This window comes from Rhodococcus sp. OK611 (assembly GCF_003050885.1).
Classification (GTDB): Bacteria; Actinomycetota; Actinomycetes; order Mycobacteriales; family Mycobacteriaceae; genus Rhodococcus_G; species Rhodococcus_G oryzae.
Genome location: NZ_QAOZ01000002.1, coordinates 57088 through 167980 on the forward strand (window position 1 = coordinate 57088; position 110893 = coordinate 167980).

At 69.2% G+C, this 110893-nt stretch carries 114 protein-coding genes and 1 riboswitch (2 of these 115 running past the window's edge); of the genes, 66 read left to right on the top strand and 48 right to left on the bottom strand.

Annotated elements, in window-relative coordinates:
* Positions 1–489, bottom strand: partial view of an MspA family porin gene (locus C8K38_RS02090; RefSeq protein WP_097210035.1) — the 5' portion only. 183 nt of this gene lie to the left of the window's left edge; only the first 489 of its 672 coding nucleotides appear in the window; the start codon lies at positions 487–489; its stop codon lies beyond the left edge, outside the window.
* Positions 490–795: 306 nt separating this feature from the next.
* Between C8K38_RS02090 and C8K38_RS02095 the strand changes: the two genes are divergently transcribed.
* From C8K38_RS02095 to pyrE, 5 genes are all read left to right on the top strand, one after another.
* Complete coding sequence (locus C8K38_RS02095) at positions 796–1533, top strand: FadR/GntR family transcriptional regulator (protein WP_245221139.1); 738 nt, start codon at positions 796–798, stop codon at positions 1531–1533.
* Between the two features lie 110 nt (positions 1534–1643).
* Positions 1644–2708, top strand: a complete 1065-nt coding sequence (locus tag C8K38_RS02100; RefSeq protein WP_108168797.1) for a DUF5666 domain-containing protein — start codon at positions 1644–1646, stop codon at positions 2706–2708.
* 88 nt (positions 2709–2796) lie between these two features.
* Positions 2797–3594, top strand: a complete 798-nt coding sequence (locus C8K38_RS02105) for a hypothetical protein (RefSeq protein WP_373560220.1) — start codon at positions 2797–2799, stop codon at positions 3592–3594.
* A 148-nt stretch (positions 3595–3742) separates the two neighbouring features.
* Positions 3743–4363 carry a LemA family protein gene (locus C8K38_RS02110; RefSeq protein ID WP_179800427.1) on the top strand — a complete coding sequence of 207 codons (621 nt, stop codon included), beginning with the start codon at positions 3743–3745 and terminating at the stop codon, positions 4361–4363.
* Between the two features lie 47 nt (positions 4364–4410).
* A complete protein-coding gene (gene pyrE / locus C8K38_RS02115) occupies positions 4411–4941 on the top strand; it encodes an orotate phosphoribosyltransferase (protein ID WP_072752564.1) in 531 nt (176 codons plus the stop codon).
* A gap of 9 nt (positions 4942–4950) precedes the next feature.
* Here pyrE and C8K38_RS02120 read toward each other — a convergent pair whose 3' ends face one another.
* From C8K38_RS02120 to C8K38_RS02130, 3 genes are all read right to left on the bottom strand, one after another.
* Positions 4951–5772, bottom strand: a complete 822-nt coding sequence (locus tag C8K38_RS02120; protein ID WP_097210039.1) for a DUF5602 domain-containing protein — start codon at positions 5770–5772, stop codon at positions 4951–4953.
* 84 nt (positions 5773–5856) lie between these two features.
* Positions 5857–7110, bottom strand: coding sequence for an MFS transporter (locus C8K38_RS02125; RefSeq protein ID WP_097210040.1), 1254 nt, complete (start codon positions 7108–7110; stop codon positions 5857–5859).
* Positions 7111–7138: 28 nt separating this feature from the next.
* Positions 7139–7591 carry a MarR family winged helix-turn-helix transcriptional regulator gene (locus C8K38_RS02130; protein ID WP_097210041.1) on the bottom strand — a complete coding sequence of 151 codons (453 nt, stop codon included), beginning with the start codon at positions 7589–7591 and terminating at the stop codon, positions 7139–7141.
* A gap of 122 nt (positions 7592–7713) precedes the next feature.
* Between C8K38_RS02130 and galT the strand changes: the two genes are divergently transcribed.
* Both galT and galK read left to right on the top strand, forming a co-directional pair.
* Entirely contained in the window at positions 7714–8832 is a 1119-nt protein-coding gene (galT, locus tag C8K38_RS02135; protein WP_097210042.1) for a galactose-1-phosphate uridylyltransferase, read from the top strand.
* Positions 8829–10013, top strand: a complete 1185-nt coding sequence (gene galK / locus C8K38_RS02140; protein WP_097210043.1) for a galactokinase — start codon at positions 8829–8831, stop codon at positions 10011–10013. The genes galT and galK overlap by 4 nt, the downstream gene beginning before the upstream one ends.
* Before the next feature lie 79 nt (positions 10014–10092).
* Here the strand turns inward: galK and C8K38_RS02145 are convergent, their stop codons facing one another.
* The 4 genes from C8K38_RS02145 to C8K38_RS02160 all read right to left on the bottom strand — a co-directional run bounded on the left by C8K38_RS02145 (position 10093) and on the right by C8K38_RS02160 (position 13044).
* On the bottom strand, positions 10093–10605 hold the full coding sequence (locus C8K38_RS02145; protein WP_097210044.1) for a hypothetical protein: 513 nt from the start codon (positions 10603–10605) through the stop codon (positions 10093–10095).
* 160 nt (positions 10606–10765) lie between these two features.
* Positions 10766–11383, bottom strand: a complete 618-nt coding sequence (locus C8K38_RS02150) for an FHA domain-containing protein (RefSeq protein ID WP_179800428.1) — start codon at positions 11381–11383, stop codon at positions 10766–10768.
* A 97-nt stretch (positions 11384–11480) separates the two neighbouring features.
* Entirely contained in the window at positions 11481–12080 is a 600-nt protein-coding gene (locus C8K38_RS02155) for a phosphoribosylanthranilate isomerase (protein WP_097210046.1), read from the bottom strand.
* Positions 12081–12156: 76 nt separating this feature from the next.
* Positions 12157–13044, bottom strand: coding sequence for an esterase/lipase family protein (locus C8K38_RS02160; RefSeq protein ID WP_179800429.1), 888 nt, complete (start codon positions 13042–13044; stop codon positions 12157–12159).
* Positions 13045–13297: 253 nt separating this feature from the next.
* Between C8K38_RS02160 and C8K38_RS02165 the strand changes: the two genes are divergently transcribed.
* A complete protein-coding gene (locus C8K38_RS02165) occupies positions 13298–14002 on the top strand; it encodes a lysoplasmalogenase family protein (RefSeq protein WP_097210048.1) in 705 nt (234 codons plus the stop codon).
* Positions 14003–14029: 27 nt separating this feature from the next.
* Here C8K38_RS02165 and C8K38_RS02170 read toward each other — a convergent pair whose 3' ends face one another.
* Positions 14030–14476: a hypothetical protein gene (locus C8K38_RS02170; protein WP_097210321.1), complete on the bottom strand. Its 447-nt coding sequence runs from the start codon at positions 14474–14476 to the stop codon at positions 14030–14032.
* Positions 14477–14523: 47 nt separating this feature from the next.
* Here C8K38_RS02170 and C8K38_RS02175 point away from each other — a divergent pair, with 47 nt between their 5' ends.
* The 4 genes from C8K38_RS02175 to C8K38_RS02190 all read left to right on the top strand — a co-directional run bounded on the left by C8K38_RS02175 (position 14524) and on the right by C8K38_RS02190 (position 17852).
* Entirely contained in the window at positions 14524–15312 is a 789-nt protein-coding gene (locus C8K38_RS02175; protein ID WP_097210049.1) for an SDR family oxidoreductase, read from the top strand.
* A gap of 98 nt (positions 15313–15410) precedes the next feature.
* Positions 15411–16016 (top strand): hypothetical protein, encoded by a 606-nt coding sequence (locus tag C8K38_RS02180; RefSeq protein WP_306455710.1) that lies wholly within the window; start codon positions 15411–15413, stop codon positions 16014–16016.
* A gap of 17 nt (positions 16017–16033) precedes the next feature.
* The gene (locus C8K38_RS02185; protein ID WP_097210051.1) at positions 16034–16696 is read left to right on the top strand and encodes a TrmH family RNA methyltransferase; all 663 of its coding nucleotides are present in this window, start codon (positions 16034–16036) and stop codon (positions 16694–16696) included.
* Between the two features lie 34 nt (positions 16697–16730).
* Complete coding sequence (locus tag C8K38_RS02190; protein ID WP_097210052.1) at positions 16731–17852, top strand: glycoside hydrolase family 76 protein; 1122 nt, start codon at positions 16731–16733, stop codon at positions 17850–17852.
* Between the two features lie 9 nt (positions 17853–17861).
* Here the strand turns inward: C8K38_RS02190 and C8K38_RS02195 are convergent, their stop codons facing one another.
* Positions 17862–19772, bottom strand: coding sequence for a glycoside hydrolase family 15 protein (locus tag C8K38_RS02195; RefSeq protein WP_097210053.1), 1911 nt, complete (start codon positions 19770–19772; stop codon positions 17862–17864).
* A 59-nt stretch (positions 19773–19831) separates the two neighbouring features.
* Between C8K38_RS02195 and C8K38_RS02200 the strand changes: the two genes are divergently transcribed.
* Complete coding sequence (locus C8K38_RS02200; RefSeq protein WP_097210054.1) at positions 19832–20977, top strand: GTP-binding protein; 1146 nt, start codon at positions 19832–19834, stop codon at positions 20975–20977.
* Between the two features lie 11 nt (positions 20978–20988).
* Here C8K38_RS02200 and C8K38_RS02205 read toward each other — a convergent pair whose 3' ends face one another.
* The 3 genes from C8K38_RS02205 to C8K38_RS02215 all read right to left on the bottom strand — a co-directional run bounded on the left by C8K38_RS02205 (position 20989) and on the right by C8K38_RS02215 (position 23137).
* Positions 20989–21711 carry an antibiotic biosynthesis monooxygenase gene (locus C8K38_RS02205; protein ID WP_097210055.1) on the bottom strand — a complete coding sequence of 241 codons (723 nt, stop codon included), beginning with the start codon at positions 21709–21711 and terminating at the stop codon, positions 20989–20991.
* 94 nt (positions 21712–21805) lie between these two features.
* A complete protein-coding gene (locus C8K38_RS02210) occupies positions 21806–22456 on the bottom strand; it encodes a DedA family protein (RefSeq protein ID WP_097210056.1) in 651 nt (216 codons plus the stop codon).
* Positions 22457–22459: 3 nt separating this feature from the next.
* Positions 22460–23137 (bottom strand): VTT domain-containing protein, encoded by a 678-nt coding sequence (locus tag C8K38_RS02215; RefSeq protein ID WP_179800448.1) that lies wholly within the window; start codon positions 23135–23137, stop codon positions 22460–22462.
* A 273-nt stretch (positions 23138–23410) separates the two neighbouring features.
* Here C8K38_RS02215 and fbaA point away from each other — a divergent pair, with 273 nt between their 5' ends.
* On the top strand, positions 23411–24448 hold the full coding sequence (fbaA, locus tag C8K38_RS02220; protein ID WP_027502545.1) for a class II fructose-bisphosphate aldolase: 1038 nt from the start codon (positions 23411–23413) through the stop codon (positions 24446–24448).
* An 82-nt stretch (positions 24449–24530) separates the two neighbouring features.
* Here fbaA and C8K38_RS02225 read toward each other — a convergent pair whose 3' ends face one another.
* On the bottom strand, positions 24531–26129 hold the full coding sequence (locus tag C8K38_RS02225; protein ID WP_097210059.1) for an Rv0361 family membrane protein: 1599 nt from the start codon (positions 26127–26129) through the stop codon (positions 24531–24533).
* Between the two features lie 60 nt (positions 26130–26189).
* Here C8K38_RS02225 and C8K38_RS02230 point away from each other — a divergent pair, with 60 nt between their 5' ends.
* The 3 genes from C8K38_RS02230 to C8K38_RS02240 all read left to right on the top strand — a co-directional run bounded on the left by C8K38_RS02230 (position 26190) and on the right by C8K38_RS02240 (position 28728).
* Positions 26190–26606 (top strand): DUF3151 domain-containing protein, encoded by a 417-nt coding sequence (locus C8K38_RS02230; protein WP_097210322.1) that lies wholly within the window; start codon positions 26190–26192, stop codon positions 26604–26606.
* 37 nt (positions 26607–26643) lie between these two features.
* The gene (locus tag C8K38_RS02235) at positions 26644–27738 is read left to right on the top strand and encodes an FUSC family protein (RefSeq protein WP_223263884.1); all 1095 of its coding nucleotides are present in this window, start codon (positions 26644–26646) and stop codon (positions 27736–27738) included.
* Positions 27739–27807: 69 nt separating this feature from the next.
* The gene (locus C8K38_RS02240; RefSeq protein WP_097210323.1) at positions 27808–28728 is read left to right on the top strand and encodes a cation diffusion facilitator family transporter; all 921 of its coding nucleotides are present in this window, start codon (positions 27808–27810) and stop codon (positions 28726–28728) included.
* Positions 28729–28734: 6 nt separating this feature from the next.
* Here C8K38_RS02240 and C8K38_RS02245 read toward each other — a convergent pair whose 3' ends face one another.
* Positions 28735–29658 (bottom strand): SDR family oxidoreductase, encoded by a 924-nt coding sequence (locus C8K38_RS02245; protein WP_097210324.1) that lies wholly within the window; start codon positions 29656–29658, stop codon positions 28735–28737.
* A complete protein-coding gene (locus C8K38_RS02250; RefSeq protein ID WP_097210060.1) occupies positions 29655–30119 on the bottom strand; it encodes a pyridoxamine 5'-phosphate oxidase family protein in 465 nt (154 codons plus the stop codon). The genes C8K38_RS02245 and C8K38_RS02250 overlap by 4 nt, the downstream gene beginning before the upstream one ends.
* A gap of 64 nt (positions 30120–30183) precedes the next feature.
* On the opposite strand from C8K38_RS02250, the gene C8K38_RS02255 reads away from it, so the two are divergent.
* Complete coding sequence (locus C8K38_RS02255; RefSeq protein WP_097210061.1) at positions 30184–31140, top strand: helix-turn-helix transcriptional regulator; 957 nt, start codon at positions 30184–30186, stop codon at positions 31138–31140.
* A 4-nt stretch (positions 31141–31144) separates the two neighbouring features.
* Here the strand turns inward: C8K38_RS02255 and C8K38_RS02260 are convergent, their stop codons facing one another.
* Complete coding sequence (locus C8K38_RS02260; RefSeq protein WP_097210062.1) at positions 31145–32107, bottom strand: DUF389 domain-containing protein; 963 nt, start codon at positions 32105–32107, stop codon at positions 31145–31147.
* A gap of 97 nt (positions 32108–32204) precedes the next feature.
* On the opposite strand from C8K38_RS02260, the gene C8K38_RS02265 reads away from it, so the two are divergent.
* Positions 32205–33116, top strand: coding sequence for an aminotransferase class IV (locus C8K38_RS02265; RefSeq protein ID WP_097210063.1), 912 nt, complete (start codon positions 32205–32207; stop codon positions 33114–33116).
* 70 nt (positions 33117–33186) lie between these two features.
* On the opposite strand, the gene C8K38_RS02270 is transcribed toward C8K38_RS02265, so the two are convergent.
* Entirely contained in the window at positions 33187–34008 is an 822-nt protein-coding gene (locus C8K38_RS02270) for a class I SAM-dependent methyltransferase (protein ID WP_097210064.1), read from the bottom strand.
* A 154-nt stretch (positions 34009–34162) separates the two neighbouring features.
* On the opposite strand from C8K38_RS02270, the gene C8K38_RS02275 reads away from it, so the two are divergent.
* The 3 genes from C8K38_RS02275 (at position 34163) to acpM (ending at position 36071) form a co-directional block, all read left to right on the top strand.
* A complete protein-coding gene (locus C8K38_RS02275; RefSeq protein ID WP_097210065.1) occupies positions 34163–34834 on the top strand; it encodes a winged helix-turn-helix transcriptional regulator in 672 nt (223 codons plus the stop codon).
* Between the two features lie 67 nt (positions 34835–34901).
* Positions 34902–35708 (top strand): helix-turn-helix domain-containing protein, encoded by an 807-nt coding sequence (locus C8K38_RS02280; protein WP_143548371.1) that lies wholly within the window; start codon positions 34902–34904, stop codon positions 35706–35708.
* A gap of 57 nt (positions 35709–35765) precedes the next feature.
* On the top strand, positions 35766–36071 hold the full coding sequence (acpM, locus tag C8K38_RS02285; protein ID WP_097210067.1) for a meromycolate extension acyl carrier protein AcpM: 306 nt from the start codon (positions 35766–35768) through the stop codon (positions 36069–36071).
* Positions 36072–36132: 61 nt separating this feature from the next.
* Here the strand turns inward: acpM and C8K38_RS02290 are convergent, their stop codons facing one another.
* Genes C8K38_RS02290 through C8K38_RS02305 form a run of 4 tightly spaced genes read right to left on the bottom strand, consistent with a single transcriptional unit; the run spans position 36133 to position 40416 of the window.
* Positions 36133–37056 carry an alpha/beta hydrolase family protein gene (locus C8K38_RS02290; protein ID WP_209928482.1) on the bottom strand — a complete coding sequence of 308 codons (924 nt, stop codon included), beginning with the start codon at positions 37054–37056 and terminating at the stop codon, positions 36133–36135.
* On the bottom strand, positions 37053–38225 hold the full coding sequence (locus C8K38_RS02295; protein WP_097210068.1) for a thiolase family protein: 1173 nt from the start codon (positions 38223–38225) through the stop codon (positions 37053–37055). The genes C8K38_RS02290 and C8K38_RS02295 overlap by 4 nt, the downstream gene beginning before the upstream one ends.
* On the bottom strand, positions 38222–38989 hold the full coding sequence (locus C8K38_RS02300; protein WP_097210069.1) for a thioesterase family protein: 768 nt from the start codon (positions 38987–38989) through the stop codon (positions 38222–38224). Before C8K38_RS02300 ends, C8K38_RS02295 begins: the two co-directional genes overlap by 4 nt.
* Entirely contained in the window at positions 38986–40416 is a 1431-nt protein-coding gene (locus C8K38_RS02305) for a DHA2 family efflux MFS transporter permease subunit (RefSeq protein ID WP_097210070.1), read from the bottom strand. Before C8K38_RS02305 ends, C8K38_RS02300 begins: the two co-directional genes overlap by 4 nt.
* Before the next feature lie 56 nt (positions 40417–40472).
* Between C8K38_RS02305 and C8K38_RS02310 the strand changes: the two genes are divergently transcribed.
* Entirely contained in the window at positions 40473–40988 is a 516-nt protein-coding gene (locus C8K38_RS02310; protein ID WP_097210071.1) for a winged helix-turn-helix transcriptional regulator, read from the top strand.
* Between the two features lie 51 nt (positions 40989–41039).
* Here the strand turns inward: C8K38_RS02310 and C8K38_RS02315 are convergent, their stop codons facing one another.
* On the bottom strand, positions 41040–41819 hold the full coding sequence (locus tag C8K38_RS02315; protein WP_097210072.1) for a site-2 protease family protein: 780 nt from the start codon (positions 41817–41819) through the stop codon (positions 41040–41042).
* A 123-nt stretch (positions 41820–41942) separates the two neighbouring features.
* Between C8K38_RS02315 and C8K38_RS02320 the strand changes: the two genes are divergently transcribed.
* Positions 41943–42953 carry a glutamate ABC transporter substrate-binding protein gene (locus tag C8K38_RS02320; RefSeq protein ID WP_097210073.1) on the top strand — a complete coding sequence of 337 codons (1011 nt, stop codon included), beginning with the start codon at positions 41943–41945 and terminating at the stop codon, positions 42951–42953.
* Here the strand turns inward: C8K38_RS02320 and C8K38_RS02325 are convergent.
* Positions 42950–43630: a hypothetical protein gene (locus tag C8K38_RS02325; protein ID WP_245221142.1), complete on the bottom strand. Its 681-nt coding sequence runs from the start codon at positions 43628–43630 to the stop codon at positions 42950–42952. The two genes, C8K38_RS02320 and C8K38_RS02325, sit on opposite strands and share 4 nt — an antisense overlap.
* Before the next feature lie 184 nt (positions 43631–43814).
* On the opposite strand from C8K38_RS02325, the gene C8K38_RS02330 reads away from it, so the two are divergent.
* The 8 genes from C8K38_RS02330 to C8K38_RS02365 all read left to right on the top strand — a co-directional run bounded on the left by C8K38_RS02330 (position 43815) and on the right by C8K38_RS02365 (position 53057).
* Complete coding sequence (locus tag C8K38_RS02330) at positions 43815–44354, top strand: hypothetical protein (protein ID WP_097210075.1); 540 nt, start codon at positions 43815–43817, stop codon at positions 44352–44354.
* A 56-nt stretch (positions 44355–44410) separates the two neighbouring features.
* Positions 44411–47011, top strand: a complete 2601-nt coding sequence (locus C8K38_RS02335; protein ID WP_097210076.1) for a helix-turn-helix transcriptional regulator — start codon at positions 44411–44413, stop codon at positions 47009–47011.
* A gap of 80 nt (positions 47012–47091) precedes the next feature.
* Complete coding sequence (locus C8K38_RS02340) at positions 47092–48216, top strand: hypothetical protein (RefSeq protein WP_179800430.1); 1125 nt, start codon at positions 47092–47094, stop codon at positions 48214–48216.
* Positions 48217–48218: 2 nt separating this feature from the next.
* Positions 48219–48581, top strand: coding sequence for a hypothetical protein (locus tag C8K38_RS02345; protein ID WP_097210077.1), 363 nt, complete (start codon positions 48219–48221; stop codon positions 48579–48581).
* Positions 48578–49192 (top strand): hypothetical protein, encoded by a 615-nt coding sequence (locus tag C8K38_RS02350; protein WP_097210078.1) that lies wholly within the window; start codon positions 48578–48580, stop codon positions 49190–49192. Before C8K38_RS02345 ends, C8K38_RS02350 begins: the two co-directional genes overlap by 4 nt.
* Positions 49189–51075, top strand: a complete 1887-nt coding sequence (locus C8K38_RS02355; RefSeq protein WP_097210079.1) for a metallophosphoesterase family protein — start codon at positions 49189–49191, stop codon at positions 51073–51075. The genes C8K38_RS02350 and C8K38_RS02355 overlap by 4 nt, the downstream gene beginning before the upstream one ends.
* Positions 51075–52637 carry a GMC oxidoreductase gene (locus C8K38_RS02360; protein WP_097210080.1) on the top strand — a complete coding sequence of 521 codons (1563 nt, stop codon included), beginning with the start codon at positions 51075–51077 and terminating at the stop codon, positions 52635–52637. Before C8K38_RS02355 ends, C8K38_RS02360 begins: the two co-directional genes overlap by 1 nt.
* 114 nt (positions 52638–52751) lie before the next feature.
* Positions 52752–53057, top strand: a complete 306-nt coding sequence (locus tag C8K38_RS02365; RefSeq protein WP_143548372.1) for a hypothetical protein — start codon at positions 52752–52754, stop codon at positions 53055–53057.
* On the opposite strand, the gene C8K38_RS27970 is transcribed toward C8K38_RS02365, so the two are convergent.
* Entirely contained in the window at positions 53017–53637 is a 621-nt protein-coding gene (locus C8K38_RS27970; protein WP_179800431.1) for a hypothetical protein, read from the bottom strand. The genes C8K38_RS02365 and C8K38_RS27970 overlap by 41 nt on opposite strands.
* Here C8K38_RS27970 and C8K38_RS02375 point away from each other — a divergent pair.
* Positions 53636–54925 carry an adenylosuccinate synthase gene (locus tag C8K38_RS02375; RefSeq protein WP_077040487.1) on the top strand — a complete coding sequence of 430 codons (1290 nt, stop codon included), beginning with the start codon at positions 53636–53638 and terminating at the stop codon, positions 54923–54925. The two genes, C8K38_RS27970 and C8K38_RS02375, sit on opposite strands and share 2 nt — an antisense overlap.
* A 19-nt stretch (positions 54926–54944) precedes the next feature.
* Here C8K38_RS02375 and C8K38_RS02380 read toward each other — a convergent pair whose 3' ends face one another.
* The gene (locus C8K38_RS02380; protein ID WP_097210082.1) at positions 54945–56624 is read right to left on the bottom strand and encodes a tyrosinase family protein; all 1680 of its coding nucleotides are present in this window, start codon (positions 56622–56624) and stop codon (positions 54945–54947) included.
* A 144-nt stretch (positions 56625–56768) separates the two neighbouring features.
* Here C8K38_RS02380 and C8K38_RS27030 point away from each other — a divergent pair, with 144 nt between their 5' ends.
* Entirely contained in the window at positions 56769–56903 is a 135-nt protein-coding gene (locus C8K38_RS27030) for a LysM peptidoglycan-binding domain-containing protein (protein ID WP_179800432.1), read from the top strand.
* A 208-nt stretch (positions 56904–57111) separates the two neighbouring features.
* Here C8K38_RS27030 and C8K38_RS02390 read toward each other — a convergent pair whose 3' ends face one another.
* Positions 57112–57657 (bottom strand): methylated-DNA--[protein]-cysteine S-methyltransferase, encoded by a 546-nt coding sequence (locus tag C8K38_RS02390; RefSeq protein ID WP_097210084.1) that lies wholly within the window; start codon positions 57655–57657, stop codon positions 57112–57114.
* 81 nt (positions 57658–57738) lie between these two features.
* Complete coding sequence (locus C8K38_RS02395; RefSeq protein WP_097210085.1) at positions 57739–57972, bottom strand: hypothetical protein; 234 nt, start codon at positions 57970–57972, stop codon at positions 57739–57741.
* Between the two features lie 61 nt (positions 57973–58033).
* Between C8K38_RS02395 and yczR the strand changes: the two genes are divergently transcribed.
* Positions 58034–59533 carry a MocR-like transcription factor YczR gene (yczR, locus tag C8K38_RS02400; protein ID WP_097210086.1) on the top strand — a complete coding sequence of 500 codons (1500 nt, stop codon included), beginning with the start codon at positions 58034–58036 and terminating at the stop codon, positions 59531–59533.
* Positions 59534–59571: 38 nt separating this feature from the next.
* Positions 59572–60450 (top strand): alpha/beta fold hydrolase, encoded by an 879-nt coding sequence (locus tag C8K38_RS02405; RefSeq protein WP_097210087.1) that lies wholly within the window; start codon positions 59572–59574, stop codon positions 60448–60450.
* 85 nt (positions 60451–60535) lie between these two features.
* Here C8K38_RS02405 and C8K38_RS02410 read toward each other — a convergent pair whose 3' ends face one another.
* The gene (locus tag C8K38_RS02410) at positions 60536–61633 is read right to left on the bottom strand and encodes a CaiB/BaiF CoA transferase family protein (RefSeq protein WP_097210088.1); all 1098 of its coding nucleotides are present in this window, start codon (positions 61631–61633) and stop codon (positions 60536–60538) included.
* 153 nt (positions 61634–61786) lie between these two features.
* Between C8K38_RS02410 and C8K38_RS02415 the strand changes: the two genes are divergently transcribed.
* Positions 61787–62167 carry a VOC family protein gene (locus tag C8K38_RS02415; RefSeq protein WP_097210089.1) on the top strand — a complete coding sequence of 127 codons (381 nt, stop codon included), beginning with the start codon at positions 61787–61789 and terminating at the stop codon, positions 62165–62167.
* 3 nt (positions 62168–62170) lie between these two features.
* On the opposite strand, the gene C8K38_RS02420 is transcribed toward C8K38_RS02415, so the two are convergent.
* Positions 62171–62599, bottom strand: coding sequence for a hypothetical protein (locus C8K38_RS02420; protein ID WP_097210090.1), 429 nt, complete (start codon positions 62597–62599; stop codon positions 62171–62173).
* A 56-nt stretch (positions 62600–62655) separates the two neighbouring features.
* On the opposite strand from C8K38_RS02420, the gene C8K38_RS02425 reads away from it, so the two are divergent.
* Positions 62656–63138 carry a DUF456 domain-containing protein gene (locus C8K38_RS02425; protein WP_097210091.1) on the top strand — a complete coding sequence of 161 codons (483 nt, stop codon included), beginning with the start codon at positions 62656–62658 and terminating at the stop codon, positions 63136–63138.
* A 316-nt stretch (positions 63139–63454) separates the two neighbouring features.
* On the opposite strand, the gene C8K38_RS02430 is transcribed toward C8K38_RS02425, so the two are convergent.
* Together C8K38_RS02430 and C8K38_RS02435 are read right to left on the bottom strand one after the other, a co-directional pair.
* Complete coding sequence (locus C8K38_RS02430) at positions 63455–64192, bottom strand: amidohydrolase family protein (protein ID WP_097210092.1); 738 nt, start codon at positions 64190–64192, stop codon at positions 63455–63457.
* 82 nt (positions 64193–64274) lie between these two features.
* A complete protein-coding gene (locus C8K38_RS02435; RefSeq protein WP_097210093.1) occupies positions 64275–65639 on the bottom strand; it encodes an FAD-dependent oxidoreductase in 1365 nt (454 codons plus the stop codon).
* A 391-nt stretch (positions 65640–66030) separates the two neighbouring features.
* On the opposite strand from C8K38_RS02435, the gene C8K38_RS02440 reads away from it, so the two are divergent.
* Both C8K38_RS02440 and C8K38_RS02445 read left to right on the top strand, forming a co-directional pair.
* A complete protein-coding gene (locus C8K38_RS02440) occupies positions 66031–66438 on the top strand; it encodes a rhodanese-like domain-containing protein (RefSeq protein WP_097210094.1) in 408 nt (135 codons plus the stop codon).
* Positions 66435–67658, top strand: a complete 1224-nt coding sequence (locus C8K38_RS02445; RefSeq protein ID WP_097210326.1) for an O-succinylhomoserine sulfhydrylase — start codon at positions 66435–66437, stop codon at positions 67656–67658. The genes C8K38_RS02440 and C8K38_RS02445 overlap by 4 nt, the downstream gene beginning before the upstream one ends.
* Positions 67659–67735: 77 nt before the next feature.
* On the opposite strand, the gene C8K38_RS02450 is transcribed toward C8K38_RS02445, so the two are convergent.
* Positions 67736–68584 carry a DeoR/GlpR family DNA-binding transcription regulator gene (locus C8K38_RS02450; protein ID WP_257017014.1) on the bottom strand — a complete coding sequence of 283 codons (849 nt, stop codon included), beginning with the start codon at positions 68582–68584 and terminating at the stop codon, positions 67736–67738.
* A 128-nt stretch (positions 68585–68712) separates the two neighbouring features.
* On the opposite strand from C8K38_RS02450, the gene gnd reads away from it, so the two are divergent.
* From gnd to pgi, 3 genes are read left to right on the top strand one after another with little or no spacing between them, the layout of a single operon-like run.
* Positions 68713–69606: a phosphogluconate dehydrogenase (NAD(+)-dependent, decarboxylating) gene (gnd, locus tag C8K38_RS02455; protein ID WP_097210096.1), complete on the top strand. Its 894-nt coding sequence runs from the start codon at positions 68713–68715 to the stop codon at positions 69604–69606.
* Complete coding sequence (gene fgd / locus C8K38_RS02460; protein ID WP_097210097.1) at positions 69603–70610, top strand: glucose-6-phosphate dehydrogenase (coenzyme-F420); 1008 nt, start codon at positions 69603–69605, stop codon at positions 70608–70610. Before gnd ends, fgd (C8K38_RS02460) begins: the two co-directional genes overlap by 4 nt.
* Positions 70607–72265, top strand: coding sequence for a glucose-6-phosphate isomerase (pgi, locus tag C8K38_RS02465; protein WP_097210098.1), 1659 nt, complete (start codon positions 70607–70609; stop codon positions 72263–72265). Before fgd (C8K38_RS02460) ends, pgi begins: the two co-directional genes overlap by 4 nt.
* A gap of 73 nt (positions 72266–72338) precedes the next feature.
* Here pgi and C8K38_RS02470 read toward each other — a convergent pair whose 3' ends face one another.
* The 6 genes from C8K38_RS02470 to C8K38_RS02495 are packed head-to-tail and all read right to left on the bottom strand — an operon-like array spanning position 72339 to position 77885.
* A complete protein-coding gene (locus C8K38_RS02470) occupies positions 72339–72806 on the bottom strand; it encodes a nuclear transport factor 2 family protein (protein WP_097210099.1) in 468 nt (155 codons plus the stop codon).
* Between the two features lie 17 nt (positions 72807–72823).
* Positions 72824–73957, bottom strand: a complete 1134-nt coding sequence (locus C8K38_RS02475; RefSeq protein WP_097210100.1) for a CaiB/BaiF CoA transferase family protein — start codon at positions 73955–73957, stop codon at positions 72824–72826.
* Complete coding sequence (locus C8K38_RS02480; protein WP_097210101.1) at positions 73954–74568, bottom strand: NADPH-dependent FMN reductase; 615 nt, start codon at positions 74566–74568, stop codon at positions 73954–73956. The genes C8K38_RS02475 and C8K38_RS02480 overlap by 4 nt, the downstream gene beginning before the upstream one ends.
* 15 nt (positions 74569–74583) lie before the next feature.
* The gene (locus tag C8K38_RS02485; protein ID WP_097210102.1) at positions 74584–75756 is read right to left on the bottom strand and encodes an acyl-CoA dehydrogenase family protein; all 1173 of its coding nucleotides are present in this window, start codon (positions 75754–75756) and stop codon (positions 74584–74586) included.
* A complete protein-coding gene (locus C8K38_RS02490) occupies positions 75743–76870 on the bottom strand; it encodes an acyl-CoA dehydrogenase family protein (RefSeq protein ID WP_097210103.1) in 1128 nt (375 codons plus the stop codon). The genes C8K38_RS02485 and C8K38_RS02490 overlap by 14 nt, the downstream gene beginning before the upstream one ends.
* A 10-nt stretch (positions 76871–76880) precedes the next feature.
* A complete protein-coding gene (locus tag C8K38_RS02495; protein ID WP_097210104.1) occupies positions 76881–77885 on the bottom strand; it encodes an LLM class F420-dependent oxidoreductase in 1005 nt (334 codons plus the stop codon).
* A gap of 300 nt (positions 77886–78185) precedes the next feature.
* Between C8K38_RS02495 and C8K38_RS02500 the strand changes: the two genes are divergently transcribed.
* The 11 genes from C8K38_RS02500 to C8K38_RS02550 all read left to right on the top strand — a co-directional run bounded on the left by C8K38_RS02500 (position 78186) and on the right by C8K38_RS02550 (position 90775).
* Positions 78186–79022 carry an enoyl-CoA hydratase/isomerase family protein gene (locus C8K38_RS02500; RefSeq protein WP_179800433.1) on the top strand — a complete coding sequence of 279 codons (837 nt, stop codon included), beginning with the start codon at positions 78186–78188 and terminating at the stop codon, positions 79020–79022.
* Complete coding sequence (locus tag C8K38_RS02505; protein WP_179800434.1) at positions 79015–80637, top strand: SMP-30/gluconolactonase/LRE family protein; 1623 nt, start codon at positions 79015–79017, stop codon at positions 80635–80637. Before C8K38_RS02500 ends, C8K38_RS02505 begins: the two co-directional genes overlap by 8 nt.
* Before the next feature lie 18 nt (positions 80638–80655).
* Positions 80656–82212, top strand: coding sequence for a class I adenylate-forming enzyme family protein (locus tag C8K38_RS02510; RefSeq protein WP_097210106.1), 1557 nt, complete (start codon positions 80656–80658; stop codon positions 82210–82212).
* Positions 82213–82304: 92 nt separating this feature from the next.
* Positions 82305–83435 (top strand): alpha/beta hydrolase family protein, encoded by a 1131-nt coding sequence (locus tag C8K38_RS02515; RefSeq protein WP_097210107.1) that lies wholly within the window; start codon positions 82305–82307, stop codon positions 83433–83435.
* Between the two features lie 333 nt (positions 83436–83768).
* The gene (locus tag C8K38_RS02520; protein ID WP_097210108.1) at positions 83769–84335 is read left to right on the top strand and encodes a VOC family protein; all 567 of its coding nucleotides are present in this window, start codon (positions 83769–83771) and stop codon (positions 84333–84335) included.
* Between the two features lie 329 nt (positions 84336–84664).
* Positions 84665–86074, top strand: coding sequence for an ABC transporter substrate-binding protein (locus C8K38_RS02525; RefSeq protein ID WP_097210109.1), 1410 nt, complete (start codon positions 84665–84667; stop codon positions 86072–86074).
* Positions 86075–86157: 83 nt separating this feature from the next.
* Positions 86158–87198, top strand: coding sequence for an ABC transporter ATP-binding protein (locus C8K38_RS02530; RefSeq protein ID WP_097210110.1), 1041 nt, complete (start codon positions 86158–86160; stop codon positions 87196–87198).
* Positions 87195–88061, top strand: a complete 867-nt coding sequence (locus tag C8K38_RS02535) for an ABC transporter ATP-binding protein (protein ID WP_097210111.1) — start codon at positions 87195–87197, stop codon at positions 88059–88061. The genes C8K38_RS02530 and C8K38_RS02535 overlap by 4 nt, the downstream gene beginning before the upstream one ends.
* Entirely contained in the window at positions 88061–89002 is a 942-nt protein-coding gene (locus tag C8K38_RS02540; protein ID WP_097210112.1) for an ABC transporter permease, read from the top strand. The genes C8K38_RS02535 and C8K38_RS02540 overlap by 1 nt, the downstream gene beginning before the upstream one ends.
* A gap of 35 nt (positions 89003–89037) precedes the next feature.
* Complete coding sequence (locus C8K38_RS02545; RefSeq protein ID WP_373560221.1) at positions 89038–89937, top strand: ABC transporter permease; 900 nt, start codon at positions 89038–89040, stop codon at positions 89935–89937.
* Between the two features lie 61 nt (positions 89938–89998).
* Positions 89999–90775: an IclR family transcriptional regulator gene (locus C8K38_RS02550; protein WP_097210114.1), complete on the top strand. Its 777-nt coding sequence runs from the start codon at positions 89999–90001 to the stop codon at positions 90773–90775.
* Positions 90776–90855: 80 nt separating this feature from the next.
* Here the strand turns inward: C8K38_RS02550 and C8K38_RS02555 are convergent, their stop codons facing one another.
* Positions 90856–91617: an HAD-IIA family hydrolase gene (locus tag C8K38_RS02555; RefSeq protein WP_097210328.1), complete on the bottom strand. Its 762-nt coding sequence runs from the start codon at positions 91615–91617 to the stop codon at positions 90856–90858.
* Between the two features lie 97 nt (positions 91618–91714).
* Positions 91715–92167: a C40 family peptidase gene (locus C8K38_RS02560; protein ID WP_257017016.1), complete on the bottom strand. Its 453-nt coding sequence runs from the start codon at positions 92165–92167 to the stop codon at positions 91715–91717.
* Positions 92168–92419: 252 nt separating this feature from the next.
* Here C8K38_RS02560 and C8K38_RS02565 point away from each other — a divergent pair, with 252 nt between their 5' ends.
* The 3 genes from C8K38_RS02565 (at position 92420) to C8K38_RS02575 (ending at position 94515) form a co-directional block, all read left to right on the top strand.
* Positions 92420–92761: a YidH family protein gene (locus C8K38_RS02565; protein ID WP_077040504.1), complete on the top strand. Its 342-nt coding sequence runs from the start codon at positions 92420–92422 to the stop codon at positions 92759–92761.
* Positions 92762–92862: 101 nt separating this feature from the next.
* On the top strand, positions 92863–93870 hold the full coding sequence (gene fgd, locus C8K38_RS02570; RefSeq protein WP_097210116.1) for a glucose-6-phosphate dehydrogenase (coenzyme-F420): 1008 nt from the start codon (positions 92863–92865) through the stop codon (positions 93868–93870).
* 42 nt (positions 93871–93912) lie between these two features.
* On the top strand, positions 93913–94515 hold the full coding sequence (locus C8K38_RS02575) for a suppressor of fused domain protein (protein WP_097210117.1): 603 nt from the start codon (positions 93913–93915) through the stop codon (positions 94513–94515).
* Here the strand turns inward: C8K38_RS02575 and C8K38_RS02580 are convergent.
* Positions 94446–95399, bottom strand: a complete 954-nt coding sequence (locus C8K38_RS02580) for a LysR family transcriptional regulator (protein WP_097210118.1) — start codon at positions 95397–95399, stop codon at positions 94446–94448. The two genes, C8K38_RS02575 and C8K38_RS02580, sit on opposite strands and share 70 nt — an antisense overlap.
* 116 nt (positions 95400–95515) lie before the next feature.
* On the opposite strand from C8K38_RS02580, the gene C8K38_RS02585 reads away from it, so the two are divergent.
* Positions 95516–95875 carry a YybH family protein gene (locus C8K38_RS02585; RefSeq protein ID WP_097210119.1) on the top strand — a complete coding sequence of 120 codons (360 nt, stop codon included), beginning with the start codon at positions 95516–95518 and terminating at the stop codon, positions 95873–95875.
* 5 nt (positions 95876–95880) lie between these two features.
* Here C8K38_RS02585 and C8K38_RS02590 read toward each other — a convergent pair whose 3' ends face one another.
* Positions 95881–96498 (bottom strand): hypothetical protein, encoded by a 618-nt coding sequence (locus C8K38_RS02590; RefSeq protein ID WP_143548373.1) that lies wholly within the window; start codon positions 96496–96498, stop codon positions 95881–95883.
* Positions 96485–97264 carry a hypothetical protein gene (locus tag C8K38_RS02595; protein WP_143548374.1) on the bottom strand — a complete coding sequence of 260 codons (780 nt, stop codon included), beginning with the start codon at positions 97262–97264 and terminating at the stop codon, positions 96485–96487. Before C8K38_RS02595 ends, C8K38_RS02590 begins: the two co-directional genes overlap by 14 nt.
* A gap of 163 nt (positions 97265–97427) precedes the next feature.
* On the opposite strand from C8K38_RS02595, the gene pta reads away from it, so the two are divergent.
* The 3 genes from pta to C8K38_RS02610 all read left to right on the top strand — a co-directional run bounded on the left by pta (position 97428) and on the right by C8K38_RS02610 (position 101410).
* The gene (pta, locus tag C8K38_RS02600) at positions 97428–99524 is read left to right on the top strand and encodes a phosphate acetyltransferase (protein ID WP_097210122.1); all 2097 of its coding nucleotides are present in this window, start codon (positions 97428–97430) and stop codon (positions 99522–99524) included.
* Entirely contained in the window at positions 99521–100738 is a 1218-nt protein-coding gene (locus tag C8K38_RS02605) for an acetate kinase (protein ID WP_097210123.1), read from the top strand. The genes pta and C8K38_RS02605 overlap by 4 nt, the downstream gene beginning before the upstream one ends.
* 75 nt (positions 100739–100813) lie before the next feature.
* Complete coding sequence (locus C8K38_RS02610; RefSeq protein ID WP_097210124.1) at positions 100814–101410, top strand: dihydrofolate reductase family protein; 597 nt, start codon at positions 100814–100816, stop codon at positions 101408–101410.
* A 48-nt stretch (positions 101411–101458) separates the two neighbouring features.
* On the opposite strand, the gene C8K38_RS02615 is transcribed toward C8K38_RS02610, so the two are convergent.
* From C8K38_RS02615 to C8K38_RS02625, 3 genes are all read right to left on the bottom strand, one after another.
* Positions 101459–103831: a serine/threonine-protein kinase gene (locus C8K38_RS02615; protein ID WP_373560217.1), complete on the bottom strand. Its 2373-nt coding sequence runs from the start codon at positions 103829–103831 to the stop codon at positions 101459–101461.
* Between the two features lie 11 nt (positions 103832–103842).
* Entirely contained in the window at positions 103843–104778 is a 936-nt protein-coding gene (locus C8K38_RS02620; RefSeq protein ID WP_097210126.1) for a glutamate ABC transporter substrate-binding protein, read from the bottom strand.
* An 89-nt stretch (positions 104779–104867) separates the two neighbouring features.
* A complete protein-coding gene (locus tag C8K38_RS02625; protein WP_257017021.1) occupies positions 104868–106223 on the bottom strand; it encodes a hypothetical protein in 1356 nt (451 codons plus the stop codon).
* Positions 106224–106392: 169 nt separating this feature from the next.
* Here C8K38_RS02625 and C8K38_RS02630 point away from each other — a divergent pair, with 169 nt between their 5' ends.
* Positions 106393–107292: an NUDIX hydrolase gene (locus tag C8K38_RS02630; RefSeq protein ID WP_097210127.1), complete on the top strand. Its 900-nt coding sequence runs from the start codon at positions 106393–106395 to the stop codon at positions 107290–107292.
* Positions 107293–107310: 18 nt separating this feature from the next.
* Here the strand turns inward: C8K38_RS02630 and thiE are convergent, their stop codons facing one another.
* Positions 107311–108018, bottom strand: coding sequence for a thiamine phosphate synthase (gene thiE / locus C8K38_RS02635; protein ID WP_097210128.1), 708 nt, complete (start codon positions 108016–108018; stop codon positions 107311–107313).
* A gap of 26 nt (positions 108019–108044) precedes the next feature.
* Positions 108045–108155, top strand: a riboswitch (TPP riboswitch).
* Between thiE and thiO the strand changes: the two genes are divergently transcribed.
* The 4 genes from thiO to C8K38_RS02655 form a co-directional block, all read left to right on the top strand.
* The gene (thiO, locus tag C8K38_RS02640; protein ID WP_097210129.1) at positions 108152–109219 is read left to right on the top strand and encodes a glycine oxidase ThiO; all 1068 of its coding nucleotides are present in this window, start codon (positions 108152–108154) and stop codon (positions 109217–109219) included. Its footprint overlaps the riboswitch before it by 4 nt.
* A gap of 7 nt (positions 109220–109226) precedes the next feature.
* The gene (gene thiS / locus C8K38_RS02645; protein WP_027501293.1) at positions 109227–109445 is read left to right on the top strand and encodes a sulfur carrier protein ThiS; all 219 of its coding nucleotides are present in this window, start codon (positions 109227–109229) and stop codon (positions 109443–109445) included.
* Positions 109438–110208 (top strand): thiazole synthase, encoded by a 771-nt coding sequence (locus C8K38_RS02650; protein WP_097210130.1) that lies wholly within the window; start codon positions 109438–109440, stop codon positions 110206–110208. Before thiS ends, C8K38_RS02650 begins: the two co-directional genes overlap by 8 nt.
* Before the next feature lie 105 nt (positions 110209–110313).
* A protein-coding gene (locus tag C8K38_RS02655; protein ID WP_097210131.1) for an ABC transporter ATP-binding protein crosses the window boundary here: on the top strand, positions 110314–110893 show its 5' portion. It continues 365 nt past the right edge of the window; 580 of the gene's 945 nt are visible here — the first part of the coding sequence; the start codon lies at positions 110314–110316; its stop codon lies beyond the right edge, outside the window.

Below are 110893 nucleotides of genomic sequence, written 5' to 3' on the forward strand. Positions count from 1 at the left end.
GAACTTGACCTGGCCTGCGGAGACCGGGACGGTCAGTGAACCCGAGACCGACGGTCCCGAGAGGTCGATGCCTGCGCCGATGGAGCCGCCGAGGCCGGTGATGTCGACCTGGCACCCGACGATGTAGCCGGTGCTGATCCGCGAGACGCCGTGCGTCGAGGAGTTGTTGGTGCCCTTGTCGTTGGTGGCACCGTTGAACGGCCCCACCTCGCCTTCCTTGGTGATGCCGGTGACGTCCGCGGTGACGGTGCCCGAGACCCAGGCGGTGCGGCCGGCGCCGTTGGCGGCCAGCGACGGAGAGATCAGGGCGCTCTCTCCGGTGCGGGAGACGACCGCTCCCGGTCCGGCCTTCTGCCCGTCGGGCAGCGGCACGAAGGTGTCGGCGTGCGCCGCACCCGTCGACATCAGGCCGATCGCCAGTGCCGCGGCGGCGCCTGCGCCTGCCATACGGGCGCCACGGCGCAGGCCTGACTTGCGGATCTCGCTCATTCGTTCCCCTCTAGAGGTGGTCAGTGGTGGTCGGAAGCGGTGCACGGGACCGGAGGGCTGGTCAGATCGTGAGCCATGCTTCCGAACGCTGCGCCCAAGAAACTATCCGCATCATTCGATTGAATGCAATGGACCACACCGAGGCAGAAATGAGACTCATCTCACACCATGCGGTCAGGCTGGGCGAGACTCGTACAGTGCAGGACAGGTGTCCAGATTGACCCCAAATCCTGCGAATCATCTGTAGGATTCGGCGTCTGGGGGTTGTACGGAAGTGCTGGTTGTGCAGGGGGCGGAGCGATGGTGATGGACAGGGCGGATCGTCCGCAGAAGACGGCGATGATCATCGCCAGGCGGATCATTGCGGACATCGAGCGAGAGGGTCTGCGGCCCGGTGACCGGTTGCCGCCGGAGCGGGTGATGCTCGAGCAGTATCAGGTCGGCAGGGGCACGCTCCGCGAGTCGCTGCGATATCTCGAGCTGTCCGGTGCGCTCTCGATCAAGCCCGGACCGGGCGGGGGCCCGACGGTGCAGAAGCCCGACGGCTCTCATCTGATGACCGGCCTCGGTCTGTTGCTGCAGTTCGAGGAGTCGCCCTTCGGCACGATCGTGGAGGCGCGCGTCGGCCTCGAGCCGTTGATGGCGCGGATGGCGGCCGAGCACCGAACCGAGGAGCATCGTCGGGTCCTCACCGAGTCGGTTCGTGCGATGGAGGAGCATCTCGACGATCTCGATGTGTTCCTCGCGGCGAACCGCCGATTCCACAACACCATCGCGTGGGCGTCGGGGAACGCGCTGTACGGCTATCTGGTCGACGCCATGGACGGGGTCTTCGTCGGCGCCGGGGTCGGGGTCGCCTATTCGGAGCGGTTGCGGTCGAGGGTGCTCGCGGACGATGTCGCGATCCTCACTGCCATCGCCGAGGGCGACCCTGACGCGGCCGAAGCGGCGATGCGGGCGCACGCCGCGCAGTGGACGGCCTACCTGCGGGACAACTTCCCCGGCGAGCTGTCAAGGCCGATCGCCTGGAATGTGATGCGGTAACCACCGTCGTCTTCAGCGCGGTCTCAGGTTCCGCCTCTATCCTGACGGGTCGGACTGAATTGACCAGCGGCGGGACCCACGATCGCCCGCGCAGAGAGCAGGCCCGAGACATGAACAACACGGACGATCCGCGCACACCGCAGGAGCGAACCGGCGACGGTACCGAGCCGTTCGACGCCGGCCCCGACCCCACCGCGGAGTGGGCTCCGGCGGCCGAGGGCGCGGCTCCGGACCAACCGACCGAGGTCTGGGCCCGCGGCGCCGATCAGCCGACGCAGCAGTTCGACCGATCGGCCGGGCCGGTGACGCCGGAATACACCACGGACCCGCACCAGGCCTACGGTCAGGTCCCGCCGAATGCGACGCAGGCGTACCCGACGTATCAGGGGTACGACCCGAATCAGCCGCCGAATGCGACGCAGGCGTACCCGACGTATCAGGGGTACGACCCGAATCAGCCGCCGAATGCGACGCAGGCGTACCCGACGTATCAGGGGTACGACCCGAATCAGCCGCCGAATGCGACGCAGGCGTACCCGACGTATCAGGGGTACGACCCGAATCAGCCGCCGAATGCGACGCAGGCGTACCCGACGTATCAGGGGTACGACCCGAATCAGCCGCCGACGCCACCGCCGACCGGCGCGGACCCGTACCTCGACGGTGACCAGAAGAAGGGGCCCGGCAAGGGCGTGCTGGCGGTCGCCCTTGTCGTGGCGGGGCTGCTGCTCCTGGCTGTCGTCGGCCTCGGCGTCATGCTGATCGGTGGCGGCGGCAAGGACTCCCCGAGCAGCGCGTCGGCCCCGGTGACGAGCACCCTGCCCCGGGCCAGCACCGCACCGCCGCGGACCTCCCTACCTCCCGCCACCAGCGCCCCGGACCTGTCGCAGATCCCGGGCGGTGTCGGCGAGGCGATCGGCGCGGCAGGCGCGGCCGTGGGGACGATCACCTCCAATGACGGATCCACGCTGATCCTCGACGGCATCGGCGGCTCCGCGGTCACGGTCGTCACCAACGGGTCCACCAAGATCATCTCGCTCAGCGGCGCGAAGGTCGGCGACCTCAAGCCCGGCGACACCGTGGTGGTCCAGGGTGAGAAGGGCGATGACGGGTCCGTCCTCGCCAAGGTGATCGTGAACACCACGCTCCCGGACCTCGGGAACTTCGGGAACTGACGGCATTCGGCAGATGATTTCGGTCCCCGTGCGAGCCGAGTGCCGCGCGGGGACCGTTCAGTCGATATTGTGACTGGCGATGACGCTTATCTGGTTCGGACTCTCAGCGATCGCGCTCGTGGGCGCGATCGTGCTCCTGTCCATCGATCGCAGCAGGCGTGACCAGTTCGGTCGCGTCCGGCAGATCTGGGCGAAGGCGCAGGGCTACACCTACAACGAGTCGGATGAGCACCTGCCGTCGCGTTGGCACCGGGCCGCGCTGGCCAAGCAGGAGTACCTCGGGGCGGTCGACGTGGTGCACGGCATCCGGCGCGGTGAGAACTTCGTGCTGTTCGACGTCGAGGAGACGACGACGATCGTCGCGGTCCAGCGCACCGTCGGGTCCGACGTCGACATCGATCTCCGGCTGCGGTCGACGCCGCCGCCGAAGGATGCGGACATGAACCTGCTCGGCTCGATCGGGCCGCGGGTGGTGTTCGCCACCGATCTGGAGATCGCCCGACGGGTCTGCGATCAGCGCATGGTGCACTTCACGGAGTCGGTTCCGCCGCATGTGCAGATGCTGTGGAGCGAGGGGGAGTGGACGCTCGGTTCGATGCCGGTCACCAGCAACGGCCGGGAGTGGGACGCCGCGATCGACGCGGTGGCCCGGCTCTCCGGCATCCTGCACGTGCTGCCCCCCGTTCTCGACTCCGAGCCGGAGGCTCCGCCGGTCGCCGCCCCCGCCCCCCGTGAGCTGCCGGACTGGGAGCGCTCGCCGTACTCGGCGCCGGACGTGGACGACTACGCGCCGCCGAACGTTGTCCCGATGGCGCGCAATGTAAATCACGATCCGGGACGTCCGTACCCGCACGAGGGTGACGTCGACCAGGACCCGCGCGGCTGAATCAGGCCCGGCGTACGGCCGGTGGGTGGACCCGGTGTGCGCGCGCCCCGGGGTGTGAGTAGATTGCACGCCTGTGACTCTTGTGACGGTTGTGGCGGTCGTTGCTGTTGTTCTTCTTGTGACGTGGGCGGTGTCCGTGGTTCGACGCTTGCGTCGATTCGAGGGAAACCTCACCGCGAGCCGGGGCCTACTCGATGTGGAACTGAAACGACGGTGCGATCAGGCGCCTGAGCTGATCGCCGCTGCCCGGGCCGCGGCGATGCCGTCCGAGATCCTGGCCCCGTTGGTCGGTGCTCGGTCGCTGGCCGTGGCGCTGCGCGAGCAGGGCATGAGCCTCGGCGAGCAGGCCGGTTCCGAGAACGCGCTGTCGGTCGCGTTGCACCGGCTGATGTTTGAGGTGGAGTGCAACCCGAATGTCAAGCACGACTGGGCGATTCAGCGCCCCGCCCTCGAGCTCAAGGTGACCGAGCAGCGGATCATCGGAGCGGCCCGGGTCTACAACGACAGTGCCACCGCGGTGAACCGGCTGGTGCGCTCGGTTCCCGCCGGGTTCGTCGCGCGGCTGGTGGGCGGGCAGCAGATGCCGCTGTTCGAGGCGACGGTCGTCGAGTTGCCGGTCGGCCCCGACGTGGCCGCCGAGGCGCACGCCCTGCACGACGTCGCGCCGCTGGCTCGCCTCCATGACGAGGTTGTTTCGCCTGCACCCCTCCATGACGACACGGTCGCCCCCTCGGGCCGGGATGCGGGCGTTCCCGGCGCCCTGCTCTAGCCGACTACGCTAGGCGTCGAAAACTGGACGCGAAGAGGAGCGGTCGAATGACGGAGAAGGCGGAGCTCGCAGGGCTCGTACGCGAGCTGGCTGTGGTGCACGGGAAGGTGACCCTGTCCTCGGGCAAGGAAGCCGACTATTACGTGGACCTGCGTCGCGCGACGCTGCACCACCGTGCCGCACCGCTGATCGGGAAGCTGCTGCGCGAGCTCGTCGCGGACTGGGACTTCGATTCAGTCGGGGGCCTGACCATGGGCGCGGATCCGGTGGCCATGGCCGTCATGCACGCCGAGGGCAGGCCGATCGACGCCTTCGTGGTGCGCAAGGCGGCCAAGGCGCACGGCATGCAGCGCCAGATCGAGGGCCCCGACGTGGTGGGGAAGCGGGTGCTGGTCGTCGAGGACACCACCACGACCGGTAACTCGCCGCTCACCGCCGTGCGCGCGCTGCGCGAGGCAGGCGCGATCGTCGTCGGCGTGGCGACCGTGGTGGACCGCGCGACCGGAGCCGACGCCGTCATCGCCGCGGAGGGCGTGGAGTACCGATCGCTGCTCGGCCTCGAGGACCTGGGCCTCTAGCGCGCCTCCTCACGACGCCTGGCGCAGCACCATGCCGCCCATCGTGATGACGTACTCGTCAGCGGTGTCGTCGAACGTGACGGCGACGGTGGTGGGGTAGTAGCCGCTGCGCTGATAGGCCTGCGGCTGCTTGATGCTCCGCACGGTGTTCGGCTTGGTCAGCAGCCACTCGCGGGTCACCATCGGTTCCATGAAGGTGTAGTCGCCGTCCCAGGTTCCGTTGAGGAATGCCAGCGTGAACTGGTAGGGGCCCGGGATCACCCCGTCGGCGACATCGAACCAGTGCACCCCCATCGCGGGCGACGCCTGCGGCACGAGCTTCGGCCCGAGCATCGGGATGTAATCCGGCGGGAGGTAGCGCGGGTCCGGTAGCCGCAAGCCCTTCGCCTCGAAATCCGGACTCGCCGGATCGATCTCGGCGACAGCGGCCTTGTCGGCCATGTAGAAGTGCGTGTCGAAATGCGGCTTGTCGAACATGCCGCTCGGGCCGTGACCGTGGTCGTTCCAGTCGAGGGTGGTGTGGTCGAAGACCGTCGCCGCGGCCTCGTCGGGCAGGTCGAGTTCGAAGGTCGCCACGTCGTCGTGGGTCGCGGGCAGGCCGTCCATCGCACCCTCGGACAGCCGCATGCCCACTTCGGTCGGATTGCCCGCGGCGTCGAGGGTGACGAAGCTGTGGGCGGTGCCATCGCCGACCCGAACCGTCGGTCCGTCGAACACGCCTGCTCCGACGGCGGCGGGCCGGTCCACCGGCGCGTGGGTACCCCCGGCCATGGTCAGCGTCGCACACGCGACGATCAGTCCGGCGGACAGGAACCGGCTCCGTGGACGCATCGTGCACCTCGGCTTCCGTGGTGATTCGCGTACCCGTCGATGTTAGTGCCGATGCCCCGGGGTGGCGGCCCCTTTCGGCGTCGCCTAGTCCGAACCGGCGGTGATGGCCGCGGCCTCGTCGACGCTGTGCGGGGCCGGGTCGTGGTCGTCGACGTGGGCGAGCACCCTGCGCCCGGTGGACAGCACCACGATGGCGGCGGCCGTGCAGAGCGCGCCGACCCAGAACGGCAGGTGCACGTTGCTCTCGCCGAGCTTGCCCGCCACCCACGGCGCGGCGGCGCCGCCGACGAACCTGACGAAGCTGTACGCGGCGGACGCGGTGGAGCGCTCGACCGGCGCGGAGATCATCACGGTCTCGGTGATCAGGGTGTTGTTCACACCGAGGAACAGGCCTGCCAGGACCACGCAGACGATCAGGACGGTCTTGTTCTCGGTGAACAGCGCCATCACCGCGAGGTCGACCGCGAACAGGGCGAGGGCGAGCATCATCATCGGCAGCGTGCCGAATGCTCGCTGCAGCCGCGGCGCCAGGAACACCGACGAGATCGCGAGCATCAGGCCCCAGCCGAAGAAGATGAAACCGATTGCGTAGGTGCCCATGTCGAGTGGGAACGGGGTGTACGCGAGCAGGGTGAAGAAGCCGTAGTTGTACAGCAGCGAGGTGATCGCGACGGTGAGCAGGCCCCGGTGTCGCAGCGCGAGGAACGGGGCGGACAGTGACGTCCGGCCCGACTTCGGTGCGGGGGTGGCGGGCAGCATCACCACGATCAGGATGAAGGCGACGGCCATCAGCGCGGCGACGCCGAAGAAGGGGGCGCGCCAGCTGACGCTGCCGAGGACGCCGCCGACCAACGGTCCCACCGCGATGCCGATGCCGAGTGCGGCCTCGTACAGGATGATCGCCTTCGCGACGCCGCCGCTGGCCGCGCCCACGATCGTCGCCAGCGCGGTCGCGATGAACAACGCGTTGCCCAGTCCCCAGCCGGCGCGGAATCCGACGATCTGTCCGACGGTGCCCGACATCCCGGCCAGCGCGGCGAACACCACGATGATCGCCAGGCCCAAGAGCAGCGTCTTCTTCGGGCCGATCCGGCTCGACACCACGCCGGTGATCAGCATGGCGACACCGGTCACGAGCATGTACGAGGTGAACAGCAGCGACACCTGCGAGGGGGTCGCGTCGAGTTGCTCGCCGATCGGTTTGAGGATCGGGTCCACAAGGCCGATGCCCATGAAGGCGATGACGCTCGCGAACGCGACCGCCCAGACCGCCTTCGGTTGCTGCAGGATGCTCTTGCTCTCGGTGCCGGCGCTTGTGGCCGTGTCGGTGACTGTCACGGGCTCTTCCTCTGTGTCGCTGGTTCTCTCATCGCTGCGTAGACGCCTTGATCGCGGCCCGAAGGTCGGCCAGGCTCTGCGAGAGTCGTTCGATCTGTTCGGGTTCGAGGTCGCCGAGGTGGGCGGCGAGTGCGGTGCCGATCTCGGCGCGGGCCTCGCCGAGCCATCGGCGTCCGGCCTCGGTCATCTCGACCACCACCGCCCGCGAGTCCGCGGGGTCGCGGTGTCTGCGGGCCAGGCCGGCATCGGTGATCTGCTTGAGCAGGGCGGTGGCCGTCGGCTGTGAGCAGCGATCGATCCGGGCGAACTCGCTGATGCGGAGCTCGCCGTACTCGTCGAGGTGTGAGAGCGCCCGCATCCAGGCTCGTGGCCGGTCGTCGGTCGCGATCGAGGAGGCGAGTCGGGTGAATCTCGACGTGTTGGTCACCAGCTCCGCGAGGACCTCGCGCAGGTGGCGCTCCGCCGGGTGTTCGGATGCCATGGGTGAATATTATTGCATAGGCAAACTATGTATGTGAACCCTGTGGTCGAACAGGCCGGTGAGGCGCGTGGGGCACAATCTGTGCGGCGGCGAACACGGGTGAAGGGCGGGGACGAGATCCGATGACGATCCGGAGGACGGCGACGGCGCTCGCCGACGGCCGAGAGCTGATCTACTTCGACGACTCAGAGCCGTACGTGAGCGGGGCGGCGACCCGGCAACTGCACGACACCCGTGACCTGTCGCCGATCCGGGTGGAGTCGACCATGCGTTACGACGTGCTCTCCGGCGAGTGGGTGACGATGGCCGCGCACCGGATGGATCGGACCTTCCTGCCCGCGGCCGACGCGTGTCCGCTGTGTCCGAGCGGCCCCGGCCGCGCGCCGACGGAGATCCCCGCCGACGACTACGACGTCGCCGTCTTCGAGAACAGGTTTCCGTCCCTGGCGACCGGCGCGGTGGCGCCGCCGACCGACCACGTCGACAGCGAGTCCCTCTGGCCGCAGCGGGCCGCAGCCGGCCGTTGCGAGGTCGTCTGCTTCACCAGCGACCACGGCCGCAGCTTCGCGGAGCTGCCGGTGGGCCGGGTGCGCACGGTGCTCGGCGCGCTGGCCGACCGGACCAGGGAGCTGTCGGCGTTGCCGGGCATCGAGCAGGTCTACTGCTTCGAGAACCGGGGCGAGGAGATCGGCGTGACGTTGGCGCACCCGCACGGCCAGATCTACGCGTACCCGATGCTGCCCGCGAACACCGGTGCGCTGCTGCGGCAGTCCGAGCGGCATCTGGCGCGGACCGGGCGATCGCTGCTGCGCGACGTGCTGGAGGCGGAGCGGCGCGCGGGCAGCCGGGTCGTGCTCGAGGGCGAGCACTGGACGGCCTACGTGCCCGCCGCCGCGCGGTGGCCGGTGGAGCTGCACCTCGCGCCGCACCGGGACGTCCCCGATCTGGCCGCGTTGGAGGCGGTCGAGCTGGACGAGCTGGCGCACGTCTACCTCGACATCCTGGGCCGCCTGGATCGGTTCTTCGAAGGGGTGGAACGGCTTCCGTACATCGCGGGATGGCATCAGGCGCCGGTCGGGGAGCAGCGCGCGCTGGGCAGGCTGCACCTGCAGCTGTTCTCGTTGATGCGGTCCCCGCACCGGATGAAGTTCCTCGCGGGTTCGGAGTCGGGGATGGGGGCCTGGGTCAGCGACACCACGCCGGAGCGGATCGCGGCGCGCTTTCGGGAGATCGCGCCGTGAGCGAATGGGTGGAGTCCGCGTCGGATTCGGCGTTGGCCGCGTCCGTCCTCGATCGGTTCCGGGGCCAGTTCGGCACCGACCCGGAGGGCGTGTGGGCCGCGCCGGGGCGGGTGAACCTCATCGGCGAGCACGTCGACTACGCCCAGGGCCTGTCGCTGCCGATCGCGTTGCCGCACAGCACCGTGGTCGCGGTCGGGCGTCGGCGCGATGGGATGCTGCGGTGCCGGTCAGGCCTGGGTGCCTGGACCGGACGGGTCGACGAGATCGCGCCGGGTAACCCGTCGGACTGGGCGGCGTACCTCGCGGGTGTGGTGTGGGCGATGCGGCGAGACGGGCTGCTGGACAGCGATTTCGGTGGCGCGGACGTGGCGGTCGAGTCCTCGGTCCCGATCGGTGCGGGCCTCTCCAGCTCGGCCGCACTCGAGTGCGCGCTCGCGCTCGCCCTGGCGGACCTGTCCGGGGCGCCGACCGACGACGCGGGCCGCGCCGCGCTGGCGGCGTGCTGCGTGCGGGCGGAGAACGACATCGCGCTGGCCCCCACCGGCGGCATGGACCAGGCGGTCTCGCTGCGCGCCGAGGACGGTCACGCGTTGCTCGTCGATTCGCGGGACGGCGGCGTCACCCCGGTGCCGTTCGAGCTGGTGGGGGAGGGGCTGGCGCTGCTGGTGATCGACACCCGCGCCCCGCACCGGTTGGTCGACGGCCAGTACGCGCAGCGCCGGGCCTCGGTGGAGGAGGCGGCCGCCACGCTCGGCGCCTCGCTGCGTGAGGTGACCGACGTGTCGGCGCTGACCGATCCGGTGTTGCGGAGCCGTGCGCGGCACGTCGTCTCGGAGATCGGCCGGGTGCGGGAGGTGTTGTCCCTCATGGATTCCGGTCGCTACCGCGAGCTCGGCCCCTTGCTGACCGCGTCGCACGTTTCGTTGCGCGACGACTACGAGGTGTCCTGCCCGGAGCTGGACTGCGCGGTGGACTCGGCGCTCGCGGCGGGCGCGCTCGGCTCCCGGATGACCGGCGGGGGCTTCGGCGGGTCGGCCATCGCGTTGATCGATGCCGGTGCGGCGGAGCGCGTGGCAGCCGAGGTGCTGGCTGGCGCGCGGTCCCGCGGGCTCACCGAACCGCGCTTCCTGGAGCTGCGGGCCTGCGCCGGTCCTGCCCGTCGCGTTTCCCGCACGTGCTGAACGGGGGATCGGTGGCCGGTTTCGCGTGAAACCTGACCGCCGAACCCCCGCTCAGTGGGTATTCAGTGGGTGCCGCGGATCAGGGAATGATCGCGTACGCCCCGACCGGCAGCGAGTACTGCGGCCGGAGCTCGTTGACGTAGGGATTGATGAAGGTGGCCTGGATGGTCAGTCCGGTCACGCCGGGACCGGGGTTGATCTCGGTTCGGACCGACTCGCCGGGGCGCTCGCCGAAGTTGAGTTCGACGGTCTTGGCCTGGCCCGCCAGCACGCCGAGGCCCCACACGATGTCTGCCTTGATGCGGCAGACCGGATTGGCTGCCCACTCCGGGCCGACCCCATGCATGCCGCGCGAGGTGAGCACCACCGTGGCGAGCCCCGGACGAGTGGGATCGGTCTCGACGAGGGTGTCGATGACGCCGTTGCAGAACGCGTTCTGCCCGAGCACGGGAAGCAGTGGTCCGGTGAAGAACGTGTGCAGGATGGGTGCCGGTGCGGGCGCGGCCGAGGCCGGACCGGTCAGGCCGACCACGGTGGCCGCGGCGACGGTGCCCGCGCCGATCGCGCGCACGGCAAAGCTACGAATACTCATTGTGAATCCCCCGTTGTGTGATGTGTCATTCCCCCGGCCGCGACCCCGGCGTCGAAGCGCCAGCGGGTCGGCCGAGGACATGTTCCCACAGACCACGGCCCCGAAACCAACCGCACAGTCTGTGCGCGACGATCGGGCAGTCCCCTCGCGGGGCGGGTTCTCAGAGATCACGGTCGGTGACGACGCCGCTCTGCAGAGCGCGTTCGGCGAGCTGTGCCCGCTTCCGATTCTGCGGCAGATCCTCCACGCCGAACTTCGAGAACAGCGTCCGCAGATGGGTCTTCACCGTCTCGACACTGACAAACAGCCGCTCCGCGATCTGCTGGTTGGAGGCAGGCTTGCAGGCCGCGGCGTTGCCCTTGAAGGGCCGGCAGAGTTCGACCACGATCGCCTGCTGGGCGGGCGTCAATGTGGCGCGGGTGGGCACGGCGTCGGCGATCCGGGCAGGGTCACCACCCGCAGGTGTGTCGTGGAAGGTCAGCATCGAGGATCCGATCCCGATGCCGTCGCCCGACTGCAGGCGCCTGCGCCCGCTCAGTCGCTCGCCGTTGACGAACGTGCAGGTGTGGGAGAGCCCCTCGTCGACGATGGTCCAGTGGGTGCCTGTCCACTCGATCGCAGCGTGCAGGAGCGCGACGTCGTGGTCCGACGCAAACGCGATATCGGCCTTCGGAGATCGCCCCACGGTGACCCGGGGCAAGTCCTCGACCAATGCGAGTTCGCGATGAATCCCGTCGTCGTCGGTATAGCTGAGACGGGGCCCATCCAGTTGGCTCACGGCCACCCCAATGCGCGCCTCGGTGGGCACTGACACACATGCCCCTGACCGTCCAGTCTAGTTCCGATCGGCCGCAGGTCGGCAGGAGCAGTGGCCGCTAACCGCGGCCACGCACCGCGGTCACGAAGGCAGCCATCAGTTCCGGATCCTTGACGCCGCGGCTCGACTCGATACCGCTGGAGACGTCGACGCCCCAGGCTCCGCTGGCGTCCAGCGCGTGCGCGACGTTGTCGGGGTCGAGCCCGCCGGCGAGGATCCACCGACCGCTCGGCAGCAGGGACCGGTCCTGCCAGTCCCAGGCGACGCCCGCCCCGGCGACGGCACCGTCGATGAGCAGGAGGTCCTCGTCGAAACCGGTCGCCGGATCGCCCGAACTCCCTGTGTTCAGCGCCCGGACGACGCGGAGTCCGGCGTCGTGCAGGGCCGCGACCTCGTCGGCCGAGCGCAGATCGTGCACCTGCACGACGTCGATTCCCGCGGTCCTCGCTGCGGAGACGATATCGGCGATCCCGATCCCGGTGAACACCCCGATCGCGAGGACGCCCTCGGGCACACGCTGCCTGAGCTGCGCGGCCACCTCCGGGGTCACCTGGCGTGGGCTCCGCGCGAAGACGAAGCCAACGGCGTCGACGCCGAGCTGCACGGCGCGGTCCACCGTGACCTCGTCACGCAGGCCACACATCTTGATGAATGTCATTGAGATCGCCGATCCTCCGTGTGCTCGTCCGCTCGAGGATAGGGGCAGGCCGAGGGAACTCGGTCATCGCTCGGCGTCACCGATAGAGCTGATCCACGATCCAGCTCGCCGTGTTCGGGTTCGATCGAAGGCTCGAGTGGTCCACGGCGGGGCCGCCGGGAAAGGCGTCTTCGAAGAAGACGTTGGTGACGCCGGGCTCGGTGATGAAGGAACACGTGCCGGGCGGCGTCGCGACCTGATCGTTCTTCGTCGCCATCACGGCGTAGCCGACGCCGGGTTGGGCGATGGGCCCGTCCATGAGAGTCCGATAGATGTCGGATACCGGCGTCAGTTGGAGCGCCGAGGCCATCCCGGGAATCAGCGTTGCCAGCGCCGGTGCGAGGAAGGGCAGCGCCTCCAGCACCTGCACCGGGGTGACCGGCAAGTCCTTGATTCCGTACTGGGCCAGGAAGCCTGCGCCGTCGCAGCCGCGGGCCTCCGGCGCGAGCAGCACCATGTCGTGCACATCCGGCGCGCCGCCGAGCACCTTGACGTAGTAGTTCGCGGCGACGGAGCCCGCAGAGTGGGCGACGATGTCGACCTGGGGTGCCCCGGTGGTGTCCTTGACCTTCTCGACGAACTGCGCCAGCTGGCCGGCGGAGGCGGCCATGTCTCCCGCCCAACGTCGGCCGTCGACGACCCCGCCCTGGAACACCAGGGTGCAGGCGCCCTGTTGCCGCAGCGCCGAGACGACGACCTCCCACTGGGACGCCGTCTCGGAGGTGGTGCCGTCCGCTCCGGGCAGAACAAGCACCGGACGGGGCCGGACGCTGCTGGGACGGCAATCGATCGCGGGCTCGATCACCGTTCCCGACGGGGGCGCCGGAGCCGCCGAGCCCGTGTCGGGCGCGGCGGTGGCAGGCGCCGCCGATATCGCGAGCACCCCCGCGAGCGCCACGCCGAGGATCCCCAGCCGCATCGACATCGATCGGGCACCATGCTTGATCGCCATATGTGGAACGCCCCCCTGTGAGCCGATCCGACCGGCGAAATCCGATCGCGATCAAGGCCTTCGATCACATGGCAACAGACCCCGCGATCACCGTCAAGGCGAATCGCCGGTGCCGGGCGGGCTCGTGCGCCGGCCCGATGTCACCCGGGTGCCGCCGGCGCTCCGGCCCCGCTCGAGCACCCGATACGCTCGAGCCACACGTCAACCGTCACCGAAAGAGGTAGAGATGCGGCTCGAGCATGCGGTGTTCCTCGGCGCGACCGGAGCCACCGTGCTCGGCGCGGTCATCGGGAACGAACGGCTGCAGCAGATCGCCAAGCCGCTGATCGCGCCGTCCCTCGCGGTCCGGGTACTGCGCAAGCGCGCCGACACCGACGCCGCCGACACCGCGCTGCTCGTCGGCGGTCTCGCCGCCGCGACCGTCGGCGACGTCTTCATGATCGACCCCGACAACGATGCCCGGCTGGTGCGCGGCGCGTCGTCGTTCGCCGTGATGCAGGCCAGCTACACGACGCTGTTGCTGCGACGCGGGGCCTGCCCCACCCTGCCCGCCCTTGTCCCGCGGAAGCTGGGCTGGCTCGGTGCGGCCGGGCTGCTGCGGGCCAGGGCTCGCACGGTCTCCACCCCGCTCACCGCGTACGGCGCGGCGCTGGCCACCACGTCCACGCTCTCGGCCGACCCGGCGCTGGCCCCCGGCGCCACCACCACCGCGGGTATGGCGCTGCCCAACGCGGACCGGCGGAGCTGGCTCGGGCTCGGCGGGCTGCTGTTCACCGGCTCGGATGGCCTGATCGTGGTGCGGCGACTGTTCGTACGCTCGGAGTCGGGCCGCCGGGCCGCCGAGGGCGTGGTCCTGGCGAGCTACGCGGCCGCGCAGTTCCTTCTGGTCGAGGGCATGCTCGCGCTCGGGCGGAAGAACCGCACCAGCTAGGACCCGGCCGCCGAACCCCCGAACCGATCAGGGGCAGAGCACGATCCGGTCCCGATTGTGGGGGTCGACCCGGATCGGCACCGTCCTGCCTGGCACGAATCGCTCACGCATCGACGCGGGCACCTCGTAGACCACCCGGCCCGAATACGACTCCTCGCCCGGGACGGTGAGCGCGAGCCGCAGCTCGGTGAGTTGTCCGTGATCGGCGGTCTCGGCGAGCCGCTGCGTGCTCTCGATCTTCGCCCAGCCCTCCAGCCCTCGCCGCTCCAGCTTCCGGTCCGCCCGGGTCGGCCGGTCGGCCCACATCATCCCGAGCCCGAGCGCCGAACCGTACGCGGCCAGGAGCCCGCCGATCTGGTACGGGACGGTGCCCGGCGGCGTGTGCTGGACGAGCCAGCCCAGCCAGATCGCCAGGACGATCAGGTAGCCGACGGTGATGGTCAGCACCGTGCGGACGATGCGCTCGTGAAACATCGGATCCTCCACCCCCCAGGGTAGGCGCACCGCCTACCCTGGCCGACATGGCGAAGCAGACAGTGGTCATCACCGGTGCGGCGGCCGGGATCGGCAGGGCGACCGCGTTGGAGTTCGCGAGGGCCGGATACCTCGTCGGTGCCTTCGACATCGACGAGACCGGTCTCGCGGACCTGGCGCGGGAGATCCGCGCGGGTGGCGGCGAGATCTCGACCGGGGTGCTGGACGTCACCGACCCCGATCAGTGGGATGCGCGGCTCGCCGAGTTCGCGGAGGTCGCCTCGCACCGCCTCGACATCCTGGTGAACAACGCGGGGGTGCTCTCCTCTGGCCGGTTCGAGGAGATGTCGCTGACCGAGCATCGGCGGATGGTCGACATCAACGTCGGCGGCGTCGTGCTCGGCAGCCGGGCCGCCTTCCCCTACCTGCAGGCGACGCCCGGTTCGCAGCTGGTCAACCTGTGTTCGGCCTCGGCGATCTACGGCCAGCCCGAACTCGCCACCTACAGCGCAACCAAGTTCGCCATCCGGGGCCTCACGGAGGCGCTGGAACTGGAGTGGCGGCGGCACCGCATTCGGGTGCTCGCCGTCTGGCCGCTGTTCGTGAACACCGCGATGACCGGGAACCTGGACATGCGCACCGCCGACTCGCTCGGCATCAAGCTGACCGCGACCGACGTCGCGAAGGTCGTCGTCAAGGCGACCAGGCGCTCGCACCGGATGCTGGCGAAGGTGCACTACCCGGTGGGTCGTCAGGCTGGCGCGATGATGATGGCGTCGCGGTTCTCCCCGGCCTGGCTGACCAGGGAGATCAACCGGCGGATCAGCCACAGCTAGCGGGTCGCCCGGCCGGGGAGCCCGGTACCCGATCCCTTGCCCGCGTGGACCTCGGCGCGTCGGCCACTAGAGTTCTGTGGCGACTGTCGAGGAAGGGTGTGCGTGTGCGTTCAGGTCGGGTTGTAGCAGCGGTGTTCGGGGTCGCGGCGGTGTTCGGAGCGGCCGCCTGCGGCACCTCCGAGGCCGGTCAGGCGCCGCCGTCCAGTATCGCGGTGCCCACCACCACCGCCTCCGCGCCCACCACCACCCTCGCGCCGACGACCACCACCACCGCACCGCCCACGACGACGACCACCACCACCAGCGCGCCGCCCTCGACCACCGCGGTCGAGTACGCGCGCAACGAGGCGGTCTACTTCAGCTCGCCGGTGGGTGGCTTCGAGTGCGGCATCATCTCGCTGCCCACCCGGACCGAGGCCGGCTGCCAGGGCGCCACCACCCCGATTCCGGCCCGGCCGGAGAACTGCATGGTGAACTGGGGCAACGGGATCAGGGTGACGGGCAACGGACCGGGTGAGTTCCTGTGCTCGGGTGGTCCCGTCTACACCTCCGGCGTCTCGGCCGCTGACTCCGTGCTCCCGGTGGGGGACAAGGTGAGCTCGTTCGGGTTCACCTGCAAATCCGAGGCGAAGGGCGTGACCTGCGTCAAGGACGACACCGGGCACGGGTTCCGGATCGCGACCGACTCCAACGACACGTTCTGACAGATGCGGACACGGCAATGACCGACGACGAATCCGGCCCGACCGAGTGGGGAGAGCATCCCAACGGGGTGGGGCCATGGGACACGGAGCGGGACGGCCCGCTGCCGACCGACCCCCGTTACGACCCGGAGCTGCTCGCGCTGGGTGACCGGCGCAATGTGGTGGACGCGTACCGGTACTGGACCCGCGAGGCGATCGTCGCGGACATCGACAGCAGGCGGCATCCGTTCCACGTCGCGATCGAGAACTTCGGGCACGACTCGAACATCGGCACCGTGGTCCGCACGGCCAACGCCTTCGCCGCGGCCTCGGTGCACATCGTCGGCAGGCGTCGCTGGAATCGCCGGGGGGCCATGGTGACCGACCGGTACCAGCACATCGTCCACCACCCCGATGTGGAGACGCTGTTCGAATACGCGGCCCGCAGCGACCTGGCCGTGGTGGCGGTGGACAATACGCCGGGCTCGGTGCCGCTGGAGACCGCGAGCCTGCCGCGCGAGTGCATCCTGCTGTTCGGACAGGAGGGCCCCGGCGTCACCGACCACGCGAAACGGTCGGCGGAGATGACCGTCTCGATCGCCCAGTTCGGATCCACCCGGAGCATCAACGCGGGGGTCGCCGCGGGTATCGCGATGCACGCGTGGATTCGCCAGCACGCCGACCTGGGGCGTGCCTGGTAGCGATTCGTCACATATATAGGCAAGATCGTTTGTTATGCAGCATCAGTGGGCCGAGCGAGCCGACGCCGCCGAGGAAGCGATGGTCTCCCGGCACGTGCGCCGGTTGTGGGCCCTGCCCGGCACCGCCCTCGGCGTGGTGGCCTGGCCGCCGGTGCGGCGCGAACGGCTCTTCTTCAGCTGGCACTACTGGTGGCAGGCGCACCTCCTCGACTGCGTCGTGGATGCGGCGTTGCGCGATCCGACCCCCAAGCGTCGCCGTCGCATAACGAAAATTGCTCGGGCACATCGGGTCCGAAACATCGGCGGATGGACGAACAACTACTACGACGACATGGCCTGGCTCGGGATCGCACTCGAGCGTGCGCAGCGACTGCACCACCTCGACTATCGGAACGCCATCCAGGACCTGGAATCCCAGCTCTTCGATGCGTGGGCCCCTGACCAGGGCGGCGGCATCCCGTGGTGCAAGAGGTCCAATTTCTACAACACCCCGGCCAACGGTCCCGCGGCGATCATGCTGGCCCGGACCGGACGGCTGTGGCGGGCGCAGGCCATCGCGGACTGGATGGACGAGAAGCTCCGGGACCCGTTCACGGGCCTGATGTTCGACGGCATCCGGACCGACGACGCGGATTCCCCTGGGGAGCTCGACCGCGAGATCTACAGCTACTGCCAGGGCGTGGCGCTCGGCACCGAGGTCGAGCTCGCGGTGCGGCTCGGCGCGCCCCGGCACCGGCACCGGGTGCACGCGCTGGTCGAGGCCATCGACAAGCGGCTCACCGAGGACGGCCTGATCGTCGGCGGCGGGGGAGGGGACGGCGGCCTTTTCAACGGGATCCTCGCGCGCTACCTGGCGCTGGTCGCCGCCGAGCTACCGGGCGATCGCGCGGCCGATGTGCGAGCGCGCCGGACCGCGGCGCAGATCGTGCTGGACTCCGCGGAGGTCGCGTGGGAGAACCGCCTCCAGGTCGAGGGACTGCCGCTCTTCGGGCGCGACTGGACGGCCCCGGCTCACCTGCCCGGTCTCGGCGACGGGATCGCCACCTTCACCGGCGGCACCGTGCGGTCGTCCGACATCGCCGAGCGGGATTTCTCGGTGCAGCTCGGCGGCTGGATGCTGATGGAGGCCGCGTACGTGGCGTCGGGAGCGATCTAGGTCCCGTCGTCAGCCCCCGGCCTTGATCACGCTGGTGACGGCGTCGATCAGCGCGAGGTGGGTGAAGGCCTGCGGGAAGTTGCCCAGGTGTCTGCCGCTGGAGGACTCGATCTCCTCGGCATAGAGGTGCAGTGGGCTGGCGAACGAGAGCAGCTTCTCGCACAGCATCCGCGCCCGGTCGACCTCGCCGATCATCGCGAGGGCGGACACCAGCCAGAACGAGCAGATCGTGAACGTGCCCTCCTCGCCCGAGAGGCCGTCGTCCGTCTCCTCCGTCCGATAGCGCAGGACGAGCCCGTCGGTGGTCAGCTCGTCGGCGATCGCCAGTACCGTCGCCCGGACCCGATCATCTTCCGGGGGAAGAAAACCCATGATCGGGATCAGCAGGGTGGAGGCGTCGAGGGCGGTGGTGTCGTAGTGCTGGACGAACACCCCGCGGGCGTCGACGCCGTTGGCGCACACATCGGCGTGGATCTCGTCGGCTGCCTGCCGCCATCGCTCCGCGAGCTCGCCCACCCCGCGATCCGCGGCCATCGATGCGCCGCGGTCGGCCGCCACCCAGCACATGACCTTCGACGCGGTGAAGTGCCGGGGTTCGCCGCGCACTTCCCAGATGCCCCGGTCCGGCTTGCGGTAGACGTCGATCGCGCTGTCGACCAGCTGGGTGACCAGGGCCCAGGCGGGAGGGCCGAGCTGGCTGGCGTGCCGAACGTGGGTCGCGACCGACTCGATCAGCATCCCCCACATGTCATGCTGGCGCTGGCTCCAGGCACCGTTGCCGACCCGGACCGGACGGGCGGCGTCGTAGCCGGAGAGGTGGTCGAGGGTGTGCTCGGTCAGGTCGCGTTCGCCGCCGAGGCCGTACATGATCTGCATCGGACCGCTCGCCGCGGCGTCGATCAGGAACGCGAAATACTCGAAGGCCACCCAGTCGTAGCCGAGTTCGAACAGGGCGTGCAGCATGAACGCAGAGTCCCGCACCCACGTGTAGCGATAGTCCCAGTTCCGTTCGCCGCCAGGCGTTTCCGGAAGTGACGTGGTCGCGGCCGCCATCAGGGCGCCCGAGGGGGCGTAGGTCAGGCCCTTGAGGGTGAGCGCGCTGCGCTCGAGATACGGGCGCCACCGGTGGTCGGGAAAGTCGCCCTTTCTGATCCAGTCGCGCCACATCCGGTCGGTCCCGTCGAGCAGGCCGGTGGCCTGGTCGAGGCTCGTGACGGAAAGTCCGTTCCAGGAGAGCGCGACGAAAGCGGTATCCCCAGCGGACAGTTCGGTCCTGGTGCCCGCCCGCGCCGAGCCGAAGGTGAGTCGGAGGTTGCTCGTCAACGTCAGCGTGAGTTCGCCTGCGGAGCAGGTCGCGCTCTCGTAGCCCTCGCCCGAGTAGGTCCACGCGCCGGTCGACCTGCCGTACTCGAAGAGCGGCATGCAATTGACGGTGATCTCGACGCTGCCCTCGATGCATTCCGCGGTGCGCAGCAACATGTCCTGAGCGACCTGGTCCGCCGGTGGCCGCCGGTACTCGTCCGACCGGGTGGTGCCGTTCCACGGGCCCATCACCAGCGCGTCGCGCACCACCAGGGTTCCTGTGGGCAGGCACCAGGTCGTCTCGAGGACCATCGATCCAGGAAGGTAGCGACGCTGCGAGGGCGTCTGGACGTGCGACGGGCCGAACCGGAAGGACCCCGCGGACCGGTCGAGGAGCGCGCCGAACACGCTGGGGGCGTCGGGTCGTGGAATGCACAGCCACTCCACCGAACCGTCGGGGGCGACCAGGGCGGACGTCTGGCAGTCGGACAGAAATGCGTAGTCGGCGATCGGAGGGAATTCGGACATGATCGCCGCCCTTCGTCTGGTTCTGCGGGGTGCCTGTGCCCTGTGAAGGTACGCCGGGGCCCGGCGGCGGTGCGTGATTTGTACCCCCATCGGGGTGCGACGCGCACACGGGTGGCATAGACGGAAATGGTAACCATTACCATTAAGGAATGACTTCAGCCCCGACAAAGAAACTGCCCGTCACGGTCCTGTCCGGATTCCTCGGCGCGGGCAAGACCACCCTGCTCAACCATGTGCTCGCCAATCGTGACGGGCGCCGCGTCGCGGTGATCGTCAACGACATGAGCGAGATCAACATCGACGCCGCCCTGGTTGCCGGCCAGGGGCACCTCGACCGGACCGAGGAGAAGCTGGTCGAGCTGACCAACGGCTGCATCTGCTGCACGCTGCGCGAGGACCTCATCGAGGCGGTCGGGGCACTGGCCCGCGACGGTCGGTTCGACCAGCTGATCATCGAGTCGACCGGCATCTCCGAGCCGATGCCGGTCGCCGCGACCTTCGACTGGGAGTTCGAGGACGGGTTCAGCCTCGGCCAGGTGGCGCAGCTCGACACGATGGTCACCGTCGTCGATGCGTCGACCTTCCTCGGTGAGCTCACCCGCGGCCAGCGCCTCGCCGACCGCGGCGAGGTCGCCGGGGACGGTGACGAACGCACCATCTCCGACCTGCTCGTCGACCAGGTCGAATTCGCCGATGTACTGCTGCTCACCAAGACCGACCTCGTCAGCGAAAAGGGTGCCGGGACGGTGGAGGCGACGCTGCGCAGGCTGAACCCGTCCGCGCGACTGCTGCGCACGGTGGCAGGCGTCGTCGACCTCGACGAGGTCCTCGAGACCGGCCTCTACGACCCCGAGCTCGCCGCCCGGGCTCCCGGCTGGGACGACGAGCTGGCCGGTGGGCACACCCCGGAGACCGAGGAGTACGGCATCCGCAGCGTCACCTACCGGGCCGACCGGCCGTTCCATCCCGCGCGCCTCGAGGTCGCGCTCGCGGAGCTGAAGGGGTTGCTGCGCAGCAAGGGGTTCTGCTGGATCGCCAGCAGGCCCGAGGTCGCGGCGATCTGGTCGCAGGCGGGGCCGAACCTGACGATCGAGCCCGCGCAGCTGTGGTCGAGCGCCGAGGTGCCACCGGGGCAGGAGCTCGTCTTCATCGGTGTCCGCCTGGACGTGCACGCGCCGAAGCGGATCCTCGACACCGCCCTGCTGACCGACGGCGAGTTGGCCGCGGGCCCGAGTGCGTGGGTCGGCTACCCGGATCCGTTGCCCGCGTGGGAACTCGACGACCACGAGCACTGAGGCGGGGCGGTTCACGCCCCCGCGACGCCGCCGCTCAGGCTGAGCGCGGGCGTGTACCGCTTCATGCCGAGACCGGTCACGCCGGGAAAGCTCTGCACCCGGTGCCACTCGGGCGTCGCCGAGCCGATGCCCTCGCCCCCGGCGAGGGCATCGATGTGCGCCTGCGCGCTCTCCCACTCGGCGTAGTTGAGCACCCGGGTCCCGTCGACGCTGACGTGGAAGTGTCCGGAGATCCCGCCGGGGGCCGGCTCGGGGTCGTTCTCCAGCGCCTCGAAGACGCCGTCCACCCAGGCCCGCTGGCGCACGGGGTCGGGACCGTCGAACTCGATGTCGACGACGATGATCGCGCCCGGCACCCGGCCGGCGTCCCCGGCGGAGCCGCCCCTGTTTCGGTACAGCTCGTACGTGTGCAGCCAGAGTCGCTCGATGCCGGGCACCGCGGCGTCGATCTCCGCGACCGTGTCGCTCCGCGCCCCCGTCAGCCAGATCCGGTAGCTCTCCTCGTCGGCCCACTGTGAGTAGTGGAACAGCGTCCCGCCGTCATTGCCGATGTAGACGCTGTAGGAGAGCAGGTGCTCGTCGGGCCAGTCGCGCTTGCCCCAGGCCGCGGCGATCGCGTCGACCGCCGCCCGCTGTCGCTCGGGCGTGCCGACGTCCCAAGCACTGGCCTTGACGATGCCGGCACCGGGACGGGTGATCCGTGGCAGCGCGTGGGGGTTCCTGACGACGCTCATGGCTGATCTCCGGTCTCTCGGGGGCGCTGGGCTCGGGTCCTGAGAGACATCCTTGAACCTGAAGTTCAATTGAGGTCAAGCCGTGGGGACGCGGTCACTCGACGGCGTAGTCCACGGGCGGTTTTGCCATCTCCTGCCGGTAATGCCGGATGCCGAGCACCGTGCCGACGATCAGGCACACCACCATCACTGCGAGCACCGCAGGCATCAGCCACGGGACGCGCTGGAGGAACTCGCCCGCGTAGTAGCCGATCAGCAGCAGCACCGGGGCCCACGCGAGCGCGCCCAGGCTGCTGGCCACCGTGTACATGCGGTGGTTCATCCCCGCCGCGCCCGCGACCAGCGGGCACAGGGTCCGGACGAACGGAATCCAGCGCGCCACCAGAACCGACAGGAAGCCGTGCCGATCCAGCAGGACGTTGACCTTGTGCAGGTTCTCGGCCGTCACGTAGCGGCCCCCGCGGCGCGCCACCAGATGGTGCCCGGTGCGCAGGCCGATCCGGTAGCCGACCTGGTTGCCCGCGATGGCGGCGACGGCGGCACCCGCGGACAGCGCCCACACGTGGGCCGAACCCGAGGAGTGGCCCGCCAGCACGATGCCCGCTGTGATCAACAGGGAGTCACCGGGCAGGAACAGGCCGATGATGACGGCGCACTCGAGGAAGACGAAGGCGAGGACGATCAGCCACACCACCGCCGGCCCGGCGGTTTCAAGTGGCGCAAAACTGCCGGCGGCGAGCGTCATCGGCTACGGCGTCGGGTCGTCTTGGGCCACGGGGACCTCGGGCGCTGTCGCTGCGACCGGTTCGCGGCGCGAGGCCAACACCTTCTTGGCCACCGCGGCGATGCCCGGCAGGATCGAGATGAAGACGATGAGCAGGAAGATGGCCTCGACGTTGTCGCGGATGAAGGCGACATTGCCGAGGAAGTAGCCCAGGATCGTGACGCCGCCGCCCCACAGGATGCCGCCGACGATGTCGTAGCCGAGGAAGGTGCGGTAGTTCATCTTCGAGACGCCCGCGATCACGGGGGTGAAGGTGCGCACGATCGGCACGAAGCGGGCCAGGATGATGGTCTTCGGCCCGTGCTTCTCGAAGAACGCGTGCGACTCGGTCACGTACTCCTTCTTGAAGAAGCGCGAGTCTTCCTTCTTGAACAGCGCGGGGCCGATCTTGCGACCGATCCAGTACGCGGTCTGGTCGCCGAGGATCGCCACGACAGGCACCGCGATCATCAGGACCCAGATGTTGACCGGCGGGTTCGGCTGTGCGGCGAGCAGGCCACCGGTGAAGAGCAGCGAATCGCCAGGCAGAAGCGGGAACAGCAGGCCCGTCTCGATGAAGACGATGGTGAGGATCGCCGGTAGCACCAGGTTCTTGAGCCACGACTCCGTCAGCAGATACATCGGGTCCATCCACTGGGGCATCAGGGCTAGGTTGGTCACGGACTCCGAGGCTGCCTGCACAATCACGCGGCCCAGAGTACCGGCGATCGGCGCGGGCTCGCCCGCCCGCGCCCCGCGGCCGGTCGGAACCGGGTGAACGCACGCGGCGCCGGCGGCAATCGTGAGGTCGCCGGTGGGCGGCGACGGTCAGGAGTCGTCGGGCACGCGCGGCGGGGTTTGCAATACTGCATGTACCCCCGGCGCCCCTGACATCAAGGGATGCGCCCCTCGACTCTTTAAATGGAGGTCAGTTCCGTGCCGATCGCAACTCCCGAGGTCTACGCCGAGATGCTCGGTCGGGCCAAGGAGCACTCCTTTGCCTTCCCCGCCATCAACTGCACCTCTTCCGAGACCATCAACGCCGCCATCAAGGGCTTCGCGGACGCGGGCAGTGACGGCATCATCCAGTTCTCGACCGGCGGCGCGGAGTTCGGTTCCGGCCTCGGCGTCAAGGACATGGTCACCGGCGCCGTCGCGCTGGCCGAGTTCGCGCACGTCATCGCCGCGAAGTACGACGTGACCATCGCGCTGCACACCGACCACTGCCCCAAGGACAAGCTCGACGGCTTCGTGCGTCCGCTGCTGGCGATCTCGCAGGAGCGCGTCAACGCGGGCCAGAACCCGCTGTTCCAGTCGCACATGTGGGACGGCTCGGCCATCCCGATCGACGAGAACCTGGAGATCGCCAAGGAGCTGCTCAAGCTCTCGGCGGCCGCGAAGATCATCCTCGAGGTGGAGATCGGCGTGGTCGGCGGCGAAGAGGACGGCGTCGAGGCCGAGATCAACGACAAGCTGTACACCTCCAGCGAGGACTTCGAGAAGACCGTCGACGCGCTCGGTGTCGGCGAGAACGGCAAGTACCTGCTGGCCGCCACCTTCGGCAACGTGCACGGCGTCTACAAGCCGGGCAACGTCAAGCTCAAGCCCGCCGTGCTCGAGGAGGGCCAGAAGGTCGCGGCCGCGAAGCTCGGCCTTGCCGCAGGCTCGCAGCCGTTCGACTTCGTCTTCCACGGCGGCTCGGGCTCGCTGAAGTCGGAGATCGAGGACTCGCTGAACTTCGGTGTCGTGAAGATGAACGTCGACACCGACACCCAGTACGCGTTCACCCGCCCGATCGCCGGACACCTGTTCGCCAACTACGACGGCGTCCTCAAGATCGACGGCGAGGTCGGCAACAAGAAGGTCTACGACCCGCGCAGCTACCTCAAGAAGGCCGAGGCCGGCATGACCGCTCGCGTCATCGAGGCCTGCAACGACCTCAAGTCCGCCGGACGCTCCGTCTCCGGCAGCTAGTCGCTCGCACGAAAGTGCAGCTACCGGCTCGGCCTCTCGGCCGATGCCCCGGTAGCTGCACTTTCGTCGTTTCCGGGCTAGGTCAGCAGACCTTCCACGCGTCGCCGTCGCGCTGCAGGTTGAACGAGCGCGCCGAGCTCTCGTTCGGGGCCGCGCCGGTGTGGACGGTGGCCTGGGCGATCGCGGTGTCGTCGGTGATGGAGACCGTGTCGATGCTCTCGACGACGGGGATCGACCGCTGGTCGACCGCCACCCGGTACACGTCGGCGAACTCGGCATCGGGGATCTGCGCGTAGTACGACGCCAGGTCGCCGCAGGAGATCGTCCGCAGGGTCGCGAGATCTCCGCCCTCGATCGCGTCGACGAAGGTGTTGATCGCGGTCTTGACCTGGTCCTCCGCCGAGTTGCTGCTGACCGTCGAGGTGAGCAGGTAGGCCCCACCCGCCGCGGCGGCCAGCACTACGCCGACGGTGACGACGATCGGCCATCGCTTCTTGCCGCTCGACGCGGGCTCCGGGGCGGGGATCTTGGCGGGCCCCGCGACCGGAGGTGCCGGGCGCGGCGGCGCGGCGATGGGAGAGGCACCCGCGGGCGGCCGGACCGCCGGTGCGGGTCGGCCGGGACCGACCTTGGCCGGCGCGGCCTTGGGGCGCGAGACCTGGGTCGGGGGCACCACGGCGTTGGGCCGTGCGGGCGGCGGGGTGACCCTCGGGAGGGCGACGGTGGCGTCGTCGGGGGCGGCGGGCGGCGGTGTGACCCTCGGGAGGGCGACGGTGGCGTCGTCTGGGGTCCCGGCGGTGGCCGCGGGTGCGGACTGCGGGGCGGTGGTGGGCGCGGGCGGGGCGCCTGCGGGCACGACCTTTCGCGGTGCGGCCGTCGGAGCCTGCGGCTTCCATGCCGCGCCCGACCTCTCCACCGGGACGGTGACCGCGGCGAATCCGTCCTCATCGGCGTCGGTGTCCGTGTCCGTGTCCGTCGGCTCGGGCTCGGCCGGTGCGTGGACGTCCTCGGCCTTGGATTCGGCGTCCGCCTCGGGCTCGGGCTCGGCCTTGGATTCGGCGTCCGCCTCGGGCTCGGGCTCGGCCGGTGCGTCCTCGCCCTGGGTCACGGCGTCCGCCTCGGGCTCGGACTTCGCTTCGGCGTCCGCCTCGGGCTCGGGCTCGGACTTCGCTTCGGCGTCCGCCTCGGGCTCAGCCTCCGCCTCAGGCTCTGCGTCTGCCTCGGCATCCGCCTCAGCCTCGGCGTCGGGCTCGGGCTTGGCCCCCGTCTCGGCCTCTGGCTCTGTTCCGGGCTCGGACTTCGCTTCGGTCACGGTCTCGACCGGCGCGGGGTCCTCGTCCTTCTCGGTGTGCTCCGCCGACTCCGGTGCGACGTCGTCCGTCGCGTCGGTGACCGGCGTGTCGTCGGCCGCATGCCCGTCCGCCGCCTCCGCCTCGTCAGCGACAGCGACAGCGACAGCGGCATCGCCGGCGATGTCGGGTTCGGTGGCCGGGGTCTCGGCCTCGGGGGTCTCCTGTGCCTCGGCGTCCGTCGTCTCCGGCGTTGTCACCGAGGCGTTTCCGGTGTCCTTCGCGTCCGCGCCGATCGCTGCCCGGTCGCTGCCGGGTTCCGCGCTCTGGGCGGCAGAGTCCTTGGGTTCCGGGTTCTTGGGGTCCGACACGTCCGCCCTCTCGTTCGCCATTCCTGTTCGTGACTGTGGGCAGCCTATCGAGCGACCGGTGGTCGGGGCACAATGGTCGGCATGACCTCTTTCGGTGACCTGCTCGGCCCCCAGCCCACCCTGCTGCCCGGAGACGACGACGCGGAGTCCGAACTCCTGAACAAGGCGGACCCCAAGCAGGTTGCGGCCGACCATCCGACGGCGTCCATCGCGTGGGCCTACCTGGCCGAGGCCGCACTCGCCGACGATCAGACGATCACCGCCTACGCGTACGCGCGCACCGGCTACCACCGCGGGCTCGACCAGCTGCGACGCAACGGCTGGAAGGGTTTCGGTCCTGTGCCGTACAGCCACGAGCCGAACCGCGGGTTCCTGCGCTGCGTCGCGGTACTGGCCAAGGCCGCCAAGGCGATCGGCGAATCCGACGAGCACGCCCGCTGCCTGGACCTGCTCGAGGACTGCGACCCCAGGGCCGCCGAAGCACTTGGCCTCGGCTAGCCCTCAATTCTTCACCGCCGACCGGGGCCGCGCTCGACTGAGGGCCTCGGTCAAACGGCTGCGCGGGTCGGCGTTTCCCGTCCTGCAGTGCGCGCTCGCCGCCGGACTCGCCTGGTGGATCGCCAATGACCTGATCCACCACCCGAATCCGTTCTTCGCGCCGATCGCGGCCGTCGTCTCGCTGGGCCTGTCCCTCGGGGCGCGGCTGCGGCGGTCGGTGGAGCTGCTCGCGGGCGTCACCGTCGGCATCGGGATCGGTGACCTGCTGATCTCCCAGATCGGCACCGGCGCCTGGCAGATCGTGCTGGTGGTGATGCTGGCCATGTCGACGGCGATCTTCCTCGACGGCGGGCCGATCATCTCGATGCAGGCCGGCACCTCCGCGGTGCTGGTCGCGACGCTGATCCCGCCCGAACGTGGCGGTGGTCCCGACCGGATGATCGACGCCCTCATCGGTGGCCTGGTCGGGATCCTCGTCGTCGCGTTCGTGCCGACCCATCCGGTGCTGCGGGCGCGGCAGCACGCCGCCGCGATCCTCGGCACCGCGGGGGAGGTGCTGCAGCTGGTGGCGGACGGGCTGGTCGAGAACGACCCGGAACCGATCGTCAAGGCGCTGCAGAAGGCCCGCGACACCCAGTCGGCGATCGACGGGCTCCGCTCGAACCTGATCGGTGGCCGGGAGATCAGCCGGGTATCGCCGCTGTACTGGAACTCGCGCGAACGTCTCGCGCGGCTGAGCGCCACCGCCGATCCGATCGACAACGCGATGCGCAACATCCGGGTGCTCGCGCGACGGTCGCTGACGCTGGTCCGCGACGACGAGATCCTCGATCCGCGGTTGGTCGACGAGGTGGAGAAGCTCGCGCAGGCGCTGGAGGTGCTGCGCCGGATGATGCTGGCCGATCCCGGCGAGAAGCCCGACCAGGCCGACGCGGCCCGGGTGCTGCGCTCGGTGGCGTCCGGGGCGAAGGCCGAACTGGTGGAGAACGCGGGCGTGTCCGCGACCGTGGTGTTCGCGCAGATCCGCTCGCTGACGGTGGACCTGCTGCAGGTCGCGGGGCTGAAGCGGATCTCGGCCATCGCGACCCTGCCGCCGACGGTCGCGCATCCCTACTATCCGCCGGAGCAGTAGCGGCGACGATGTAGCCACATATGCGAATGTATGCATATGATGGACGCGAACCACACGAAGGGGAGCGTCATGGGAGTTGGGCACGGGCACAGCCACGGGGGTGAGCCGACCGCCGCGGGGCCGTCGGCGGGCCGGATCCGCCGGATGGTCATCGCGCTGGGGATCCTGCTCGCGTTCCTCGCGCTCGAGGTCGCGGTCGGCCTGACCATCAACTCGCTCGCGCTCCTCGCGGACGCCGGGCACATGCTCACCGACGTCGTCGGCATGTCGATGGGCCTGGTGGCGTTGCTGCTCGCCAGGCAGGGGTCCAAGGCCGCCGCACGCACCTTCGGCTGGCATCGCGCCGAGGTGCTCACCGCGATGGCCAACGCGGTGCTGCTGCTGGCCGTCGCGGCGTGGGTGATGTACGAGGCGATCGGACGGATCGGCGACGCCCCCGAGGTACCCGGCCTGCCGCTGATGCTGACGGCCGCTGCCGGGCTCGCGGCCAATATCGTCGTGATGCTGATGCTGCGCGCCGACGCCAAGGGCTCCCTCGCGGTCCGCGGTGCCTACCTCGAGGTGCTCGCGGACGCCGTCGGCAGTGTCGGCGTCCTCATCGCAGGCGCCGTGGTGCTGGTGTTCAACTGGCCGTACGCCGACATCGTGGTGGGCGTGCTGATCTCGCTGTGGGTGGTGCCCCGCGCGGTCAAGCTCGCGGGCGCCGCGCTGCGCATCCTCACCCAGGCCTCGCCCGCGCACGTCGACGTCGACGCCGTCGAGTCGGATCTGCGCGCCCTGTCCGGGGTCTCGGACGTGCACGACCTGCACGTGTGGACGCTGACCACCGGCATGGACGTCGCGACCGTGCACCTGACCAGCGAGGCGGATTCGCGGCAGGTGCTCGGCGCGGCGAAGGTCGTGCTCGACGCGCACGGGCTCGGCCACGCGACCGTGCAGATCGAGTCGGGCGTCGAGGGCAGCCACTGCCAGGAGAACCTCACCTGGTGACGCCGGCTAGCGGTAGCCCTCGGTGTTGGCGGGCAGGTCCCTGTCAGCCACCTCGACGAGATAGCGCCAGCAGTCCGGCCGCGAGCCGTCCACGTCGGTGAAGCCGTACCGTTCGGCCAGCTGCCCGCTCGAGACCACGGTTCCGCTGAACCCCATGACATCCGGGTCGGCGGCCAGCGCGGCGACCGCCCGGCCCACGAAGGTCGGCGACTCGGAGATGGCGAAATGCGGTTCCCGGTCGAGCGCGTCGCGCCAGTTGTCCTCGGCGACGCCGAAGATCTCCAGCATCGTCTCCGACCGGAGCCAGCCAGGGGTGACGGCGACCGCCGCGCCGCCCAGCGGGGCCAGTTCGTGGGCCTGCGCGGTGGTCATCCGCTGCACCGCGGCCTTGATCAGGTCGTAGTAGAAGCCCACCTGGTGCCGGTAGGCGACGTTGTATTCCGCTGTGCCGTCGGTCATCTCGACGACCAGGCCGCCGGGTCGGCGGATCAGCAGGGGCAACGCGACATGGCTGGTGATCGCGTGGGTGTCGATGCCCATCCGCAGCATGCGCAGGCCGCCCTCCAGGTCGTGCTCCCAGAGTTTGGTGCCGAATTGCGCGTATCTGTCCCCGCCGAAGATGTCGTTGACCAGGACGTCGAGCCGACCGTGCTCGGTGTCGATGCGGGCGATCAGCGCGCGTACCTGGTCCGGGTCGAGGTGGTCGACCCGCAGCGCGACACCGTCACCGCCGGTCGCCGCGATGAGATCGCCCGTCTCCTCGATGGTCTCCGGTCGGTCGATCTCCGACCGACCGGCCTCGCGGCTGCTGCGCCCGGTCGCGTAGACGGTCGCGCCTGCGCGGGCCAGCTCGACCGCGATGGCGCGGCCCGCGCCGCGGGTGGCACCCGCGACCAGCGCCACCTTTCCGGTCAGATCCGGCCCGCTCACCGGCTGCGCCTCGTGACGCCCGCGCCGGGCCGCCACAGGTCGACGTGCAGCCGGTCCTCCGAGACCGTCGTCAGGACCGCCTCCTCGACGCCGAGTTCGAAGATCTGCGCCTCGTCGCCGGGGTTCTGGTCGTAGCTCTCGAGGATTGCCTGCTTCTCGTCTCCGAACAGCTCGCGGGCGCGACCGGAGATCTTCGCGTCGCCGCCCTCCATGGTGTGGTGGCCCGGATTGGAGTGCAGCGAGAAGCGCGGGTCGCGGTGCAGGTCCCGCACCTTCATCGCGCCCGCCATCGACCCGAGAACCAGTAGTCCGCGGAAGATCTCCACCTCGGTGCCGCTGACCCGCGGGGATCCGTCGGCCCGCAGCGTCGCGAGGACGTGATGCTTGTGTACGCGCAGCCGCGCGGCGATGGATTCGGACAAGGCCGGTGCTTCGTCGGAGAACTGCTGCCAGGTTGTCATGACGGTCAGTGTGCACCGTAATCACTGACATCTTCTGTCAGTGATTACGGGATAGGCTTCGCCGGTGCGCTCCAGTCGGTTGCTCGACCTCATGCTGCGGCTGCAGGGCGGCCCGGGTAGCACCGCCGAGCGGCTGGCCGAGCAGCTGGAGGTGTCCGTGCGCACCGTGTACCGCGACGTCGCGGCACTGCAGGCCGCGGGCGTCCCGCTGTGGACGGAGAGCGGGCCGGGCGGCGGCATCCGGCTCCTCGACGGCTGGCAGTTCAAGCTCAGCGGGATGACCGGCGTCGAGACCTCCGCGCTCATGCTGCTCGGAGTCCCCGGTCTGGCTGCGGACCTGGGTCTGGGGGAGCAGACGGCCGCCGCGGAGGCCAAACTCCTTGGTGCGATGCCGCTTCCGCTGCGTGCGGGTGCCGAGCTCTGGCGCAGCCGCCTGCACGTGGACGCCCCCGGCTGGTTCGGGCGGGCGGCGAACGCCCCACACCTGGCGACGGTGGCGCGGGCCGTGCTCGACGGCCGTCGGGTGCGGATCGGCTATCGCAGGGGCGGCCGGGAGGTGACCCGCACCCTCGACCCGCTGGGGCTGGTGGCGAAGGCGGGCATCTGGTACCTCGTCGCCGCGCATCGCGGCGCGGCGCTGTCCTTCCGGGTCTCGCGGGTCGAGGCCGCGGTGGTCCTCGACGGGGACGCCCGACGACCGGACGACTTCGACCTGGCGGCCTGGTGGGCGCGATCGGCCGCCGAGTTCGACCGGTCGCTGCTGCGGTACCCGTGCCGGGTGCGGCTCGCGCCCGCGGCGTGGCGGTCGCTGCCCGCCGTTATCGGGCCGGAGGCCGCCCGGGTGACCCCGGGCCCGGCGGACGCAGACGGCTGGGTCGAGGCGGGACTGCTGCTCGAGTCGGAAGAGGTTGCGGTGCACCAGCTGACGGCGCTCGGCGCGGGCGTGGAGGTGCTGGAGCCGGCTTCGCTGCGCGCGGGCCTGCGCGCGATCGGTGCGGAGATGGCCCGACGGAACGGCTGAGGTCTCAGAGCATCCGGCGGACCCGGTCGAGCGCACGGGCCCTGCGCACCGACACCCGCGACCACAGTGCCTGTTGAATCGTCAGCGTCGCCCATCCGGCCATCGCCATGCCGGACAGGTTCAGCAGCAGCTGCAGGCTGCTGCCCCAGATCTCGTGACCGGCGCCGAATGCCAGGGCCAGTCCCACGTTTCCCGCGGCGGGCACCGTCGTCACGGAGATGAACACGCCGGCCAGTCCGGCCGACTTCGCCGAGGTCAGCGACAGCACGCCTGCGGCCGCCGCGATCACCGCCACGATGAACGACCACTTGTCCGGGCTGTAGATGAACGCGGTGTCGGGCCGCGGACCGGTGACGTCGTCGATCGTCACCCAGCCCAGCCCCCTGCCGACCACCGCGAGGATCGCCGTGACCGCGATCGCGACCACGAACCCGACGACGAGGGTGCGGACCGCGAGCGCGAGCAGCACCCACCGGCGCCGCACCAGCGCGACCCCGAGTGCGGCGATCGCCCCGAACTCGGGCCCCAGCACCATCGCCCCGATCACCAGGATCTGTGAGTCGGTGATGATCGCGATCGCCGCCAGCAGGGTCGCCAGGGACATGAAGCTCAGGTAGGTCCAGTTGAGTTCGGTCTCCTCGTAGGAGCGCTGCGCGACCTCCGCCCACACCACGGAGTCCGCGCTGCTGCCCGGGGTGCGCAGTTCGGCGTCGAATCCGCTGCGGGAGAGCCACGCGTTGACCGGTTCGATCTCGATGCTGCCGCGGTGGTGCAACCCGGTGGCCCGCAACTCGTCGATCACGTCGTTGGCCGCCTCCCTGGCGATGTCGGCGTACACCACGTCGCCCTCCGGGCGCAGCGAGGCGCCGCGCATCACCGCGAGGCCGCTGACGGCCGGTTCCGCGTCGAGGATCCTGAGGGCCTCGTCGGTCAGGTCGCTCGGCGCCAGGATCCGCAAATGGAGCATCCCGACAGTCTGCCGGGAGTCAGGCGGAAGTCGCGGGAGGTGGCCGGCACGAAATTCGGTTTCCGGGGTACCGACCTGGTCGATAGCATGGCGTGCCATGGCTACCCCACATCCCCGCGTGTACTTCGGTGACCGGATCGTCGACGTCGCGGAGGCGACGCTCGGCGTCGCCACCTCGGCTGTGCTGTACGGGCTCAGCGTGTACACGGTGTTCCCGGTGCAGGTCGACGGGTCCCGGCGTAGCGCATTTCGGCTGCGTGACCATTTCCAGCGAATGGTCGAGTCCTGCAAGATCATCGGGATGGATCGGTTCGCCGACGAGTGGGACTACGACCGATTCGTCTCGGTGGCAACCGAACTCGTCGCCGCGAACGCGCCGACCGAGGACGTGTTCGTCCGGGCCACCGTGCACGTCGACGAGTCGATCGCCGGCACCCGGGTGCGCGGCTGCCACACCACCGTCAGCATGTTCGTCTACGACGCGGTGCCGATCGTCCCGCAGGACGGCATGCGGCTCAAGACCAGCACCTGGCGCCGGATCCCGGACGACGCCATCCCCTCCCGCGCCAAGGTCAACGGGGCGTACGTGAACTCGGTGCTGGCCAAGCAGGACGCCATCGACGCCGGCTACGACGACGCGATCTTCCTCGATGGGAACGGCCACGTCTGCGAGCTCAGCGCAGCCAACATCTTCCTGGTCCGCGGCGGCACCCTGATCACGCCGGACGTGTCCTGCGACATCCTCGACGGCATCAACCGTCGGACCCTGCTCACTCTCGCGGCGGAGGACGGCATACCCGTCGTCGAGCGCACCGTCGACCTCACCGAGCTGTACATCGCGGACGAGGTGTTCGTCACCGGCACCTCCGCGGGCGTCGCCCCGGTGTTCGAGGTGGACGGCCGGGTGGTCGGCGACGGCACCGCGGGACCGATCGGTCAGGCCCTGCGCAAGCGGCACGCGGCGGCCATGCGCACCGATGAGCTGCACGGCTGGGTCACGGAACTCTAGGCGCCTGCGGCGCCCGTGCGCGGTTGACGAGTGTGTGGACTCGTCAACCGCGCACGGGCGGCGGAGCCGCTCACTTCTTGACGGCGGTGAGCAGCAGGTACTCCCATTCCATGGTGCCGTCGCTGCGGTCGAAGCGTCGGCCCAGCTCGGCGAGCTCGCGGTCCAGGGCCTCGACGCGCTCGGGGTCGTCGGCGATCGCCCGGTACACCGCGATCGTCGGGCCGTAGCAGGCCTTGAAGAAGTCGCGGAACTGCTCGGCGGTGTCAAAGCAGTCGACGGTCAGCCGCTCGCGGCGCGCCACGACCTCTGTCACGCGGTCGCCGAGGAGGGTGCGCACGTGCTCCTCGCTGCCCCACAGCGGCGGCGGCTGCGCGCCTGCGGGCGGCGGGGGAGCGTAGGGCTTCATGGTCGCGAACATCTGGCCGATGAATCCCTCGGGCGTCGAGTTGATCAGCCCGAGCGTGCCGCCAGGGCGCAGGACGCGGACGAGCTCGTCGGCGCTCGGCTGGTGGTGGGGTGCGAACATCACTCCGACACACGAGATCACGGCGTCGAACTCGTCGTCGGTGAACGGCAGTGCCTCCGCGTCGGCCTCACGCCAGTCCAGCGTCAGGCCGAGCGACTCGGCCTGCCGACGGCCCGACTCGAGCAGCTCGGGGGTCAGGTCCGAGGCGACGACGGCGGCGCCGAGTCGGGCGGCGGGGATCGAGGCGTTGCCGGAACCGGCCGCGACGTCGAGGACCCGGTCGCCCGCCCTGATGCCGCAGGCCCCGACCAGGCTCGGGCCGAGGGCCGCGATGACGTCGGCGGCGACCGACGGGTAGTCGCCCAGCGCCCACATGGCCCGGTGCTTGGCCTTGATGTCGGGGGCGGCGGTGGTGTGTGTGCTCATGAAGTCCTCCTCGGATGTGGTGGTGTTTCCAGCGTCGGCCCATCCCGGCGGGAGCTCTAGTCCCAGATGTGAACCACCGGCGGTTCACGATCTGTACTGGCGTCCTCGCCGGGCCAGGCGTGTACTGGTCAGGGGGCAAACCGAGGAGGAAGCCGTGTCGGAATACGGCCAGTTCTGCCCGGTGGCGAAGGCCATGGAGCTGCTCGACGAGCGCTGGACCATGCTCGTGGTGCGCGAGCTGTTGGCCGGCAGCACCCGCTTCAACGACCTGCGGCGGGGTAACCCCAAGATGTCGCCCGCGCTGCTGTCCAAGCGCCTGCGGACGCTGGAGCGGGCCGGGGTGGTCCGCCGGACCGTCGAGGACGGCCGGAGCAGCTATGCGCTCACGCCCTGCGGTGAGGAGCTCGGCGGCGTGGTCGAGGCCCTCGGGGCGTGGGGCGTGCGCTGGATCGGCGAACTCGGCGAGGAGGACCTGGACCCGCACCTACTGATGTGGGACATCCGCCGCACGGTGCCGATCGACCGGTGGCCGCGCGGTCGCACCGTGGTGGCCTTCGAGTTCGACGACGTCGCCGCCCGCGCCGGGCGGTGGTGGCTCTGCGTGACCGGCGACGAGGCCGACGCCTGCGACTACGACCCTGGCTTCGAGGTGACCGTCACCGTCGCCACCGGCCTGCGCACCCTGATCGAGGTCTGGCGCGGGGACCGGTCCTGGGAGCAGGCGCTGACGTCGGGGCGGGTCACCATCTCCGGGCCGAGCTCGGTTGCGCGGGAGGTGCCCGCGTGGCTGGGGCAGATGAACCTGGCCGCGACCGTCAGGCCGTAGTGTCCGACGCTATGGCCAAGTGTCCAATTGGCTGGACACTTGGACGCCTGCGTGCCATGCTGCTGCCGTGCAAGATCATCATTCGTTCCGGGTGGGCGTCTCCGTCGAGGCCGCCCGGCTCGCCCGGGAACGGGCGGAGATCGCCGATGCGACGTACCGGAGTGTGATCGCCGAGGCGATCGCCGTCATGCGTGCCGAGGGGTTGAGCGACCGCAGGATCGCGGCGGAACTGGACGTCAGCAAATCGTCGATCCGGGCGATGGCGATCGGTCCCGAGGTCGACGACGAGTCGGCGGCCGGTCAGGTCGAGGTGCTCAGGTTCGGGGTGTGGGTCGACGTCGCGGGCATGTCCGGGCAGCACTTCATCATCGAGGACGACCAGCTCGTCAGCCACGAACGGATGGCCCGCCACGGTATCGACGTCGAACTCCTCCGCTCGGCCGGTCTCGCCGACACCGCCGCTCGCGAGTACCTGCAGGTGACAACCGGCCAGCGGATCCTCGTGTACTCACAGGAACGCTGGAAGGGCAGGCCCGACGAGACGACCGAGGACGGTTGGGATCGGCGAGGCCGCTACCTGATCGAGCGCTGCCCGGGCCTGGAGGACGGGCGATGCGCGGGCAGCCACACGTCGCTCCCGCTCGGTGAGATCGGGCTCAGGGACGGCGATGACCTCTTCGGAAACGGCTGGCCCGGTCGGCGCCCGACCGCACATCAGGTGTGGAAGCTGCTCACCGCGGCGATCGAAGAGACCTACGAGATCTTTGATCCCTCCTATCCGGAACTCGAGCGGCGGCGACGGCCGGGAACGACGCCGCGTTACCAGGCGCGGCCCGGAAACGGTGTGCCCGTGACCGATTCCCGTCGACGCTGATCCACCCGAAATCAACCGCTCGATCGAAGCGGTCCACGTGAGAAAGGGAGCCAGGAAGTGGCAACACAGGAAGAACTCGTCTCGGGAATCGCCGAGATCATCGAGGAGGTCACCGGAATCGAGCCGTCCGAGGTGACGATCGAGAAGTCCTTCGTCGACGATCTCGATATCGACTCGCTCTCCATGGTGGAGATCGCGGTCCAGACCGAGGACAAGTACGGCGTGAAGATCCCCGACGAGGACCTTGCCGGTCTGCGGACCGTCGGCGATGCGGTCGACTACATCCAGAAGCTGGCGGCCCAGGATTCGGAAGCCGCGGAAGCGATCCGGGCGAAGATCGAATCCGAGACCGACCGCCCCTGATCGGCGACCCGGGAAGGATCCGCCCCGGAAACCGGGGCGGATCCTTCCCGCCGATGGGTACTCAGGCCTCGGCCCGGCGTTCGGTGGCCGCCGGCCACGGGTTCACCCCGCGGTGCAGCCACTCGGCGGTGCCACGCCAGAACCCGTCCCGGTGCCGATCGTGGAAGAGCCCGAAGTGGCCGATCTCCTCGTGGCCCAACAGTGTCGGGTCCAGTTCCACCCGGGCGCGGTCGCTGCCCCGGTAGTACCCGAGCGTCCGTTCGAGGGCGGCGGGGGTGCCGAACTCGTCGTCCGTGGTGGCCACCGCCAGGATCGGTGCCCGCACGGCCGCGAACCGGCGCCGCACCTCGGCCCGCTCGCCGCGCGGGTAGCTGGACTCCATCGCGGCCCGGCGGAAGGCCCACTCGTGGGCCACACCCGCGGGCAGGTCCTCGAGCCAGCCGAGCCTGCGGCCGGGGAAGTACCCGTAGGCGGCGGTGAGCACCGGCATCGCCAGGTGCCACCTCGCGAGCAGGCCCACCCGGCTCCGGCGGGCGTAGTCGCGCCAGTACGCGTACTGGGCGCCGACGGTGAGCATCCGGTCCACGTGCACCGCACCGGCGGCGAACCCCGGCAGGAACCCGCCGATGCTGTGCCCGACCACGGCCAGCGGACGGTCCGGTTCCTGCGTCCGCGCGAACTCGACCGCCGCGTCGAAATCCTGCTCGCCCCACGCTCGCCACGGGATCGCGGCGCCGCGCAGCGTGCCGGGCGGCCGGGACTCGCCGATGCCGCGGTAGTCGTAGGTGAGCACCGGCGAGCCCAGCTCGGCCAGGAACCGCGCGTACCGGTGGTAGTAGCGGGCCAGCACCCCGGTGGCGCAATTGACGATCACCATCGGCGCGTCCGTAGCCGCGACCGCGGGATCGAACAGGTTCCCGCCCAGCACGACGCCGTCCCGGCACCCGAAGGTGACGGGACGGGTCGTGACCTCGGTTGATGTCACGCCAGCCGCTCGATCACCGTCGCATTCGCCATGCCGCCAGCCTCGCACATGGTCTGCAGACCGAAGCGGGCGCCACGTTGTTCCAGCGCGCCCACAAGGGTGGTGAGCAGCCGTGCGCCGCTGGCGCCGAGCGGGTGACCGAGGGCGAGCGCGCCGCCGTGCACGTTGACCCGGTCGAGGTCGGCGCCGGTCTCCTGTGCCCAGGCCAGCACCACCGAGGCGAAGGCCTCGTTCACCTCGAACAGGTCGATGTCCGCCAGCGCGAGCCCGGCCCGCCGCAGCACCCTCTCGGTGGCCGGGATGATCGCGGTGAGCATGTACAGCGGGTCGTCGCCCGCGACCGCGAAGCTGTGCAACCGCGCCAGCGGGGTGAGCCCGAGCCGGGCCGCGGTCTCGCTGGTGGTGATGAGCACCGCTGCGCTGCCGTCGCTGAGCGGGCTCGAGTTGCCCGCCGTGACTCCCCAGTCGATCTGCGGGAACCGCGTCGCCATCGCCTCGTCCGCGAATGCCGGACGCAGCGCCGCCAGCGACTCCGGCGTGCCGCCGGGGCGGATGGCCTCGTCGGTGCCGAGTTCGGGCAGTGTGGCGAGTTCCTTGGCGAAGGCGCCGCCGACGGTGGCGCGGTGCGCCTTCGCATGGCTCCGGAGCGCGAACTCGTCCATCTCGGCCCGCGAGATGCCCCAGCGCGCGGCGATCAGTTCGGCGCTGATGCCCTGGGGCACAAGCCCGTCCGGATAGCGCTCGGCGAACCGGGTGCCACGTGGATCGGCGCCCGCGCGGATATTCGACCCCATGGGGATGCGGCTCATCGACTCCACGCCGCAGGCGATCACCACGTCGTAGGCGCCGGAGATGACGCCCTGCGCGGCGAAGTGGACGGCCTGCTGGCTGCTGCCGCACTGCCGGTCGACGGTGGTGCCGGGCACCGATTCGGGGAAACCCGCGGCCAGCAGCGCCGTACGGGTGATGTTGGCGGCCTGCTGGTCGACCTGGGTGACGCAGCCGCCGATCACGTCGTCGACGAGCGCCGGGTCGATCCCGGTGCGATCGACGATCGCGGTCAGGCTGTGCGCGAGCAGGTCCACCGGGTGGATCCCGTGCAGGGCGCCCCCCGGCTTGCCCTTGCCGATCGGGGTGCGGACGGCGGCGGCGATGACGGCGTCTCTCATGACTGCTCCTTCGTGGTGGCGCCGCCGAGGATTCGGCGGAGCTGGCGTGCTTGTCCGGCGAGTTCACCTGTCTCGGTGTGGAGTTCGGCCTCGTCGACGCACAGGTCGTCGGTCGCCCACGCGGTGCGGTGCCGCAGCCGGTACCAGCGCGAGGGTGGCGTTCCGGGTGGGAAGTGGGCGCTGAACTCGATGGTGGGGATCGGGACGGGCGCGGTGCGGGTGGCATACAGCCCGGGCGGCAGGGCGTCGAGCAGCACCGCCGCGGTCTCCTGTGGGGTGAGGTCGATGTCGGCGGTCAGGCGGATCCAGACGTCGAACTCCGGTGTCTCGCCGCCCGCGAACGGCCGCGCCGAGTTGATCGGCCGGATGTCGAGGTACTGCGAGAACGGCACGAATTCGACCGGGATCTCCAGCGGGGGAAGTGTTTCCGGGTCCACGTCGGGCGGCGACACGGGACCGGGTGGCCAGGCCACGGTGGTGCCGGGGGACCGGGCCAGCCGAACGACCGCTGTCGCGGCGTCGCCGAGGCGCGCCCGGACGCCCGCCGAGCGTCCACCCATGACCACCTCCGCGTCGACGGTCAACGGTCCCGCGGCGACCGGGGCGTACAGGTGGGCAGTGACCGCGACCGGGGTGGCGTCGAGGGCGCGGGCGGCGCCGCGGAGCAGTGCGGCGACGACCAGGCCGCCGTGGATGCCGCCGAACCCCCGCCAAGACTCGTCGAAGCTCGTCGGGAACCCGGTGGTGGTGGTGGTGGTGGTCATCGCAATACCTCCGCGGGCTCGGTGGCGGGGGCGGAGCGCTCCGGGGGCGAGGTGCGGGCGGTGATGCCGAGCGCGGCGGCGGCCGCGAGCGCCGAGACCGCCGCGACGGCCCACCAGGAATGCGTGAAAGCCGTTCGGGTGGACTCGAATCCGATGGGTGTGCCCAGGATGGCGACGAGGGCGCTGATGCCGATGACCGCGCCGATCTGCCGGTGCATGGAGACCACGGCGCTGCCGGTGGCCGCGCGATCCTGCGGCAGGCCCGCGGTGGCGGTGGCCAGGATGGTCGGCAGCGCCAGGCCGACACCGACGCCCGCGATCAGCCAGCCGGGCAGGATCTGCGTCGCGTAGGCCGGTTCCGGTCCGACGGACGCCGCCATGAGCACCGCGCCGCCGCCCCAGAGCAGGCAGCCGAGGGCGGCGATCCGGCCCGCGTCGACCCGGGAGGCGAGCCGCTGTGCGACGATCGCGAACACCGGCACCATCAGCGGGCCCGGCGCGATCGCCATGCCGGTGCGCGTCGCCGAGTAGCCCCAGACCGTCTGCATCCAGAGGATGGTCGCCAGCAGCGCGGCGGCGAACCCGGCGCTGAAGAGCAGCATCGCGGCGTTGGACCACGCGAAGCTGCGCACCCGGAGCATGGCGGGGTCGAGAATCGGTGCGCCGCCGCGGCCGTTCCGGATCCAGAACGCCGCACCCGACACGAGGGAGACCCCGAGCGCGCCGAGGACCCCCACGCTCGACCAGCCCCAGTCGGGCCCCTCGACCAGCGCGAGAGCGAGCGCCCCGACCGCCACGGTGAGCAGGGCGGCGGCGAGGACGTCGGGATGGTCGGCGTCGCGGTCGCGGGACTCGGGGATGGAGCGGGCCGCGAGCACGAGGAACGCGATCCCGATCGGGACGTTGATCAGGAACACCCAGCGCCAGGATGCGGCGACCAGGACGCCGCCGATCACGGGGCCTGCCGCGGCGGCGATGGCGCCTGCGGTGGCCCAGATGCGGACGGACGCGGAGCGGCGCTCGGCGGGCAGGACGGTGAGGATCAGGGCGAGGCTGGCCGGGGTGAGCAGCGCGGCACCGATGGCCTGGGCGGCGCGGAAACCGATGAGCGACCACAGGTTCGGGGCCAGCGCGCAGGCCGCACTCGCCGCGACGAACAGCCCGAGCCCGAGCAGGAATCCGCGGCGCCTGCCCACCTTGTCCGCCCAGCGTCCGAGCGGGATCAGCAGCGCGGCGTAGAGGATCGCGTAGCCGTTGAGGATCCAGCTCAGGTCCGCGAGGGAGTGGCCCGTGAAGTCGGCGCCGATCTCGTCGAACGCCACGTTGACGACGAACAGGTCGAGGCCTGCCAGGAAGCTCGCGCCGCAGAGCGCGAGGAGGACAGGTCCGGAGCGGACCGGCCGCGATAGCTGACTATGGAGTTCCATAGTCAGCAAGGTACGAGCTGACTATGGATTACGCAAGCCAGGGGTACGATGACGCCATGGGAGCGATTCACCTGGAGGGTGTGCTGGCCGACCGGGACGCCTGGCGGGCCACGCGATGCTCGATCGGCAAGGCGATGGAGGTCATCGGCACCCGGTCGGCGATGCTCATCATGCGAGAGGCCTACTACGGCACAACGCGATTCGACGACTTCGCGGCCCGCGTCGGGATCACCGAGGCGGTCGCGTCGGCGCGGCTGCGCGAGCTCGCAGAGGCCGGGCTGCTCGAGCGCAGCCCCTACCGCGAGCCCGGGCAGCGCACCCGGCACGAGTACCTGCTCACCGAGATGGGGCGCGATCTGCTGCCCGCGGTGCTGGCGCTGATGCAGTGGGGCGACAAGTACCTGCAGGACGGCAAGGGCGCGCCGCTGGACCTGGTCGAGAACGACACCGGTGAGCCGGTACGGGTGGAGGTGCGCGGCGAGTCGGGACGCGCGATGCCGCTCGAGGGGCTGCGGATCCGCCCCGGCGAGCAGTATCGCCGCCATGTCGAAGAGCGCCGTCGGCGCCCGTGAGTGCTCGACGAGTTCCTGCACTCGCAAACCGCGCACGGGCGGCGGAGCCGCCTACAGCCAGAAGCGCATCAGATAGTTGCCGTACTCGGCCCAGATCGACGGCACCCCGGACAGGCCGAACAGCCCGTAGATGGCGTCGAAGAACACCCGGTTGACCGACGGCACGAACAGGAACGCCACCAGGAACAGGATGCCCAGGCCCTTGTACTGGTCAAGGGAGCGGCGGGTCTGCGGGGACAGCGACGGCTCCAGCGCCCCGTACCCGTCCAGCCCCGGGATCGGGAGCAGGTTCAACACCGTCGCCATCACCTGCAGAAACGCCAGAAAGCTCAGGCCGTACCAGAAGACCTTGTGGTCGCTGCCGAGGCCGAAAAACCGGATGACCACCAGCAGCACCACCGCCGCGGCAGCATTGACCGCAGGACCGGCCAGTGAGATCTGCCGCTGCACCCGGGCAGGCAGGCCCGCGGTGCGCAGATAGACGGCGCCGCCCGGCAGCCCGATGCCGCCGAGAGCGATGAACAGCACCGGCAGCCCGATCGAGAGCAGCGGGTGGCTGTACTTGAGCGGGTTCAGCGTGAGGTACCCGCGGGCCTCCACCTCGTCGTCGCCGTGCCGCCACGCGGTGTAGGCGTGGCCGAACTCGTGCAGGCACACCGTCACCACCCAACCCGCGATGACCAGCAGGAAGACGCCGAAGTGCGCGAGCGTCGAGCGGGGCGCGGCGTTCCACGACAGCACGCCGCCGAGCACGGCAAGCGCGAGCACGCCGTAGAAGACCGGGCTCGGGCGGATCGCGACCCTCCGAGTGGGGGCACCGGGAAAGGTCATGCGCCCAGTATCACCCGCATCCGCCTCGCGGCCGGCGAGGTGTGGCCGGATTCCTTCCGCTCGGGGCCGCCGAGCGGAAAGATGGCGGGTACGAACGTCGACCATTGCCCAGCTGGGGGTGTGATGTCGGGACGAGGAACGGGACACCCGCCGCACCTCGTCGCCCTGGTGCTCGGGGTGGGTGTGCTCCTGGCGGCAACGGGCTGCTCCTCCGGTTCCCCCGAAGGGCCCGCGACGGCAACCCCCACGTTCGGTCCGCCGCTGCCGGGCGGCGCGCAGGTCCTCGCACCGGTCAGCGGCGAGCCCTCAGCCGCGCCTGCACCGACGAGCTGCGACGCGACCGCCAGCCTGCGTCCCGGCCCGCCGATGCCGCCGGGGGCGATGCCGCCGGGCGGCCCGCTGGCCCGCATCGTCGAACGCGGCAGGCTCATCGTCGCGGTCGACCAGTCCACGAACCTGTTCAGCTACCGTGATCCCGATTCGGGTCAGATCGCCGGATTCGACGTCGATGTCGCGCGCGAGATCGCCCGCGACATCTTCGGGGACCCGTCGAAGGTCGAGTTCCAGGTCCGCGACACCGTCGATCGCGAGCCCGCGCTGCGGGACGGTTCGGTGGACCTCATCGTGAACGCCATGACGATCACCTGTGACCGCGCCGAGCGGATCGCCTTCTCGACCGTCTACCTGAACGCCGCGCAACGGATCCTGGTGACCGAGGGGTCGGGAATCGGCGGCGTCGCGGACCTCGCGGGTAAGCGGGTGTGCACCGTCCCCAACACCACCTCGCTGGCCAACCTGCAGCGGATCCAGCCCGCCGCCACCGTCCTCGCCACCGAAACCTGGGCGGATTGTCTTGTCGCACTGCAACAACGGCAGGTGGACGCGGCCACCGCGGATGACACCGAGCTGGCCGGTCTCGCGGCACAGGACCCGTACCTAGAGATCGTCGGGGGCAGCCTGGAACCCGAGCCGTACGGAGTCGGGGTCAACATCGCGGACGAGGAACTGGTCCGCTTCGTCAACGGGACGCTCGAGCGGATGCGTTCGGACGGGACCTGGACGAAGCTGTACGACCACTGGCTGTCCGTGCTCGGGCCCGCGCCAGCGCCGCCCGAACCGCGCTACCGCGACTAGCGGACGAGCAACCAGTCCTGCGGATGCCGATAGAAGCTGCACCGCTTCAGCGAGCGCGGCGTCGTGACGCCGTCGCGGGTGACGACCGCGGCCGTCGAGCCCGTCTGTACGGCGCGCGCGCTGGTCCACCTCGGGCCGAGGAATCCCCAGCCGCGGCCGACGGTGGCCCGGACGCCGGGAGCCTCCAGGGTCGGTGCGACCCGCACCGACCGGACGGTTCCGGAGAACAGTCGGGTCGAGTCCGCGTAGGTCTCGCCGACGAGCTCGCCGCCCTCCGGTCCGGTGATGGAGGCGAGCCCGACCAGCGCGGTGCCCGAATCGTCCCGGACCAGTGGCAGCGGCGCGGCCTGCCCCAGCACGGCCAGGTCGGCGGCGGGGGAGCCGGTGGGGAGCCGGTACAGCCGGGTGGCCGCGGTTCTCGTCGCGGTGACATAGGCCAGCTCGACGGAGAGCCGCTCGCTCCGCATCAGCCGGGTCAGCGCCGCGGCCAGGGCGGCGTCCTCGCCCACGACGATGAGTCGGGGCGCGGACGGGGAGCGCTCGCCCAGCTCGTCCAGCCGGGGGAGCAGCTCGTCGAAGTCCGGCTTGGTGGGGACGGCGGGCGCGGTGACCGTGGCGAGCTCCGCCAGCCGGGGCGGAATGGGCGCGTCACCGCAGGCGAGCACGAGACAGGTCAAGGTTCTGCTCCCGGTTCGGGTCGGCGGTCGACCGGAGGTCACATTCGTACAACCAGACGATACGAAGGTGTCATTCGGTCGACCAAACCGGGCACGCGGACATAACGAGTACCCCACTACTCGTGTCATCGGCTCATCACGGCAATAGCGTCGAAGTCAGCCGACCAACCGACCGGAGATCCCCATGCAGATCACGATGCCGACGACCCGCGACCACCCCGACACCCTTGCCCGAACCATCCGGTTCTGCAGGTCAGGCCTCGTCGCGGCGGCTGCCGAGCTGCGCGGTGAGGGCGGTGCCGGACGCGCGGCGGACCTCGAGGCGGCCCGGCACCTGCTCGACCTCGGGATCGGGCAGATGTGCACGCCGTCCGGACTGAACTCCCGGCGCTTCCAGGTCCAGCCGCGCGGCCTGCGAACCGGCAAGGCCAGGACCGACCGGCTCGTCGCGCGGGCCGACACCCTGCGGTTCACAGTGGACCTCCCGCCTGGTTCCGGCCCCGAATCGTGGGACGAGACGCTCACCGTGACCTGGTTCAACATGGCCACCCTCGAGGGCGGAACGCACCCGCTCGATCAGTTCACGGCCGAGAACCCACCGGAGCCGGCAGGCCGCTCGGCGCTGGTGCGGACCGGAGTCGGGGTGATCGTCGCCGCGATCGACGGCGCGGATGACGACGGGGGCACTTCGCATCGGCCCGGGTTCGTTCTCATAGCGGAGTAACGGCACTCTCATCGCTGAGTAACGGGGTTTCCGGCGCCAGAGCTTAGAATTTCGCAATGGTCTTCGCGTGGCCCACGGTGAATCGGGACGACGAGCTCCGCACCGTGGTGTCCACGTTGCGCAGTCGGCGGGGCCCGTGGGGCGCCGTGCTCACCGGGGACGCCGGGGTCGGCAAGACCACCCTGGCCAGGGCGGCAGTCGGTGCCTTCGCAGGCGAACGCCGTTGGGCCGCGGGCACGGAGTCGGCGCGCGCCGTTCCGCTCGGGGCGTTTGCCCACCTCGTCGGCGTTTCGAGCCCGATGGACGCGGCCTCGGTGTTGCGCGCGGCCCGTGAGCATCTCGTCGCCGACAGCGCCGACATCGTGATCGGTGTCGACGACGCACACCTGCTCGACCGGCTGTCCGCCACGTTCGTGCACCAGCTCGCCGTCAACCGGATCGCACCCCTCGTGGTCACCGTCCGAACGGGAGAGCCGGTGCCGGACGCGATCACCGCCCTGTGGAAGGACAACCTGCTCACCCGCGTGGAGCTGCCCCCGTTCACACGGGCGGAGGCGGTCTCGCTGGTCGAGACGGTGCTCGGCGGGCCGCTCGAGGAATCGAGCGCGAACCGGATCTTCGTGATGTCGGAGGGCAATCCGCTGTTCCTGCGGCACGTCGTCGAGGGCGCGCTGGAGGCGGGCACGCTGCGCGAGGTCGCCGGGGTGTGGCAGCTCCGCGGCGAGACCGTGATCAGCCCACACCTGAGCACGCTGATCGAGTCGCGGATCGATCACCTGGACCCCGAGCTCCGGCACGTGCTGGAACTGCTGGCGTTTCAGGAGCCCCTCTCGCTCGAGGTGCTCTCGAAGCTCAGTGCCCCCGAGACGGTCGAGGCGGCGGAGAACGCGGGCCTGGTGCGGGTGCGCCGCCGCGACGACTCCGGGCTGACGGTGAAGCTCGCGCACCCGCTGTACGGCGAGGTGGTGCGCGCAGGCACCGGCATCCTCGCCGCGCGCCGGCTGCGCGGTGAGATGGCGCGTCAGATCGCGGATCATCCGCCTGCACACGTGAGCGACCGGATCAGGTTGGCCGCCCTCGCGCTGGACAGCGACTCGCCCCCGGAGGCCGAGCTGCTGATCTCCGCGGCCAGGGACGCGCTCACGCTCGGCGAACTGGTCCTCGGTGAGCGGCTCGCGCGCGGGGCGATGGCGATGGGTGCCGGGTTCGCGGCGGCCCTTCCGCTCGCCCATTCGCTGGCCTGGCAGGGCCGCGGCACCGAGGCCGAGGCCGTGCTCGGCCCGATCGACACCAGCTCGCTCGGCGAGTTCGACCTGCTGCTGTGGTGCCTGCCCCGCTCGGCGAACCTGTTCTGGATGCTCGGAAGACCCGACGAGGCCGCCTCGGTGATGGCCTCGGTGCGTGCCAGGCTCACCCATCCGGCGGCGGTGAACCTGCTGGATGCGCTCGAGGCGATGTTCGCCGTGTACGCAGCGCAACCCGCGGCGGCGACGGCGAGCATCTACGGGGTGATCGACTCGCCCGTCGCACTGCCGCTCGCGAAGGCATGGGCGGGCGCGAGCGGGGCCCTGGCCACCGCGTACCTCGGCCGGTTCGACGAGGTCCCCTCGTTCGCCGAGCGCGGGCTGGCGGCGGCGGCGGAGTCCGAGACCGGGTTGCTGCGCTTCACCATCGGGCTCGGCCAGGTGTACACGCAGACGATGTCTGGCGAGCTGACCGCGGCGGAGGAGCTCGCGCGGCACTATGTCGACTTCGCCGAGATGCAGCAGCCGGGCCGCTCGCTCGGTGGCGTGCTGCTGGGCCGGGTGCTGTTCGTCAAGGGCTCATTGGCCGCGGCGGAGACCGAATTCCGCCAGGCGGCAGCGGTTCTCGAGGGAACCGGTTATTCGTGGGCCTTCCTGTCCGCGGCGTTCCTGTGCCAGTCCCTCGCCGCGCTCGGCCGGGCCGCGGACGCCCGCGAGGAGTTGGTGCGCGCCGAGCGCCTGTTCGGCGCGAACACCGAGGTGTTCCGGTCCGACCTGGAGCTGACCAGGGCATGGGTCGCGGCCAGCGAGTCGGACACCCGGCGCGCGATCGCCCATGCCCGGGCAGGCGCCGACGCCGCGGCCGGGTCGGAACTGCTCGCGCAGGAGGCGGTGTGCCTGTACCTGGCCACCCGGTTCGGGGATGCCACCACCGCACCGCGCCTGGCGGAGCTCGCCGAGCGGGTCCCCAGCGTCCTGATCAGGGCCGCCGCCGCCCACGCGAGGGCGTTGGCGGACGGCGACGGGGCGGCGCTGGACACCATCGCCGGGAAGGTGGAGGAGGCGGGCGCCCTGCTCTCGGCCGCGGACGCGGCGGCGCAGGCGGCGGCGGCACACGCCAACGCCGGGAACCGCCGCGCCGAACTCGCCTCGACCGCCAACGCCAAGCGGCTCGCCGACCTCTGCGGGGCCACGACGCCCGCACTCGCGGTGGTCGCGAAGCCGCTGCCGCTGACCGAGCGGGAGCGGGAGGTCGCGTCGATGGTGGCGCTCGGCCTGTCCAACAAGGACATCGCGGATCGCCTCGTGGTCTCCGTCCGCACGGTCGAGGGTCACATCTACCGCTCGTGTACCAAGCTCAACGTGGCGGACCGAGCCGCGCTGGCGGACGCGGTCGGGGTGGGAAGCAAGTAGTGCACTACGCGCGCCGTTCCTGGGCGTAGGCGACACAATGGAAGGGACAACAACCGCCCCTTCCGATGAACGGAGCCGCAATGCGGCGATCCCAGCGCAGAAGGCTCGATCCTGCGCGTCTCGACGGTGCCGCCTTCGCGACGCCCGCCCCCGGGCAGTCCGTCTCGCGACAGGCCCGGTTCGAGACCGTCCCCTTCCACACCACGGAGGATGAGCCGCGCGAGCTCAACCTCAAACACCTGCTGCCGGGGTCGACCGTCCCTGGCGAGGGGCCGGTGCTGTTGATCGGCGGCACCAGTGTCCGCGCCGACATCTTCTCGCCGCCGACGGAGGACACGCTGCCGGAGTTCCTCGCCCGCGCCGGCTACGACGTCTGGATCCTCAACTGGCGGGCCAGCATCGACTTCGCCCCCAGCGAATACCACCTCGACGACGCGGCGGTGTACGACCACCCCGCCGCGGTACGGACGGTGCTGGAGCGGACCGGAGCCGAGACCCTCAAGGCGGTGGTGCACTGCCAGGGCTCGACCAGTTTCATGATGTCCATCGTCTCCGGCCTGCTCCCGGAAGTGACCACGGTGGTGAGCAATTCGGTGGCGTTGCACCCGCAACTGACCTCCCTGTCGTTCCTGAAGCTGCCACTCGCCGTCGCCACCTTCGGCAAGGTGATGCCCTACTTCAATCCGCAGTGGGGTCTGCACGCACCCGGGTTCTGGCCCAAGGTGTTCGACTGGGCGGTGCGGGCGACGCACCACGAATGCAACAACGCGGTGTGCAAGCACAGCAGCTTCACCTACGGCAGCGCCTTCCCGACGTTGTGGTCGCACGAGAACCTGGGCGAGGCGACCCACGAGTGGATCAAGGGCGAGTTCGGGTTCGTCCCGGTCACCTTCTTCGCGCAGATGGCCGAGTGCGCCGCCGCAGGCCATCTGGTGACGATGGGCAACTACCCGGATGTGCTGCCGAGCGACCTGTTCGCGCAGGAGCCGCAGACCGATGCCCGGTTCGCCTTCATGACCGGCGACCAGAACAACACCTTCCTGCCCTCGGGAATGGCGAAGACCTTCGACTACTTCGAGCGGATCGCGCCGGGGCGCCACGTGTTCCAGCAGATGCACGGGTACGGGCACCTCGACGTGTTCCTCGGCAGGCACGCCGCGCGGGACGTCTTCCCCTTCATCCTCGACGAACTGAACAGGGGCTGACGATGCCGCGTTCGCTGCTGTGGAGCCACCTGCTGCTGTTGCTCTGCGCCTCGCTGCTCATGGGGGCCGGACTGGCCGCAGAACTCTCCGACGAGGCCACCGGTCCGCGGCCGCTGCCCGACGGCTGGTTCCTCGCGCTCTGGCTGATCGCGTTGCTGACCGGGCTGCTGATGATGGGCACCGAATGGCTCAGCGGCCTCGGCTGGCCCTCGCGGGTCGCGGTGGTCGCGGGGGTGGCCGCGACGGCCATCGCGTACAAGACCGACTCGCTCAGCTCCGTCGCGGTGGTCCTGTGGTTCGTCCAGTGGGCGGCGGTGGCGTACTGGTTCTATCGGCTCGCCTTCGACGCCAGGGCCGACCGGTGAGCGGGCCGTCGGAGCGGCCCGTCGCCGGGATCCGCTTCGGGGAGACGATGACCGGGCAGATCACGCTCGGTGAGACCGACCCGAGGTCGGGGTATCGCAATCCGGGCGCGTTCGGTGTCGTGGTGCGCGGGACCATCCACATCGAGGACCTGGGCGCGTTTCTCGACGACCCGCGCCACGAGGCGCGGCTGTCCGGCGAGGTCGACATCCCGTCGCTCGGTGGCCGATTCGAGTCCGACTCGGGACGCTTCGGCCTGTTCACCCCGACAGAGCAGGCCCGGATGACCCACATGGTCTACGAGTTGGGTGTGGACGTCGGTGGGGTCAGGCACTGGTTCCGGGGCCACAAGGAGATCCGGGTCGCCGGTCCGTGGCGGCTGTGGCCCGCCACCACCACGCTGTTGGTGACCCTGCACGAGGGGGATCGCGAGGGACCGGTGGTGGCGGCGGGCATGCTGCGGCTGCGCCTGACCGCCTTCACGGCGCTGCTCGGTTCGCTGACCGTGACCGGTGGCGTGTCGATGTGGCGCCGGTGGGGGGCCTCGGGGCGGTTCACCGCGTTCTTCGCGGGCGGACTGATCTCCACCTACCTGCTGCGGCGGCGGGCATGACGGTGCCGTACCGGATGGACGCCGGGCGGCTCACGATCAGCCCGCAGCGCAAGGTGGGCTGGTTCGAGGCCCGGCAGCTCGTCGCCCTCGGCGCGCGGGCCGTCGCCGCGTCCGTGATCGGTTCGATGAGCGGGCGCCGCGAGATCATGGCCGCGCTCGAGGCCGAACCGGCATTCTGTGCGGATTGCTCGGGCGCGGAAGAGATCTGGCTGGACTACATGGCGGACACCGGCGACGGCTGGAACGCCACCGCCTCCGTCGCCTGGCTGCTCGGCCGGGACGGACTGGTCGTCGCGGAACCGGGCGCCCCGGTACCGCAGCCGGTGCCGGCCGACTGCCGGACCGAGGGGCTGCCGACCGCGGGTCCCGGGCAGACGGTGCTGCCCGCGGGCGAGGTGCTGTTGCTGGGTGGTGACCAGGTCTACCCCGCGGGATCGCGTCAGGAGTACCAGCACCGGCTGGTCGATCCGATGCGCAGCGCCCGGATCGCGCACCCGCGGGGGCGCAGTCTCTTCGCCATCCCTGGGAACCACGACTGGTACGACGGCCTCACCAGCTTCATCCGGCAGTTCTGTCAATCACCCGACGGCAGAACCTGGTTCGGCGCCTGGGAGGCACAGCAGCGACGCAGCTACTACGCGCTGCGGTTGCCGCACCGGTGGTGGGTCTGGGGCGTGGACACCGCTCTGGAGGACGACCTGGACCCGCCGCAGTACGACTACTTCCGGGCCCGCGCGCAGCAGCTCGAGCCCGGCGACCGGGTGATCCTCTGCGTCCCGAACCCGACCTGGATCGACGATGCCGCGGCCGGAACTCCCGGTGGCCGAGTGGATTCCGCGACCGCCACGAAGCTCGACGTCATCATGGACCTGGCCCGCAGACCCGACCGCGACATCGAGGTGCCGTTGGTCCTCAGCGGCGACCACCACCACTACGTGCGCCACCACGGCACGGTGGGGGAGCAGGAACGCCACTACATCGTGTGCGGCGGGGGCGGCGCCTTCACCCAGGGCACGATCGGCACGCCGGTGGACGTGTCCATGTCGGACGGGCCCTCCTACGTCGGCTCGGCCCGATTGCAGGCGGCCTTCCCGACGGAGCGACAGTCCGTTCGGCTGCGACGCGGGGTGTTGGGCTTTCCGGCCTCGAACGTCTTCTTCACCGCCGTGCTCACGGTGTTGTCCGGGTTCGCCGCGATGCTGCTGGGAGCGGGCGGCGGCAACGAGGGGATCCTGGGCGGCGTTCTCGGCACCCTGCAGGGGTTCGGACCGGCCGCGGTGTGCCTCGCCATCGTCGCCGCCTTCTCGGCGTTCGCGGTCAGCGGCCGCGCACCCGGGATGCCCCCGGCCGCCGCGGGCGCGGTCGGCGGGGCGCACGCGCTGCTCCTGCTGGCGGGCGGATTCCTGCTCGTGCGGGCGGTGCTGAAGGCCGGCCTCGCCTGGTGGTTCAGCGTCCCGATCTCGTTGGCCGCGCTCTACATGTACTGCGGCACGCTCTTCGGGCTGTACCTGTTCCTGAGCCACAAGGTGCTGGGCATGCACAAGCTGGAGGTCTATTCCGCACAGGGCATCGAGGGTTACAAGTCCTTCCTCCGGATCCACATCTCCGCCCAGGGGCTGCGTGTCCATCCGATCGGCCTGCGCGCACCGTCGACCGGCTGGGTGGCGGCGCCCGGCGTGGAGTCCCGCGACGACCCGGCACCGCGGGGTCGGTTCCGCCGGACCGGGTCGGTGAGCCTGGACCTCCCGGACGGCTGTCAGCGGGTCATCGACCCGGTCGAACCGCTGCGCCCGCACCTGATCGAGGCGCCGTTCCTGATCCCCAACGGCGCCGTGCCCGATCCCACGCCGTCCGCCGTGCGCGCGCCGGGCGGTTCGCCGTGATGTACGACGTGGTGGTCGTGGGCAGCGGGTTCGGCGGCGCGGTCGCGGCGTGCCGGCTCGCGGCGGCGGGGCGCAGCGTGCTGGTGCTCGAACGGGGCAGGCGATGGGAACCGGAGGACTATCCGCGCAGGCCCGGCGACGCGTGGCTGTTCGATCCCCGCGCCCCGCATCGGCGCAACGGCTGGATGGAGCTGCGGTTCCTGGATCAGATGGTCGTCGCGCAGGGCGCGGGGGTCGGCGGGGGATCGCTGATCTACGCGAACGTGTGCATCGACGCCAGGCCGGAGGCGTTCGACTCCGGCTGGCCGGCCGCGATCACGGCGCGGGAGATGACGCCGTACTACCGCGACGTCGCCGAGATGCTGACCCCGATGGAGATCCCCGCGGGTCAGCACACCGCCCGGCTCGAGCTGATGCGGCGGGCAGCGGACGCCATAGGCGAGGGCCAGCGCTTTCAGAAGGTGCCCTTGGCGATCCGGTTCGACCCGGGCTTCACGCCCTCGCCCGCGGAGACACCCGAGTACGAGAGGTCGGTCGCGGCGCCCAACGCCCAGGGCCGCGAGCAGGGCACCTGCGTGCACTGCGGCAGCTGCGACGTCGGGTGTCCCACGCGGGCGAAGAACACACTCGACCTGAACTATCTCGCGGCGGCGGAGGATGCCGGTGCCGTCATCGCGCCGCTGTCCCTGGCGCGGTACCTCTCGCGGGAGGACGAGGGCTGGCGGGTGCATTTCGATCACCTGGACGGCGGTCGTCGCAGGCCCGACTCGGTGACGGCACGCCGGGTGATCCTCGCCGCCGGGTCGCTCGGGTCGACGGAACTGTTGCTGCGCTCGCGCGACGAGTACCGGACGGTGCGGGAACTGCCGCGTGCCCTCGGTCGCGGATGGAGCTCGAACGGAGACTTCCTCACCCCCGCCGGGTACGGCCGCACGTCGGTCGCGCCGACCTCCGGTCCCACGATCACCTCGGCCATCGACTTCCTCGACGGTTCGCGGGGAGGGCGGTACTTCGTGGAGGACGGCGGGATCCCTAACCTGCTGCGGAACTGTTTCGAGCAGCGGCTGCGCGACGGCGTCGGCTCCCCGTTGCGTCGTCGCATGTGGCTGCGCCTGTCGCAGGCAGGCGCGTTCGACTCGGTGATGCCGTGGTTCGGTCAGTCGGTCGACGCGGCGGACGGCTCCTTCTACCTCGGTCGTGGCCGGGTGCGGCCGTGGCGCCGGGTGGTGAAGCTGGACTGGAATCCGCACCGCTCTGAGACGGTGATCGGGGCCATGGCCGAGATGCACGGGCTGCTGACCGAGGCGACCGGGGGCAAGCCCAACCCGTTGCTGACCTGGAAGCGGTTTCGGGCCCTGGTGACGCCGCACCCGCTGGGCGGATGCAACATGGCGGCGTCGCCCGCGGCGGGGGTCGTCGATCACGCGTGCCGCGTGTTCGGGCAGGACGGGCTCTACGTCATGGACGGCGCGGTGATACCGCGGGCGATCGGCAGGAACCCGTCGAAGACGATCGCCGCGGTCGCGGAACGCGCGGTCGCCCTGCTGCTCGCGGAGGACTGATCGCGGCGCGAACGGGCGGGTAGTGGACTACTGGTGCCGATGTCGGTGGGCAGTGTCACGATGGAGTCAGCGCGAACGATAGACATGTGGGACGGATGAACCGAGGTGACTCCGATGACATGCATGACCGTCAGGGTGGTCAACACGACCAACGAGGAACTGCTGCTCGACAATGGGCCGCCGAGCCCTGTGCAGCCGCCACCCCCGCGGCGGATCGGCCCGCACGCGACCGACGAGTTCCGGACGGACACCGACCTGTGTTATCTGCTCGGCGGCGATCCGGACCGGGCGATCTTCATGCAGCTCAACGGTGCCGTCTGGGCGCCGCCCACCTCTTCGATCCGGGCCGCCGCAGGCCCGTCCGCGCTCGAGGTCGAGGTCAGCACCGCACCGTGGGTGCACGCGCCGCACGCCATATGACCGGACGAGCCCATGGGCTCAGTTCGCTGCGCGCAGCGCGCCGAACAGGCCGTCCTTTCCTCCCCGGGGCCAGCGGTGAATACAGCGCGTCGGCGTCGCCGAGGCTTTCGCCGTTCCCGAACAGCAGGCCCCACAGGCCCTCGACGGCCAGCGGCTCACCGGCGTCGTCGCGGAGATAGTCGACGAATTCTCCGGTGGCGTCGTCGAAGGCGAGGTGGCCGGCGCCTGCGAAGTTGCCGACGAGGAGCTTGCCTGCCAGTGCGCCGAACTCGTCGGGGCCGCTGTGGCGGACGATCTGTCCGTCGGCTGCCCTGTTCGGTCCATCCGGAGATGTGGCCGGAGTCGGTGGCGAACAGGAAGCGGGCGGTGTCGTCCTGGGGCCCTTCCAGGCGTGGGCAACAATATTGATTAGCCTTGCCTCACCATGGTCGATTGTCAGCGAAATCCGGGTTCTGGTGACGTGGTTGGCAGCTGCGTCGGTCGGCTGGACTAAACTGTCCTTTCGGCCACTGTCCATGGACGGCTGGCCTCTGCGCTGCGACATGCACAGATGCCCGTCAACCGTAGGAGTCAACGTCATGCCGGCAATCGTCCTGATCGGAGCCCAGTGGGGCGACGAGGGCAAGGGCAAAGCTACCGATCTACTGGGCGGACGCCTGCAGTGGGTGGTGCGCTACCAGGGCGGTAACAACGCGGGTCACACCGTTGTCCTGCCGAACGGCGACAAGTTCGCGCTGCACCTGATCCCGTCGGGCATCCTGACCCCCGGCGTGACCAACGTGATCGGCAACGGCGTCGTGGTCGACCCGGGCGTGCTGCTGACCGAGCTCGCGGGCCTCGAGGAGCGCAACGTCGACACCAGTCGGCTGCTGCTCTCGGCCGATGCGCACCTGATCATGCCGTACCACGTGGCCATCGACAAGGTGACCGAACGCTTCTTGGGCGCCAAGAAGATCGGCACCACGGGCCGCGGAATCGGGCCCTGCTACCAGGACAAGATCGCCCGCGTCGGCGTGCGTGTCGCGGACGTCCTCGACGAGAAGATCCTCACCCAGAAGGTCGAGGCGGCCCTGGAGTACAAGAACCAGGTCCTGGTCAAGATCTACAACCGCAAGGCGCTCGACGCGCAGCAGGTCGTCGACGAGGTGCTCGGCCAGGCCGAGGGCTTCAAGCACCGGATCGCCGACACCCGGCTGCAGCTGAACCAGGCGCTCGAGGCGGGCGAGACCGTGCTGCTCGAGGGGTCGCAGGGCACGCTGCTCGACGTCGACCACGGCACCTACCCGTACGTGACCTCGTCCAACCCCACTTCCGGTGGTGCGGCGGTCGGTTCGGGTATCGGGCCCACCAAGATCACCACGGTCCTCGGCATCCTCAAGGCGTACACCACCCGTGTCGGCTCCGGTCCGTTCCCGACCGAGCTGTTCGACAACCACGGCGAGTACCTGGCCAAGCAGGGCGGCGAGGTCGGCGTCACCACCGGTCGTGCGCGGCGCACCGGCTGGTTCGATGCCGTGATCGCCCGTTACGCAACGCGCGTCAATGGCATCACCGACTACTTCCTCACCAAGCTGGACGTGCTGAGCAGCCTGGACACCGTGCCGATCTGTGTCGCCTACGAGATCGACGGCGTGCGATACGAGGAAATGCCGATGTCGCAGACCGAGGTTCACCACGCGAAGCCGATCTACGAGGAGATGCCGGGCTGGTGGGAGGACATCTCGCACGCCCGCACCTTCGAGGAGCTGCCGGTGAACGCGCAGAACTACGTGCTGCGGCTCGAGGAGCTCTCGGGCGCCTACATCTCCTGCATCGGTGTCGGCCCCGGCCGGGACGAGACCATCGTCCGCCGCGAGGTCCTCAGGTAGGACCCACGGCCCGGGCGCATCAGCCGACGAACAGGCCGATGCGCCCGATCCGTAGCGGCAGAGTGGTTTTCGTGGGGAGACCGGATTCCACGGCGCCCGCGTGTGTCTTCGTGGTGGGCCGCACCGGCTGAACCGTCACCGTCAGCGCCGCCGGGTCCCACCGGTAGGCGGATGCGAGCGCCTGCACCAGGGCGGTGATGTCGAAGGTGAAGCCCAGTCGCCCGTCGGCGTCCACGCCGAACAGCGAGAAGGTCCCGGCGAGGTGGTGTTCGGGCTTACCGTCGACCTCGGCGTCGGGCAGGTTCATGTACACGTGGTACACGCACCCCGGGTTCCGTTGTGCTGCAAGGCCGTCGACCGTCAGCAGCACCGCGCCGAAGCCGGCCGCAGCCGCGGTGTCCGGGGCGTGCTCGACCACTGGGAGGCTGCTCGGCGAGACCTCGAGCCCGACGGTGGTTCGTCCGGTCAGCTCGGTCGGTCCAAGAGACGACGCGACCAGCGTGGGATTCGGCGCGACCGGGACCACCCTCTGCGGCCGGACGGGGAGCTGGGCCTGGTCGTCGTAGCGGTATCCGAGTCGATCGACGTGATCGAGCACGTCGCGGACCGGGCAGTCGACGGGGCGGCCGTCGGCGTCGAAGAACCGGAACTCGGCGTCGAGCCAATCCCCATCGGTCGGATTCGCGTGGCGCTCGAGCCACTGCACCCACAGCCGGTCGAGATTCGCGTGGTGCAGCCAGAAGATCGGGTCGCGGGGCGCGGAGTCGGCGTTGCTCATCAGCGCGCCGAGCTCCCCGCCCGGATCGCCACCGATGGCCGCGTGCACCGCGCCGTGCGGGATGTTCTCCAGCTGCCCGGAGAACCCGGTGCGCATGGCGCCGGCGAACGACGGCTGCCACATCGCGGTGAACGAGGACGTGATGGTGGGGCTCAACGGATCCCCCGCCATGAGGTCGGCGTTGCGCAGCGGGGCGGCGAGTGCCAGCGGATTTGGTGAGCCGTCCGGGAGGGCCAGCCCCGTGTCGCGGAACGGGTAGGGGAGCGTGCTCTGCGGCTCCGGGTTCCCGTAATTCCAGTAGGGCAGTGCGAAATCGGCAGGCCCGCCGTTGTCGATGACGGCCGCGCGCAGGATCTGCTCGAAGAAGTACAGGTACATCCGGTGCCACGGGAGGAAGAAACGGTTGCCGTCCTGGCTGTCGCGCGCATCGGCGAAGGTGGCGCGGTAGGCGCGGTACAGGTTCGCCTGGAACTCCCAGCTGGTGGGGTCGTCGGCGGGGCGGGCCTGCATTGTGCACACCGCCTGCGCGTAGGCGAGCAGGGTCTGGTCCCAACCGCGCCCGGTGCTCAGGCGCCACACGTTGCGCCGGATACGTTCCGTCGATCGGGTCGGCGGGTTCTCGGCGGTGGCCTGCACCTGGTCCAGCCCGAGCACCGCCCGCGGCCCGAGTTCTCCCGTCGCCGCAGCGGCCGGGGTCCTCAGCACGCTGATCTGGAACCGGCGCACGGCCGCCTCGGTCTCGCCGCCGTAGGCCTTGTCGATGCCGTGCACGGGCAGGCTGTTCGGGTCCCAGGACAGTAGGGCGGTCTGGACCTTCCCCACCGCGTCGCCTGCGTCGTTCCTGGTCCGCGACATGGTGTCGAGGCCCGCGGCGATGGCGGCGAGCACGCCGTCCCCCTGGAACAGTGCGGAAACGATCATTGAGCGGGCCCCCCGGACGGTTCGGACATCGAAACTGACTCGATCATGATTCTTCGGTGGATAGTCCTCACAGTCGCGGGTAGTGCACTACCTGTTCCGCGGGCAATCCCGTCCGAGTACCCGCCCGGTACCAAGATGCACGTCGTGGAGCCGGGCGGAAGCATGTCGGATGTGGCGCTTCGGTTCGGCGGCAATGTCGGGGAGATCCTGCGGCTCAACGGGTTCCCGAGTGTGGATACGGTGATCTATCCGGGGCAGGTGCTGATCGTGCCGCGGTGAGTGCCCCCATGGGCCGGGTGGGTTGCGGTGAGGCGTTCACCGTCATGGAGGAGTTCATCGCGACGCCGGGGCGCCGGGGCAGGCCGCGAGCATCAGGGGTTGGGACTGCCACCCGCGCGAGAACAACTTCCCCGAGTGCACCAGGGACGGCCTGATGATGTTCGGCGCGCCGTAGGGCGGCCACGCGTCGGGGCGGTCATGGCCCCGATCAGAACAGTGTTGGCTCGTCAAAACCCGGGGCGCGCTCGATCGTCAGCAGCGCGCGTTTGGTGACCGCGCCGCCGGGCGCGGAGAAGCCGCCGGTCTTCCCACCGGCGGCGAGCACCCGGTGGCAGGGGACCAGGATGGGAATCGGGTTGCGCCCCAACGCCTGACCTACGGCCTGGGCAGCGTCGGGGCTGCCGATCCGGGCGGCGACCTCCCCGTAGGTGAGAGTCGCCCCCGGCTCGATCGCCCTGGTCACCGCGTAGACCCGGCTGTCGAAGTCCGGCACCGCGCGCAGATCGAGCTGCACGTCGGTGAGGGGATCGGGTTCACCCGCCAGCAGCGAGACGACGCCGTCGATCGCGCGTCGGGCCGCGGAGCTCGAGTCCGGATCCCCCTCGGTGGCGTCGGGGAAGAGCTGCGCGTTCCGCTCACGGGTCAGCTCGTCCGAGCCCTCGGGCAACTGAAAGCCCACGATCCCCTGCTCTCCCCACACCACCGCGCACCGGCCGACCGGGGTGTCGAAGAGGGCGAATTCGAGTGAGCGCACGGGTTCAGTATGAGTCAGGTAGCCGACATCCGCCCGGAGTACCAGTCCAGTTGGAGTCAACTGGACTGGTAGATCCGGGGGTCAGTGGTGGGGCGCGCCCTTGCCCGCCACGACGGCCTCGTGTCGGGACTGCGCGGCCTGCAGGTCGCGGTGGGCGCGCTCCGCATCGCGACCCTCCGGCAGCAGTCCGGCCAGTGGTGCGGCGGGACGGAACTGGTCGAGGTGGAAGATTCGCGTGCCGTTCGACCGGCGCGCCGCGACGTACAGGCCTGCGGAGCCGAGGGCCAGGATGGTGAGGGTCAGTGCTGCGAACATGTCCCCATCCTGCGCCCAACTGGTATTGCAATAAACATCCACTTTGCGAATACTGGACTGCATGGCAATCAGGGTGCTCGGAGCGACCACGTTGGCGCGCGATCTCGGGAAATGGCAGGACGACGAGTCCGGGGGCCGGCGCCGCGTCTCCCGGCCCGCGTACCGCGCGCTGGCGGACAACGTGCGGATGTTGGTGGCCGACGGCCGGATCCCGTTGGGGGTGGCGCTGCCCAGCGAGCGTGACCTCGCGGGCGTGCTCGAACTGAGCCGGACCACCATCACCTCCGCGTACGCGGTGCTCCGCGACGAGGGATACCTGATCAGTAGGCAGGGGTCGCGAAGCACGGTCGCCCTGCCCGAGTCCGGTGCCACGGGTAAACTGCTGCGCGGCACCATGTTCGGCGGATCTGCCGTCGGAGGCGCGAGCACGGACCCGGTCATCGACCTCACGTGCGCCTCGATGTCCGCGCCGGTCGAGCCGATGCGAAGGGCATACGCGGAGGGACTCGACGCGTTGCCCGCCTACCTGGGCGGGCACGGCATCGAACCGGTCGGGCTGCCGGTGTTGCGCCAGGCGATCGCCGAACGGTATTGCAGGCGAGGCCTGCCGACCGCCCCCGAGCAGATCATGGTCACCGCGGGCGCGCAACACGCGTTGGTCCTGGTGCTGGGCCTGCTCGCCGCGCCGGGTGAGCGGGTGCTCATCGACCACCCGACCTATACGAACGCCATCGAGGCGATCAAGAGGATGGGCGCCCGGCCGGTACCGGTCGCGGTCCGGCAGGAGACCAGGGGCTGGGACCTGGACGGAATCCGCAGCACCGCACGGCAGACCGCGGCCAAACTCGCGTACCTGGTGCCGGACTTCCACAACCCGACGGGCTTCTGCCTCGACGACGAGGGCCGCGCCGAACTGGCCGCGATCGCCCGGGACACCCGGATGACGCTCATCATCGACGAGACGATGGCCGACCTCGGGCTCGACGCGCCCACTCCGACGCCGGTCGCTGCCTTCGCGCGCGGCGCGGGACGGGCGGACATCGTCACCATCGGCTCTACCTCCAAGGCCTTCTGGTCCGGGCTGCGGATCGGCTGGATCCGGGCGGAGGCCCCGCTGATCAGTGCGCTCGCCGCGTCGAGGTCCGCCCTCGACTTGGGCACCGCGGTGGTCGAGCAGCTGGCCGCCGTGTCGATGTTCGAGGTCGAGGACGAGGTGCTGCCGGAGCGTCGCGAACAGCTCCGCAGCCAGCGCGCCGCATTGCTCGACGCGGTCGCGACGGATCTGCCGGACTGGCGGTGCACCCCGGGCAGCGGCGGCATGGCGCTGTGGATGCAGCTGCCGGCTCCGATGTCGACCGCGCTCGCCGCCACCTCGCCCTACCACGGCGTACTGCTCGCGGCCGGCCCACGGTTCGGGCTCGAGGGCGCGTTCGAGCGGTACATCCGGCTGCCCTACGCCCGCGGCGAGGAGGAGCTCAGGGCCGCGGTCACCGGCATCGCAGCCGCCTACCGCGCGCTCTCCGGGGGCGTGGAGGTGGAACGTCCGGCCCTGGTGATCTGACGTCGACGGATCTAGCGTTGACGCCAACGGAGGCTCCGGTGCGCCGAGATCACGTTGGACCACAGGATCGCGTCATTCGCCTGCGCGACGGCCGTCTGTTGGGTTTTGCGGACTACGGTGACCCGGCCGGATTCGTCGTCGTGAACGCCCACGGTGGGCTGGCGGGACGGCTCGACGTGGCGGCCGCGTCGGCCGTCGCCCACGACGCAGGGATCCGGTTGGTCTCGCCGGACCGTCCCGGCATCGGGCTCTCCGATCCGCTGCCGGGACGGACGCCGCTGGACTGGGCGCGTGACGTCGAGGAGCTGGCCGATCACCTCGAGGTCGACCGGATGTCGGCGATGGGGTGGTCGATGGGCGGACAGTACGCCGCGGCCCTCGGGTTCGCGTTGGCCCCGCGACTGAACAGGGTGGCGATCGTCGCGGGGGCACTACCGCTGACCGAGGACGGCGTGTTCGACCGGTTGCCCACGATGGATCGCGTGTTCACGCGGCTGTCCCAGCGCGCCGCGCCGGTGGCGCGGGTCGTGTTCCAGGCGATGGGTGTGACGGCACGGTCCGCGCCGACGCTGTTCACCCGGGTCTCGGCCAGGGGACTCGGCAGGGCGGACGCCGAGGTGATCCTGGGCGAGCCCGTCGCGAACTTCGCCGCCATGACGGGTGCGGCGTTGCGCGGCGGCCGGGGGATGGTGGAGGACTACCGAGCCTGGATGCGGCCGTGGGGATTCGGTCCCGAGGACCTCGCAGTGCCGGTCGACGTCTGGTACGGCGACGACGACGAACTCGTCCCGAGCGCATGGCCGAGGGAGCTGGCCCGGCGGATCCCCGGCGCACGGCTGCGCACGCGTCCGGGCGGCCACTTCATGGCGCATCGGTATTACCGGGAGATCTTCGAATCACTCTCGGCGCCCGCGTGATCCGGCTCCGGTGCCGAAAAGGGGCGGGCGGGGTTTCCCGACAGGATGACCCCACCCGCCCTCGTGGCGTGCGAATCGCGACCCGCTACGTCCAGATGTCGGCCGCGTCGACGGCCGCGCTCGGCGGCGGGGTCGGGAGGCCGGTCTCGGTCCGCGAGAACCGCGGCGCCGGGCGGTGCTGGGTGACCTTGTCGAGCTCGACGAGCGAACCGCGGGCCGCGATGTGCGCGTTGTCGGGGGCCTCGGCGAAGGTCAGGACCGGGGTGGTGCAGGCGTCGGTGCCCTCGAAGATCGCGGTCCACTCGTCGCGGGTCTTGGACAGGAAGCGCTCGGTGAACACCTTTCGCAGCTCCGGCCACGCGTTCGCCTCGTTCTGGCCGGGCAGTTCGGTGGGATCGAGCTCCAATCCCTGGAGCAGCACCGCGTAGAACTGCGGCTCGATCGCGCCGACGGCCATGTACTTGCCGTCCGCGGTCTCGTAGGTGTCGTAGTAGGGCGCACCGGTGTCGAGCATGTTCACGCCGCGCTCATCCGACCACACCCCCTGTCCGCGGAAGCTCCAGATCATGTGCGAGAGGGCCAGCGTGCCGTCGACCATCGCGGCGTCCACGACCTGGCCCTTGCCGGAGTTCTGCCGTTCGACGAGGGCGGCGAGGATGCCGAACACCAGGAACATGGAGCCGCCGCCGAAGTCGCCGACCATGTTCAGCGGCGGCACCGGGCGCTCGCCCTTGCGGCCGATGGCGTGCAACACGCCGGTCAGGGAGATGTAGTTGATGTCGTGGCCTGCGGACTGCGCGAGCGGTCCCTCCTGGCCCCAGCCGGTCATCCGGCCGTAGACCAGGCGCGGATTGCGCTCGAGGACCACGTCGGGGCCGAGCCCCATCCGCTCGGTGACACCGGGCCGGAAGCCCTCGATCAGGACGTCGGCGCGCTCGAGCAGGCCGAGGACCTTCTCGATGTCGGCCGGGTCCTTGAGGTTGGCCTCGACGATCCGGCGGCCGCGCTGGGTCTGGTCGTGACGCTTGTCGGGGCCGGGGATCATCCCGGCGCGCTGTACCCGGACGACATCGGCGCCGAGGTCGGCGAGCAGCAGCGCGGCGTGCGGTCCCGGCCCGATGCCTGCCAGTTCGACCACGCGGACGCCCGCGAGCGGGCCTTTCCTTACGTCTTCTGCGGACACGGATTCTCCTCGTTCTGAGCACGATATTGCGTGAATTAACAGACGTTAACCCGTGGCCAATGGGGTGTGTGCCGCGGGTCACGGATCGGCTCGAGAGGGGCCCGTAGGGGCGGGGGTCTTGCCTGTTCGCGACCGGCCGAGCAGAGTGAGGCCATGGCCTTCCCCGGTCGACTCGTGGCGTTCGCGCCCAGCACGGACCTCGACGTCTCGGCGATGTTCTACGTAGACACGCTGGGGCTCACCCTCACCGAACGGACCCCGTTTGCGCTGGTGGTCGACGGTGGGAACGGGGTCGAACTCCGGATCACCCTGGTGCAGTCGAAGGCGGACACCGGGTACACGGTACTCGGCTGGCAGATGGACGACCTGGACGCGGCGGTCGAGGAACTGCGGTCCAAGGGGGTGGAGTTCAGCCGGTACCCGGGCCTGGATCAGGACGAGCACGACGCCTGGACGGGCCCCGACGGCACCAGGATCGCGTGGTTCCGGGACCCGCACGCGAACGTGCTGTCGCTGCACCAGGTCCCGGCGTAGCGGTCAGCCGAGCAGCTGCCCGCGGGCGAACCCGGCCAGCAGTACCGCGAAACCGCCCATCTCGCCGGCGATCAGCGCGATCATCGCCAGGTGCAGACCCAGGTCCGGATGCTCGAACTGGTTGGTGGTGTCCCGCTTGGCGCCGTGCACGACATAGCTCGCGATCGCGCCGACGAAGAAGAAGACCGTCACGGCCGCGGCCACCAGGTTCACCCAGGTCGGCCAGGCGCTGAGCTCGACGAACACCGCGATCAGCAGGGTCGCAAAGGAATACAGCAGTGCCGCCCGGTGCGCGATGTCCACGTACGGGTGCGCGAGGTGGTTCTCCGACAGCGCCATCTGCCGGTACTTCCACACGCCGAGACCGAGTGCGAGCAGGAAGATCAGCCCGGCGGCGAGCAGGGTCAGCGTGGTGTCGATCCCCAGTTCCATCCGGCCATTGTGGCGTGCGCGCCTGCGCCGGTCCGCGGTCTGGCACAGTGTCGCCCGTGAGCGTCGGTGTTGAGGTCCTGATCGGGTTGGCGATCGTGGTGGGACTGGTGGGGGTCGTGCTGCCGATCCTGCCCGGTGCGCTGCTGATCCTGGGGGCCATTGCGGTCTGGGCGATCCTCGAAGGCACCGGGACCGGGTGGTCGGTGTTCGCCGCGGCGGCCGTGCTGCTGGTCGTGTCGGGTGTCGTCAAGTACACCTGGCCGGGACGCCGGATGCGCGACGCGGGCGTGCCCAAGCGGTCGCTGGTCGCGGGCGCGCTGCTGGGGATCGTCGGGTTCTTCGTGATCCCGGTCGTCGGCCTGCTGATCGGCTTCCTGCTCGGCACCTACCTGGCGGAGGTACAGCGCCACCGCACACACTCGGATGCATGGCGTTCGACCGTGCACGCGACGAAGGCCGTTGGGCTGTCGATCCTGGTGGAACTGCTCGGCGCGCTGCTGGCGGCCGGGATCTGGTTGGCCGCAGCGATCTTCGCGTAGGGGAACCGGGAAGGTTTCAACCCGCGTTCACCCTCCGAGCACTGAAAGCGGCCGGGACGTCGGGTACAACTATCTGGACGCTGGGTCTCGTGGCGTCGACAATCCCGCAACCGCTAAGGAGCACCGATGTCCTCGTCTGATCTGTCCGACCTGTTCGGCGCGCTGTCCACCGTCTTCGGCATCCTCGACGGCTCGTCCGCCCCGACGGGTGGATCGTCGAAGTAGTCATGCTCCACCCCGCCTCTCCGTGGGGCGAACGGGCCTCTGCCGCCACCTCTAGGAGTGGCGGCAGAGGCCCGATCCGTTTGTCGCCCGGTCAGGTGAGCCGGTACCAGGCGCGGGCGTTGCCGCCGAGGACCGCCTCGAGGTCGTCGCCCACCGCGTCCGCGACGATGTCGAGGTCCGCGGCCTCGAAGGCCCGCCTGGCTCTGGTCCCGGGCAGGTCCGTGCCGAACATCAACGACTCGGGGTTCACGGCGTGGATGCGGCGCAGCGCGTCGCCCACGTCGTCGATGGTGGCCCGGCCGAAGCCGGTGGCCTTCACCTTGACGCCGCGGTCGACCAGGTTGAGCAGGTAGGGCAGGCCCCTGGTGGACATGCCGAGATGGTCGATGCTCACGGCGGGCAGCTTCTTGAACACCGGCTCCAGGGACAGCAGCAGCGCCGCGTCCACGTAGAACTCCGCGTGCCAGCCCACCAGGTCCCAGGCCCGCTGCGCCTGCGTGGCCAGCAGTTTGAGGTCGGTGGCGCTGCGGCGCAGATTGAAGCGCAGTGCCCGGACGCCTGCCTTGTCCAGCGCGACGATGTCCTCGTCGGTGGCGTCCTCGGCGAGCTGGGTCACGCCCACCCAACCGGGGCCGAGCTCCTGCAGCGCGGCGACCAGGTAGGCCTGGTCGGTGCCCTGATACGACGCGGTCACCACCGCGCCGCCGTCCACGCCGAAGCCGTCGACCCGCTTGCGATAGTCGGCGATGGTGAACGGTTCCGGCAGGTAGCCGTCGTTCTCCACCAGCGGGAACCGGGGATCGATGATGTGTACGTGGGCGTCAAACACTGTAAGAGCATGCCTTGTCGGTGACAAAAGTGTGGCGTCCGGCCCGCTCAGCGGGCCGAACGCCACCTCGATCTGAAGAAGCCTACTGCTGCGACGCGCGCAACATGTCCTCGCGCTCGACGACCTTGATGCGCTCGCGGCCCTCGGGCTCGCCGAGGGAACGCTCGTGGGCGTCGAGGCGGTACCAGCCGTCCCAGGTGGTGAACGGGACCTGCTTGCCCTCGAGGAACGTCACGACCGCGTCCTCCTCGGGCTGCGCTGCGCCCTCGAAGCCGGGGGCGTCCTCGAGCAGGCAGGCGATGGTCTCGTTGGCGTCTCCCTTGGTGTGGCCGATCAGGCCGACCGGGCCGCGCTTGATCCAGCCGGTGACGTAGGTGCCCGCGATGTGGTTGCCGTCCTCGCCGATGACCCGGCCCGCCTCGTTGGGGACGGTCCCGGCCTGGTCGTCGAACGGCAGCTTCGCGATGTTCTGCGACAGGTAGCCGACGGCGCGGTAGACGGCCTGGACGTCCCAGTCGTTGAACTTGCCGGTGCCGCGGACGTTGCCGGTGCCGTCCAGCTCGGTGCGCTCGGTGCGCAGGCCGACGACCTTGCCGTCCTCGCCGAGCACCTCGGTGGGCGACTCGAAGAAGTGCAGGAACAGCTTGTGCGGGCGGTTGCCCTGGTCGCGGATGGCCCAGTCCTGCAGGGTGTTGGCGACCATGTCGACCTGCTTCGAGCCGCGGCGCGCGGCCTCGGAGCCCTCGTCGTAGTCGATGTCCTCGGGGTCGACGATGACCTCGATGGTGGGCGAGTGGTCGAGCTCGCGCAGCTCCAGCGGCGTGAACTTGGCCTGCGCCGGGCCGCGGCGGCCGAAGACGTGGACCTCGACGGCCTTGTTGTTCTTCAGGCCCTCGTAGACGTTCGCCGGGATCTCGGTCGGCAGCAGCTCGTCGCCGGTCTTGGCGAGCACGCGCGCGATGTCGAGGGCGACGTTGCCGACGCCGAGCACGGCGACCTTCTCGGCCTCCAGCGGCCAGGCGCGGGGGACATCGGGGTGGCCGTCGTACCAGGAGACGAAGTCGGCGGCGCCGTAGCTGCCGTCGAGCTCGATGCCCGGGATGTTGAGCGCCCGGTCGGCGTTGGCGCCGGTGGAGAAGATGACCGCGTCATAGAAGGTGCGCAGGTCGTCGAGGGTGATGTCGGTGCCGTAGTCGATGTTGCCGAGCAGGCGGACCTGCGGCTTGTCGAGCACCTTGTGCAGGGCGGTGATGATGCCCTTGATTCGCGGGTGGTCGGGGGCGACGCCGTAGCGGATCAGGCCGAACGGTGCGGGCATCCGCTCGAACAGGTCGATCGACACGCCGCGTCCGGAGGCAGTATCGGACTTCATGAGGGCGTCGGCGGCGTAGATACCGGCAGGGCCGGCACCAACGATGGCCACGCGCAAAGGACGGGTCTGAGTCATCGGGAGCGAACTACCTTTTCGATGTGCGGACAGTCGGTGATTTTCGAGCGACCTGCTAGCAGTCGCTAGCGGTTTCGAGCAGTGGTCAGGCCGTTCTCGGGCCCGCCGGTCGGCTTCCAGCTTAGGCTAAGCACACCCCGACCGGTCGTTCGAGGCGGGAGCCCCGAACCGCAACTGTCAATCCTGCGCTCTCCGGCGCCCCACCGCTAGGCAGCCCCCGGTTGGGGGGTCACAACTGTTGCTTGTGTCCCTCACTACGGGCTGGCCGCCCTGTGCGCAACCCTGTGGATCAGGCTGAGCGGAATCATTGCCAGGTGCCGGTCGGCGGGGGCGCGCGGCCAAGGTGCCGCCGCAGCGTGAACGGATTCTCGGGCTGTGAAAAACTGATGCCATGAGCTACGCAGGCGACATCACCCCGCAGCAGGCATGGGACCTGCTGCGCGAGCATCCCGAGGCGGTTCTCGTCGATGTTCGCACCGACGCGGAATGGCGGTTCGTGGGTGTTCCCGACACCACCGAACTGGGCAGGCAGCCGGTGCTCATCGAGTGGGTGAGCGTCACCGGGTCCAGGAACGACAACTTCGTGGACCAGCTCAAGGAGGCCGGGATCTCCGGCGGACCTGCGGTCTTCCTGTGCCGATCCGGCCAGCGCTCCATCGGTGCGGCCGAGGCCGCGACCGCGGCCGGGATCGAGCCGGCCTACAACGTCCTCGACGGCTTCGAGGGCGGCATCGACGCGGACGGCCACCGCGGGGCGGCCGGCTGGCGCGCCCTCGGACTCCCGTGGCGGCAGTCGTGAGTGGCATCCCGCAGGGCGGGGCCTTCCACCGCGAGCTCCCGCCGGATGTCGGGCTCGGCACGCTCGGCGTGCGCGGCGGCATCATGCGCACCGGGTTCGAGGAGACTTCCGAGGCGTTGTTCCTCAACTCCGGCTTCGTCTACGAGTCGGCGGGAGCGGCCGAGCAGGCGTTCACCGGGGAGGTCGACCACTTCGTCTACTCCCGGTACGGCAACCCGACCGTGAAGATGTTCGAGGAGCGACTGCGCCTGATCGAGGGCGCGGAGGCCTGCTTCGCGACCTCGAGCGGCATGTCCGCGGTGTTCACGGCGCTCGGCGCGCTGCTCGGCGCGGGCGACCGGCTGGTAGCGGCGCGCAGCCTGTTCGGCTCCTGCTTCGTGGTGTGCAACGAGATCCTGCCGCGCTGGGGCGTGGAGACGGTCTTCGTCGACGGTGAGGACCTCGAGCAGTGGGAAGAGGCGCTGTCGGTGCCGACCACCGCGGTGTTCTTCGAGACCCCGTCGAACCCGATGCAGTCGCTCGTCGACGTCCCGCGGGTCTCGGAGCTCGCGCATGCGGCCGGCGCAAAGGTGGTGCTGGACAACGTCTTCGCCACCCCGCTGCTGCAGCGCAGCCTCGACCTGGGCGCGGACATCGTGGTGTACTCCGGAACCAAGCACATCGACGGCCAGGGCCGGGTGCTTGGCGGCGCGATCCTCGGGCCCAAGGACTACATCGAGGGTCCGGTGCAGAACCTGATGCGGCACACCGGTCCCGCACTGAGCCCGTTCAACGCGTGGACGCTGCTCAAGGGGCTCGAGACGATGCCGGTGCGGGTGCGGCACTCGGTCGACTCGGCGCTCCAGATCGCCCGGTTCCTCGAGGGCCACAAGTCGGTGCGCTGGGTGAAGTACCCGTACCTGGAGTCGCATCCGCAGCACGATCTGGCCAAGCGGCAGATGAGCGGCGGCGGCACGGTCGTCACCTTCGAGCTCGACGCGCCGGACGGCGAGGCCAAGAAGCGGGCCTTCGAGGTGCTCGACGCGCTGCGGGTGATCGACATCTCGAACAACCTCGGTGACGCCAAGTCGCTGATCACCCACCCGGCCACCACCACGCACCGTGCGATGGGCCCGGAAGGCCGTGCGGCCGTTGGCCTCACCGACGGCGTGGTCCGGCTGTCCGTCGGGCTCGAGGACACCGCCGACCTGCTGGCGGACCTGGACAACGCCCTGCGTTAGGCGGCTCCGCCGCCTGTGAGTCCTTCTGGTCCCGACAAGGGCCAGAAGGACTCACAGGCGCGCAGCGCCTAGTCCGTCTAGTGTCGGGGACGCGTGCCGAGACGGTCTTCTTCCGGGCTGACGCGCATGAGTCCCTCGCCGTACTGATCAACGTGATCGATGGCCAGTCCTGAGTCCGTGATGATCAGGTCGACTTCGCCGAGCACTGCCACTCTGGTCAGCGCCCTGTGCCCGAACTTCGAACTGTCTGCGAGGACGGCCGAGCGAGCGGCGGCGGCGATCATGGCCCGCTTGATCGGGACTTCGAGCGTGTTCGTGTTGGTGACCCCTGCGGTGGGATCGATGGCGTCGGCGCCGAGGAATGCCCAGTCGACGGAGTAGTCGGCGAGGAACTCCACGGAACGCTCGCCGACCAGCGTGAATACCGACCCGAGGAGTTCTCCGCCTGTCACCAGGAGTCGGACATCCGGGAATGTCGCGACGTACTTTCCGATTCGCAGGTCGTTGGTGATGATCGTCAGGTCGGTCCTGTGCCGCAGCGCAGCCGCGACCTGGTATGTGGTGGAGCCGCTGTCGAGAATGACGCTCTCGCCGTCGCGTACGAGGTCCGCGGCCGCACGGGCGATGGCGATCTTCTCCGCCCTGTGATCGCCTTCCTTGACCGCGTAGGGGATCTCGGACATCGCGCCGTCGATCGGCCGCGCGCCGCCGTGCGTCCGTTCGGCTTTGCCGAGTCGAACGAGGGCGTCCAGATCGCGGCGGATGGTGGACGCGTCCACGCAGAGCTCCCGTGACAGCGCCTTTGCTTCGACGTAGCCGTCTGCAACGAGCCTGTGAAGTATGTCCTCGCGACGCTGTGCACTCCCGGACAAACCAGTTCCTCCTCGGACGGTGCCGGCCCCTGCCGGCCGGGCGGCCCGACACATTGTAGCTCCCGGGTTGCGCAGATATTGACAGATGGCGCAGCAGTTTGCATGATTTCACGCAACGACTGCGCGAATTCGTGCATGTCGGCTTCCGTTCGGGCGCAACACACTGATTCCGAGGAGTTTCAATGCAGATGGGTCTGATCGGCCTGGGCCGGATGGGTGCGAACATGCGCGAACGCTTACGCGGTGCCGGGCACGACGTCGTCGGGTTCGATCCCGGAACCACCGTGAGTGACGTGGAGTCGCTCCAGGAATTGGTTGCCCGCTTGCCAGCGCCGAGGGTGCTGTGGGTGATGGTTCCGGCAGGCGAGCCGACGCGAACCGTCATCGAACAGTTGAGCCACCTACTCGAGGCCGGGGATCTCGTGGTCGATGGGGGAAACTCCCGGTTCACCGATGACAAGGACCACTGCGCACTACTGGGGAACCAGGGAATCGGCTATCTCGATTGCGGTGTGTCCGGCGGTGTTTGGGGCCTGCAGGAGGGGTACGGCCTGATGGTCGGGGGCGCCGCGGACGACGTCGCCCGCGCCATGCCGATCTTTGATGCGCTCAGCCCGGCCGGTCCGCATGACGAGGGGTTCGTCCATGCCGGACCGGTCGGTGCCGGGCACTACGCGAAAATGGTCCACAATGCCATCGAATACGGACTCATGCAGTCCTACGCAGAAGGCTACGAACTGCTTGCCGCGGAGCCTCTTATCGCCGACGTCGGCTCGGTCCTGAAGGCTTGGCAGAGAGGCACGGTTGTGCGGTCGTGGCTCCTGGAGTTGCTGGTAGCCGCGGATATGGACGATCCGGGTTTCGAACGTTTGACCGGCCATACGGACGATTCCGGCGAGGGTCGATGGGCGGTCGAAGAAGCGATCGCGCACGCCGTACCCGCACCAGTGATCTCGGCGGCGTTGTTCGCCAGATTCTCTTCCCGCCAACCTGATTCCCCAGCGATGAAGGCTGTCTCGGCCTTGCGCAATCAGTTCGGTGGTCACGATGTACGTCTGAAGGGGTTGCCTGCATGAACCTGCGGTTGGGCTACAAGGCTTCTGCGGAGCAGTTCGGGCCGCGCGAGTTGGTGGAACTCGCCGTCCTGGCCGAGGCGCACGGGATGGACTCGGCCACGGTGTCGGATCATTTCCAGCCGTGGCGGCACAACGGTGGGCACGCGCCGTTCTCCCTCGCCTGGATGACCGCGGTCGGCGAGCGCACCACGACGCTGCAGCTGGGCACCTCGGTGATGACCCCGACCTTCCGCTACAACCCGGCCGTCGTGGCCCAGGCGTTCGCGACGATGGGCTGCCTGTACCCGGGACGCATCATGCTCGGCGTCGGCACCGGTGAGGCTCTCAACGAGATCGCCACGGGCTACCAGGGCGAGTGGCCGGAGTTCAAGGAGCGGTTCGCGCGGCTGCGCGAGTCGGTGCAGTTGATGCGCCAGCTGTGGACCGGCGAGCGCACCGACTTCGAGGGCGAGTACTACCGCACCACCGGCGCCTCGATCTACGACGTCCCCGAGGGCGGCATCCCCGTGTACATCGCGGCAGGCGGCCCGGTGGTCGCCCGGTACGCGGGCCGCGCGGGTGACGGCTTCATCTGCACCTCGGGCAAGGGCATGGACCTCTACACCGAGAAGCTGATGCCCGCGGTGTCCGAAGGACTCGAGAAAGCGGGGCGAAGGTCGTCCGATATCGACCGGATGATCGAGATCAAGATCTCCTACGACACCGACCCCGAACTGGCCCTGGAGAACACCCGGTTCTGGGCGCCGCTGTCGCTGACGCCCGAGCAGAAGCACTCCATCGAGGACCCGATCGAGATGGAGGCGGCCGCGGACGCCCTGCCGATCGAGCAGGTCGCCAAGCGGTGGATCGTCGCCTCCGACCCCGACGAGGCGGTCGAGCAGGTCAAGCAGTACACCGACGCGGGCCTGAACCACCTGGTCTTCCACGCCCCCGGCCACGACCAGCGCCGGTTCCTGGAGCTGTTCGAGCGCGACCTGGCACCGCGGCTGCGTGCATTGTCATGACCGCCGTCGATGTCACGAAATCCGCGTTGTGGCAGGAGCTCACGGCGCATCAGTGCACAATCGCGTCGACCGATCTGCGCACACTGTTCGCATCGGACCCGGGCCGCGGCCGCCGCCTCACCGTGAGCGCCGGCGATCTCTACATCGACTTCAGTAAGCACCTCGTCACAGCGGAGACGCTCGACCTGTTGACCGCGCTGGCACGATCGGCCGGTGTCGAACGGTGCCGTGAGGCGATGTTCGACGGCAAGCGCATCAACAGCACCGAGGATCGGGCGGTGCTGCACACGGCACTGCGAGCGTCTCGGGGCGCCCGACTGGTCGTCGACGGTGAGCACGTCGTCGACGACGTGCATGAGGTTCTCGACCGAATGGCAGACTTTGCCGATCGCCTCCGATCCGGCCGGTGGCGTGGCGCAACGGGCCGTCGAATCCGATCCGTCGTGAACATCGGAATCGGCGGATCCGACCTCGGCCCCGCCATGGCATACCGCGCCCTGCGGTCCTGTGTCGACGGCCCGGACGTGCGCTTCGTGTCGAATGTCGACCCCGCGGACCTGGCCTCCGCGCTGGCCGGGTTCGAGCCGGAAACCACTCTCTTCGTGGTGGTTTCGAAGACGTTTTCGACTCTGGAAACCCTGACCAATGCAACCGCGGCCCGCCGTTGGTTGACGAATGCGCTCGGGGAGGACGCTGTACCCCTGCATTTCGTTGCGGTATCGAGTGATGTCGAACGAGTTGAAGCGTTCGGCATCGAGCGAGCGAACATGTTCGGCTTCTGGGACTGGGTCGGCGGCCGCTACTCGTTGGGATCGGCCGTCGGACTCAGTCTCATGGTCGCCATCGGGCCCGAACAGTTCGGCGAGTTCCTGACCGGGTTCAGGCGAATGGATCAGCATTTCCGCACCGCGCCGCTCGAATCGAACGCGCCGGTGCTGCTCGGACTGCTCGGTGTCTGGTATGCGAGCTTCTTCGGTGCCGACACACACGCGGTACTGCCGTACGCGAACGACCTCGCGAGGTTTCCGGCCTATCTCCAGCAGTTGGTGATGGAGTCCAACGGCAAGTCGGTCCGATCCGACGGCACCGGTGTGGGCACCCGGACCGGCGAAATCTACTGGGGTGAGCCCGGAACGAACGGGCAGCACGCCTTCCATCAGCTTCTCCATCAAGGCACCCGTCTGGTTCCCGTGGATTTCATCGGGTTCGTGAATTCGGCAGCCGGCGTCGCGGAACTCGACCCTGACGGGTCGATGCACGATGTGCTGGTCGCGAACATGTTCGCCCAGGCGAAGGTCCTGGCGTTCGGCCGCTCCGCGACGGAGATCGAGGCCGAAGGTGTTGCGCAGGAACTCGTTCCGCACAAGGTTATGTCCGGGGACCGTCCGTCGACGACGATCCTCGCGCCCCGGCTCACACCATCGGTCCTCGGGCAGTTGATCGCGCTCTACGAGCACCTGGTCTTCGTGCAGGGAACGATATGGGGCATCAACTCTTTCGACCAGTGGGGTGTCGAACTCGGCAAGAAGGCTGCACTCGAGTTGACGGCCGACCTGTGCGATGTCGGCGTCGCGGTCTCCGATGGGGACACATCCACGACGGAGCTGATGGGGGTCTACCGGCGGGAGAGGGACAGCGTGCGGTGCCCGCACTGACGGTAGGCACAGCGAAACGCCCGGGGGCCGTCGAACCGTTCCGGTCGACGACCCCCGGGCGGGGCACGTGGGACTACACGTCGCGTTTGCCGAGCCTCATCACCTCGCGGTTGCCGGTGCACCACCGCTGGACCGCGCGCACCGAGCTGATCCGCCAGCCGTCCTCACCTCGCCGGAGACCCATGTCGTACTGACCTCCGGAGGTCCACAGCGGTCCACCGCTGTTGTTGGGCTTCACGTGGGTGGCCACCACTTGGGAGATGCACCTGGCCTCGTCACCCGAGCCGCTCACGAGGTGCCCGGACACCTGGTGTTGCGTCGCGTCGAGGTTGCCGAGCAGACGCTCGGCGTTCCTGACGTAGTCGGTGCGGGGAGTGTCGGTCGGAGCACCGCCGAAGACGCCCACGTAGTCCAGAGTGATGGTCTGGGTGAAGATCTCGTGGAGGTCGGCCCACCGGCGCTCGTCGATGTAGTACGTCATCTTCGTGCAGGTCTCGATGATCTCCGCACGATCGTCGGCGCTGAAGCGCTCGTCGGTCATTCAACTGTTCCTTTCGTTCACGGCTGATGCGGGCGCTGGCCGGCCGCGCCGCAGGCGAGGAGATCGTCGATCTCTACAGTGTCGAGGCCCCACTCGCTCAGGACGGCACGAGTATGTGCACCCGGCGCTGCCCCGGGCGTCGGGGTCCGGGGAGGCGTGCGGGAGAACCGCGGGGCCGGGGCCGGTTGTGTGACGCCGCCGATCTCGACGAAGACATTCCGGGCGCGGTTCGCCGGATGCCGGGCCGCCTCGGTCGGGCTGAGCACCGGGGCGAAGCATGCGTCGGTGCCCTCGAGCAGGTCGCACCACTCCTGCCGGGTCCGGGTCGCGAACAACTCGGCAAAGGTGGACCGCGTCGCCGCCGGGTCGGCGGTGCGGTCGACCTCGATTCCCAGACGGACGCACAGTTCGTCGTAGAATCGGGACTCCAGGGCGCCGATCGCGACGAACTGGTGGTCCGACGTCTCGTACACGTCGTAGTGACCGGCACCGCCGTCGAGGACATTGCTGCCCCGCTTTTCGGACCATTCCCCGGAGGCGATGAGTTCGTGGATCGCGGTGGTGAGCAGCGCTGCCCCGTCCACGATTGCCGCATCGACCACCTGCCCCTGCCCGGACGACCTCGCCGCGAGGAGCGCGCTGACCACACCGAGGGCGAGCACCATGCCGCCGCCGGCGAAGTCACCGACGATGTTGCCGGGCGGTACTGGGCGTTCGGGTGTCCCGATGCCGTGGAGCGCGCCTGCGAGCGCGATGTAGTTGATGTCGTGGCCGGCGGTCTGGGCGAGGGGGCCATCCTGGCCCCAACCGGTCATACGCCCGTAGACCAGACGCGGGTTGCGTACACGGCAAGTCTCGGGACCGATACCGAGGCGTTCGGCAACACCGGGACGGAAGCCCTCGATCACGGCATCCGCGTTCTCGCAGAGACGGAGGAAGGTCGCGACGGCGTCGGGATTCTTGAGATCGAGGGCCACGGACCGGCGGCCTCTGGCAACCGGCTCGTGTTCGACGAGCGCGTCGGCGCGCGGTGCCACACGGTCGATGCGTACGACGTCCGCGCCGAGATCGGAGAGCAGCATCCCTGCGAAGGGCAGCGGACCCATGCCCTGGAGTTCGAGCACGCGTACTCCGGCGAGGGGACCGCTCACAGCGTGGCTCCCGGGGCGGTGGTGTGATCGCTGGTCGACCGGAGGGTACGTACCAGCCTCACGGTGTTCGCCAGCAGCTGTCCGATGAGCTTCGTGGCCCCGGGGTCGATGAGGTTGCCGTCCTCGAAACGGGTGTGCGCTCGGGTGACGAAGACCTCCGGATGGTTCACCACATGGGACTGGGTGAACACGAAGGACTGACGCAATTGGGATTGCGCGCGCGCCGTGCCGAGGATGCTCGGCGATGCACCGACGAGGGCGACGGCCTTGCCCTCGAGTCCGGAGTTGCCCGGTGGCATCGAGATCCAGTCGAGCGCATTCTTGAGCACCCCGGGGACACCGTAGTTGTACTCGGGGGTCGCGATGACGATCGCGTCGGCAGCGCGTACGGCCTCTCGCAGCTCGGCCACCGCGGGAGGTTCACCCTGGCGGGCATGGTCCTCGTTGAACAGCGGAATCTCCGCCATCCGGGTGAACGGGTCGATCACCAGATCATCCGGGCAGAGCCGGATGACGTTGTCGAGCAACAGCTGATTGTAGGAACCGGCGCGGAGGCTGCCCGCGATCCCGACGGCACGGAGCTTGCGGGGGACGTTCACGTCATCGGTCATCGTCAGGAGCCTTTCTCACTGCTGTTGGACGCGTGGTTCACGCGGGAGTCCCAGGACGCGTTCGGCGATCGCGTTCTTCATGATCTCGTCGGTTCCGCCGCCGATCCGCAGGCCGAGGGCACCGGTGAGCAGCTCGGTCCAGGGGTTCTCGAGGACGCTGTCCGGGCCGAGGGCGCGCAGTGCGGTGTCCGCGGCAAGGTACTGGCCCTCGGTCGAGAGCAGCTTCGTGATCGAGCCCTCCGCCCCGGGCGGACGGCCCTCGTTGGCGGCGGTGCGCAGCCGGAGCTTGAGGATGCCGAGGATGTGCTGGATCGTGTGCACGTCGACGAACTGTCGTTGGATCGTCGGGTCGCTGCGGTGATCGCTGGCACGGAGCAGCTCCAGAAGTGGCTGCGCGCCAACGATATCCGGCTCCAGCGAGTAGCGCTCGGCCATCAGGGTGGTCATCGCGACCTCCCACCCCTGGCCTGGCTCGCCGAGAACCGCGTCGGCCGCGACCTCCGCGTCGTCGAAGAAGACTTCGTTGAAGGTATGCGCGCCGGTCGCCTGCTTCAGCGGCCGAACCGTGACTCCCGGTTGCTTCAGGTCGACCAGGAACGCGGTCAGGCCGTGGTGCCGCGGAGCATCCTCGCTGCGGGCCAGGAGATAGCCGAAGGATGCGTACTGGGCGTAGGACGTCCAGATCTTCTGTCCATTGATCCGCCAGCCGTCCGCGGTCCGCTGGGCGGTGGTCCGGATGGCGGCGAGGTCGGAACCGGCGTCCGGCTCGGAGAACAGCTGGCACGAGAGTTGCTTGCCGGCCAGGAGCGGCGTCAGGTAGCGCGTGTGTTGCTCGGCGGTTCCCCACCGGGCAAGGGTCGGCACGATCATTCCCATCGTGACCGACTGGGCGTCGAGCGGCAGGCGGAATCGACCCTCCTCTTCGGCGAACAGGAGTTTCTGGGGGACGTCACCGCCCGCGCCGCCGTACTCCTTCGCGATGCCGATCCCCGCCCAGCCCTCCGCGTGTTTGCGTGCCTGCCAGGCGAGTGCATGCTCCACGTGGCGAACGGACTCCTCGGCGGTACGAGCGCCGAACACGGTCAATCTGCCGGTGTCCGGCTCCTCGAAGTCGGGGGCGTTCGCGGCGAGCCACTTCGCGGCTTGCTCGCGGTAGGTGACGTCGGCGGGCGAATCAGCGAAATCCATGGTTGCTCCTAGGGGTCTCAGCGAGCAGAAGGCGGGCGGCGACCGCGTCGCGGTGATCGTCGGGACTTCCCAGAGTCATTGCGCGACTCCGGGCGCGGCGGACATGCAGGTGCGCGTCGTGTTCCCACGTGAACCCGATCCCGCCGTGGGTCAGGAGGTTTGCCTCGGCCGCCTGCACGTAGGTGTCCGAGCACCACGCCTTCGTCATCGATGCGACCAGCGCGAGCTCCTCCGTAGCGCCCTGGTCGGCGAGCCATGCGGCGTGATAGACGAGCGAGCGTGCGCCCTCGATCTTGAGCAGTACGTCCGCGCACCGGTGCTTGATCGCCTGGAAGGACCCGACTGCCCGTCCGAACTGTGTTCTCGTCTTCGCGTACTCCACACACGCATCCAGGCAGGCCTGTGCGCCTCCCAGTTGTTCGGCGGCCAACGCGATGTTCGCGAGCGCGAACGCCCGCTCGACCACGTCCGCGACGGTCGCACCGAGTCGGACGGCCGGGGTGTCGTCGAAGCGGATCAGGCTCGATCGGGTGACCAGATCGTAGGGCGTGGCCTCGCCTTCGGACGCGTCGACGACTCCGCGCTCGACCGCGAACAGAGCGGTACCGGTACCCGTGCGCGCCGGCACGATCAACAGACCTGCGGACTCAGCATCGATTACCGCTGCGGCGACGCCGGTCAGTCGCGCGTCGTCCGACGCGTGGACCGGAAGGTTCGCCATCGACCCGACCCCCACAGGGAGCGCGAATGTGGCTATCAGCTCGCCGTCGGCGATCCGGGGGAGGAAGTCGGCGCACGCGGCGGCGTCGTCGGTTGCGAGGAGCGCAGTGGAAGCAAGGCCGACACTGGCCAGGTACGGCGACCTGACGAGACGGCGACCGAACTCCTCGAGGACGATTGCGAGTTCGACCAGCCCGCCCCCGGCCCCGCCGTACTCGACCGGGATCGGGACCGACATCAGGCCGAGCTCGTCTGCCGCTCGGCGCCAGGCCGCTTCGTCGTAGCGGAGGCCGGCATCCATGTGTGTTCGTACCTGCTGCCGATCGGCGGTGTCGAGGAATCGACCGACGCTGTCGCGGAGTGCAGCCTGCTCTGGGGTGAAACCGAATTGCACGATGTGCCGCCTAGGTGAGGAGGTCGGCCATGAGACGAACCGCCTCAGGCTGCCGGGTCATGAGGGACATGGATGTGATCGGTGCCGACGTCCACGAGTCGAGCAGTTCTTTGATCCGTTCGGGAGGGCCGCACAGTGCGATGTCGTCGACCAATTCGTCCGGAACTGCGGCGATCGCCTCCTCCTTCCGCCCCGCAAGGTATAGATCCTGGATCTTCACTGCCGCGTCGGTGTATCCGTACCGGCATGCGACGTCGTTGTAGAAGTTCTTTCCCCTGGCCCCCATGCCGCCGACGTAGAGCGCGATACTCGGCTTGACCTGGGCCCGGCACTGGGCGGCGTCGTCCCCCACGACCACGTCGACAATCGGGCACAGGTCGAAGTCGGGTCGGGGTGTGAACCCGGCGGGAACGATCGCGTCGAACCGGCGCGGGGAGAAGAACACCGGGAACCATCCGTCGGCGATCTCGCAGGCAAGTTCGATGTTGCGAGGCCCGATCGCCGCGAGGTAGATCGGCAGGTTCTCTCGCCGGGGATGCAGGATCATCTTGAGTGGCTTGCCCAGGCCGTTTCCGTCGCTCCCCGTGTAGGGGATGTCGTAGTAGGTGCCGTGGTGTTCGAGAGGAGCCTCTCGGCGGAGCACCTGCCGGACCACGTCGACGTACTCCCTGGTGCGCTTCATCGGCTTGCCGTAGGGGATGCCGTGCCAGCCTTCGACGACCTGTGGACCGGACATACCTAGACCGAGTCGAAATCGGCCGTCGGAGAGATGGTCCATCGTGGCCGCGGTCTGTGCCGTGAGAGCGGGTGAGCGGCCGGCCATGCCGAGGACGGCGGTGCCGAGTCCGATCTTGGACGTTTGTCCGGCAAGCCAGGCAAGGGGAGTGATGCCGTCGGACCCATAGGCCTCGCCGGCCCACACGCAGTCGAATCCGACGTCCTCTGCGAGTCGCACGAGGTCGAGAGTGTCATCTCTTCCAGATCCCCAATAGCCAAGGTTCAGGCCGAGTTTCATGTCTCCTCCAAGTATGGATTTGGGCGGCAGAGGGTGCCGCCGGAGGGAGCGGGATCGTCAGGGTGAGGTCCCTGTTGGTCGCGTCGCATCACGAACATAGCAGCAGATTCTGATCTCCAGAAGTATTTTCTGGAACCTCTTGTGGCGTCAATGAACTCGTGCCATGCTCTCCTCCAACCGAGCACGACAAGTGAGCCGACCGGGCAGGTGGGCCGCGTGATCGGTATCGAAATTTCCGACCAAGCGGTCGGGCCGCCGCATGAGACGGATTCGGGCCCACCGCCGTTGAATGGAGTCCCTATGAAGACCGTGGATGACCCGATTCTCGTTTCGAGCCCCGCTCCGGGTGTTCAGCAGATCACGCTGAACCGCCCCAGCAGGCTCAACGCCCTCAACCCCGGTCTGATCATCGAGCTCACCAAACACCTTGATTCCTTGGTGCGCGCCGACGACGTCAAGGTCGTCGTGCTCACCGGTGCCGGCCGCGGTTTCTGTTCCGGGGCCGACCTGTCGGGTGAAGTGTTCCCGACCGGCGTGGAGAACGACCCGAATCGGCACTGGGCGGCCATCCAGTCGTGGTACTCCGGCGTGGTGGCGCGGTTGCGTCGCATCCCGCAGCCGGTGATCGCGGCCGTCAACGGGCCGGCCGTCGGCGGGGGCTTCTCGATCGCGATGGCGAGTGACATCAGGCTGGCCGCGCCGGAGGCGTACTTCTCCGCGGCCCAGATCAACATCGGTCAGTCGGTCTCGGAGATGGGTGCGAGCTATCTGCTCCCCCGGATCATCGGTGGCCGCGCAACGGAGATCCTGATGACCGGACGCCGGGTGCAGGCCGACGAGGCTGAGCGTATCGGCTTCGTGAGCCGCATTTGTCCCGACGGTGTCGTGGACGCCGCAGTCGAGGTGGCTCAGGTGCTCGCGGCCAAGGCGCCGCTGGCCCTGCGGATGTCGAAGGAGGCGCTCAATGCCTCTCAGGAGATAGGCAGCCTGGAGGCCGCGTTGACCATGGAGGACCGCACGCAGGTCGTCTGTGTCCTGAGCCAGGACCTGGCCGAGGGAGAACTCGCCTTCCGTCAGAAGCGCAAGGCAGTGTTCTCGGATGCTCTCGTCGGGTCGGCGCAGGTGTCCGATGAGTAGGCCGCCCGGCAACCGGGCGGTGTCCCGCTTCGAGCTCTACCTGGATACCTCGCCGAGTGCGGCACCAGGGTGGTCGATGGACACAGTCCGGGAGCCTGCCCGGCTCTTCGGGGCCAACGGGGTGCGGGTCCACGCCGACGGGAGCCTGTGGGTCTCGGAGCTTGTGGGCGAACACCTTTCGGCGTGGGATGCGGACAACGACGTCCTGTCGACAGTCTCGCCGATGGGCTCGGAGCTCCGGGGTCCCGACGACATCGCCTTCGACTCCGAGGGGACCGTCTACGCGGCCGAGACGATGAACGGACGCGTGAGCGGTCGCCGCGCCGACGGCACGTACTTCGTGCTGGTCGACGACTGCCCGGCGGTGAACGGAATCACCGTCGACCCCGAGACCGACCGGTTGTACGTCGACGAGATGCGCGAGGGTGGTCGGGTCCTCGAGATCGACCGACACCAGCGGAACCAGGTCCGGGTGATCGCCGAGGGTCTGGATTGGCTCAATGCCCTGGCGATGGGCCCCGATCGCCGGCTGTACATGCCGCAGGTCTTCGCGGGGACCGTGTTGGCCGTGGATCCGGAGTCGGGGGCGGTCGAGAAGGTGGTCGACGGCCTTGCGCACCCGACCGCGGTCAAATTCGCCCCCGATGGTCGACTTGTCGTGGCACAGGCGAGCATCGGTGAGGTCACGGCGGTGGACCTGAAAACCGGCGAGCGGCAGCGGCTGGTGAGCCTCGCCCCCGGCATCGACAATTTCGACATCGATGCACGCGGCTATATCTACGTCTCCAACTTCGTCGAGGCGAGCGTGGCTCGGTACTCGATGGAGACCGGTGAGCTCGACAAGGTGCTCTCGGCGGGCTCGTTCCTGGGGCCGTACCAGGTCGCCAGCGCAGCCGAGGGTTTCGTCGCGGCCGACCACGGGAGCATTTGCCGGGTCGACGGCGAAGGCAACCTCGAGCGGGTGAGCCGGTTACTTCTCGACCAGCCGTTCGCTGCCGTCGGTGTCGTCGAGGTCGCGGGCGTCGTCGTGGCGCTGAGTCAGGCCGGCGAGGTGTTCCGCCGTGTCGACGACTCGGGCGAGTGGGTCAAGATCTTCGGATCCCTGAGCGGAGCGAACTCCGAGTACTTCGCACAGGATGCCGACGGGGTGAACGCCGTCGGTGTCGGTGACGGCCTGTTGTTGGTCGGGATGCGGCGCGGCGACATCGTCGTCCTTGAATTGGACGGCACCGTGAAGTCGCGGCGCCCGTCGGGGCTCGCGACTGTCACCGGGATCACCGGCGACCGCGGTGTGATCGTCGTCAGTGACGAGACCGCAGGATCGGTGTCAGTCCTCGGCGAGGGTGAACCGCGTCTGCTGACCGGATTCGTCCGACCTCATGGCGTGGCTCTCACCGACAACTGTGTGGTGATCGCCGACCAAGGCGCGCGTCAGATCGTATGCGTGAGCCTCGACGGTGACCGACGCGAGGTGGTGGCCACCGATCTCCCGCTAGGCCTGCCCCAGGTGCAGGCCGGCGACGGTCGCCGGTCGTCGGTGATCATCGCGCCGGACGGGTCGATCGTCGTCGGATGCGACGGCGACGGGAGCATCCGACGCCTCGTTCGCAACTGAAGACTGTTGGGAGGACACATGAATCTTGCTGGACCACTCCGGTACTGGGCGAAGCGCGACCCGGAACGCATGGCGATCGTGATGGGCGATCGCGAACTCACGTGGGCACAACTTGACGACCGGACCTCGAGGCTGGCGCAGGGGCTGCGCGGCCTCGGCGTTGGGCTCGGCGATCGGGTGGCGACGCTGGTCCCCAACTCTGTCGAATTCTGCGAGACGGTGCTGGCATGTTTCAAGTTGGGCGCCATTTTCGTGCCGCTGAACTACCGACTGGCACCCGCGGAGCTGGCCGAAATCATCGACCGCAGTGGTACGACGACCATCGTTGCAGACCGCGGGATGCTGGACCCGCTCCTCGAGTACGAACAGTCAGTCGGCCGGCTTCGGTGCATCGTGACAACCGCGCCCCGCCAAGGCGAGAGCCTGTTCGAAGAGGTCGTCAGTGCATCCGCGCCCGAGGATCCGTTGGCAGATTTCGCGGGGGACCATCCGGCGTTCATCTGCTATACGTCGGGAACGACTGGCGTACCCAAGGGTGCGGTGCTCAGTCACCGCAATGTGCTCGCGGTGTGTGCCGAGCGGATCGCAATTGATGCGTGGAACTCGACCGACAGCACGTACTTCCCCTATGCGCTGGCCTTCACCGGCGGACTCATCGCGATGTGGATGCCGCTCTACTCTGTCGGTGGTCAGACCGTCCTCGAAGCCGAGTTCGATCCGGAACTGACCCTCGAGGTCTTCGAGCGTCGCAGGATCACCCAGTTCATCGCGGTTGGATCGATCCTCGAGGCGCTCACTCAGGCCACAACCTTCGAGACAACCGACCTGTCCAGTCTGCGGATGCTCGGCACCGGTGGCCAAGCCATCTCCGTGGCGATGTTGCAGGCGTTCGGGCGCAGAGGGCTGCACGTGTGCCAAGGCTACGGATTGACCGAAAGCGGTGGGTTGTGCCTGTCGCTGTCGGGCGAGATGGCGGAGGCGAAATTGGGGTCCACCGGTATCCCGACGCCGCAGACCACGGCCAGGGTGGTGGACGTTTCAGGCGAGGACGTTGCCCCGGGTGAGATCGGCGAGCTGTGGTTGCGCGGGCCTCAGATCATGGAGCGGTACTGGGAGGATCCGACGGCAACGAGCGACGCGATGGTCGGCGACTGGCTCCGTACCGGTGATCTCGTGAGGCAGGACGACGATGGTTACTTCTACGTGGTCGACCGTGCGAAGGACATGTTGATCTCAGGAGGGGTCAACATCTACCCCGCGGAGATCGAGCGCGTGCTCGCCGGCTACCCCGGGATCAGCGAACTCGTGGTCATCGCCGCCCCCGACGAGAAGTGGGGCGAGGTGCCGGCCCTGATCGCGCGACGAGACCAGCATTCAGGTGAACGTCCGAGCGCCGACGAACTGATCGAATACTGCCGTCAGCATCTGGCTCGCTACAAGGCTCCCAAATATGTCTTGTTCCAAGATGATCCGCTCCCTCGCGGCTTGTCCAACAAGATTCTCAAGAGTCAGGTTCGTGAGCAGAGCCTGAGATTGCTCGGCCTCACTGTGGAGGACATACCGAGCACGGCATGACGACGAACTCGTGGAGCCGCCCTCGCTCGTCCTGTTCCTGACCGGCGCTCCCGTTCAACAGATCCGAACGCTTGATGGAGGCATGAAAACACATGACGCAGCTCTCGGAGATCGAGACCATGTTCGTCGGCCTGGCCGCGCCGGGGCAACCCAGGGCCGGGGCCGGCGGCTGGCCCTGCCAGGGCGTCTACCACCACCCCCGGGGAACTCGGCCGAAGGTTGCCGTGATCGCAACCCACTACAACGTCGACTTCTCTCAGCACTATCTGGCCGACCACCTGGCTGCACGCGGAATCGGGTTCTTGGGTTGGAACACCCGGTTCCGCAACGATCCGTTGCACTTCCTGCTCGATCGGGCGCTCGTCGACATCGGGGTCGGGGTGAGGTGGCTACGCGAGGAGATGGGCGTGGAGTCGCTGATCATCCTGGGCAACTCCGGCGGGTGCTCGCTGATGGCGGCGTACCAGTCACACGCGACCACCCCGAATGTCGTTGCCCTACCGGGGATGCGCCCAGCGCCCGGGCTCGACGACCTGACAGCGGGCGACGCCTTCATCGCCCTGGCCGCACACCAGGGTCGCCCTGACGTACTGACCAGTCAGCTCGATCCTGCGGTCATCGACGAGAACGACCCCACACTGACCGATCCCGAACTCGACCTGTGGAACCCCGAGCGAGAGAGACCGTTCACTGCCGAGTTCCTGACCCGCTACCGGGACGCGCAGCGTGACCGCAACGCACGGATCACCGCGTGGGCCAAGTCGGAGTTGCGGCGCGTTGCGACCGTCGGCCAGCGCGATCGTGTCTTCACGGTGCCGCGGACCTGGGCGGACCCACGCTTCGTGGATCCGACCATCGACGCCAACGGTCGCAAGCCGAACTGGTGCTACCACGGTGAGCCCAAGCAGTCGAATGGCTCGACATGGGGTTTGGTTACCTCGTGCACGCTGCGAACATGGCTCTCGATGTGGAGTCAGGAGACGTCGCAGTGCAACGCCGGTCCTCACCTGGCAAACATTTCGGTGCCGAGTTTCGTCGTCAGCGGCGCTGCAGACACAGGGGTGTTCCCCAGCGATGCCGAGGCGCTCTTGGGCGGCTTCGCCTCGGTGGACAAGGGCGCTGTGGTGATCCCGGGTGATCACTACTTCGACCGGCCCACCGACACCCGCCCGGACGTCGCTGACGTGATTGCTGAGTGGATCGGACAGCGTTTTCAGCTGTAGGGCTCCGACTGCGTGGGGCGACCGCCGACCCACCGCGCAGCTACGCCAGCTCGGCTCCCCGGTCGGCGCGTTGAGGCGCCGTCTAACCTGTGGATTCGCTGACACCGAAAATCGTTGTAGCAGAACCTATTCAATGTTAGATCCAAGGTTCTTGGACCCGTGGCCAACGGTCCACCGATCGAGGTGTGCACACCGTCGGCACCAGTGGCAGGTCGGGAAGGCCGGCCCGCGACACGCGCTCGGGAAGGTCGTTCGGTGAGTGGCGTCGTCGACGGCTGGCGCGTCTCCGGATGACATTCGAATGACAATCGATCCAAAGGAAAGGTAAATTAATTGAGTAACAACAAGTTTGAGATTGGCGGAGTATGTCATCTGGCGCTCGTGTGTGAGGACATGGAACGCACCGTCGACTTCTACACGAATGTGCTGGGCATGAAGCTCTCCAAGACCATCGCCCTGCCCAAGGGAGGGCAGCACTTCTTCTTCGATATGGGAGGCGGCCAGTTCCTTGCGTTCTTCTGGTTCGACGGCGCCCCGAAGAAGAGCCCCGGTATCGCCTCTCCGATCGCTCTGCCCGGGGCCGGCGACATCGCGACCGCACATGGATCGATGAACCACGTGTCGTTCAAGATTCCGGCCGACAAGTTCGAGGAGTACAAGTCGAAGCTGGAGGCGGAGGGAGTCGAGACTGCGCCGATCCTGAATCACGACGACAGCAAGTGGGGCTTTTCCCCGGAGCTTCACGACGGCACATACATGAGGTCGATGTACTTCTTCGATCCCGATGGAATCCTGCTCGAGTTCGCGGCCTGGACGCGGGAGCTGCGCGACGACGAGGTCGAACATCTGCCCGTCGGCAAGGACGGAGTTCCCTCGGGCGTCGAGGCGACGTCGCGATGACCTTCGGTCGATCGTCGGGAAGATCGGTCCTGCCGAGTCAAGGTGACTGAGCTCTAACAATTTTCGCTGAACTTCTCGAGAGCCGTACAGCGGTCCTGATGGGCTCTCATCTCGGCATGTTTCGCCCACACACTGCACTTCTGCGAGAGGAATGACCCGTGAGATCTCTGGGTGTAAAAGTCTGTGGTACCGCTGTGGTTCTTGCTTTGGCGGTGACTGGATGCGGTGGCCAACCCGCCGCGCAACCGGGAACAGCTACGGGGCTCGAGGCGTCCGATGCCAACCCGGCCGGGCATCTGCGGGTGGGTTACTTCCTCCCGCCTCGACCGGTGGATCCCCACACGGTTCCGTCGACCGTCGCGGCATATCCGTACCTCACGCCGCTCTACGACCGCCTCACCCAGATCGTGAACGGTGAGCAGGGGGCGGTGCTCGCCCCGATGGTTGCGACCCGGTGGGAATTCGGGCCGGACGGCCGATCCGTCACCTTCACCCTTCGTGACGACGTCACCTTCTCTGATGGAGCGAAGCTCGATTCGGTAGCCGTGAAGGCCTCGCTCGAACGTGCCATTCATCTACCGGGATCGACAGTTTCGAGCTTCTTCTCGATGATCGAGGGCATCGACGCTGTCGATCCGTCGACGGTGACGATACGAACGAACCGGCCTGCCTCGGACCTGCCGTACGTCCTGTCCGGGGTCGAGGGGATGCTCATCAGTCCCAACGCCGTGAACAACCCGGATCTCGACCTGCGTCCGGTCGGATCCGGCCCGTACAAACTGGACACCCTGCGCGTCGGTGATTCGGTCTCGTACGTGCGGAGGGAGGGGTATTGGGACCCGTCCGCGCAGTTGCCGGAGCGGATAACCATCACCGGTTTCGCGGACGGCAACGCGCGAATCAACGCGTTGCGTTCCGGCCAGATCGACCTCGCATACGTCATGCCCGTCGACTACACCCAGGCGTCGAATCTCGGTCGTGGATACGACCTCTACTCCTACCCGCCCTCCACGGAGTATGTGGTGAATGTCAACACGAACTCTGCCGACATGGCTCGGCCGGAGGTTCGTCAGGCGCTGAACTTCGCGATAGATCGGGAAGGCATCAACAAGTCGATCATGCACGGTCAGTGCACGCCCAATCCGCAGGCCGCCACGCCAGGAACCGTCGGATACCTCGACGAGCCGCCGATTCGATACGACTTCGACCCCGAACGAGCCCGGCAGATTCTCGAGTCGGCGGGCGTGGGCAACCTCGAGATCGAGATGCTGGCACCGTCACGGGTTTCACCGGTGGTCGAACTCGCGACCGCGGTGCGATCCCAGTTCGAAGACATCGGGATCAAGGTGAACTATCAGGAAGTCGATCAGGCTGAGATGAATTCGCGGTTCGCACAAGGAAACGCGTACGACGCGGTCCTCAACGGGCGAGTGCCACGGGCGAGTTCGCTGCAGTCGTTCCAGTACTGGTACCGGACGCCACAGCTGTTCCCCGGACCCCGTCCGGCCGGCTTCGACGAGACCTTGGATCAAGCGTTCGACCCGGCCCTCACCGAGGATCAGCGCGCACAACACCTCGAGGACACCGCGGCGATCGCAACCGAGCAGGCAATGAACGTCTTCATCTGCGCCACCCCCACTCAGTTCGCATATTCCGACAAGGTCATCGGGGCAACTGAGATGGCGATGTCCCAGATCCAAGGTGTCCCCGACCTCCGTCACGTCGGCGTGGCGAAGTAGCCCGCACACCTCTAGGCGTTGCAGTCCCTTCTTTGCCGCAGGCCCACAGGGGCCGCAGGCACTCAGAGTTCGGGAGTTGTTGCATGAGTATCGATGTCGTTGGACGCCTGACGTCGGCGCCCGCTGATGCAGAGCCGGTATTGCGAATCGAGGGGTTGTCCGTGGACTTCGTCACCGACCATGGGTGGACCCGGGTGGTCGACGGAATAGATCTGTCGATTCCGGCGGGTTCGGTTGTCGGTGTAGTGGGGGAGTCCGGGTCTGGAAAGACGGTGACGTCGCTCGCGGCGATGGGGTTGCTGCCCTCCGCGACGTCGAAGATATCGGGGTCGATCCGGGTGGCCGGCCGTGAGTTGGTCGGCATGACCGATCGCGAGCTGGCGGATGTGCGCGGCACGGAAGTGTCGATGATCTTTCAGGAACCGCGCCGCAGCTTGGACCCGGCCTTCACGGTCGGGTCGCAGATCGCGGAGGTCGTGCGCAGGCACGAACGGGTGGGTCGGAAGGCCGCCTGGGCACGAGCGGTGGAGATGCTCGATGCCGTGGGGATCGACGATGCTACGCGACGCGCCGACGCCTACCCGCACGAGTTCTCCGGTGGGATGTGTCAGCGGGTGATGCTGGCGATCGCCATGGTGTGCCGACCGAAACTGCTGATCGCCGACGAGCCGACCACCGCCCTGGACGTCACCGTGCAGGCGCAGATGCTCGACCTGATGCGTGAGGTGCAGCAGCAGTTCGAGGTTGCGATCCTGTTCATCACCCACGACCTCGGAGTCGTCGCGCAGATGTGTGACGCCGTCAACGTGATGTACGCCGGACAGGTGATCGAGTCCGCACCGGTCGAGGATCTGTTTCTGTCCCCGCAGCACCCTTACGCCCAGGGCCTGCTCGATGCGATCCCGGATCACCGGGACCGGTCGGCTCCGCTGCAGGCGATCGCGGGAGCGGTACCTGCGCCGTGGGACTGGCCGGATTCGTGCCGGTTCGCGCCGAGATGTCCCCACGCGGGTCCGGAATGCGACGCCGGTCCCGTACCACTCGCGGGTGCGGCGGCCGAGTCCACGCGTGCGGTGCGATGTGTTCGTGCGAATGATCTGGTGTTGGAGGGGATCACGGGATGAGACCGCTGCTGGAGGTGTCGGATCTCGTCAAGACCTATCCGGTGAAGCGGAACCTGCTCGGTCGGGTGCGTGAACGCACCACGGTGACCGATCGTGTCTCCTTCACCGTCGAGAGGGGCGAGACCGTCGGGATCGTAGGGGAATCCGGTGCAGGCAAGTCCACCGTCGGCCGTCTTGCACTGCGATTGATCGAACCGGACTCGGGATCGATCGTGTTCGACGGTCGCGATGTTCTCGGTCTGTCCAGGGCGGAGTTGCGTGAGTTCCGGCAACGGGCTCAGATGATCTTCCAGGATCCGTTCTCGTCTCTCGATCCTCACATGACCATCCGCGAGGCGGTCGGTGAGCCGCTCACAATCCACCGCGGTTTGAAGGGGATGGAACGCGACGCCGCGGTGACCGACTTGCTGGCGCGGGTCGGGCTGCGGGCCGACCAGCTCGACAAGTACCCACGTGAGTTCTCGGGCGGACAGTTGCAGCGCATCGCGATTGCGCGCGCGCTGGCCACCGAGCCGGATTTCATCGTGTGTGACGAACCCGTGGCGGCACTCGACGTCTCGATTCAGGCGCAGGTGCTCAACCTGCTCATCGACCTGCAACGCGAGCGAGGACTGGCATATGTGTTCGTCTCGCACGACCTGTCGCTCGTGCGGTTCCTCGCGCACCGCGTCGCCGTGATGCGCAAGGGTGTGATCGTGGAGATGGGCCCCACCGAGCAGGTTTTCACCGATCCGCAGCACGCCTACACCAAGACCTTGCTGGAGGCGATCCCGGATCCGCGGGCGCACTTCCTCGGCAGACGAGCCGAAGCCGGCGCGGTTCGTGCCGCGTCGGCGATGGTCGGCACCGCAAAGGAGTCCTGATGGTGACCCTGATCGCCAAGCGGATCGCCTCGGCGATCCCGATGTTGTTGTTCGTCAGCTTCTTCGTTTACGCGCTCGTCGACCTCGTTCCGGGGGATGCGGCGACGGCGCTGGCCGGTGACAATGCCAGCGCCGAGCAGATCGAACAGACCAGGCAGGCGCTCGGGCTGGACCAACCGTTGATCGTGCGGTACCTCGACTGGCTCGGTGGGGCGCTGACCGGAGACCTGGGGACCTCGCTCTACAGCACTCAGTCGGTGGTGCAGATCATCGCCGAACGGCTTCCGGTGACCCTCTCGCTCACACTCGTGACGATGATGATCGTGGTGGCCGTCGGACTGCCGGCGGGCATCGCCGCTGCGGTGCAGCCGAACTCGTGGTTGGACCGGGGTCTGACCGTGTTCTCGAGTGTGGCAATCGCGGTGCCGCCGTTCATCGTTGCGTTGGCGTTGGTGATCCCGCTGGCAATCCTCAGCCCGATCTTCCCCGCCACCGGATACGCGAAGCTCACCGACGGAGCAGGTACGTGGCTGCAGCATCTGATCCTGCCGGCGATCGCGATCGCCGCCATCTCCGCTGCCGAACTGGCGCGGCAGACCCGCGCCTCGCTCGTGGACGTGTTGGGCAGGGACTTCATTCGCACTACCCGTTCCAAAGGCCTGCTGGAGAGCACGATCGTCGGCAGGCACGGCCTCAAGAACGCCGGCGTACCGATCGTCACGGTGCTGGGCCTGCAGGTCTCGCGGGTCCTTGCCGGTGCGGTGACCGTCGAGTTCGTGTTCGCGCTCCCGGGGCTGGGCACACTCGCCGTGAGCTCCGTCTTCTCTCGCGACGTCCCGGTGATCCTCGGCATCGTCATGGTCTGCGCGGTATTCATCGTGGTGATCAACGTGATCGTCGATGCCACCTACGGCTACCTCAATCCTCGCGTCCGCGTCTGAAAGGCCTGGCCATGATCAGCACAACCGCTGCTGGGGTGATATGTCCGCCCAATCGCTTCGTCCATTTCTGGACCACCAGTCGCCCACTCCGTTTGCTGCGGAGCAACCGGATGGCGATGGTCGCCTTGGGATTCCTCGTCGTTGTGATGCTGCTGGCCGCGTTTGGCGGCCAGCTCGCACCGTACGATCCGAATGCACAGGATTTGTCGAACAGCTTCGCCCCGGCCGACGGAGCGCACGTGCTCGGGACGGACCTGTACGGCCGCGACAATCTCAGCCGACTGCTGGATGCAGCGTCGGTGACGTTCGCGGCGATCGTTCAGGCCGTCGGCGTCGCCGCGCTGTTGGGAATCCCGTTCGGATTGCTCGCCGGGTTGCTCGGCGGCGCGGTCGGGGCGGTGCTGTCGCGGATGTCCGACGCGTTGCAGGCGCTGCCGCCTCTGATCCTGGCCATCGCCATCGTCGGTATCCTCGGCCCGGGGCTGACCAACGCGATGCTCGCCATCGGTATCGTGCTTGCCCCGTCACTCTTCCGTCTCGCTCGCGGAGCTGCCGAGTCGGTGGCCACAGAAACCTACATCGAGGCCTGCCGGGCACTGGGATGTTCCCAGTGGCGGCTCCTGTGGCGACATGTGCTGCCCAACGCCGCATCGCCGATTCTGGTACAGCTCACATTTTCTGCCGGCGTAGCCATTGTCGCCGAAGCATCGTTGAGCTTCCTCGGTCTCGGCGTGCAGGCACCGCAGACATCGTGGGGCAGCATGCTGCGCGATGCGTTCGACAATGTCTACACCGACCCGACTGCACTCATCGCTCCCGCGGTCATGATCGTTGCCACCGTTCTTGCGCTGTCCACCTTCGGCGACGGTCTGCGTGACGCCCTCGAAGGCACCGGCACCACCCGCAAGATTCGCCTACTCACCCGGAACAAGTGACAATCGGCCGCGCGAAACTGATTCTGGCAGCCCGGCTGTCGGTTGCCTCTATACTGCCGAGGTGAAAGCCACGGTCAACGATGCCGGTCGTCCGCAGTACCCGATCGAATCCGTGGACAATGCGCTGCGAATCCTGTTGTTGCTGGGTGAGCGTCGCACTCTTCGTCTCACCGAGGTGAGTGAGTACCTCTCGGTCGCCTCGTCCACGGCGCATCGTCTGCTGGCGATGCTGCAGTATCGCGGGTTCGTTCGGCAGAGTGATGGGGCGAAGACGTATGAGCCCGGTCCAGCGCTGACGACGATCGCTTTCGCGGTGCTGCGTCAGAGTGATGTGCGTGCCCGGCTTCATCCGCTCCTCGAACGACTTTCGGCCGAGGTGGGCGAGACGGTTCATCTGAGCCGACTGGACGGGACGGCTGTGACCTTCATCGACGCGGTCGAGAGTCGTCAGGCGGTCCGCGTCGGTGCCCGCATGGGTATCACGATGCGGGCGAGCTGTACTTCGTCGGGGAAGGCGCTGCTCTCGCTGCTTGATGACCAGGCGTTGCGGGAAATGTATCCGTCGCCTCGTCTCGAGGGCCTGACGGGGAACTCGGTCACCAAGCGATCGGTGTTGCTCCGACAGGTCGCTGAGGTTCGCGAGAACGGTTATGCGACGAGTATGGAGGAGAGCGAGGCAGGCGTGGCCTCGGTAGCGGTTCCGCTGGGCGAGTATGCCGCCGCGCGGTATGCGTTGAATGTGTCTACTCCGAAGGACCGCATGTTGGACGCGAACCGAGCGGAGATCGTGGCGGCCCTGCGCAAGACCGCGGACGAGGCCGCAGAGTATTTCCTCTGATCAGATCGCTAGGCGGCTCCGCCGCCCGTGCGTGGTTGACGAGTCCCTGGACTCGTCAACCACGCACGGGCGCGCAGCGCCTACTCGAACGGGTTCGCGGTGCGGCCGACGAGGTCGGCCACCGACTCGATGACCCGTGTCGGCCGGTAGGGGAACATCTCGACCGATGCGCGGGTGGAGATGCCGGTGAGCACGAGGATGGTCTGCAGGCCGGCCTCGAGGCCGGAGACGACGTCGGTGTCCATCCGGTCGCCGATCATCAGGGTGTGTTCGGAGTGCGCGCCGATCGCCCGCAGCGCCGAGCGCATCATCAACGGGTTCGGCTTGCCGACGTAGTACGGCTCCCGCCCGGTGGCCCTGGTGATCAGCGCCGCGACCGACCCGGTCGCGGGCAGCGAACCCTCGCGCGACGGCCCGGTCGCGTCCGGGTTGGTGGCGAGGAACCGAGCGCCGCGCTCGATCAATCGGATCGCGGTGGTGATCGCCTCGAATGAGTAGGTGCGGGTCTCGCCCAGCACCACGTAGTCCGGATCCCGATCGGTGAGCACGTACCCGATGTCGTGCAGCGCGGTCGTGAGCCCGGACTCGCCGACCACATATGCGCTGCCATTCGGGCGCTGGGTGCGCAGGAAGGTCGCCGTGGCCAGCGCCGAGGTCCAGATCGCCTCCTCGGGGATGTCGAGGCCGGTCTGCACGAGGCGGGCGCGCAGGTCGCGGGGAGTGCGGATCGAGTTGTTGGTCAGCACCACGAACGGGGTGCCTGCCGTCTGTAGCTCGGCCAGGAACTCGTCGGCCCCCGGGATCAGGTGGTCCTCGTGGACGAGGACGCCGTCCATGTCCATGAGGTAGGTCCAGCCGGTGGTCTGCTCGTCGGTGGTCACGGGTCAATTGTGACCTGTGCGCGCCCCTCCCGTGTTTGTCGCCGAGTCCGGACGGTCGTCAGAATCGGCGGACCTGGTTGATCGGGGGCAGTTCGGACAACGGGGTCAGCCCGATCGGCACGCCTGCTCCGTAGGCATTGAAGACCTGCCCGAAGCCCGCGTAGATGCCGACGTGGTCGTTCGCGGTGCGGAACGTGATGATGTCGCCGGGCGCCATCGCCCATGCGGGGACGGAGTTGCCGGCCCACGCCTGCTGCTGGCTGACCCGCGGCAGCTGCACCCCGGCCTGCCGGAACGCCCACTGGGTCAGGCCAGAGCAGTCCCAGGCGTTGGGGCCGGTGCCGCCCCAGAGGTAGGGCTTCCCGGTCTGGGTGGTGGCCGCTGCCAGCGCGATGAGACCCGCGGGGCTCGGGACGGGCAGGGCGAACTCGGAGCTGCCAGCGCTCCCCGAACTGCCCGCGCTCCCGGAGCTGCCAGGCTGGGCCAGGGCCGGTGCGACGGGCAATGTCACGAGGCAGGCCGCCACTGCCGTCCCGGCGAGTGCTCTGCGTAGGTACTTCCCGGATCTGCCGTTCGTTGTCGATGGGGTCACGGAAATGTCCTCCTCGGTGGGGCACCTGGGAATAGATCTCTGACACCTTGGATCACAGAACAGTCGCGGAGTGTTACAGGTCACTGCACAGTGTGGCCCACAGCGCAACAGTCCGGGGGCGAACCGGCGCGGATTCGACGCCTGCGCGCCTGCCGGTGCGAAGATCACCCGGTGGCGGAAATCGAGCGGCCCGATGAGCGGTTCACCCTGGCGAGCGAGCGGACGTTCCTGGCGTGGATGCGGACCTCGCTCGGGTTCCTTGCCGGTGGCATCGCCATGGTCCACCTGGTGCCCGACTTCAGCACAGGGTGGGTGCGCACCCTGCTCGGGCTCGTGCTGATCCTGCTGTCCGTCGCGGCCTCGCTGGTCGGGATGCGACGCTGGCTGCAGGTCCGGCACGCGCTCGAGCGCGGAGCGCCGATGCCCGAGGCCAGGGAGTTGTGGCTGTTCGCGGTCGCCGTGTCGCTGGTCGCGGGGTTCACCGTGGTGGTGACCGTGATCGGCGCGCTCTGAGCGGGCGGCGTCGAGGCGAACCCGACCCCCCGTGGCGGGCCGAGAATGTCCCGTGCATAGTGAGTCTCGGTTGTGACGGGTAGCACTCGCTAGGAGGAACGGTGGCTCTCAAGCTCGGGTACAAGGCTTCTGCGGAGCAGTTCGGGCCGCGCGAGCTGGTGGAACTCGCCGTCCTGGCCGAGGCGCACGGGATGGACTCGGCCACGGTGTCGGATCATTTCCAGCCGTGGCGGCACAACGGTGGGCACGCGCCGTTCTCCCTCGCCTGGATGACCGCGGTCGGCGAGCGCACCACGACGCTGCAGCTGGGCACCTCGGTGATGACCCCGACCTTCCGCTACAACCCGGCCGTCGTGGCCCAGGCGTTCGCGACGATGGGCTGCCTGTACCCGGGACGCATCATGCTCGGCGTCGGCACCGGTGAGGCTCTCAACGAGATCGCCACGGGCTACCAGGGCGAGTGGCCGGAGTTCAAGGAGCGGTTCGCGCGGCTGCGCGAGTCGGTGCAGTTGATGCGCCAGCTGTGGACCGGCGAGCGCACCGACTTCGAGGGCGAGTACTACCGCACCACCGGCGCCTCGATCTACGACGTCCCCGAGGGCGGCATCCCCGTGTACATCGCGGCAGGCGGCCCGGTGGTCGCCCGGTACGCGGGCCGCGCGGGTGACGGCTTCATCTGCACCTCGGGCAAGGGCATGGACCTCTACACCGAGAAGCTGATGCCCGCGGTGTCCGAAGGACTCGAGAAAGCGGGGCGAAGGTCGTCCGATATCGACCGGATGATCGAGATCAAGATCTCCTACGACACCGACCCCGAACTGGCCCTGGAGAACACCCGGTTCTGGGCGCCGCTGTCGCTGACGCCCGAGCAGAAGCACTCCATCGAGGACCCGATCGAGATGGAGGCGGCCGCGGACGCCCTGCCGATCGAGCAGGTCGCCAAGCGGTGGATCGTCGCCTCCGACCCCGACGAGGCGGTCGAGCAGGTCAAGCAGTACACCGACGCGGGCCTGAACCACCTGGTCTTCCACGCCCCCGGCCACGACCAGCGCCGGTTCCTGGAGCTGTTCGAGCGCGACCTGGCACCGCGGCTGCGCAAGCTCGGATAGCGCGGGCCGGGCCGGTAGGCAGGCGCACTAGGCTTGCCGGTCATGGATGCCAGCGACGACGTCATGGAAGCAGCACGCCGGATCGGGGCGGTGTTCGGCGGGCTGCCGCAGGTGCTGCGATTCCGGGCTGCGGTCGATGCGGACACCGACGGCGAGACCCCGGACGAGGTGTCGATCGCGGTCGGGGACGGTTGCCCGGGTCCGGGTTACGCCTCGTACGCGACGCTGGACATGTCCCGCTTCCCGACGAATGTCACCACCGATGACGGCCGGCCGATCCGCACCGAGCTGGTCACGGTCGGGCGCGCCGACTACCGCGCGCTGGCCGACGTGCTCGCGCAGTGCGCCTTCGCGGTGGCATCCGGCTCGTTCCACCTGACGCCGAACTGCATCATCCCGAACGCGATCCGCGAGGTGGACCCGGCGCGGTCGATGAAGCACCTGCTCCTGGTGGTGCCGTTCATCTGGCCGGACCTGGAGATCCTGGTCGACACCGAGGAGAGCGTCGACACCTGGCTGCAGGCGGTGCCGATCAGCGACAGCGAGCTCGAGTTCTCGGCCGCCAACGGGACCGATCAGCTCTTCCGGCGGCTCGAGGCGGCAGGCGCGGACGTGTCGGACATCGATCGCGCGCCGGTGTTCTGACGCGCGGGCAGGCTCAGCCGGGCGTGCGCGACCAGCGCCGCGGCCGCCGAACTGGCCGGGCCGTCCGAGCGCCAGGCGAGCGCGATGCGGCCGCGCAATCCTGGCCGGGTGATGGTGACGGCCCGCAGCGCGCCCGCGTGCGCGTCCGCGACCGTCGTCGGCAGGACGGCCACCCCGAGCCCGCGCGCCGCCAGCCGTGCCAGGACATTCGGGTCGCTCGCCTCGAATGCCACGCGGGGTGTGAATCCGGCTCGGGCGCAGGCGTTGTCGAGGGCGGTGCGGAGGCCGGTACCGCGGGGCAGGGCGATCAGTTCACGGTCGCACAGCGCCTCGAGTGTGACGCTGTCGCGGGCGGCCAGTGGGTCGCTCGGCGGGGCCGCGGCGACGAACGGCTCGTCCACGAGGACGTGAACGGACACCCCCGGTGGCGGCGGTCCGGCCAGCCCGACGAGCGCGACGTCGAGCCTGCCCTCGCGCAGCGCGCCGAGTAGCCGCTCGGAGGTGTCCTCCGAGAGCGAGATACCCACGCCGGGGTGCTCGGCGTGGAAGCCGGCCAGCATGTCCGCCACGGTGACCGTCGGGCCCGCGGTGACCATCCCGACCGAGACGTGCCCACGAATCAGTCCGGCCAGCTCGTCGACGGCGGCCCGCGCCCCAGCCACCGAGGCCAGGGCGGCCCTGGCGTGGGGGAGCACCGCCTCGCCCGCGGCGGTCGGCCGGACGGTGCGGCCCGATCGGTCCAGCAGTTCCTGTCCCAGCTCGCGTTCGAGCCGGCGGATCTGCGCGCTGACGCCCGGCTGGGCGACGTGCACCCGCTCGGCCGCCCGGGTGAAATTCGCCTCCTCGACCACCGCGACGAAGTACTCCAGTTGGCGAAGTTCCATAACCAGAGATTCTAGCTACGAGACAAACCAGTTCTTGGACTTATCGACGCGGTCCTCGCAGGATGGAGTGGTCAGGAACATCAGCTCCGCGCGGAGCGAGAACGAGGGAGACCGCGATGACCAGCCTACGCGAAAAGGCAACCACCCCAGAGGATCTGGCCAGGATGTTCGTCGAGCGAGCCAATGCCGGCGACGCCGCCGGGATCGCCGAGCTGTACGAGCCCGACGCCGTGCTGGCCTTCCCGCCGGGCAGCGAGACCGTGGGACGGGAGGCGATCCGTGCCGTCATCGAGCAGCTCCTGGCGAACCGGCCGCACTTCGAGGTCGAGGAGCCGATGCCGACGGTGCGCAGCGGGGACCTGGCGATGACCTCCACCCGGCCCGCGGACGACACCGGCGGTCGGGTGCAGGTGGTGCGTCGTCAGCCGGATGGGAGCTGGTTGCGGGTCATGGACCGCCCGGAGGCCCGCGGCTGAGTCGCTCACAGACGACGTTCAGGCAGCGGATCGACCGGAATCACGATCGGTGGCCGCAGCTCGCGCCGCACCGAGTACTCCGCCTCCCCGTGCAGCAGCTTCTCGCCGCCGGGAACGGACAGATCCACGGACACCGCACCGGCCTCGCAGTCGACGGAATCGATGGCCCCGAGCCGCACCGCGACCGCCGTCTCACACATGCCGAAGGCGATCCGCAGGTCGAACCCGATCCGGGCGACCTCGGTGCCGTCGATGAGCAGCGCGACCTCCGGCCGGTGTTCGGAGATGACGCGGTAGGGATCGACCAGCATCACCACCTCCTCGCGACCGGGCGAGGCCGCGGTGACGCGCGCAGCCTCGGCGAGGGCCCGGTACTTCTTCAGCCCGGCCAGCAGCAGGGGACAGGGGTCCTGATCGAGGAAGCGCAACGCGGTGGACAGGATGCGGCTGTCGATCAGCCGCAGCGCCGAGCGCGGCACCGCCCGGGTGGTGGACACCCGGTCCGGGGTCATCCCGGTCGGCGGCAGGTGGGGCTTCATGCGCGAGGTCAGGGCGTCGTCGGACTGCTGCCCGAACACGGTGGCGCGCAGGGTCGATCTGGTCACGATCTCAGTTCTGGTCACGGCCGTTCTCCTCGATGAACTGGTGGCCGGCGTCCTCCCGGGGTTCGAGGCGCACGGCATGACCGTGCATCTGCCCCGGCGGCGGTTCGACCGCGACGACGGGGGGCGCCGGCTTCGGCTGGGTGTCCACGTGCTCGGTCGGCCACCGCCGGACTCGCCGGGCCCGCACCACGACCCCGGCGCCCGCGGCCGCGGCGACGGAGGTCAACCCGGCCGTGGCGATCACGGCGACCGGCGGGGAGCCCGCCGAGCCGGGGGTGACGTACTCGTCGGTGGTCGAGATCGGCCGACCGGTGGTGGTAGGCGACCCCCGATCGGGCGTGAGCGTCAGGCGCGGATCCGGTTGCGTCGTGTTCGCGGTTCCTCCAGCCGGCGCACCCGTCGGGCCGGGTGTGAGCGTCGAGGCACCGCGCTGCGGGCCGGCGCCCCCGGTGCCGCCGGTGCTCGAAGGGGCTTCCGTGGTGACCGGGGGGTCCGTCGTTTCGGTGTCCGTCCATGGGGGCGGGCTCGGGATCGTCGACACAGGGGGCGTCCATGTGGGAATGCTGGGGCCAGGCCCAGGGGTCCACTGGGGAATGGTCGGCGGCGGCAGCGGGGGCCATTCCTGTCCGCCCCGCCTTGGATCCGGCAAATCGGGGATGGTGGGCACCGGCAGCGCGGTCGCCTGCGCAGGAGTCGCCTCGAACCCGGGCGCTGTGAGAGTAAACACCACTGCGACGGCCACGCCTGCGAGCACGGACGCCATCGACCAGGATGTAGTTCGCATCGATACTCATCCCCTGTGGCCAAATCACATGATCGGGCCTGAGTACGACATTGCCACCGGGTTCCGGACCGGGCACGCGTAGTCGACTACCCGAGTCCGGCGTGCCCGCGGCCGTGGCTGTGGCCGACGGCGGACCGCGATCCGCACCATTAGGGTGGACGCCATGGCATCCGCGGAGTCGGCAGTCTCGAGCATCTACATCGCCTCCCCAGAGGGGGATACCGGGAAATCGACCATCGCGCTCGGCGTGCTGCAGATGCTCAGCGGCTCGGCCGCCCGGGTCGGGGTGTTCCGGCCGATCGCGCGCTCCACCGACGAGCCGGACTACATCCTGGAGTTACTCCTCGACCACACGTCCGCGGATCTCGGTTATGAGCAGTGCCTCGGCGTCACCTACGAGCAAGTACACGCCGATCCGGAGCTGGCGCTCAGCGAGATCGTCTCGCGTTACCACGATGTCGCGGAACAGTGCGACGCCGTGGTGATCATCGGCAGCGACTACACGGACGTCGCCAGCCCGAGCGAGCTGAGCTACAACGCCCGGATCGCGGTGAACCTGGATGCACCGGTGCTGCTCGCGCTCCGCGGGTCGGGCCGGACCCCCGACGAGGTGTTGCAGCTGGCCCAGATCTGCGCGGCCGAGCTGCGCGCGCAGCACGCCCACCTGGTGGGCATCGTCGCGAACCGCTGCGACCCCGCCCGGCTCGGCGAGGTGACCACGGCGCTGGAGCCGATGGCGGTGCCCGCATGGACCCTGCCCGAGATCCCGCTGCTGGTCGCGCCGACCATGGGTGAGCTGCTGACCGCGGTCGACGGCGAGCTGTACAGCGGGGATCCCGAGCTGCTGCAGCGCGAGGCACTGCACGTGATGGTCGGCGGGATGACGGCCGAGCACATCCTCGAGCGGCTCTCGGAGGGCGTGGTGGTGATCGCCCCGGGCGATCGGTCCGACGTGCTGCTCGCGATGGTCAATGCCCATGAGGCGGAAGGGTTTCCGTCGCTCGCCGGGATCATCATGAACGGTGGCATCGCACCGCACCCGGCCATTGCGAAGCTCGTCGCCGGACTCAAGCCGCGGTTGCCGATCCTCACCACCGACCTCGGGACATTCGACACCGCCAGCGCGGCCGCGCAGGCCAGGGGACGTGTCGGGGTCGGTTCGCAGCGCAAGGTGGACACCGCGCTGAGCCTGATGGAGCAGCGCGTGAACGCGGCCGACCTGCTGGCCCGTCTCGAGGTCGCCAGGCCCGAGGTGGTGACCCCGCAGATGTTCGAGTACCAGTTGATCGAGCGGGCCAGGGCGGACCGCAAACACATCGTGCTGCCGGAGGGCGACGACGACCGGATCCTGCGGGCGGCAGGACGGTTGTTGCAGCGCAAGGTCGCCGACCTGACCATCCTCGGGGAGGAGGGCCCGGTGCGCAGGCGCGCCGCGGAGCTCGGCGTCGACCTGAGTGCGGCCACGGTGCTCGACCCGACGAACTGCGAGTACACCGACCAGTTCGCGAAGGAGTACGCACGGCTGCGGGCGCACAAGGGGATGACCGTCGAACGCGCCCGCGAGGTGATGGCCGACATCTCCTACTTCGGAACGATGATGGTGCAGTTGGGGATCGCCGACGGCATGGTCTCCGGTGCCGCGCACACCACTGCGCACACGATCCGGCCGTCGTTCGAGATCATCAAGACCGCGCCCGGCGTCTCGACCGTCTCGAGCATCTTCCTGATGTGCCTGGCCGACCGGGTGCTGGCCTACGGCGATTGCGCGGTCGTGCCGGACCCGACCTCGGAGCAGCTGGCGGACATCGCGATCTCCTCCTCGCAGACCGCGGCCCAGTTCGGCATCGACCCGCTGATCGCGATGCTGTCGTATTCGACCGGCGACTCGGGCTCCGGTGCGGAGGTGGACAAGGTCCGCGAGGCGACTGTCCTGGTCCGCGAACGGCGGCCGGACCTGTTGGTGGATGGACCGATCCAGTACGACGCGGCCATCGAGCCGACGGTGGCGAGCACGAAGCTGCCCGATTCGAAGGTGGCCGGGCGGGCCACGGTGTTCGTGTTCCCCGATCTGAACACCGGGAACAACACGTACAAGGCGGTGCAACGCAGCGCGGGGGCGGTCGCGGTCGGCCCGGTCCTGCAGGGCCTGAGGAAACCGGTCAACGACCTGTCCCGCGGCGCGCTGATCCAGGACATCGTCAACACGGTCGCCATCACGGCGATCCAGGCGCAGGGCGTCGAAGAAGGGGGTCAGCGGTGAACGGTCCGGTGCTGGTCATTAATTCGGGCTCGTCCTCGATCAAGTACCAGTTGATCGACCCCGACGGCGGCGAGGCCATCGCCTCGGGACTCGTCGAACGGATCGGCGAGCCGGACGGCGTCATCGGGCACCGGCAGGGCGGCACCGACAGCGAGCATCGCGGTCCGATCGCCGACCACGCGGAGGGCCTGCGGCTGGCCTTCGCGATGTTCGCGGAGGCGGGTATGGATCTGACGACAGCGGGCATCGCCGCGGTCGGTCACCGCGTGGTGCACGGCGGCGAGGTGTTCTACCGGCCGACCCGGATCACCGCGGACGTGATCGCCGAGATCTCCCGGCTGTCCGCCCTTGCCCCGCTGCACAATCCGGCGAACGTGGTCGGCATCGAGAGCGCGATGCGGGTTTTCCCCGACCTCCCGCACGTCGCGGTCTTCGACACCGCCTTCTTTCACACGCTGCCCGCGGAGGCCCGGACCTACGCCATCGACGCCCAGGTGGCGGCGGCACACGGGGTGCGCCGCTACGGATTCCACGGCACCTCGCACGAGTACGTCTCCGGCCGGGTGGCGGAGGTGCTCGGCCGGGACAACACAGAGCTCAACCAGATCGTGCTGCATCTGGGCAACGGGGCCTCGGCTTCGGCCATCGCGGGCGGCAGGGCGATGGACACCTCGATGGGGCTGACCCCGCTCGAGGGGCTGGTGATGGGCACCCGCAGCGGTGACATCGATCCGGGCATCGTGATGCACCTGCGGCGCAGCGCGGACCTGGACGTGGACGCCATCGACGACCTGCTCAATCGCGGGTCCGGGCTCAAGGGTCTGTGTGGGGTCAACGACTTTCGCGAGCTCCGCCGCCTCATCGCCGACGGCGACGAGGCGGCCCGGCTCGCCTACGACGTCTACATCCACCGGCTGCGCAAGTACATCGGCGCGTACCTGGTCACCCTGGGCAGGGTCGACACCATCGCCTTCACCGCCGGGGTGGGCGAGAACGCGGTCGAGGTTCGCGCCGACGCGCTCGCCGGTCTCGAGTCGCTCGGAATCGAGATCGACCTCGAGCGCAATGCGGCGAAAGACCGTTCCGCCCGGGTGATCTCGACGGACTCGTCGCGGGTCACGGTGCTGGTGGTGCCGACAAACGAGGAGTTGGCCATCGCCAGGGCCGCGCGGAGCTTCGCTCCGGATGGCGCGGGCGAGCAAGGGCAGCGATGATTTTCGGGCGGCTCGCGGGTCTACATCCCTGAAAGCCCACCAGAGACGAACAACAACCGAAGAGGGGCGAGTCCCATGCGCATCGTTATCAGCGAGTTCATCAGCTTGGACGGCGTCGTGCAGGCACCGGGTGGACCCGAGGAGGACACCGACGGTGGATTCGCCCACGGCGGCTGGTCGCACCCGTTCTTCGACCCGGAGGTGGTCGGCGGTGCGTTCGACGATGCGTTGAGCAAGGCCGAGGCGCTGCTGTTCGGACGCCGGACGTGGCAGACGATGGCGGGGGCGTGGCCCGAGCGGGCCGGTGACCCGTTCGCCGACAAGATGAACGCCATCGCGAAATACGTCGTGTCCGACTCCCTGGCCGAGGACGAGCTGACGTGGGAGAACACCACGCGGATCGCCGGCGACGAGGCCGTTGCCCGTATCCGGGAGCTGCGCGCGACCGAGGGCGGCGACCTGGTGGTCATGGGCAGCCCCACCCTGGTGCGCACCCTCCTGCAGGAGGGCCTGGTCGACGAGCTCCGGCTCATGGTCATGCCGGTGCTGCTCGGCGGCGGGAAGAAGATCTTCCCCGACGGCGGCAAGCTGAACAGCCTCGAGCTGGTCTCCACCGCCATCAGCCCGGCTGGTGTGCACGTGTGCACCTACCGGCCGGTCACGGAGGGCTAGAACCGCGACGGTCCCCGTCCGATCGGGCGGGGACCGTGCGATGCCCGGTCAGATCAGGCTCTTGGGCCGGATCGAGTTGGCGAGGTCCACGAGTACGTACCGGTGTCTGCGGTCCTCGGCGTTGCGCGCGAGGGCCCGCAGCCCGGCCTCGGTGCCCGCGCGCAGTCCCCGTTCGGTGAACGCGACACCGAGGATCGGTTCGTGTTCGGATTTCGCGACGTGGCCGAGCAGCACCCAGTCCAGCGCGGTGCCGAGCACCAGCGTGCGCATCTGCAGGGCCCGGCCCTCGTTGGGCGGCAACGCGTTCACCCGGCGCGCGGCCTCCCTGATGGCGGTCTCGCGGATCTCCTCGAGCGGCCCGCCTGAGAGCAGCGTGAGCACCGAGGTCATCCGGGCGACGTTGAAATGCCGTGAGCTCGGCGGCACCTGATCGAGGGCCGCGATCGCGCCGGTGATGTCGCCCTTGTCGGCCAGCTGCCTGGCGAGCCCGAAGGCGGCGCTGACCATGCTGCGGTCCGTGCGCCAGACCGTTCGGTAGTACTTCTCGGCGAACCTGCGCCATTGCTCGGGTTGGTCGGTGTCCCAGTGCTGCAGAATGAGTTCCGCGGTGGCGGCCAACGCCAGCTTCGGGGCCATCTCGCCGGGGAGCGCCTCGAGCACGGACTCGAACTGGCTCATCGCCTGCTCGTACTCGGCGCCGAGCAGGGAGGCCATGCCGCCATACCAGTCAACCCGCCAGTTCGATCCCTTTGCCGCGCTGAGCGAACCGAGCACCCGAGACGCCTCGGTCGCGTCGCCGAGGTCGAGGTGTGCCTTCGCCTCGGCCAGCGCGATCTCGGCGGTGAACCCCGCACGGCCGTCCACCGTTCGCTCGAGCCCGTTCGCCCTGGCGTGGCGGATGGCGTCCAGGGTCTGATCCGGCTCGGCGTGCACCGCGGCCGCGAGCAGGGCGGCGCTCGGGTCGGACGGGTTGATCAGCGGAACGGCCAGCGCGGCGGTGATGTCACGCCCCGACATGGTCGGCTCGTGCTTGCGGCCGTCGACATAGACATCGGTCTGCCGTACCACTTCCTCGGTCCCGAAGGTGGTCCGCTGCGGGCTGAAGAGTTCGGAGAGCCCCGGACGCTCCTCGTTGGTCTGCTGGGCCAGGGTCTCACGGAGCACCCCGGTGAGCTGGCTGGCCATCTCCTCCGCGGAGCTGAACCGGTGATCGGGATCGGCGGCGGTCGCCCGCAGCAACAGCCGATGGAAGGACTCGTACTCGGCGATCAGCGGTGCCTGCTCGGGATCGGGCAGTCCGTCGAGGTATTTGCCTTTGGCGGAAGGCATCTGGAGGCTGAGCACGGCGAGGGTCCGGCCGACCGTGTAGATGTCGGAGGCGATGGTCGGACCGGTCCTGAGGATCTCCGGCGCCTGGTACCCGGGAGTGCCGTAGAGGTAGCCGTAGTCCTCGATGCCCGCGACCGCGCCCAGATCGATCAGCTTGAGCTGATCGTCGGTGATCATGATGTTCTCTGGCTTGAGGTCGTTGTAGACCAGGCCAACCGAATGCAGGTAGCCGAGCGCGGGCAGGATCTCGAGCACGTACGCCATCGCCTGTTCGACCGGAATCCGTTCCGGCCGTTTGTGAGTGCTGAGTACGTCGCGGAGCGAATGCCCGGCGACGTATTCCATGACGATGTACCCCATCGGGCTGCCGTCGGGCCGTGGATGCTCGACGAAGTTGTAGATCTTCACGATGCTCGGGTGCGCCACCTCCGCCAGGAACTGCCGCTCGGCGAGCGCGACGGCCTGCGCCTCGGCATCCCCGAAGTGCAGCAGGCCCTTGAGCACCACCCAGCGATCGCTGACGTTGCGGTCGATCGCGAGGTAGATCCAGCCGAGCCCGCCGTGCGCGATGCAACCCTGCACCTCGTACTGACCGCCGACCAGGTCGCCGGGACCGAGCAGCGGAGTGAAGTCGAAGATGGTGCCGCAGGAGGGGCAGATCCCCGCGGACGCCGCGGGTTCGGAGTGGCCCTTGCGGCCGACCGGCTTTCCACATTTCCAGCAGAACCGCTTTTTCTCCGGCACGACGGGATCGACCATCACCGCGTCGGCGGGCTCGACGGCGGTGACCGGCGGGACCTCGACCAGGCCGGCGCCGAGGCGGCGGCGCACACTTGTCCTCGACCGTTGCGAGCGACTCCCTCGCCCGGTGGTGCGGGCGGGCGCGGTCGATTCCGGTGCGGTCGCCTGGGTGCGGCCGGACGCTTCCGGTACGGACGCCTGGGTGCGGCCGGAGACATCCGGTGCGGAGGCCTGGGTGCGGACGGACGGCTCCGGCATCGAGGCCTGGGTCCGCATCGACCGTTCGGTCGGCGCGGACGGCGGCTCCGGGACCGACGGCTCCGGTCCCGGATCTCCTTGCGTTCCAGCCATTGTCTCCGCTTTCAGTCCAGGTAGTGCGGGACCGGTGGGCCCGGCGACGGCCCGAGTACTCTCAGCCATCGATCGTAGATCCGATTCCAGGTGCCGTCCCGGCGCATCCGCTCCAGGCTGCCGTTGACCATCCGCACCAGGTCGGCGTCCGACTTGTTGATCCCAATCCCGTACGGTTCCGAGCTCAGGCTCTCGCCCACGATCTCCAGGTACGGGTCCTGTGCCGCCAGACCGGCAAGGATCGAGTCATCGGTGCTCACCGCGTCGACCTGACGCTGCTGCAACACCACCAGGCAGTCGCCCCAGTTCGGGACCGTCACCACGGTCGCCTCGGGTTGCACCAGTTGGATGCGATCGACGGAGGTGGTGCCCTCGGCCGCGCAGACCCGCTTGCCCGCCAGATCGGCGGCGCCGGTGATTCCGGACCCCTTGACCGCCAGCACCCGCTGCTTGGCCTCGAAGTACACCGTGGAGAAGTCGACCTTCTCGCGGCGCTCGCAGGTGATCGTCATCGTCTTGACCACCGCGTCGACCGTGCTGTTCATCAGCGCCGGGATGCGGCCGACGGAGGGCAGGATCCGGAACTCCACACGGTTCGGGTCGCCGACCAGGTCGCGTGCCAGCTCGCGGGCGATGTCGGCGTCGAAGCCCTCGATGGCGCCAGTCGCCGGATCGCGGAAGCTGAAGAGGTTGCTGCCGGTGTCGAGGCCGACGATGAGCCTGCCCCTGGTCTGGATCTCGGCGAGGGAGGCGCTCGGCGGCGGCGGTTCGGGCGGGACGCCGGGGAAGGGACGCAGGCTCGCCGTCGGGTCCCCACAGTTCGCCCCGTTCGTCGGGGGCCCCGTCGGCGGCGGCGCGATCGTGGCCCCCTCGGGCAGGGGAGGTTCGGTGTAGCCGCCGGTGTCCGCGACGATGCCCGGCTCGGCCTGCGTGCAGCCGGCCGTCATCAGGGACGCGGCGACGAGCAGGACAGCCCCGGCGGTCCGCCACCCCTGTCGCGTCGGGCGCCGCCCGGCCGATCCGGATGCAGGGCTCGTCACTGGTACTCCCGAAGCCGTGGCCACAGGCCGACCCCGACACCGGCCGCGGCCACGGCAGAGAGCACGAGCGCACCGGATCCGAGGCCGTACAGGGTCGAGTGGGCGCGGTCGATATCGGCGCGCAACTCGCTGCGGGTCGTCACGATGGCGTCGTCGAGCGCGGCGTCGGCCCTGGCGAAGTGTGCCGTCGAGTCCTCCTCTCCTGGTCCGGTGACCACGGCAGCTGCCCCGGCCCAGTCGCCGTTGTCGAGCAGGCGCTGCACCCGCTCGTGCGCGGCGGACCAGTCCTTCTCGGCCTCGGCGGCCTGGCTGACCAGATCGGTGGCCACCTTCACGCGGCCGTCATTCGGATACTCGGCCAGGATCTCTTCGAGGCGTGCCAGGTGCGTGCCGAACGCCTCCGCATAGCCGCCCTTCACGTCGCGGCGAACGAGGCCGAGGGTCTCGTCGGCCCTGGCCTGCTGCGCGAGGATGCGCCCGGTGGTCAGCTGCATCAGCGGCCGGGCGCCCTGCTCCAGGGCCCGCCCGGTGGAGGTCGAGGAGATCAGCCCGGCGATCAGCAGCCACCCGAGCAGCGCCGCGATCGCGACGGCGGACAGGATCAGTCCCGGGTTCAGCATCCGCCGGGTCCATCCGGCGAGCAGGACCAGGCCGACAACGAGGGCGATCAGCGACAGCAGGAGCAGGCCGATCGCCAGCCAGGGCGGGGTGGCGAACTCGTCCTGGTTCTGCACGACGGACTCCGCCTGCTGGCTGTGCAGTTCCTCGGCGATCGGGAGCAGGGTCGACTGCATCATGGACGAGGCCTCGCGCAGGTACGCGGTGCCGACGGGGTAGCCGCTGCGGTTGTAGGACCGGGCCGTCTCGATCAGGCCGGTGTAGACCGGCAGCCCGGTGGACAGCTCGGTGAGCAGCCGCTGACCCGACGCGTTCGTCGCGATGATGCCGCTCGACGCGCCGATCAGGTCGGCTGCTGCCTCGCCGATCGACTGCGTGTACCGGTCGCGGACCACGGCCGGTTCGATGCCGCCGAAGATGAACGCGGTGGTGGCGGCGGCGTCCGCGATCGAGAGGGAGCTGTAGAGGTTCTGGGTGGCGTTCGCCTGGGGCTCGACCTGGTTGAGCAGCGTGTCGAGGGTGCGCTGCCGGTCCGCGACCTGGATGGCGGCGACGGTGCCCGCGACCAGTGCCACCACGATCAGCGCGGTCCCGAGCGCGAGCATCTTGGCGGGGGTCGTCCTGAGGAACTCGGACAGCCGGCCGTATCGGCCCTGCGGATCGGCAGACCCGACGGACCGCGGCGCGAGATCATCGCCGAGCGGTTCCGTCGACGGTGCTTCCCGAACGGCCACCACGCACCCTTCCCAGCTGGCCCGGATGCCAGTCAAGGGGGAGCATATAAGCAGTAACTGAGCTTTGTTGTGCGTGACTGGCCTAAGTTCGGTCGTGAACGAGTTGACGAGGCGTGAGGGACCGCGTGGGGTGTGACGTGGCCGGATGTGGGGCAGGTGAACGAAGTCGATGCGCGGTGACGGGGACGGCTGGGCCAAGAGCGATGACGGAATTCGGCATTGGGGCAAATTCGGCGCGGCGGGGCTGCTGCTCCGCGCTCCCACGGCCGACGGAACCCCCACCGTGCTCCTGCAGCACCGCGCCCAGTGGAGTCATCAGGGCGGCACCTGGGCCCTGCCCGGCGGTGCCCGCGACAGCCACGAGTCGACCGTCCACGCCGCCATCCGCGAGGCCGAGGAGGAGGCCGGCATCCCCGGCTGCGAACTGCGGGTCCGTGCGGAACGGGTGACCGCCAACGCCAGCAGCGGGTGGAGCTACACGACGGTGATCGCCGACGCGGCCGGTCCGCTGACGACGGTGCCGAACGGTGAGAGCACGGAACTGCGCTGGGTGCCCGAGGACGAGGTGTCTGGGCTGCTGCTGCACCCGGGATTCGCGGCGAGCTGGCCGCAGTTGCGGAGCACACCGGTCCGGCTGCTGCTGGACACCGCGAACGTGCTGGGTTCGCGGCCGAACGGCTGGTGGCGGGACCGGGCGGGGGCGACCGGGGAACTGCTCGCCGCGCTGGCCGCGACGCTGCCGAGGACCATCGAGCTGCCGGACGGCGGATTCGGCTGGCTGCCGCGGATCGAGGCCGTCCTGGAGGGTCAGGCGCGCACCGTCACCGCGGTGGACGCCCGGGTGCCCGTGCACGTGGCCGCGGGCAGCGGGGACGACGAACTGGCCCTGCTGGCGGGCACGGGCACGGAGTTGGCGATGGCTGCGGGCGGCGGCGTCGGACACCCGGCCTTCGGTGGTGTCGACCAGCACCTGACCGCCGTGGTCACCGCGGACCGTGGGCTGCGCGAGCGCCTGCCGGAGACGGTCGTGCAGCTGTCGCCGTCGACTGTGCTGGGGTGGCTGGACTGAGTCCGCGCCGCGTGCCGACTAGCGGCGGACGGCGTTGCGGGCCAGGGCGTCGGCCAGTGAACGGGCCGCCGCCTGGGGGTCACGCGCCTCGGTGATCGCCCGCACCACCACGATGCGCTCGGCCCCGGCCTCGAGGATCTCGGGCAGCCGCTTCTCGTCGATGCCGCCGATCGCGAACCACGGGCGGGTCGGGTGCGAGTCGGCGGTCGAGCGGACCAGCTCGATGCCCGAAGCGGTCCGGCCGGGCTTGGTCGGGGTGGCCCACACCGGTCCGGTGCAGAAGTAGTCGACGTCGTCCTCGATGGAGGCGAGCTGTGCCTGCGCGCGGCTGTGCGTCGAGCGGCCGATCACCACGTTCGGGCCGAGGATCCGGCGGGCGTAGTGCACCGGGAGGTCGCCCTGGCCGAGGTGCAGGACGTCGGCGCCCGCGGCCAGCGCCAGGTCGGCACGGTCGTTCACGGCGAGCAGCGCGCCGTGCCTGCGGGCGGCCGCGCCGAGCTCGGCCAGCGCGCCCAGCTCCTCCTGGGTCTCCATGGGGCCGAGCTTCCGCTCGCCAGCCGACCCCTTGTCGCGCAGCTGGATGATGTCGACGCCGCCGGACAGCGCGGCCTCGGCGAACTTCGCGAGGTCGCCCTTGTCACGTCGGGCATCGGTACAGAGATACAGACGGGCGGTGGCGAGGCGTTCTCTAGGGGTGAGGTGCCTGCCGGAATGCGAGGGGTGCACGTTCTCAACGGTAGTCTCTACGCAGAGAGAAGTGACACGGGAGTCCCGGCGAACGCGGGGCTGAGAGGGGGCCGCGAGCCCCGACCGTCATACCTGACCCGGATCATGCCGGCGCAGGGAGTGAGGTGGAGTAGTGAGCAGAACCGTCGCGGTGATCGGTGGCGGAGCGATCGGTCTGTCGATCGCGTGGCGTGCCGCCCAGGCTGGTTGGAGCGTCACCGTCCACGATCCGGCGCCCGCATCGGGAGCGTCGTGGGTGGCGGGCGGGATGCTGGCACCGCTGTCGGAGGGCTGGCCGGGCGAGGATGCGGTCCTGCAGGTCGGGGCAGCCTCGCTGGCCCGCTGGCCCGGCTTCGGCGCCGAGCTCGAGACCCTGTCCGGCGAGACGTTGTTCACCTCCCATGGCTCGCTCACCGTCGCGCTGGACGCGGCCGACGCCGCGGACCTGCGGACCGTGGCCGAGTGGATCGCCGGCCAGGGCTACGAGCTGGAACTGCTCTCGCGGGCGCAGATCCGGGCCGCCCAGCCGTCGCTCGCCCCGAACATCCGGCTGGCCCTGCTCGCCGCCACCGAGTCCGCCGTCGACAACCGCGCGCTGATCGCGGCGCTGCGATCGGCCTGTGTCGCGTCGGGGGTGGAGTTCGTCGCCGAGGCGGTCACCGACCCCGCCGCCGTGGCCGCCGACCAGGTGGTGGTGGCCGCCGGTACCGCATCCGCGCGGCTGTGGCCACGGCTGCCGGTCCGTCCGGTCAAGGGCGAGATCCTGCGGCTGCACCGCAGGCCAGGGGTGGCACCCGCCCCGACCATGACCATCCGCGGCAGCGTGCACGGGCGCCCGGTGTACCTGGTGCCGCGCGGCGACGGCCTGGTGGTCGGCGCGACCCAGCACGAGTCGGGGGAGGACACCCAGGTCACCGTCGCCGGGGTCCGTGACCTGATCGCCGACGCGCAGACGCTGATGCCGAGCATCGGGGAGTACGAGCTGCACGAGTGCGCCGCCGGACTTCGTCCGATGAGCCCCGACAACCTGCCGATCATCGGCCGGGTGTCGGACCGGGTGGTGCTGGCCACCGGGCACGGACGCAACGGCGTGCTGCTGACCCCGCTGACCGCGGACGCGGTGGTCGCCGAGCTGGACGGCGCGACATTGGCGGAGGCCAAGAGTGCCTCCCCGGAACGTTTCACCTTCAACGATGAGTGAGGACTCGATGACGAACACACCGGTGAACATCGGGATCACCGTCAACGGCGAGGACCATCAGCTGTCCGAGCCGCTGACCGTGGCCCAGCTGCTGGAGCACCTCGGCCTGCCCAGCAAGGGCATCGCGGTCGCGGTGGACGGGGCGGTGTTCCCGCGGGCGTCCTGGGATACCCCGGTCGGCAAGGGCTGGGAGATCGAGATCCTGACGGCGGTGCAGGGTGGCTGAGCCGCTCGCCGCAGACCGTCTGACCATCGCCGACCGCAGTTTCGGCTCCCGGCTGATCATGGGCACCGGGGGTGCGGCCAACCTCGCGGTGCTGGAGGAGGCGCTCGTCGCGTCCGGCACGGAGCTGACCACCGTGGCGATGCGCCGTGTCGATGCGGCGGGCGGCACAGGGGTGCTCGACCTGCTCCGCAAGCTGGACATCGCCCCGCTGCCCAATACGGCCGGCTGCCGGGGCGCCGCCGAGGCGGTGCTCACCGCGCAGCTCGGCCGGGAGGCGCTGGAGACTGACTGGGTGAAGTTGGAGGTCATCGCCGACGAGCGCACCCTCCTGCCCGATGCCATCGAATTGGTCTCCGCCGCAGAACAACTCGTCGACGACGGATTCATCGTGCTGCCGTACACCACCGACGATCCGGTGCTGGCCCGGCGGCTCGAGGACGTCGGGTGCGCGGCGGTGATGCCGCTCGGTGCACCGATCGGGACCGGCCTCGGCATCTCGAACCCGCACAACATCGAGATGATCGTGGCGGCAGCAGGGGTCCCGGTGATCCTCGACGCGGGCATCGGCACCGCGAGCGACGCGGCGCTGGCCATGGAGCTCGGGTGTGACGCCGTCCTCCTCGCGACCGCGGTGACCAGGGCCAAGGACCCGGCGCTGATGGCGTCGGCGATGGCGTCCGCGGTGACCGCCGGTTACCTGGCCCGTCGCGCCGGACGGATCCCGAAGAGGTTCTGGGCGCAGGCGTCCTCACCCGACCTCTGACCCCGACCCCCCACTCCCTCTCAGGGTCGGGTCATCCCTAGGTATGACACGGGACGCGACCTGCGGGCGATGTGCGCGGGCTCTGTCTGAGGAATCCTTCACGTCATGATTGAAGTGAGGGGTTTGACGAAAGAGTTCGGGCCCACGAAGGCGGTCGAAGACCTGACCTTCACGGTTCAGCCCGGCATGGTGACCGGATTCCTGGGACCGAACGGTGCCGGCAAGTCCACGACGATGCGGATGATCCTCGGCCTCGACCGGCCGACCGCGGGAACCGCGCTGATCGATGGCAAGCGGTACCACGACCTGAAGCAGCCGCTCCGGACCGTCGGCGCGCTGCTGGACGCGAAGTGGGTGCACCCCAACAGGTCCGCGAAGGCGCACCTGCAGTGGATGGCGGCATCCAACGGGATCCCGATGTCCCGGGTCGACGAGGTGCTGCGGCTGGTCGGCCTGACCGAGGTCGCGGGCAAGAAGGCAGGCGGGTTCTCGCTCGGCATGTCCCAGCGGCTCGGACTTGCTGCCACCCTGCTCGGTGACCCGAAGGTCCTGCTGTTCGACGAGCCGGTGAACGGGCTCGACCCCGAGGGCATCGTCTGGATCCGAAAGTTCATGCAGCGCTTGGCGGCTGAGGGACGCACCGTGCTGGTGTCCAGCCACCTGCTCTCCGAGATGGCGCTCACCG

What these genes read in the sequence shown, in the direction of transcription:
- C8K38_RS02095 (WP_245221139.1), top strand. Translation starts at nt 796, where the DNA reads ATGGACAGGGCGGATCGTCCGCAGAAGACGGCGATGATCATCGCCAGG.
- C8K38_RS02100 (WP_108168797.1), top strand. Translation starts at nt 1,644, where the DNA reads ATGAACAACACGGACGATCCGCGCACACCGCAGGAGCGAACCGGCGAC.
- pyrE (WP_072752564.1), top strand. Translation starts at nt 4,411, where the DNA reads ATGACGGAGAAGGCGGAGCTCGCAGGGCTCGTACGCGAGCTGGCTGTG.
- C8K38_RS02120 (WP_097210039.1), bottom strand. Translation starts at nt 5,772, where the DNA reads ATGCGTCCACGGAGCCGGTTCCTGTCCGCCGGACTGATCGTCGCGTGT.
- C8K38_RS02130 (WP_097210041.1), bottom strand. Translation starts at nt 7,591, where the DNA reads ATGGCATCCGAACACCCGGCGGAGCGCCACCTGCGCGAGGTCCTCGCG.
- galT (WP_097210042.1), top strand. Translation starts at nt 7,714, where the DNA reads ATGACGATCCGGAGGACGGCGACGGCGCTCGCCGACGGCCGAGAGCTG.
- C8K38_RS02145 (WP_097210044.1), bottom strand. Translation starts at nt 10,605, where the DNA reads ATGAGTATTCGTAGCTTTGCCGTGCGCGCGATCGGCGCGGGCACCGTC.
- C8K38_RS02155 (WP_097210046.1), bottom strand. Translation starts at nt 12,080, where the DNA reads ATGACATTCATCAAGATGTGTGGCCTGCGTGACGAGGTCACGGTGGAC.
- C8K38_RS02160 (WP_179800429.1), bottom strand. Translation starts at nt 13,044, where the DNA reads ATGTCGATGCGGCTGGGGATCCTCGGCGTGGCGCTCGCGGGGGTGCTC.
- C8K38_RS02165 (WP_097210048.1), top strand. Translation starts at nt 13,298, where the DNA reads ATGCGGCTCGAGCATGCGGTGTTCCTCGGCGCGACCGGAGCCACCGTG.
- C8K38_RS02170 (WP_097210321.1), bottom strand. Translation starts at nt 14,476, where the DNA reads ATGTTTCACGAGCGCATCGTCCGCACGGTGCTGACCATCACCGTCGGC.
- C8K38_RS02175 (WP_097210049.1), top strand. Translation starts at nt 14,524, where the DNA reads ATGGCGAAGCAGACAGTGGTCATCACCGGTGCGGCGGCCGGGATCGGC.
- C8K38_RS02185 (WP_097210051.1), top strand. Translation starts at nt 16,034, where the DNA reads ATGACCGACGACGAATCCGGCCCGACCGAGTGGGGAGAGCATCCCAAC.
- C8K38_RS02190 (WP_097210052.1), top strand. Translation starts at nt 16,731, where the DNA reads ATGCAGCATCAGTGGGCCGAGCGAGCCGACGCCGCCGAGGAAGCGATG.
- C8K38_RS02195 (WP_097210053.1), bottom strand. Translation starts at nt 19,772, where the DNA reads ATGGGGGTACAAATCACGCACCGCCGCCGGGCCCCGGCGTACCTTCAC.
- C8K38_RS02200 (WP_097210054.1), top strand. Translation starts at nt 19,832, where the DNA reads ATGACTTCAGCCCCGACAAAGAAACTGCCCGTCACGGTCCTGTCCGGA.
- C8K38_RS02205 (WP_097210055.1), bottom strand. Translation starts at nt 21,711, where the DNA reads ATGAGCGTCGTCAGGAACCCCCACGCGCTGCCACGGATCACCCGTCCC.
- C8K38_RS02210 (WP_097210056.1), bottom strand. Translation starts at nt 22,456, where the DNA reads ATGACGCTCGCCGCCGGCAGTTTTGCGCCACTTGAAACCGCCGGGCCG.
- C8K38_RS02215 (WP_179800448.1), bottom strand. Translation starts at nt 23,137, where the DNA reads ATGCCCCAGTGGATGGACCCGATGTATCTGCTGACGGAGTCGTGGCTC.
- C8K38_RS02225 (WP_097210059.1), bottom strand. Translation starts at nt 26,129, where the DNA reads ATGGCGAACGAGAGGGCGGACGTGTCGGACCCCAAGAACCCGGAACCC.
- C8K38_RS02230 (WP_097210322.1), top strand. Translation starts at nt 26,190, where the DNA reads ATGACCTCTTTCGGTGACCTGCTCGGCCCCCAGCCCACCCTGCTGCCC.
- C8K38_RS02240 (WP_097210323.1), top strand. Translation starts at nt 27,808, where the DNA reads ATGGGAGTTGGGCACGGGCACAGCCACGGGGGTGAGCCGACCGCCGCG.
- C8K38_RS02250 (WP_097210060.1), bottom strand. Translation starts at nt 30,119, where the DNA reads ATGACAACCTGGCAGCAGTTCTCCGACGAAGCACCGGCCTTGTCCGAA.
- C8K38_RS02260 (WP_097210062.1), bottom strand. Translation starts at nt 32,107, where the DNA reads ATGCTCCATTTGCGGATCCTGGCGCCGAGCGACCTGACCGACGAGGCC.
- C8K38_RS02265 (WP_097210063.1), top strand. Translation starts at nt 32,205, where the DNA reads ATGGCTACCCCACATCCCCGCGTGTACTTCGGTGACCGGATCGTCGAC.
- C8K38_RS02270 (WP_097210064.1), bottom strand. Translation starts at nt 34,008, where the DNA reads ATGAGCACACACACCACCGCCGCCCCCGACATCAAGGCCAAGCACCGG.
- C8K38_RS02295 (WP_097210068.1), bottom strand. Translation starts at nt 38,225, where the DNA reads ATGAGAGACGCCGTCATCGCCGCCGCCGTCCGCACCCCGATCGGCAAG.
- C8K38_RS02300 (WP_097210069.1), bottom strand. Translation starts at nt 38,989, where the DNA reads ATGACCACCACCACCACCACCACCGGGTTCCCGACGAGCTTCGACGAG.
- C8K38_RS02305 (WP_097210070.1), bottom strand. Translation starts at nt 40,416, where the DNA reads ATGGAACTCCATAGTCAGCTATCGCGGCCGGTCCGCTCCGGACCTGTC.
- C8K38_RS02310 (WP_097210071.1), top strand. Translation starts at nt 40,473, where the DNA reads ATGGGAGCGATTCACCTGGAGGGTGTGCTGGCCGACCGGGACGCCTGG.
- C8K38_RS02315 (WP_097210072.1), bottom strand. Translation starts at nt 41,819, where the DNA reads ATGACCTTTCCCGGTGCCCCCACTCGGAGGGTCGCGATCCGCCCGAGC.
- C8K38_RS02320 (WP_097210073.1), top strand. Translation starts at nt 41,943, where the DNA reads ATGTCGGGACGAGGAACGGGACACCCGCCGCACCTCGTCGCCCTGGTG.
- C8K38_RS02330 (WP_097210075.1), top strand. Translation starts at nt 43,815, where the DNA reads ATGCAGATCACGATGCCGACGACCCGCGACCACCCCGACACCCTTGCC.
- C8K38_RS02335 (WP_097210076.1), top strand. Translation starts at nt 44,411, where the DNA reads ATGGTCTTCGCGTGGCCCACGGTGAATCGGGACGACGAGCTCCGCACC.
- C8K38_RS02340 (WP_179800430.1), top strand. Translation starts at nt 47,092, where the DNA reads ATGCGGCGATCCCAGCGCAGAAGGCTCGATCCTGCGCGTCTCGACGGT.
- C8K38_RS02345 (WP_097210077.1), top strand. Translation starts at nt 48,219, where the DNA reads ATGCCGCGTTCGCTGCTGTGGAGCCACCTGCTGCTGTTGCTCTGCGCC.
- C8K38_RS02355 (WP_097210079.1), top strand. Translation starts at nt 49,189, where the DNA reads ATGACGGTGCCGTACCGGATGGACGCCGGGCGGCTCACGATCAGCCCG.
- C8K38_RS02360 (WP_097210080.1), top strand. Translation starts at nt 51,075, where the DNA reads ATGTACGACGTGGTGGTCGTGGGCAGCGGGTTCGGCGGCGCGGTCGCG.
- C8K38_RS02365 (WP_143548372.1), top strand. Translation starts at nt 52,752, where the DNA reads ATGACATGCATGACCGTCAGGGTGGTCAACACGACCAACGAGGAACTG.
- C8K38_RS02375 (WP_077040487.1), top strand. Translation starts at nt 53,636, where the DNA reads ATGCCGGCAATCGTCCTGATCGGAGCCCAGTGGGGCGACGAGGGCAAG.
- C8K38_RS27970 (WP_179800431.1), bottom strand. Translation starts at nt 53,637, where the DNA reads ATGACGTTGACTCCTACGGTTGACGGGCATCTGTGCATGTCGCAGCGC.
- C8K38_RS02380 (WP_097210082.1), bottom strand. Translation starts at nt 56,624, where the DNA reads ATGATCGTTTCCGCACTGTTCCAGGGGGACGGCGTGCTCGCCGCCATC.
- C8K38_RS02395 (WP_097210085.1), bottom strand. Translation starts at nt 57,972, where the DNA reads ATGTTCGCAGCACTGACCCTCACCATCCTGGCCCTCGGCTCCGCAGGC.
- yczR (WP_097210086.1), top strand. Translation starts at nt 58,034, where the DNA reads ATGGCAATCAGGGTGCTCGGAGCGACCACGTTGGCGCGCGATCTCGGG.
- C8K38_RS02415 (WP_097210089.1), top strand. Translation starts at nt 61,787, where the DNA reads ATGGCCTTCCCCGGTCGACTCGTGGCGTTCGCGCCCAGCACGGACCTC.
- C8K38_RS02420 (WP_097210090.1), bottom strand. Translation starts at nt 62,599, where the DNA reads ATGGAACTGGGGATCGACACCACGCTGACCCTGCTCGCCGCCGGGCTG.
- C8K38_RS02435 (WP_097210093.1), bottom strand. Translation starts at nt 65,639, where the DNA reads ATGACTCAGACCCGTCCTTTGCGCGTGGCCATCGTTGGTGCCGGCCCT.
- C8K38_RS02440 (WP_097210094.1), top strand. Translation starts at nt 66,031, where the DNA reads ATGAGCTACGCAGGCGACATCACCCCGCAGCAGGCATGGGACCTGCTG.
- C8K38_RS02450 (WP_257017014.1), bottom strand. Translation starts at nt 68,584, where the DNA reads ATGTGTCGGGCCGCCCGGCCGGCAGGGGCCGGCACCGTCCGAGGAGGA.
- gnd (WP_097210096.1), top strand. Translation starts at nt 68,713, where the DNA reads ATGCAGATGGGTCTGATCGGCCTGGGCCGGATGGGTGCGAACATGCGC.
- fgd (WP_097210097.1), top strand. Translation starts at nt 69,603, where the DNA reads ATGAACCTGCGGTTGGGCTACAAGGCTTCTGCGGAGCAGTTCGGGCCG.
- pgi (WP_097210098.1), top strand. Translation starts at nt 70,607, where the DNA reads ATGACCGCCGTCGATGTCACGAAATCCGCGTTGTGGCAGGAGCTCACG.
- C8K38_RS02470 (WP_097210099.1), bottom strand. Translation starts at nt 72,806, where the DNA reads ATGACCGACGAGCGCTTCAGCGCCGACGATCGTGCGGAGATCATCGAG.
- C8K38_RS02480 (WP_097210101.1), bottom strand. Translation starts at nt 74,568, where the DNA reads ATGACCGATGACGTGAACGTCCCCCGCAAGCTCCGTGCCGTCGGGATC.
- C8K38_RS02485 (WP_097210102.1), bottom strand. Translation starts at nt 75,756, where the DNA reads ATGGATTTCGCTGATTCGCCCGCCGACGTCACCTACCGCGAGCAAGCC.
- C8K38_RS02495 (WP_097210104.1), bottom strand. Translation starts at nt 77,885, where the DNA reads ATGAAACTCGGCCTGAACCTTGGCTATTGGGGATCTGGAAGAGATGAC.
- C8K38_RS02500 (WP_179800433.1), top strand. Translation starts at nt 78,186, where the DNA reads ATGAAGACCGTGGATGACCCGATTCTCGTTTCGAGCCCCGCTCCGGGT.
- C8K38_RS02505 (WP_179800434.1), top strand. Translation starts at nt 79,015, where the DNA reads ATGAGTAGGCCGCCCGGCAACCGGGCGGTGTCCCGCTTCGAGCTCTAC.
- C8K38_RS02510 (WP_097210106.1), top strand. Translation starts at nt 80,656, where the DNA reads ATGAATCTTGCTGGACCACTCCGGTACTGGGCGAAGCGCGACCCGGAA.
- C8K38_RS02515 (WP_097210107.1), top strand. Translation starts at nt 82,305, where the DNA reads ATGACGCAGCTCTCGGAGATCGAGACCATGTTCGTCGGCCTGGCCGCG.
- C8K38_RS02530 (WP_097210110.1), top strand. Translation starts at nt 86,158, where the DNA reads ATGAGTATCGATGTCGTTGGACGCCTGACGTCGGCGCCCGCTGATGCA.
- C8K38_RS02535 (WP_097210111.1), top strand. Translation starts at nt 87,195, where the DNA reads ATGAGACCGCTGCTGGAGGTGTCGGATCTCGTCAAGACCTATCCGGTG.
- C8K38_RS02540 (WP_097210112.1), top strand. Translation starts at nt 88,061, where the DNA reads ATGGTGACCCTGATCGCCAAGCGGATCGCCTCGGCGATCCCGATGTTG.
- C8K38_RS02555 (WP_097210328.1), bottom strand. Translation starts at nt 91,617, where the DNA reads ATGGACATGGACGGCGTCCTCGTCCACGAGGACCACCTGATCCCGGGG.
- C8K38_RS02575 (WP_097210117.1), top strand. Translation starts at nt 93,913, where the DNA reads ATGGATGCCAGCGACGACGTCATGGAAGCAGCACGCCGGATCGGGGCG.
- C8K38_RS02580 (WP_097210118.1), bottom strand. Translation starts at nt 95,399, where the DNA reads ATGGAACTTCGCCAACTGGAGTACTTCGTCGCGGTGGTCGAGGAGGCG.
- C8K38_RS02585 (WP_097210119.1), top strand. Translation starts at nt 95,516, where the DNA reads ATGACCAGCCTACGCGAAAAGGCAACCACCCCAGAGGATCTGGCCAGG.
- C8K38_RS02595 (WP_143548374.1), bottom strand. Translation starts at nt 97,264, where the DNA reads ATGCGAACTACATCCTGGTCGATGGCGTCCGTGCTCGCAGGCGTGGCC.
- pta (WP_097210122.1), top strand. Translation starts at nt 97,428, where the DNA reads ATGGCATCCGCGGAGTCGGCAGTCTCGAGCATCTACATCGCCTCCCCA.
- C8K38_RS02610 (WP_097210124.1), top strand. Translation starts at nt 100,814, where the DNA reads ATGCGCATCGTTATCAGCGAGTTCATCAGCTTGGACGGCGTCGTGCAG.
- C8K38_RS02615 (WP_373560217.1), bottom strand. Translation starts at nt 103,831, where the DNA reads ATGGCTGGAACGCAAGGAGATCCGGGACCGGAGCCGTCGGTCCCGGAG.
- C8K38_RS02620 (WP_097210126.1), bottom strand. Translation starts at nt 104,778, where the DNA reads ATGACGGCCGGCTGCACGCAGGCCGAGCCGGGCATCGTCGCGGACACC.
- C8K38_RS02630 (WP_097210127.1), top strand. Translation starts at nt 106,393, where the DNA reads ATGCGCGGTGACGGGGACGGCTGGGCCAAGAGCGATGACGGAATTCGG.
- thiS (WP_027501293.1), top strand. Translation starts at nt 109,227, where the DNA reads ATGACGAACACACCGGTGAACATCGGGATCACCGTCAACGGCGAGGAC.